This is a genomic window from Erwinia aphidicola (assembly GCF_014773485.1).
GTDB classification, from domain to species: Bacteria; Pseudomonadota; Gammaproteobacteria; order Enterobacterales; family Enterobacteriaceae; genus Erwinia; species Erwinia aphidicola.
Window position 1 is genome coordinate 343154 of the sequence record NZ_JACXBP010000004.1, and the last position, 113515, is coordinate 456668.

Here is a 113515-nt window from a genome sequence, read left to right on the forward strand (position 1 = left end):
ATATACCGCCATGATGCCCATCGTCATGTTGTACGGCATCATAATCTGTTCGCTGTGGCGCTCAACCATGCCGAGCCACCACTGCGCAAATGCCCACTGGCTGTCGGCACCAAACGGTGGGTGAGCGAACAGCAGCATAAACGAACCGACAATCAGAAACGGCATCGAGGAGATAAAGCCGTCCTTGATCGCCACCACGTGTCGCTGGCTGGATAAGCGTGCCGCAATCGGGCTGATGCGGTTCTCAATGACGCCAAACAGCTTCTCGCTGAGGCTACTCATTTTGCTGCCCCGTTATTGGCAATCATTGCCAGCGCGTCGGTAAGGATCTTCTCGCCGTTCATCATGCCGTAATCCATCATGTTGATAACGGCAATCGGTTTGTGCAGCTTGTCGGCGATCGGTTTGAAATCTACCAGCTTGTACTTGATCTGTGGGCCAAGCAGGCAGCAGTCGTAGCTGCCTATCTGCTGGTTAAACTCATCAAAACCTACGGCATTGATCTCAACATCAATATTTTTTTCCTGCGCGGATTTTTCCATTCGCTGTACCACCATGCTGGTGGACATACCTGCAGCACAACAGAGTAAGATCTTATTCATGGTTGTTCTCCGGTCTGGTTTTTTTAATAAATAGCCGAAAGAACCCCGTTTCTGCAACCGGTTTCATATTCTTTGAATCGTTCTGTGAGCGCGATCCCAATCGCCCGTTATCGCCCGAGTAAAACCTCAGTTTTATGCTGGTAATAGATATATCTTTAATCAGGTTACCTGCAGGTTATCAGCGAGTTTAATTATTATTAACTCACGGATCTATCAGCATTAAAGTCGAAGGAGGGCAAGAGTGAACCTCAACAAAGCTAATAATTTCATGCTGTTACTACATCAGGTTGGGGCAGGTGATAAAACAGGGTATTATGGCAAACAGGAATTAGTCTTCAGGATGCCTCAATGATTACTATGCTGGATGTTGCGAAAAAAGCGGGCGTATCAAAAGCCACCGTTTCCCGGGTATTAGCGGGAAACAGTTACGTCAGTAAAACTACCCAGGATAAAGTATTTAAGGCGATTGAAGAGACGGGCTATCGTCTTAATTTGCTGGCGCGCAATCTGGCCACCAGTAAATCGCAAAATATCGGGCTGGTGGTGACCAATACCTTATATAACGGCCCCTATTTCAGTGAACTGTTATTTCAGGCGGCCACCGTCACCGAGCAGCATGGGCGCCAGCTGATCCTCGCTGATGGCAAGCATGACGCCCGTCAGGAGCGCCAGGCCATCGAGTTCCTGCTCGATCTGCGCTGTGATGCGATCATTATCTATCCGCGCTTTCTCAATACCGCCGAGCTGGATGAGATTATTGAGCAAACCAGCAAGCCGATTATTGTCGTCAATCGTCAGCTGCAACAGCATCCGCAGCACTGCGTCTTTGCCGCCCACGAGCAAAATACTTTTGATGCGGTTAATTACCTGGTCGCCGAGGGGCATCGCGACATCGCGTTTATTGCCGGCTCGCCCGGTTCGCCGACCGGCACCAGCCGACTCAACGGTTATCGTGCGGCTCTGCATTCGCATCATCTGCCGTTTGATGAACGGCTAGTCGCTCACGGCAGCTGGACACCGCTTAGCGGGTTTGAAGCCGGACAGCAGCTGCTGCAGCGCGCAGTTGAATTTACCGCGCTGGTGGCGAGCAACGACGATATGGCAATTGGCGCGGCGCGGGCGCTGTACGCCAGCGGTAAACGCATTCCTGAGGATGTGTCGCTGCTCAGCTTTGATGATATCCCGATGGCCTCCTTCTTTGTGCCGCCGCTGACCACGGTACATGTGCCGGTTGGCGAGATGATCAAACACACGCTGGAAAAACTGGTGCTGATGCTGGATGGTCAGCCAACCGCACCGCTGCCAGCATTCAATGGCCAACTGGTGCTGCGTGATTCAGTGGCGGCCGGGCCGTATAAAGGGCGGACGTAATAAATATAATCACTGCTATAAACAGTAATTTATCGGGATATTAACCCGCCGGTATTAGGTGGCTTTTTTGAACGTCGCGGTCAAATATCTTCAATATCACTGGCGCGCTTTCTCTTGCAGACTTCAAAGGTCACTCTACTAACAGGATGCCCCTGAATGTCTGCAATGAAAAAGATCGCCCTGCCGCTGCTGATGAGCGCCGCACTCTATTCTCAGTTCACCATGGCCGCAGCACAAAATTATGATATCGACCCGGGCCATACCGCCGTGGTGGTCTCCTGGAACCATTTCGGTTTCTCTAACCCCACGGCGGATATCTCTAACGTTACTGGTTTAATTACCTATGATGCGGCCAACGTGGCGGCATCGAAAGTACAGGTTAGCCTGCCGATTGACACTATTGATACGCACGTAGCGGCGCTGACCAGCGAGTTTAAAGGCGCGGACTATTTTAACGTGGCGAAATACCCCACGGCGACCTTCAACAGTAGCAAAGTGGTCAGCAAAGGCGGGAACAAGCTGGACGTGTATGGTGACCTGACCATCAAAGGCATCACCAAACCGGTGATCCTGCACGCGGTGCTGAACAAGCAGGGTGAGCATCCGATGGTGAAAAAACAGGCGATAGGTTTTGATGCTGAAACCACCATCAAACGTTCTGACTTTAAGCTCGACAAGTATGTCCCGGCAGTCAGTGATGAGGTGAAAATCCACGTCAGCACCGAAGCTTACGCGAAGTAATGCTGCAACCGGCGGCGGGGCGATAATGCTTCGCCGCCAGGTTAATACGCTTGCCATGCCAGGACAATTCTTAGCTTGTTGCGAGTAAATAAGACGCAAGCTATCTAAGCCTATTAATTCTTTTTTGCCAGTAAATAACTTTTTGTTAACGATTAATTTGCGGTTAATTTTATTTTTAAAATAAGAATAGTCTGTGTTACATTAATGCCTATCAAGGGATGTGATGGCAGTAATGTGATGTATTTCGTTAAATATCAATTGGTTAACGTATAGTCGCTGTGTCTCCCGCCCTGAGCTATTGCAAGTATTACAGGAAAGGAACCTATGAGTTACATCACCTCTGACGAGCATTCGCACCCCCGGCGTATCGAAAATTCTGGTCATTCATATTCTCACCCCGATGACGAAATTGATCTGCTTGAGCTGCTCTCTATTATTCTAAAGCGAAAATATCTGATTGCGGGTTTTACCATGCTGGCATTATTGGCGGGGATTGGCGTCAGCTATCTGATGCCGCAGCGCTGGACCAGCTCCACTGTGCTGGTACCTGCCGAAGCGCCGCAGCTGCGCAGCATGGAAAAGGTACTGACCGAGCTGGCGGTGCTGAATATCAAAACCGATATCAATCCGGACTCGCTGCTGTCTGATTTTATGCGCAACTTCGATTCACGCACTCTGCGCGAAAAATATCTGGTTAACACTACCTATTTTAAAGAGTTGGTGCAGGACAAAGCCGACAGCCCGGAGATGCGTAATCACCTGATCAATGCCATTCTCAATGGCAATATCGATTCGCACAGTTCGGTGCAGGACAAAGACGGGGATAAAAAAGAGTACCGTTATTACGAGATCAAATACACCGCCGAAACGCCCACCGCCGCACGCGACCTGCTGGAAGGCTATATCAACTATGTCACCACGGTGGTGGAGCAGGAGCTGCATCAGCGCCTGAAATATCAGGTTGATATGCTGAAAGGCAAAGAGATTGGGCGCTATGAATTTGATTTAGTGCAGGCGAAAAATCTGCATCAGATTAAGCTTGACCGCCTGCAGTATGCCCTCGATATTGCCCGCTCTGCCGGTCTGAAAAAACCTTCCTGGAGCAATGGCACTGCCATTCAGGACGACCCGGACTTTTCCGTCACCCTGGGGGCCGACGGTCTGGAGCGTAAACTGGCGATTGAGAAGTCAATTACCGACCCGTCGCAACTGAGCGCTGACCTGCAAAACCGACGCCTGTATATTGAAAAGTTGAACAACCTGAAAATTGATGAGCTGACCGTTGAGCCGTTCAAGTACATGCGTGCGCCTTACGAGCCTATTAAGCGTGATGGTCCGAAGCGGATGCTGATTGCGGTTCTGTTTGCTCTGGCGGGGCTGGTGGCAAGCTGTGCCTGGGTACTGCTGAACAGCGTGATGAAGAGGCGCAGCCAGACGATTGATTTACTGCCTGAGCGCGTGAAGTAATCAGGAACAGCAGGGCGACGCAGCGTGCGTCGCCCTGAACATTTATACGGAAGGTTGCACCACGCGGTTGCGGCGCAGCGCCAGCGACAGCACGATGTAGATCACACAGGACACCAGCAGCGAATTGATGGTTGGTACGCCCCACTCGGTCATCAGGCCAATCACACTTCCTATCAGCGTGGCGACAATCGCCGTCCAGCCAATCACCGGCGTCTCGGCATCCGTTGGCAGCTTGCCGGCGGCGCGGCTGCTATCCAGTGCGGCGCGATGGCTGCGCAGCAGCAGATAATCGACCAGCATGATACCGAGGATCGGTGGGAACACCACGCCCAGCACCGTCAGGAAGTCGACAAAGCGGTCGAGAATGCCCAGCACCGACAGTAGCGTACCGAGCAGGCCAATCACCAGCGTGGTGTAACGGTACTGCAGCTTCACGCCGCAGATGCCCTCAACGGCGTTTATCACCCCAAGGGACGAAGAGTAAAGGTTAAGGTCATTGACGCGCAGGGTGGAGAGGATCACCACCAGCAGGCCAACGCCGCCCGCGACCTGCGACATAATCGTCACCACATCAGCGGTTTGCAGCGTGCGGGCAATCATAATCGCCAGCCCGTTCACGATAAACTCCCCGGCAATAATGGTCATCAGGGTGATACCCGCCACGTGCTTCGACGAGCGCGAATAACGCGTCAGGTCGGGGGTCATCAGGCTGGCAACAATCGCCCCGCCCACCACCATGGTGATTGCCGCACTGATGGTCAGCGGGCTGCCCGTTGGCGGCAGGTCGATAATCTGCTGCAGGGTGTGGCCAGCCAGGGTATGGAAGGAGATAAAGCCGACCAGGCAGATAAACAGCGGCACGGCAATGCGTGCGGTGACGCGTAGCGCCTTAAAGCCAAAGGTGACCAGCACCGTCAGCAGCAGGCCGGAAAGGCTGGCCGCCAGCGGGAAGCCCAGCACGCCGCCAAGCGCAAAGTTCAGCGACTTGGCGAAGATAGCATTCTGAATGCCAAACCAGCCCAGCAGGCTGACCGCCACCACCAGGCCAATCAGCACCGACCCGATACGGCCAAATCCGCACCAGCGCGCCAGCAGGCTGCCGGAAATTCCTTCGCGCATCCCGGCATAGCCCAGTCCGTAGGTGACAATACCGAAAATCACACTGCCGGCCAGAATAGCGATAAAGGCCGAGGCCAGACTCATGGAGTCGCCCAGCACGGCGCCGAGCATAAACTGATCGAGCGCGGTGAGCATGCCCATGTGCACCACCGCAACGCTGAGAAATGAGACGCGCTTATTGTCCGGCACGCGCTCGAGCGGGTAATCTTCAATACGGATCACAGAGAGGTTCCTTGCTTAAAAGTTAAATAAACTGAATGCCCTTTTCGATCAGGCGGTCCGGTATAAAGTTGTCCAGCCCGGTGTGGCGACAGTACTCTTCAAATTGACTCAGCGTATGCACGCCAGCTTTCTGGTAGATGTTGTAAATACGGTTTTCTACCGTGCGATGGCTGAGGTTATAAATGCGGGCAATCTCCTTGGTCGACAGGCGCTGCAGCATTAAAAACAGCGTATCTAGCTCGGAGCGGGTGAACAGATCGCTGCTGACTTCGGTGGTCAGCACCCCCGGCTTCTGCTGGGTGATGTATTTCAGTGGCGACATGGTATCGAGGATCCTGGCATTCCAGGCTACGCCGATATACTCGCCGCGCTCGTCATACAGCGGCAGCTTCTCGCTGACGTACGGCGTTAAGGTTTTCTGACCGAACCAGTAGTGGGTCTCAATCACCGCCACCCGGCTGTTAGAAGCCTGAGTGCGGCGGTCGTGTTCGATCAGCTCATCTTCGCATTCGGCCCAGGCAGCGGGAAACTCGCTGTCCAGGCGACCTTCAATATTAAAATCCGCCGGCGTATTGGTGTAGCTGTATGCGGCGCGGTTCATATACAGATGGCGCGATTCGGGATCTTTAATCCCCCAGGGATCGGTTAAATGCTCCATCATCGCAATCAATGCGCTGAAGCTGGATGCGGGCTTATCCGGTGACAATTCCATTTTCCTCCTGGGGGCGTGCGGTCAGAGTTTTTTTGCCAGGTAGTGGCGGGTGTGCAGATGGGCGTAATCGCCCAGCTCACCGTAAGGCGCATAACCTAATTTTTCGTAGAAACCTTTCGCCTGAAAATCAAAGGTGTCGACATACGCCATATGGCAGCCGCGCTTGCGGGCTTCTGCTTCGGCAGTTTGCATCAGGTCACGACCGGTCCCTTTCCCCCGGCACGCATCGCTGACCCATAAATACTGAACTTCCAGTCCACCCCACCAGGTTCTGGCAACCAGCCCGGCGTAGATTTGGTTGTCGTCATCACGCAGGGTGATAAACAGCGGGTGGATATCCACCGGCGTTATTTTTGCATTATGTGCCCACAGGCTGTCGATGACGTACTCTTCATCAGCAGCAGCGGGTGTATCGGTCACAAGGATCTTCATTGGCTTCGTGCACTCATTATTTGACTAAAAATTAATAAGATAACCTGCATATTACTGAGGGGTAATTATCATTAATTTGCCTTTTTTTCAAGAGTGTTTTCCCCCCGTTCCCTCGGGTGCCAAAAACGCTTATGGTGTCACCCATCAGACGAAGCCGTGAACAAGATCACACTAATATCATTTCGTCTCGCCAGTTTGGCAAGGCAAATATTCCGCCTCACCAGGGAAATTACTCACGCAGCACCTTTTTCGGCGACTACCTCAGGTAGCGGACAGAAAGAGAAATAGTAAAGATTACTGAAGATGATACCAAAAGTAACTTCAGCTAATCTTTTATAAAAGAAAATTCCTGCCTAAAGGGACCGCCTAACTCGCGGTCCCTTTTTCATTGGCTGAAAGGTGAGCGCAATCACAAAAAGCCTCGCAGTGATTCATGTTTACCCAGCGCGTGCCGATGATCTGCTCAATCATCTCTCTTTTTGGGGTACCTATGGACGCTACAACGTTTCAGCAGGGCAATGGCCAGGCAGTAGAAGTTATCTCGCTGGAAAAAATCTGGCGCCAGGCCGATTTGCTGATGCTGTTTCTGGTGTGGGGGATGTTCACTATCACCAGTGTAGTGGGCTGGGTGATGGATTCGCTGATGCTGGCGCTGATTGTCGGCGGCGCGCTGGCGTTCGCCAGCACCCTGCTGCGCGCGCTGCTGCCGGGAAGCCTGGCCACCCGCCTGTGGTTTGCCGTTACCCTGATCGCCTTTTCGGCGCTGATGATCCAGCTTGGAGAAGGTGAAGTCGAATATCACTTCTCTATTTTTGTGCTGCTCTCGGCACTGCTAGCCTACCGCGACTACCGCCCGTTATTGATGGGGGCCGCCACCGCCGCGATTCATCACGCCCTGTTCAACTATTTGCAGGAAAACGACCTTTACGGCATCGTCTGCTTTACGCACCCTGGTTTTCATATGGTGCTGTTCCACGCGGTATTCGTTGTGGCACAAACCGCCATCCTGATTTTCATTGCGCAGCGCATGGCGGCGGATGCCCGTGCCGCCAGCGAAGTGGCGCAGTTAGCTGCGTGGATCAACCGCGAGCCGGGCCGCCTGACGCTGACGGCGGAAGACAGCCGCAGCACCACGCCGTTCGCCCGGACCTTCAGCACCACGCTCGGCGCCATGCACGGCACGCTAAACCGCGTCAGTGATGGCGTCGGGCTGCTGCTGGAGGAGTCCGACAGTATTCTGCAACGTAATGCCGCACTGTCGCAGCGCACCGATGAGCAGGCGCACGCGCTGGCTGTGGCGGCGAGCGCGATGGAGCAGATGAATGCGGCGGCCTCGTTGACCAGCAAAAAAGCCCATGCGGTACAGCAGCTGGCGCACGAAGCTAATGCGGTGGCGCGGCGTGGAGGTGAAAATCTCGAACAGGCCATCGGCTCAATGGCGCAGATCGAGCAGGAGTCGCGGCGCATTAACGTGATTCTGGAGTTGATCGACGGCATCGCTTTCCAGACCAATATCCTGTCGCTTAATGCATCGGTAGAAGCCGCCAACGCCGGTCAGCATGGCCAGGGCTTTGCCGTGGTAGCGGCGGAGGTGCGCACCCTGGCGATGCGCTGTGAAAACGCGGCGAAGGAGATCCGTACACTGATCGCCACCTCGGTGGAACGCAGCCAAAGCGGCAGCGAGCAGGTAGCCGCAGCAGGCAAAACCATGCAGGAAGCGATCGCCACTATCAGCGGCCTGGCGCAGCTGGTCGAGGAACTGATGCAGATGAACGACCAGCAGCTCAGCAGCATTACGCAGATGAAGGAGAGTGTGGAGAGCATTGACAGCAGCGTGCAGCACAACCTGCAGCACGTAGCGGAGACGCTGGAGGTTGCACAGCAGCAGCAGCAGCAGGCTGAGGCGCTGCAGCAGGCGATTGCGGTGTTCCGCTTCGCCTGAGGACAATCAGTGGCTGGCGGAGATCACGCGGATGCAGCTGTCGACGTCTTTGGCCGCCGTGGCTTTCTGCTCTGCGCTTAACGCCCGATATTTAGCGATCGACATCTGGCCCTGCTGGTCGTCGTAGCTCACCTGTTTGAACGAGTATGAGTTGTTCTCGTTGACGATCACCGTGCGGATTTTCTCGACAAAATCCTGCTCGCTGGTTGGCGTGCCCAGCACATCCAGCGCCACGCAGGCGGCGGCGTCATAGTGCGGGTCGTGCGGCGGAGTGCGAAAACCAAACCACCAGGTCAGCAGTGCGATGGCCAGCATGATTATTGCCAGGGAGAGCTTTTTCATTTTATTCCGTTTATTAGGTTAAATTTTGCTGCGAATCATTGGCACGGGGCGTCCGGAAAAAAGGGTCGCCCCCTACGGTTATATTGTCCTGTAGGGGCGGGCCATTTTGTTCGGTCCGCCCGTTGGTCAGGTGAATTTTTCCAGGAGCAGCTGACGTAACTGCTCCGCCGGCTGCGGGCGGCTCAGCAGGAAACCCTGCAGCCGGTCGCAGCCGGCGGCTTCCAGCATTAAACGCTGCTCTTCGGTTTCCACGCCTTCCGCTGTGACCGTTATCCCCAGACTGTGACCGAGGTTGATCACCGACTTCACGATAGTGGCCGAATTCGCACGTACCCCCAGCGACTGGATAAATGCGCGGTCGATTTTAATCGTATCCACCGGGAACTGGATCAAATAATTCAGGCTGGAGTAGCCGGTGCCAAAATCATCCAGCGCGATGCAGAACCCGGCCGCGCGCAGGGTGCGGATGGTTCTCAGCGCCTGCTGCTCATCTTCCAGCAACACGCCCTCGGTAATTTCCAGTTCGATCTGACGCGGATTTACGTTGTGGCGGGTGATAATTTCGCGCAGCGTATCAACAAAGCCGGGCGCCAGGAACTGCAGTGGCGAAACATTGATTGCGACGATCAGCTTCGGGCAGCGGGTTGCCAGCCTGCACGCTTGCTCAATCACCCACTCGCCGAGCGGGATAATCAGCCCGGTCTCCTCCGCTATCGGCACAAACTCCGCCGGCGAAATGGCGCCCAGCGTCGGGTGCTGCCAGCGCAGCAGGGCTTCGACGGCGAACAGCTTAGTGCCGCTGATATCCATAATCGGCTGATACCACTGCATCAGTCCGAGATTATTGTTTTCCAGCGCCACACGCAGCTGCTGGGCCAGCCGCTGACGCTTTTGCAGCGCTTCATCCATCGTTGGGATAAACAGGCAGTAGCGCCCGCCGCCCTCCGCTTTGGCGGCGTACAGCGAAATATCCGCCTTACGCATCAGCTCCAGCAGGTCCGTGCTGTGCTCGGGAGCCAGCGCCACGCCGATGCTGACGCCAACCCACAGCTTGTGGCCGCGCAGCGTCATCGGCGCGGCCAGCTGGGTGATGATCTGCTGGCACATCTCCGCGACCTGCTGTTCGCTCTCGATCTTGCTGAGCATCACCACAAACTCATCGCCGCCGAGACGGCCCACGGCATTCTCTCCCGGCAGCAGTCTTGACAGGCGCTGGCCGATTTCGACGATCAGATCGTCACCCGTATGATGGCCGTAGGTATCGTTGATCATTTTAAAACGGTCGAGATCGAGCAGCAGCAGCGCCAGTTTTTCGCCCTTTAGCGGCAGCTGGAAGAGGCGACGGTTGAGCTGCTCCTCAATCCAGGCACGGTTTGGCAAGCCGGTTAAGGTATCGTGATGCGCCAGATGCCTGGCGTGCGCTTCGCTGGCGGCCAGGCGACGCATTGAGCTGGAGAGTTTAAGCGAGGAGAACCACAGGCGGTGCGTCATCAGGATGCACATCAGAGTAATGCTGAGGATCGCCACCGCAATCAGCGGCCCGGTGACTTTCAGCATTTGCGTGCCCGGGCGCATCGGCTCCCACGAGACGCTGCTGACCGGGATACCGCGCTGCGAGGTCAGCAGAAAACCGGCGCTGTTGGCCTGTTCAGGATCGCTGGGGATAAAGCGGAAGCGGCTGACGACGCCACGGTGTTCAAGAAAATCGATAAAGCTGTAGTGCAGATAGCGGATAAACACCAGCTGGCGATTAGCCCGATCGCCCGGCAGGCTGCCAATGACCACTTCCGCCACCCGCCCGCGCAGGCGGATAAAATCGCGGGTGAAATCCTCCCCGCCGGCAGGATGCAGCCAGTTGGCGAGCGACTGACTGACACCGCGATAGCGGGAAAGCGGGGCTGCGCGGCCAGCCAGCCAGGCGGCAATTGGCCGGTGCTGCGCGTCCATCAGATAGATTTCGTTGTCACCGGCGAGGCTGTAGAGCCAGCTGCCAAACTCGTCCGGCTTCGCCATCTGTACCAGTAAATCCGCGCCTTTCAGCAGGTTTTTATGCTGGTTGCCAAAATCAGCCAGATGCTGGGCAAAAATATTTTCAATGACCTGCTGCTGTTTTTCTTCTGCTTTCGCATTGCTCTGTGCCGTTACCCAGTACGCGGTAAATCCGCATCCCAGCAGGGCGAACACCACGACCGCAACCACTGGTGCGACAACGTTGCGCATAAACTCGCGGCGTAGTTCAGCAACCGTGCTGTGTTCGATTTTCATTGAAGTTCCGGAAAGACGATGAGTAGCCCCAGTAAGTACGGGTTTTGTAAAGAGTAAACACTACCTTATCGGCTATTATTGGCAAATATTAAGATGTTATTAAATGACGCATTGTCTGAAATTAGTGAAAAAAATCATGCGGAAAGGAGGCGTGAGGTTGTGTATAACCGTCACTGCGGATTTACGCCATCGGCAGCCCGCAGATGGAGCGGGTGGCGGTCGGTTTGCCTGGTACCAAACCCGCGTTACAGGCGCTGCGAGAGGCGCACCAGCGCGGCAGTAAAGAGTGCGGGGTCGTTCATTGCACGCGACAGAGTGATGGCCCCCTGGATGCCGAGCACCGCGTCCTGAGCGTTCTCCCGCGCTGATGCGGCCTGCTGCCCGTTGCGAATAAGCGCGGCAGTCAGCGCCTCAATCCAGCGCGAGAAGTAGCGGCTGATGGTGCTGGCAAAGCGGTCGCGCGTCTCATCCAGTGCAAATGCGCCCAGCAGGCAGATGCGCTGGCCGGAGTGAAAATAGCTCTCCACCGCCTGCCACATGGCAGGGATGGCACTGGCCGGTGCCTGCTCATGCAGCGGAGTGAAGATATTCAGCGTAAACCAGCTGTCGACCTCGGCCAGCACCGCGGCGGCCATCTCCTCTTTACCGCCGGGGAAAAAGTGATACAGGCTGCTTTTTCCCAGCCCGGTCTTTTCCGTAATGCGGCTGATGCTGGTGCCGTCATAGCCCAGCTCGCGGAATACGCCCGCCACCAGCGGCAGCACGTCCTCGCGTTGATATACGCTGCGCATCGCTTACAGTCCCAGCTCAGACAGGCCGGGGTGATCGTCCGGGCGGCGGCCGAGCGGCCAGAAGAACTTGCGATCGTCCGCGCTAATCGGCAGATCGTTGATGCAGGCGAAGCGCTGTTGCATCAGCCCCTGCTTATCAAACTCCCAGTTCTCATTGCCGAAGGAGCGGAACCAGTTGCCGCTATCGTCATGCCATTCGTAGGCAAAGCGCACCGCGATGCGGTTATCGCCAAACGCCCACAGCTCCTTGATCAAGCGGTAGTCCAACTCCCTGGCCCATTTGCGTGTCAGGAAGCAGACGATCTCCTCACGCCCGCTGACGAACTCGGCGCGGTTGCGCCACTGGCTGTCGGGTGTATAGACCCGCGATACTCTTTCAGGGTTGCGGCTGTTCCAGCCATCCTCCGCCAGGCGAACTTTCTGGATGGCGCTTTCACGGGTAAAGGGAGGGACAAGAGCTGACATGGAAAACTCCGCTTGTGTACTAAAGAGCATTGACTGTACTGATCGTTACAGTCCGTGTCCAGTGCGGAATGATTGTGCGCATTTTGGGGCGACCGGAAGGGCATAGATTTCTGCATTTCCCCCAAATATCGCGCCATCTTCAATGGTTGATATTCCTGTAGGGGTCGACCATTTTGTCCGGTCGACCCGTTGAACACGTCAGGCCAGGCCGCGGTTCACCAGCGATTCCCGCGAAATATCGGCAATGGTTTTACAGCCGGTCAGCGTCATCGCCACGCGCATCTCTTTCTCAATCAGCGTCAGCAGGTTTTCCACGCCCGCCTGACCCGCGGTCGCCAGCGCATAAAGATAAGCGCGGCCCAGCAGCACGCTGTCGGCACCCAGCGCAATCATGCGCACCACGTCCAGGCCGTTGCGGATGCCGCTGTCGGCCAGAATGGTGATGTCGCCCTTTACCGCGTCGGCAATGGCGGGTAGCGCACGCGCCGTTGACAGCACCCCATCAAGCTGACGACCGCCGTGGTTAGAGACCACAATGCCGTCGGCGCCGAAGCGCACCGCATCGCGCGCATCGTCAGCGTCGAGGATGCCTTTGATGATCATCGGGCCATCCCAGAACTCGCGGATCCACTCCAGATCGCTCCACGAGATCGACGGGTCGAAGTTGTTCGCCAGCCAGCCGATATAGTCTTCCAGCCCGGTCGGTTTACCAAGGTAGGTGGAGATATTGCCGAGATCGTGCGGTTTGCCGTTCAGCCCGACGTCCCACGCCCACTGTGGATGGGTAACCGATTGCCAGTAGCGGCGCAGCGCGGCGTTCTGGCCACTCATACCGGAGTGGGCATCGCGGTAGCGCGCGCCCGGGGTGGGCATATCCACGGTAAATACCAGCGTCGAGCAGCCCGCGGCTTTAGCGCGTTCCAGCGCGTTGCGCATAAAGCCGCGATCTTTCAGCACGTAGAGCTGGAACCACATCGGGCGGTTAATCGCCGGAGCCACCTCTTCAATCGGGCACACCGAGACGGTGGAAAGGGTAAATGGAATGCCTTTCGCCGCCGCCGCTTTCGCCGCCTGCACTTCGCCACGGCGTGCGTACATGCCACACAGCCCGACCGGTGCCAGCGCCACCGGCATCGCCAGAGTTTCGTTGAACAGCGTGGTGTGCAGACTCAACTCGGACATGTTGTTCAACACGCGCTGCCTAAGGGCGATATTCGCCAGGTCATCCACGTTGCGGCGCAGGGTATGTTCGGCGTAGGCACCACCGTCGATATAGTGAAACAGGAACGGTGGCAGAATGCGTTTTGCGGCGGCGCGGTAGTCGGTGCCGGCTGAAATAATCATCGTTTCTCTCCCTGGAGTGTATCGATTGTGTCGTCCGGCAGGCGGGTACTGCGCTGCTGCCGGGCATCATCTTCCTGCATGGTTTTCAACGTGCTGTGGACAAAGCCGAGGTGGACGCGGGCGGCGCGGCTGGCGCGCTCCGGCTCCCCGGCGAGGATCGCCAGCAGCAGCTCCTCGTGTTGTTCGGTCAGCTGGGCAAAAATGTGCGGCGCGCTGTAAATGCGCTGGCGGCTGTGCATCACCGAAGATTGCAGCAGATCGAAGAAGCCGCGCATGGTCTGCAGCAGCACCACATTGTGCGAGGCTTCGGCAATCGCCAGATGAAAGCGCACGTCGGCCTGCGCCGCCAGCTCCGGGGCATCGCTCTCGGTACAATTCAGCGTGGCATCGAAGCAGGTTTGCAGCTTTGCTTTATCGGCATCGGTGGCGCGCAGTGCGGCAAACCAGGCGGTGCTGGCTTCAATGGCGTGGCGCGCCTCAAGAATGTCATCGCGATAGTCCGGATCGGCGGCGACCAGCGCTTTCAACGGCTGCACAATACGCTGCTCAGACCACGGCGAGGGCGCATCACACAGAAAGTGTCCACCGCCGGTGCGGCTGAACAGGACGCCTTCGCCGACCAGCTTCTGCAGTGCTTCGCGCAGCGAAGAGCGTGATACCGTCAGCTCCTGCGCCAGCTTACGCTCCGCAGGCAGGCGGCTGCCGGGGGCCAGCTGTCGCTGCGCGATCAGCGCCTGAATGCGGCTCGCCAGGTGGTCAGCGCGGGTGGTCATGTCTGGGCAGCTCCTGCGGGTGGAAGGAATTTCCGCCGCTGAACTCGGTCCGACCAATTCAGCGCATCTACGGCTTTCAGGGGCTGATAGTTAATATTTTGTGCAGAAAAGACAATCGCAGCGCGCAGTTTTTTAGTTTTCTGTGGACGGGATTCAGATTTTTTCTGAATTGGTAGGACCGTTCGTTATGATCCGGCTGGGGGATGGGAACTCATCAAGCCAATCAGATACAACAGCGCTGTTCACCGCGCCCCCCCGCGCTGACCCTTTTGCCGCGTTGACCACCAGCAGATCAGCGATCCCGCGCTGACCATCCCTGCGCCCTGCCAGAAGGCTAAGGAGAGGCTGGAGTTGAGCAGCAGGGCGGCGAGCAGCGCCGATAGCACCGGAATAAAGTAGCTGGCGGTCGCCAGCACGGTGACATTGCCGTGCAGGATGCCAATATTCCACGCGGCATAGCCAAAACCCATCGCCAGCGCCGCCAGCGCCAGACAAGCGCCGATGCGCCAGTTCATCACCATCTCCGGCTGCGGAGCTGAGAAGTATTTCAGCCACAGCGCCAGTGCGGTAAGCAGGAAGAACAGGGTGATGCCGTTGCTGCCGTTGGCGATTTTTTTGGTTACCACGCAGTACAGCGCCCAAATCAGCGCGCCGCTCAGGGCCAGCCCATAGCTGAGCGGGTTCGAGGCGACGCTGCGGTCAACCTCCGCCAGCGACAGCGGATGATCGCCCGCCAGCACCCGACAAATGCCGATCAGCGAAAGCGCCAGACCGGGAACGATCAGCAGGCTGCACTTTTGCCGCAGCACCGCTATCGACAGCAGTACCGTTAGTGCCGGCCAGAGATAGTTAACCATTCCCACTTCAATGGCCTGGGTGCTGCTGGCGGCATAGCCGAGGGATAAAGAGAGGCAAATTTCGTAGCTGACAAACAGCAGGCTGCCCAGCAGCAGATAGGAACGCGGAAAGGTATTCAGCCTGGGCAGGCCGACCGTCACCAGCAGTATCAGCGCGCTGAGGCTGTAAATAGCGGCGGCGCCACCGACCGGGCCTAACCCCTCGCTGACGCCGCGTATCAGTCCGACAATCGTGCTCCACAGCAGGATGGCGATGAGGCCAATCCCCGTTGCTTTTCTGTAATCCATATTATCCGCTGCCCGAAAATTTTTAGCTGACTTTACAGGCTGGCAGCCCGTCAGGCGAATTTAATCAGCACCATACCGACCAGTAGCAACAGCACGCCCAGCCAACCTTTGCGGCTCAGGCGCTGGCCGAAAAGCGCACGACCTGCCGCGATGGTGGCCACAATGCCAAAGCCACCCCACAGCGCGTAGGCGACCGACAGCTCGATCCCTTCCACCGCCTGGGCCAGCGCGCTGAACGCCGCCAGCACCGCCAGCAGCGACAGCAGACCGTAGCCTTTGCGCTTAAAGCCGTTGGAAAGCTTGAGAAAGATATTGGCAGCAATCTCCAGCACCACGGCACCCGCCAGCCAGGCGGCATGAATCCACTCAAACGCTGACATGACGGCCTCCCGTGCGGGTGCCGGATTTAATCAGCGCAATGCCCACCACCAGCGTCGCCAGTCCGGCGATTTTCATGAGCGAGAGCGACTCGTCAAACAGCAGCACGCTGAACAGCGTAATAAACAGAATACCCACGCCTTCCCACATCGCGTAAGCGACGCCAAGGGCGATTTTTTTAATCGAAATCGACAGGGCAATATAAGAGAGAGCAATCAACAGCAGCATCAGCAGGTAGCCCGCCGGATTGCCGCTGACGCTAGACCATTTCATCAGCAGGGTGCCGGTGATTTCCAGCGCGATCGCCAGAGCCAGTAACATCCAGTACAGCATGATTTATTTTCCACAGAACAGGGGATAACGCGCCCGCCTTGGCGGCAGGATATAACAGCTTAATGTCGTAGGGTTAAAGCGGGACTAAAGCGCGTTACGCCAGTGTTGTTCACCGGAAAGGGATAAGGCAGAAGAGAAAGCGGGGCACTGCATGATGGGGTCGAGCCTGACCATATTATCCATAATTTTTACAACTTATCCGCGTTGTTGCTTTTCGTCGGTGCGGAAAGGAAATTGTCTCCGGTAGTTGAACACGGCTCTGTTATAGCATGCGGATGTGGTGTTTATCTTGCTGTTTGCGATTCTTTACCCTGGTATTGATGGTTTGTTTAGTTATTCCGACTGCTTAAGCGTTCCATGGCGTGATCACACTGACGCGTGAGAACGGCGCGCTCACTTCAGGCTGTGGGATATAGCCGTGAAAGGCCAGCAGGCTCTGGAAAATGCAGCGTGCATCCTGCTGCAGCTCGTGGTGGATCAGCAGGTCCATTTTTCCCTCGCTCAGCAGCTGGCGGTTCTCACTATCCAGGTCGTGGCCGATGAATACCGCGATTTCCCGCCCGGCAGCGGCAAAAGCGCGCACGATGGCGCTGTTGCCGCCGCCAGCACAGTACACCGCCCCCAGTGCCGGATGGCGCTCCAGCTGCTGCGCCAGCGCGCAAAAAGTGGGGTGATCGATGCCGTATCCGGCGCTGATGCGCAGCGTGGTCAACGCCGGGGCCATCTGCGCCAGCGCCGCGCAGAACCCGGCGGCGCGATCCTGTTCCCCCTGAAAGCGTTCGCTGCCCGTTACCACTGCCACCTGTGGCGTGCGCTGCCCCAGCAGGCGCGCCATCAGATACGCCGCCGTATGCCCGGCCGAGTGGTTGTCGATACCGACGTAGCGAATGCGCTGGCTGTCCGGCAGGTCGGTCACCAGCGTCACTACCGGCACCCGTTGCTTCAGCAGTTCTTCAATAACCTCCGTCAGCATGCGGTCATTTTCCGCCTTGAGAATAATGCCGTAGCTGTCGCTGGCGCAGCGCTGCATCAGCCGGCGGATCTGCTGGGGGTCGGTGTTCTCAAAGACATGCAGGCGCAGGGTAAGGCGGAAAGGGGCAAAGCTGGCAATCTCCGCCAGCAGCGCATCGGTCACCAGCTGGCTGAAACGCGTGGGCGTATGCAGGATAACGTCGATCGGGATAGTGCGGCCGCTGGCGAGGCTCATGCGCTGCTGCTGTTCAAGGTCGCGCAGCGCCTGCGCTATACGGCGCTCCGTCTGGGCGTGAACCGCGCCGCGCTGATGCAGCGCACGGTCGACCGTGGCTTTACTGACGCCAGCCTGAGCAGCGATCTGCTTGATGGAAAATTTCATTTCTGAGGTGTTTCTGAGGTGGTTTGCCGGACAGTAAACCATCTTTTCAGGATATTTCCTGCGTAGCGGCTCGCATTTTGTCGTGCCAGGCCAGGCAAATTGCCGCGCAGCGGTGTATGTTGCAGGCATCCTGAACGGGGGGCTATAGGGATGTACGAATTTACGTTGATTTTACTGCTGCTGCAGCAGATGTGTGTGTTCCTGGTTATCGCCTGGCTGATGAGTAAAACCCGCCTGTTTATCCCGCTGATGCAGGTCACGGTGCGGCTGCCGCACAAGCTGCTGTGCTACATCACCTTCTCGATCTTCTGCATTATGGGCACCTATTTTGGCCTGCATATTGAAGATTCGATTGCCAATACGCGGGCGATTGGTGCGGTGATGGGCGGGCTGCTGGGGGGGCCAGTGGTCGGCGGGCTGGTGGGGCTGACGGGCGGGCTGCACCGCTATTCCCTTGGCGGCATGACCGCGCTGAGCTGCATGATCTCAACCATCGCCGAAGGGCTGATTGGCGGCGTGGTGCACAGCGTGCTGATCAGGCGCGGGCGCAGCGATAAGGTCTTCAGCCCGCTCACCGCGGGGCTGGTCACCTTTTTTGCCGAGCTGATGCAGATGGCGATTATTTTGCTGATCGCCCGGCCGTTTAACGATGCGCTGCACCTGGTGCAGAGCATTGCCGCGCCGATGATGGTGACGAATACCGTCGGCGCGGCGATGTTTATGCGCATCCTGCTCGACAAGCGGGCGATGTTTGAGAAGTACACCTCGGCGTTCTCCGCCACTGCACTCAAGGTAGCGGCCTCGACCGAGGGGATACTGCGCCAGGGGTTTAACGAAGAGAACAGCATGAAGGTGGCGCAGGTGCTGTATCAGGCGCTGGATATCGGCGCGGTGGCCATCACCGACCGCGAGCGGCTGCTGGCGTTTACCGGCACCGGTGATGATCACCATCTGCCGGGCAGGCCGATCTCCTCTTCCCTGACCTGGCGCGCTATCGACAGCGGCGAAGTGGTGTACGCCGACGGCAATGAAGTGCCGTATCGCTGCTCGCTGCACCCTAACTGCAAACTGGGTTCGACGCTGGTGATCCCGCTGCGCGGGGAAAACCAGCGGGTGATCGGCACCATCAAACTTTACGAGCCGCGTAACCGCTTGTTCAGCTCGATTAACCGCACGCTGGGAGAGGGCATCGCGCAGCTGCTATCGGCGCAGATCCTCGCCGGACAGTATGAGCGGCAGAAGGCGTTGCTGGCGCAGTCAGAGATCAAACTGCTGCACGCGCAGGTCAACCCGCACTTCCTGTTTAACGCGCTCAATACCCTGATGGCGGTGATCCGCCACGACAGCGACAAGGCCGGGCAGCTGGTGCAGTATCTGTCGACCTTCTTCCGCAAGAACCTCAAGCGGCCGTCGGAGATTGTTACGCTGGCCAATGAGATTGAGCATGTAAATGCCTATCTGCAGATCGAGCAGGCGCGCTTTCAGTCGCGGCTCTGCGTGCAGCTGCTGGTGCCGCCGGAGCTGGCGCATCACCAGCTGCCCGCCTTTACCCTGCAGCCTATCGTCGAGAACGCGATCAAGCACGGCACCTCACAGCTGCTGGGCAACGGCGAGATTACGCTGCGCGCCAGCCGCGACGGGCAGCATCTGCTGCTGGCGATTGAGGATAACGCCGGGCTGTACCAGCCAAAGAGTGAAGGCAGCGGGCTGGGCATGAGCCTGGTGGATAAGCGCCTGCGCGTGCGTTTTGGTGACGGCTACGGCATCAGCGTGACCTGCGAGCCGGACCGTTTTACCCGTATTACCCTGCGCCTGCCGCTGGAGGAGCCAGTATGTTAAGCGTTTTAATTGTCGATGATGAGCCGCTGGCGCGGGAGAACCTGCGCATCCTGCTCCAGCAGGAGGGCGATATCGCGATTGTCGGCGAGTGCGGCAACGCCATTGAAGGCATCGCCATGGTGCACAAGCTGCGGCCAGACGTGGTGTTTCTCGATATCCAGATGCCGCGCATCAGCGGGCTGGAGATGGTCAGCATGCTTGATCCGCAGCAGCGGCCGTGGATTGTGTTCCTCACCGCCTTTGACGAGTTTGCGGTGCAGGCCTTTGAGGAGCACGCCTTTGACTATCTGCTGAAGCCGGTAGAGGCAGCGCGCCTGGGCAAGACGCTGGCGCGCCTGCGCCAGGGGCATCAGCAGCAGGAGGTGCAGGATGTCTCGGTGCTGCCGGAGAGCCAGCAGCCGCTGAAGTTTATTCCGTGCAGTGGGCACAGCCGCATCTGGCTATTACAGATGGAGGAGGTGGCGTTTGTCAGCAGCCGCCTGAGCGGCGTCTACGTCACCAGCCACGACGGCAAGGAGGGGTTTACCGAGCTGACGCTGCGGGTGCTGGAGCACCGCACGCCGCTGCTGCGCTGCCACCGTCAGTATCTGGTGAATATGGCGCATCTGAAAGAGATCCGCCTGGAGGATAACGGCCAGGCGGAACTGCTGCTGCGTGATGGTCATACCGTGCCGGTGAGCCGCCGCTATCTCAAAAGCCTGAAGGAGGCGCTGGGGCTGTAGTTTACACGGCAGGTTGTAGTTTACACGGCAGGGTGTCGCTTAAATGACAGGCTGCGGCTTCAGCGCGGCAAATGCGGTGCGGATCTGCGCTTCCGGCAGCTGTACGCCGATAAACACCAGCGTACTGGCGGGCTGCTCCTCGGGCTGCCATTCCCGGTCCCAGTCGGCGCTGTACAGGCGCTGCACGCCCTGGAACAGCAGGCGGCAGGGCTGACCGTCGATCCACAACATGCCTTTGTAGCGCAGCAGGCTGTCGGCGAACCCGGACAGCAGTTCCTCCATGACTTTTGATACTGCCTCCAGCGCGACCGGGTAGTCCAGCTCGACCACGACTGAATTGATATCGTTATGCTTATCGGCGATAAAATTAAAGCGCGGTGCGCTATTGATGACCTGCTCTTCCAGCATAAAACCGCGGGTGTTAAACAGCAGGCTGAGGTCTATCTCACCGTTCACCACCGGATAAACCGGCGCGCGGGCGTTGATGCGCTGCAGCCGTGCCAGCAGATTGGCTGGGGTTCCGGCAACGTCGGTTTTGCTCAGCAGAATGCGGTCGGCATAGCCAATCTGCGACTGCGCCAGAGTGAACTGGTCCATCTGCTGTTCGGCGTGTACGGCATCGACCAGCGCGATCACCCCATCAAGCAGATAGCGCTCGCACAACACCTCGTGTGCGAAAAAGGTCTGAATAATCGGGCCGGGGTCGGCCATGCCGGTGCATTCAATCACCAGACGGTCAAAGGTAACGTCACCGCTATCGAGGCTGGCGAGCAGCTCCAGCAGTGCCTGCTCCAGCTCGCCGGAGCGCGTGCAGCAGATGCAGCCGTTGGTCAGGGTTTTGATCTGGGTGGCGCGTGCGCCGAGCAGCTGATCGTCTACGGCCACGGCGCCGAACTCGTTCTCGATCACCGCGATTTTGTAATCATGCTGGTCGTGCAGAATGTGGCGCAGCAGGGTGGTTTTGCCCGCGCCGAGAAAGCCGGTGAGCACGGTAACGGCAATCGGTGTCATGGTGTTTTCCTTATCAGCAGCAGCGCATGCCGCCTTTGCCATCTCCGCCGTAGCGCGCCTGCTGGCGCTCACGGAAGAACTCTTTGTAGGTCATCATCGGTTTGTCCGGATGATGGGTCTGCATATGCAGCACATAAGTATCGTAGTCAGGAATACCGACCAGCATCCTCGCGGCCTGGCCGAGGTATTTTTTTGCCGCGCCTAAGTTGTCGAACATCGTGTCTTCCCCGTTGTGCGGGCTGGGCATGCCCAGCCCCTACGAAAGTGCGGGATATGTCCCGCACACGGTGGCTAATGGCCGGATGAAACCTTCACCCCCTCTTTCGGCACCGCCACATACGGCGTTTCGGTATCGGTCGGTTGCGCGATCTGGCGCGCTTTCAGCCAGGCTTTGAAACCGTAGAAGATAATGCTGTAAACCACCACCAGGAACAGGATGCTCAGGCCTGCGTTGGTGTAGTTATTGATCACGATATGGTTCATGTCGGCGATCTGCTTCGCCGTCAGTTCACCCCCTGCCGCCACCTTCGCTTTATACTCCCCGGCCATATAGAAGAAGCCTTCCATCTGCGGGTTACTGCTAAACAGCTTAAGCCCCAGCGCCCAGGTGGTACAGATCAGCAGCCATACAGCAGGCAGCACCGTTACCCAGATATACTGCGTGCGCTTCATCTTAATCAGCACCACGGTCGCCAGCACCAGCGCGACGGCAGCCAGCATCTGGTTGGAGATGCCGAACAGCGGCCACAGGCTTTTCACCCCGCCCAGCGGATCAACCACGCCCTGATACAGCAGATAGCCCCACAGGCCGACGCAGCCCGCCGTGCCCACGATGCCCGCCAGCAGCGAGTCGGTTTTCTTGAGGAACGGCACAAAGTGGCCGAGCAGGTCCTGCAGCATAAAGCGGCCGGAGCGCGTACCGGCATCCAGCGCGGTCAGGATAAACAGCGCTTCGAACAGGATACCGAAGTGATACCAGAACCCCATATCGGCAATCGGCATGATTTTATCGAACACGTGGGCGATCCCCACTGCCAGCGTTGGCGCACCGCCGGCGCGGTTGAGCACCGAAGGCTCGCCGATGTCCTTAGCGGTTTGCATGATCTGTTCAGGTGAAATCACAAAGCCCCAAGAGCTGACGGTGGCCGCGGCCTGCGCCGTGACATCTTTTAACTGCGCCATTATCAGCGGCGCGTTATCGCCGCCCAGCTCGTGCAGATTTGGCATGGTAATGCCGAGGCCCGCAGGCGGGGTGTTCATGGCAAAGTAGAGGCCCGGCTCAATAATCGATGCCGCCACCAGCGCCATCACCGCCACAAAGGACTCCATCAGCATCGCGCCGTAGCCAATAAAGCGCGCATCGGTTTCGCAGGCCAGCAGCTTTGGCGTAGTGCCGGAGGCGATCAGCGCGTGGAAGCCGGAGACGGCACCGCAGGCGATGGTGATAAACAGGAACGGGAACAGCGCCCCTTTCCACAGCGGCCCGGTGCCGTCAATGTACTGGGTGAGCGCCGGCATTTTCAGCTCCGGGTTGAGGATCACGATGCCGATCGCCAGGCCAACGATCACGCCGATCTTCAGGAAAGTGGCGAGATAGTCACGCGGCGCGAGGATCAGCCACACCGGCAGCAGCGCGGAGATAAACGCATAGCCGATCAGAGTAAAGGTGATGGTGGTGTCCTTAAAGGTCAGTGCCGGTCCCCAGTACGGATCCTGGGCCACTACGCCGCCAAACCAGATGCTGGCGACCAGCAGGACCACGCCAATAAGCGAAATTTCCCCGACGCGCCCCGGGCGGATAAAGCGCATATAGATGCCCATAAACAGCGCGATCGGCACCGTCGAGCAGACGGTAAACACGCCCCACGGGCTTTCCGCCAGGGCTTTCACCACGATCAGCGCCAGCACGGCGAGGATGATGATCATAATCAGGAAGCAGCCAAACAGGGCAATGGTGCCCGGCACGGCACCCATCTCTTTTTTGATCATCTCGCCCAGCGATTCACCGTTGCGCCGCTGGGAGATAAACAGCACCATAAAGTCCTGCACCGCCCCGGCCAGCACGACGCCAGCCAGCAGCCACAGCACGCCGGGCAGGTAGCCCATCTGCGCCGCAAGCACCGGGCCGACCAGCGGGCCAGCGCCGGCTATGGCAGCAAAGTGGTGACCAAACAACACGTTGCGGTTGGTCGGCACATAGTTGAGGCCGTCGTTATTGATCACCGCAGGCGTGGCGCGCGTTGGGTCGAGCTTCATCACCTTCTGGGCGATGTACAGGCTGTAGTAGCGATATGCCACCAGATAGACCGATACCGAGGCCACCACAATCCACAGCGCGCTGATATGTTCGCCGCGCCTGAGCGCCACCACAGCCAGGCAGCAAGCCCCGATGATGCCGAGGATCATCCAGGGTATATGTTTGAAAAAATTCTTTTTATTCATAGGGAACCTGGTCATTTTCGCGTTGAAAAGGGGTAAGAGAGACGGGTCTATGGTGGCGAATTTCAATACCAGCAGGGGGGATTATTGCTTGAGCGGTTGTATAGAACGATAAGCGGTTGCTCGCCGGACTAAGCGGTTTTTCGGCGCAGCTAAGGGATTGAAAACTGTGATCAAGATCTCGTTGATGTCAGGGTGTTTGGCAACTGGCCTTGGCTCGGGTGGTAAAAACCACCCGTTAGCCCGATGTTGAAGTGATTACTGGCTGAGGCTGTCGCGTGCTTCCTGCAGTTCCTGCTGGGCGCGTGCCAGTTTTTCCTGCTGTTTAGCAATTTTCTTACTGCTACCACCGGCCTGAGCTTCGCGCAGGTCGGCCTGGCGCTCGGCGACTTTTTCCATCTTTTCCTGCACTTTCTGCTGACGGTCGGCCATCAGGCTGCTGTCGGTGCAGTGCTGATCGATCTCTTTCAGCGCTCTCTCCAGACCGGCTTTCTGTGCGCTGTTGCCATGGGCATCAGCGTACTGGATCTGCTGCGCCACTTCGACACGTTTCGCGGCACAGCCGGTCAGGGTTTCAGCGGCATGAGCTGAACCCATGACCATCAGCAGTGAAGCCATCAGAAGACGAATTTTCATGGTGAATACCTCTGTGATTTATCCCCAGCTCAGCCGAGGAATTTAAGATTTGGAACCCGGCCAGCATCGCCAGCCGGGGAAGGGAAGAGCGGAGGTTACCCCGCGAGGCGTAATCAGCCTTTGATAACGCTATCCACTGCGGCCTGAGCACACTGCTCATCCAGATTGCCGCCCGGTGCTCCGCCCACGCCGACTGCGCCGATCACCTGGTCGCCGTCACGCAGCGGCAGGCCGCCAGCCAGCAGCAGGAAGCCAGGGACTTCACGCATGCCGGCGGCGCCCGCGTTAGACTGAGCGGCTTCCATCACTTTGCCAGACGGGTTTTTGGTGCTGAGCGCGGTGAAGGCTTTCATCTTGCTGGCTTCGATGGTGTGCGGGCCGGCATTGTCCATGCGCTGCAGGGCTTTCACATTGCCGCCGCGATCCAGTACGGTCACGCTAACGTTGTAATTTTTAGCCGAGCAGGATTTGATCACCGCAGCGGCGAGGTCGTTGGCCTGCTGCAGTGAGATATTTTTTTCAGTCAGCGTGGCGGCGTGCAGGGGCAGAGCGCTCAGGCCAGCGAGTACAGCCAGGGTAGAGAAGGTAAGCTTCATCTTTAGGGTTCCTGTTATCGTTCAGAGAACCCTATTTTGCGCAAAGCGTGCGGTTACTACTATTCGGTTAATTACCCGTTCGACCTGGTAGATTTACCAGGTTGCGACAGCATTTTCAGCCGGGCGTACTCCCAGACCAGCGGGGCGAGGCTGCTGACTTCCAGCCGGGCGAAGATCGAGGCGCGATGAGCTTCGGCAGTGCGCGGTGAGAGCGAAAGTGCGCGGGCGATCTCCTTGGCGCTTTGGCCCTCGACCAGCAGCTCGAGCACTTCGCGTTCACGCAGGGTGAGCTGGGCGAATTTGTTCTCCAGCAGCTGTCGCTCCTGCTGCTGCGCGGCCCGCTGCTCGCTCTCCACCAGCGCTTCGCTGATGCAGTCGATCAGCTTGTCGCTGTCGAGCGGCTTGGTGAAAAACTCCCAGGCACCGTGCTGAAAGGCGCGGCGGCAGAGGTCGATGGTGCCGTGCCCGGTCATCAGGATCACCGGAACCAGCGGATAGTGCTGCGAGGTCTCCTCCAGCCAGCTCAGGCCACTTTTGCCGGGCATGCGAATGTCCATCAGCAGGCAGCCGGTTAGCGTGGGCGTTACGCTGCTATCGGCTTCAAAGGCGGCCACGCTGCTGTAGGTAGTGACCTGCCAGCCCAGCGTTTGCAGCAGAAAACTGAGTGAGTCGCGGATTGAGGCATCATCGTCAATCAGCCAGATAGGTGAGGTACTCATTGCTGCTCCCATAACTGAAAATGCAACTGGATACAGGCACCACCGCCCGCATGGTTAGAGAGGGTGATTTTGCCGTTCATGCGCAACATCAGGGTTTCGGCCAGCGACATCCCAAGGCCAATTCCTTCACTGCGGGTGGTGTAAAACGGCATCAGCGCCTGCTCTATTCCTTCGGTTGAGAATCCGCGCCCGCCGTCGGTTAAGGTTAGCACCACGCTTTCTTCTTCCCGGCGGCAGTGCACCTGCACCCAACCTTTGCGCTGGCTGCTTTGCGCCTGTATCGCATTGCTCAGCAGGTTGTGCAGCACCTGTTCCAGCCAGAGCGGATCGGCTTTTACCTGTAGGGAAGGCGGGGGGAAGTCGCGCTGCACGGTGATATCGCCTTCGCGAATTTCACGCGCCAGCAGATCCTCCACTCGCGTCCAGACGCGTTTGATCTCTACCGCGCCCAGCGTGACTTCACGCTGTTCCAGATGGTCGCGAAAACGCTGTAGTAGCGATGCGATGCGCTGTGTCTGACCCAGCGCGCCTTCCAGCGCGGCAGGTATCTGGCTGACGTCGCCTTTGGCCAGCAAATGCTGTGCCGCCTTTAACCAGTTCTGAATCGCCGCCAGCGGCTGATTGATCTCATGCACCATGCCGGTGGTGATTTCCCCCAGCGCATTCAGCCGGGTATGTTGATAAAACTGTGCGCGGCGGTCGGCCTGGCGCTGGCGCTGGTACTGGTGCACGAACACCATCATCAGCGTCAGCAATGCCGCCAGCAGCAGCGGTGGCCACAGTGCGAGCGCCTGCCAACGTGGCGAAGCGCTGGCCGTCAGCGTGAACGGCTGCAGCTCCTGAGCGAAGGTAGTGGTCCAGTGCCACCAGCCGACGCTCTCCTGAGCCCGCGAGCTGAGCAGCACGGTGCCCTGCCAGTTTAGCGCCAGATGCCGGAAGCCAGACTGTTTTCTCGCGTCGTCAATCACCGGGCGGAAGTCGACCAGTTCGCGCACCTGCTGCCAGGGGTTGTTCAGCCAGTAGCGGCCATTGTCCGCTGGGGTAATGCGGATCTCCTGCGAAGCGTTGGCAGGCAGCGGCTCAATGGCGACAATTTGCGGAAATTTATGGTTCAGGGCGGCGGCATCGCTGCCGGGGGAGATCAGCGGCAGCACGGCGGCATTTTGCGTTAAGCGGTAGGCAATCTGGGTTTCCAGTGCCTGAAAAGAGGCCTCAAAGCTTTTCCACTGCTGATAAAGCTGCACGCCAGGCACCAGCACCAGCGGGATCAGCATCAGGATCAGCCAGACGATCAGGCTGCGTTTTATGAGCGGAGGCGTCACCAGTTTATCCTTATATCAAATGGGCTGCCTGATTGAGCCTTAATTATTACCAGGAATCAACCGTGCGGCGAGTTGAACAGGACCGGTCCCGGTAACAAAATGAGTAATGAGTGCCATATGTAAATTGTTGACGCGTTTCGGAAAATACGTTAAATCACTGGAGCCTTTCTGATCCGCTATTTTTAGTCACATTAAAATAATAAAAAAAATCCAATTTCACTGGAGCTATTTGCATTATGCCAGGACGAAGAACAGGTAAAACCCCTAACGAAGAACATCTCGAATATCTCTGCCGGATGGCTTTCCTGAGTGGTTTAGGGGTTATTGTCGGGTGGCTGGCGGTATTCAGTTTGATGCACCAATGGGGAGAGGTTGAGTCACTGCTGGTGATGGCTGGTGCAGCCCTGGCCAGCTGGCGGGTTGCAATGCGCGGCAATTTTTCCAGCGGGCTGATGCTGGCCCAGCTGCTTCATCTTATTTACGTCGTGGTGTTTTGCCTGCGCTATGATATTCCCGACCAGGGGATCCCGCGAACCACGCACCTGTATCTGCTGACTGTCGCGCTGGTGGGCTATATCAATTATCAGCGCAGGCACACGCTGGCACAGCTGGCGCTTATCGCCAGCACGCTGCTGGCGTTTATTATTCTCAGCAGTGCCGACTTAATCTATCCATTTGCTCACCCCATGCAACACCGATTGCGTATTTATATCCCGCTGGTGAATGTCATTTTAGCCACGGGGATTTTATGCGCTGGCATCGTGGCGATGCAGGCCGACTTTTCCCGCCGCAGCGAGAAGATCCGCGCGATCCAGCATGCGCTCTACAATGACGAATTCGTGCTGTTTTATCAGCCGCTGCTGAATGCGACCGGGCAGATTAGCGGAGCCGAAGCGCTGCTACGCTGGCAGCTGCCGGGCAAGGGAGTGGTGCCGCCGTCCGAGTTTATTCCCGCTGCCCAGCAGGCCGGGCTGATGCCTGCGGTGGGGGACTGGGTGATCGGCAGCGCTTTTCGCGAGCTGGCACACTGGCAGGCTAACCCGGCCACGTCGCATCTTACGCTGTCGATCAACGTTACCGTGGATCACCTGATGAAACCTGAGTTCGTTGCGCGCCTGATCCAGCAGGCGGACAGGGCGCAGATCCCCCCTGCGCGGGTGAAGCTTGAACTGACAGAGAGCGTGTTTGCCTCCGATATCGACGCCGTGGTGGCGAAAATGGTTGCCCTGGCCGCTGCCGGATTCCGCTTCTCGCTCGATGATTTTGGCACCGGTTTTTCATCGCTTAGCTATCTGCGCCGCCTGCCGCTGGAGCAGATCAAAATCGACCGCAGCTTTATCTCCGGCGCAAGTGAAAATCGTAAGGGGGCAGTGATCGCCAGGAATATTGCGCGCATGGGGCTGGAGCTGAAGCTGGAAGTGCTGGCCGAAGGCATTGAAACGGCGGAGCAGTGGTCGCTGATGCAGGATTTTGGCTGTACGGCGTTTCAGGGGTTCTACTTTTCGCGCCCGCTGAGTATTGAAGATTTTCGCGCTTTTTCGCTGCAGAATCGGCAACAGGGGCCGGCGTGAAGCAGGTTGATGGGATACAGCAAAGCCCCGGTCTTATCACCAGGGCTTGATGATTGCTGTGGCATCAGCCAAACAGCCGCTGACGGTTTTGCGTCAGCGCGTGCGCCACGTCGGGCAGCATCGGGAAGGAGCTTTGGCCACCATATTTCTGAATCGAGCAGGAGCTGATCTCTGCCGCGAAGGGAATCGCTTCCTCCAGGGCAATATGGTTGACCAGGCAATAAGCGATGCCGCCGATAAATGAGTCCCCCGCCCCGGTGGTATCCACCACGTCCGGGCAGAATACCGCCGGATAGTGTTGCGCTCCCGCCTGACTCGACAGCACGGCGCCTTTTTCCCCCAGCGTAATAATCACCTGGCCATTAACCCGCTGATGCAGCTCCGCCGCGCAGGTGATGGCATCGCTCACCGAGGCGACGGAGCTTTGATTCATCAGGCTGGCTTCGGTCTCATTGACCACCAGGAAATCGACCTGGCTGAGCGCCTGCGCGGAGATGTGGCGGGCAGGGGCATTGTTCAGCAGGATCTGGCAGTGGTGCTGGCGCGCCAGGGCGATGGCGCGATCCACCACCTGTTCAGGGATCTCGGATTGCAGTATCACCAGCGGGCGATCGCGAAACAGATCGTCGGTAATATCGGCTTCGCCGATCAGATAGTTCGCCCCTTTAATAATCGTGCTGCAATAGTCACCGGACTCGAGGATCTGCACGATGCCAATGCCGGAGGTTTTTCCGCGCTGGCTAATTTGAGTCACGGAAACCCCGTTCTCGCTCAGCGATTTAAGCAGTTCGCTGCCGTAAATATCATTGCCGACACAGCCAACCATATTCACATTCAGCCCCAGTTTGGCGCACTGCACCGCCTGGTTTGCGCCTTTTCCACCGGGCATCAGCATCAGCTCATTACCGGTGAAGGTCTCCCCAATCTCCGGCAGGCGATCCTGCTGGACGAGAATGTCATAGTTAAGACTGCCAATAACAACAACATTATGTTTCATCATTTCGGCCCTTAATTGGCGGTGCGTTTGGACGCCACCGCATTTCTGGTGTTGTGTAAACTGGTTTGGCTCTTTTCGCTGGTTTTGCTGGCGATAATGGTAAAAATGGCATCCAGAATATTGAGGTGGACAATACGCGTGGTGGCATTTTCCCCGGTAATCGGGTTGTTTTTCACCGAGGAGATAATCGAGTGTTTGGCGATCAGGCTGAGCGGGCTATTGGGATAGTTGGTCAGGCAGATGGTTTCGGCACCATGCTCATTGGCGGCTTTAACCATCTGGATAATATCGGTGGTCTGCCCGGAGTGCGAAATCGCCAGCAGAATATCGCCCGGCTGCATCAGCGAGGCGGTCATCAGCTGCTTGTGGCTGTCGCTGAATACCGAAGAGAAGATGCCAATCTTGAGCAGCTTATGATTGAAGTCATCGCAGATCGATCCCGACCCCCCGCAGCCGGCAATAAAGATACGTGCGCTTTCCGGCTTGTTAATAAACAGCCATGCGACGGCCTTGATCACCGCGCTGTTAATCACGCTCAACGATTCCTGTAGTGCCATAACTGAATTCAGGAAGGTGCTCTCAATAACCTGTTCGACATACTTTTCAGAGTCGGGGATCAGCGGAATATCGACAATCTCCTCCTGCGAGTTAACCTGCCTGCCAATATTGAGCTTTAGATCGTGAAAACCGGTGAAGCCCAGCTTTTTCGACACTTTGGTAATACTGGAAACGCTGACGTTGAGATAATTAGCGATATCCGTAATACACATTTTAGATAATGACTGGGGGTTGTCATCAATAAAGCGGGCAATTGAACGTTCTTTTTTACCCAGCTCGGGTGCAAGCGTTCGCGCCAGTAAAAATATCTCATTGCCTTTAAGTCGGTTATGCATGTTCAGGGCTCGTAGAAAAATTTATCCGTAAGCTAGCATGGGGGGTAAACGAAAAGTGTTAACCAGATCACATGCTGTAAAACGTTTTACTATGTCGTTTTACTGGGAGTAAAATAAAATCATCATATTATGCGCTTTCATTTTACTGGCAGGAAAATGAAAGCATAAGTATCTGTTTTAAAGGTGTTTTACTGATAATAAAATTTTCACTATTAAAAACTTTCTGTCAGTTTTATTTTCGGTGTTATTTGATTTTTACCATTTACCACGCGGGTAAATTCACTTATAACGCAAGGGAAACTTCATGCAAGGATATTTAAAATGAAATTCTCTTCCCGTATTAATTCATTTCGTTCCCGTCCTGAGTTATTTGACGCTAAGAATAAAATGGATACCTGCGATCTGATTACCCGAATGGGTAGCGTAGATGGCTTAACGCATATTGAACTTAACTACCCGGAACACTTTGTTGGCCAGAGTAAAGAGCTGATTAAACAGACCATCGCCGATAATAACCTGCAGGTAGGCGGCATCGCGCTGCGCTATAACAAGGAGTTTATCGACGGTGAATTCACTAATCCTGACGCCGCGCTGCGCCAAAAAGCGATTGATATCACGCTGGAAGCGGCAGAAGTGTGCAAGTACCTCGGTGGCAATACCGTCACGCTGTGGTTTGGCTACGATGGCTACGACTATCCGTTTCAGCAGGACTACTTCCGCGCTTACGAGCTGCTGGTCAGCGCCCTGCAGACCGTCACCCATGCACACCCGGATATGCAGTTCAGCTTTGAATACAAACCCTACGAGCCGCGCACTTTCTCCTTTATCGGCGATGTGTCATCAACCCTGATGCTGATTGACGATGTGGGCGCGGATAATCTCGGCATTACTCTCGACTTCTGCCACATGATCATGAAGAAAGAGAACCCGGCCTTCTCACTGTTCCAGTCGGCTCGCAAAAATCGCCTGGTCGGCTTCCATCTGAATGACGGCTACGGACATTTTGACGATGGTCTGATGCTGGGCTCGGTGCATCTGATGCAGACCCTGGAATACATCTACTACGCAAAACGCGTGAATTTCAGCGGCCTGATCTATTTCGATACTTTCCCGAGCCGCGAAGATCCGGTGGCCGAGTGCGCGCAAAATATCCGCATGTATAAGGCGCTGGCAGGCTTTATTGACCGCCTGAGCATTGACGAAATTGATCGGCTGATCAAAAGCCAGGATGCACTAAAAGTGCAGGGCATGCTGATGAAAATGATCGCCGAATAAAAACAAAATTAAAAACTTACCTCTTACTCACTACCAGTCGGTGTCAGACACCGGGGGAAACTATGTTTAATAAAATAGGTTTGCCTAAGAACTTGCTGTGGGGCTATATCGGCCTGACTATTTTTATGATCGGCGATGGCGTTGAACAAGCCTGGATATCAATCTGGCTGGTGGAAAAAGGGCTTTCTGTCGCCCAGGCCTCCTACCTGCTGACCGCATATGGCGTGACCGTGACCCTGGCCGCCTGGGTGACCGGCGTGCTGGTACAAACGCTCGGCCCGCGTAAGGTGATGCTGTTTGGCCTGGTGACCTTTGTGATAGGCAGCGTTGGCTTTATCGCAATTGGCCTGCAAACCATGCATATGGCGTGGATGCTGCCGTTCTACGCGATACGCGGCATTGGCTATCCCCTGTTTGCCTATTCGTTCCTGATCTGGATTAACTACAGCACGCCAGTTGAACGACGTGCGACGGCGGTTGGCTGGTTCTGGTTCACTTTCTCGCTGGGCTTGAGCGTTATCGGCCCGTTCTTCTCCTCGCTGGCGTTGCCGGTGCTGGGCGAAATCCACGTGCTGTGGGTCGGGATGCTGTTTGTGATCGTCGGCTCGGTGCTGGGGATCTGGGTGAACCGCGACGTGGTGCCGGCTTCGGAGATCCACCCGTTCAGCGCCGCCGAGTTGCTGAAGGGCATCACCATCCTGCAACGCCCGGTGATTGCCATGGGGCTGGTGGTGAAGTCGGTGAACGGCATTGCGCAATATGGCCTGGCGACGTTCCTGCCGCTCTACCTGATCAGCTACGGCTACAGTAAAACCGAGTGGCTGCATATGTGGTCGGCGGTATTCCTGGTAGCGATTTTTGCCAACCTGTTCTTTGGCTTCTTCGGCGATAAATTTGGCTGGCGCACCACCATTATGTGGGTCGGTGGCTTCGCTTATGCTGCGGTGCTGATTTTGGTGTGGGCGGTGCCGCAGGTACTGGGCCACAACTTCTATGTGATGATGTTTGTGCTGTGCCTGTGCGGGATCACCATGGCGGGTTACGTGCCGCTGTCGGCACTGTTCCCGATGCTGGCGCCGGACAGTAAAGGGGCGGCGATGTCGGTGCTGAACCTGGGGGCCGGTCTGGGGGCATTTATCGCACCTGCCATCACCGCGCTATTTTACTCTTCGCTGGGTGCTGGCGGCGTACTGGGGATTTATGCCGGGCTGTATGTGCTCAGTGGCGTACTGACCCCGTTCCTGAAAACCCCGCAGGAGCTTGCGGCGCAGGATGTGGTGAAGGGCAAGGGCGCTCTGCGGCACTCTGAATAACGAAAGCTTTATGAATGCATCCCTGTAGAGAGGCTCACGGCCACCCCCTGGCCGTGAGCCTGTTGCAATCAGCCCTTAACCTGTTTGCTTAAGGTTTAGCGGAGGAAATAATTTTGGACATCCCTCAGGCCATCGGTGGTTTTTTTAGGGGGGCTAAATTTAAGGCCGCTGCGAGTTCTGCCGCAGCGGGAACAGGCGGGTATTGATAATAGCAATATTCACTTCGCACGGCTGACCATCATCAAGAAACACGGTTTCGTTGATTTCAATGACCGCATCGTTTTGCGCCAGGTTAAGCAGGGCCAGTACGTCGGGATCGGTGAGATTGAGCGCCGTTAAATTTTGATCCCTGCGCTGTATTTTTTTACCGGTTATCTGCTCAAGGTATGAGTATTTGGATATTTCCAGCTTGCTGAACTCCATACTGCTAAACAGGCTGACCGGCAGGTGAATGTGTTCCAGCGCCACAGGAATATCATCAAAGCACATCAGGCGTAAAATTTTATATACCTGGTCGCTGTTCTTAATGCGTAGCGCCTGCGCTATTTCCGGCGAGGGCACGCGCATAATACTGACCGAGACTATTTTTCTTACCCCTTTGTGGCCGTGCTTTTGCGCCTGATAATCAAAAGGGGAGAGGGCATGAAACCGTCCTGCGTTATTGCTGATGCCAATAGAGCCAACAAACAGCCCGGATCCTTTCACCCGGTATATTCGCTGCTGCTCAATCAGAATCCGCGTCGCTTCGCGCACGGTTGCGCGCGTAATGCCAATATTTTTGGCAATGGCAATTTCCGTATCGAGCTTATCTCCGGGCAGCAGTTTGTCAGCTTTAATTTTTGTCAGGATATAATCGACAACTTCTTTCTGTTTTTCTGTAATGCCATCGATCATTTCAATTCATCCCGCTCAGAGTGAGGGCCGACTCGCCTGAGTCGTGCCTGCACAGGTGTGCTCTTTATTATTGCTGTATGCCACTTCAGTGACATCGAGTTGTGATCAAGTTAACGAATTTACATTCAAGCTCAACATGTCCAGCACTATTTTAACTTTACATATTGTATCTGTACACCTCCGGGTTCATCATCAAGATGACTATACATCTTAAACCTGTCTAGACTTGATCATAGAGTACCAAAGTCAAGTGACAGGGGCAGCAGCTCTCAATGATGTGACAGATAACGCTATCAGCTTCATTCAGAGATTCCGAAGCTGACTGTACATCACTGCGAGCTTTCCCAGGAGAAAGGCGATGTCGCAGCTGGCACAGTGGTTGAATAACGAAAAAATTCAGTATGTTGATAACGTGGCGGACTGGAAAGAAGCGCTGCAAATTGCCGCGCGTCCTCTGCTTAATGAAGGGGCAATCGCACAGAGCTATATTGATGCCATTATTCGGCAGAAAGAGGAGATTGGGCCTTATTTTGTCATCGCCCCACATATTGCCATGCCCCATGCGCGCCCGGAAGAGGGGGCCAGTCAGCTGGGGTTATCAATCGTCAAGCTGGGGCAGGCGGTGAAGTTTGATTCGGAAGAGAATGACCCGGTCGACGCTATTTTTATGTTTTCTGCCCCGGACAGTCATAGCCATATTGAAATGATCTCGCAGCTGGCGGAGGTCCTTTCTGACGAAGAGATAATGGACAAAATTTTTAATGCGCGCAGTCAGGAAGCGCTTAAACAGATTCTGTTAGCAGGCAATGCTTAACGGACAGTTTGATTATCAACAACAGGTGATGAGGTCTGAGATGAAAATTATGGCGGTGTGTGGTTCAGGTTTAGGCAGCAGCTTCATGATGGAAATGAATATCAAGAAAGTGCTGAAGAAACTCGAAATCGAAGCGGATGTTGACCATTCCGATCTCGGGTCTGTGACCCCTGATGTGGCAGATGTCTTCGTCATGGCGAAGGATATTGCTTATAGCGCCAACCTTCCGGAGGGAAAAGTTATCATTATTAATAATATTATCGACCTGAAAGAAGTCGAAAATAAAATACGCGAGTATTTTGATAAATAAAAAAATTTGTCACTTTAGATGAACACCTTACCCTAGAGGTTACTATGTTTACTCAAAACCTTTTGCAATTTGTCGTCGACGTGCTGAAGGTGCCATCCATTCTGGTGGGGCTGGTGGCGCTATTCGGGCTGGTGGCACAGAGAAAGCCTTTCCCCGAGGTGATTAAAGGGACGGTGAAAACCATCCTCGGCTTTCTGGTGCTGGCTGGCGGGGCAACGGTGCTGGTCGGCTCGCTGACGCCGCTGGGTGACATTTTCAAACAAGCTTTTGATGTGCAGGGGATCATCCCCAACAATGAGGCGATGGTATCCATTGCACTGGCGAAGTATGGCGCACCGACTACGCTGATTATGGCTTTCGGTATGGTGGCTAACATTGTCGTTGCCCGTTTTACCCGACTGAAATATATCTATCTGTCAGGCCACGTCACTTTTTATATGGCCTGTATGGTGGCCATTATTCTGTCGGTGGCCGGTTTTGAAGGGGTGCAGTTGATTTACACCGGCTCCCTGGCTCTGGGCATGCTGATGGCATTTTTCCCGGCGCTGGCCCAGCCCTATATGCGTAAAATCATCGGTGGCGATCATGTAGCCCTGGCGCACACCGGAACGATTGGCTATGTGTTATCGGGCTGGATTGGTTCGGTAGTGGGGAAAGGTTCGAAATCCACCGAAGAGATGAACATGCCAAAAAACCTGAGTTTTTTGCGCGACAGCACCATCTCCATCTCCCTGACCATGATGATCATTTACCTGATCCTGTCTGTTTCCGCAGGTAAAGAGTATGTCGAGAGCCACTTCAGCAACGGTCAAAACTACCTGGTCTACTCCTTTATTCAGGCGATCACCTTTGCTGCTGGGGTGTTTATCATTCTGCAGGGCGTGCGCTTAATCCTTGCGGAGATTGTCCCGGCCTTTACCGGCTTCTCTGAGAAGCTGGTGCCCAACGCACGACCTGCGCTGGACTGCCCGATCGTCTTCCCTTATGCCCCTAACGCGGTGCTGGTGGGCTTTATTTCCAGCTTTGTAGGCGGCCTGGTGGGGTTGTTTATCCTCGGCCAGCTGCACTGGGTATTGATCCTGCCGGGGGTGGTACCTCACTTCTTCTGCGGCGCTACGGCTGGGGTATTTGGTAATGCGACCGGCGGCAAGCGCGGTGCGATTTGCGGCGCGTTTGCCCACGGCATTTTGATCACCTTCCTGCCTGTGGCCCTGCTGCCGGTGCTCGGTGCGATTGGGCTGACCAATACCACCTTCTCGGATACCGATTTTGGCGTGGTGGGTATTCTTCTCGGCAATATGGCGCGCTTTATGGATAAAGGCACCATCACCATGATCATTACCGGTATTTTTGCGCTGCTGGTGGTGTACAACTTTGCGGCGAAGAAGAAGGTGATGGTGGAAGAGAGTCCAGAGTAATACCTTTGTGGATCACATCCAGAGAGGAGACGCTCTCTGGATTGATCAGGTACTTTTTCCGCTATGGGGTAACGCGCATCACTTTCTGCGTCAGGCTCATGGCGGAATCAAACGGGCTGGTATTGCGCACGATCTTAACCATCACGCTGGCGCCCAGCCAGAGCTGGTAAAGGCTTTCAGCGACGTTAGCGGGAGTATCATCAATCACCAGTGAGCCTTCGGCCACGCCCTGCTCCAGCGCATCAGCCAGGCGCGAAATAATTCCAGACGTGCCAGACTGAAGGGTGGCACGCATATTGTCTGAGAGATCGGCCACTTCGGCACCGAGCTTGACGGCAAGGCACCTACCCTGGCAATCGGAGAATGACTGTGTTTCTTGCCACAGTCGCCAGTAATTCATCAGCCGCTGCGCCATCGTCAGACCGGGCTGGCTGAGCGTGCTGTCGAGCTCTGCCAGATAATCCGCAAAATAGTGCGCCAGCATATCAACGCCGAAGGCTTCTTTCGAACTGAAATAGTGATAGAACGAGCCTTTAGGGACACCCGCATCTTTGAGTATTTCATTCAATCCAACGGCAGAAAATCCCTTACCGGCCATGATGCGCTGGCCTGTAGCAAGAATGTGGTCGCGGATTTCATTGCCATGGAATTGAGTTGCAGTTGTCATAGGGTCACGTTACCAAAAGCCAGGTCGGTTGTCTGTTCGCGGGAGAGTAGAACCCTATTTTCACAAAAACGGCTCTACTCGTCCACGCCACAATATCAGCCTGCTTCTATTCAGCCAGCTGTTTAAGCAGCTGTTCTGCCGTCGCTGCAGACGACGTTGGGTTTTGTCCGGTGATCAGCAGGCCATCACTGACCACATAGGAACTCCAGTCCGGGCCTTTGGAGTAGATCCCGCCTTTGGCAATCAGCTCGTCTTCCACCAGGAATGGCACCACCTCAGTCAGGCCGACCGCTTCTTCTTCGCTGTTGGTGAAGCCGGTCACCTTTCTGCCTGCCACCAGCGGTTTTCCTTCAGGCGTTGTGACGTGGCGCAACACGCCCGGCGCATGGCAAACCAGGGCGACGTGTTTGTTAGCCGCCAGGAAGTTCTCGATAAGCCTGATGGAGTTTTCATCCTCGGCCAGATCCCACAGTGGACCGTGGCCGCCTGGATAGAATACTGCGTCGTAGTCAGCCGCTGAAATGCTGTCCAGGCGAACTGTCGCGGCGAGCTGGGCGGTTGCTGCCGCATCGGCCTCAAAGCGGTGAGTATGCTCAGTCTGGAAGTCAGGCTCATTACTTTTTGGATCTAACGGCGGGTTGCCGCCTTTTGGCGAGGCCAGGGTGATCTGCGCGCCGGCATCTTTAAATGCGTAGTAGGGCGCAGCCAGCTCTTCCAGCCAGAAACCGGTTTTGCGTCCGGTATTGCCCAGCCGATCGTGTGAGGTTAACACCATAAGAATCTTCATCATCAATCTCCTGCCGTTAAGTTTAGCGTTTAAATTAGACCAGTCGTCTATGGCGCGGTGAGATTCGTGCCTGCGGTGTGGCTGAAGTAAAGTTAACACCAATTAGACCAGTCGTCTAGTGACGATGGATAAAAACTTTCAGCGTGAGTTTGCAGAAGGAGATGTGCCGTGATGATTCCGCTGTGAGATACCGCAGAAAGCAAAAAACCCGCCATAGGCGGGTTCTTCTGAATGTGGTGCCCGAACCCGGAATCGAACCAGGGACACGGGGATTTTCAATCCCCTGCTCTACCGACTGAGCTATTCGGGCAACGGGGCGCATTAAACCGTATGCCATCGATCCCGTCAACGGCTTTATTGAAGAACAGCGACTGATTGCACTCTTTTCCATCAATACTGTTCTGAAAGACCAACTTATCGTCACTTTTTCGGGCAAAATCCATAGCATTGAGGCGCTGAACTCCCTGCCGCGCAGGCTGTTTTGCCGGTTGAACCAGCAATTAAAAAATGCCATTATTGCGAAAATTCTGACGTGTTCATCATCCCCGTATCGAGGTCGCCGCCATGAGAGGTTCACTGCTGCCAGCCAGCATCTGTAACCGACATCTGCTGATGCCGGGCGCCCGCCGATCTTCCTGCTGTAATACCCTGTTGATAAATTCTTTCACCGTGCGGTGAGGTTTTCTTACGCTTAACTTTTGGCCATGCGTAAAAACAGACGCGATCTGATTTTACTGATGTCTATCGGTCTGAGCGGCACTTCATCGCTGACAGCCTGTGACTCTTTCGCCAGCAAGGCGTTTTTGCGCCTTGCTATGCTGTGCCTCTGGCACCCACTCATCCTTGACCGCCTGGGATTTGTGCTATGACACCTTTGAAAATTGCAGCCAGTACCACCGTCGCTATTCACCTCCAGACCGGGCGCGAAGTCGTGACGCTGGATAACACCGACTTTACCGATGTGGCAGCGGTGGTGCTCTCCGTTTCTGATTCGCGCTCCGGCGTGCTGGCGCTGCTGCGTCATACCGGTTTTAACCTGCCGGTGTTTATCGCGCTGGATGATGCTTCGCAGGCGGAAGATCTGCCGGCGGTGGACGGCGTGCTGAGCGGAGAGGCGGAAGATGCTGCGCTGCTGGAAGCCGCCGCCGCGCAGTACCAGGCGCAGCTGCTGCCGCCGTTCTTCCAGACGCTGACCAAATACGTGGCGATGGATAACACCACCTTTGCCTGCCCCGGCCATCAGGGCGGTGAGTTCTTCAAAAAGCATCCGGCAGGACGGCAGTTCTTCGACTTCTTTGGCGAGAACGTGTTTCGCGCTGATATGTGCAATGCGGACGTCAAGCTGGGCGATTTGCTGATCCACGAAGGCTCGGCCAAGCATGCGCAGAAGTTTGCCGCGAAGGTGTTCAACGCCGATAAAACCTACTTCGTGCTTAACGGCACCTCCAGCGCCAATAAAGTGGTGACCAATGCGCTGCTGACGCGTGGCGATCTGGTGCTTTTCGACCGCAATAATCATAAATCCAACCACCACGGGGCGCTGATCCAAGCCGGGGCGACGCCGGTTTATCTGGAAACCGCGCGCAACCCGTTTGGCTTTATCGGCGGCATTGACGCGCACTGTTTTGATGAAGCCTACGTGCGCAAACAGATCCAGCAGGTTGCGCCGCATCGCGCCAGCGACGAGCGCCCGTTCCGCCTGGCGGTGATCCAGCTTGGCACCTATGACGGCACGGTATACAACGCGCGTAAGGTGATCGACAGCATCGGTCACCTGTGTGACTACATCCTGTTTGACTCGGCGTGGGTCGGCTACGAGCAGTTTATTCCGGTGATGCAGGCCTGCTCGCCGCTGCTGCTGGATCTCAAACCCTCAGACCCTGGCATTTTCGTTACTCAGTCGGTGCATAAGCAGCAGGCGGGCTTCTCGCAGACCTCGCAAATCCATAAAAAAGATAACCACCTGCGCGGCCAGCAGCGTTTTTGCAGCCACAAGCGGCTGAACAATGCCTTTATGCTGCACGCCTCTACCAGCCCGTTCTACCCGCTGTTTGCCGCGCTGGATATCAACGCGAAAATGCATCAGGGCGAGGCCGGACGCCGCCTGTGGCACGAGTGCGTGGTGTTGGGGATTGATGCGCGTAAGGCGATCCTCGCGCGCTGTGAGATGATCCAACCATTTATTCCCGACGAGGTTGACGGTAAACCCTGGCAGGATGCGCCAACGCATGCGATCGCCGCCGATCCGCGCTACTTCAGCTTTGCGCCAGGCGCAGCGTGGCACGGCTTTGCCGGTTATGAGAAGGATCAGTATCTGGTCGACCCGTGCAAGCTGCTGCTGACCACGCCGGGCATTGATGCCGCCAGCGGCAAATATGCCTCGTTCGGCATTCCAGCCACCATCCTCGCCAACTACCTGCGTGAGAATGGCGTGGTGCCGGAGAAGTGCGATCTTAACTCGATCCTGTTCCTGCTGACCCCGGCGGAGAGCGTAGAGAAGATGGCGAAGCTGGTGGCGAAGCTGGCGCAGTTCGAGCAGCACATCAAAGAAGATGCCCTGCTGCGCGACGTGCTGCCGACCATTTACCGCAAAAATGCGGCCCGCTATGCGGGCTATACGCTGAAGCGCCTGTGTCAGGAGATGCACGATCTGTACGTCAGCCACGACGTAAAGGATCTGCAAAAGGCGATGTTCCGCCAGCAGAGCTTGCCAAAAGTGGCGATGAACCCGCAGGATGCCAATATCGAGTTTATTCGCGGGAACGTGGAGCTGGTGCCGATCGCTGAGGCAGAAGGACGCATCGCGGCGGAAGGCGCGCTGCCTTATCCTCCGGGCGTGCTGTGCGTAGTGCCGGGCGAAGTGTGGGGCGGGGCGGTTCAGCGCTACTTCCTGGCGCTGGAAGAGGGGCTGAACCTGCTGCCGGGCTTCTCACCGGAGTTGCAGGGCGTGTATGTCGAAGCGGGTGAAGACGGCGTAAAGCGCCTGCAGGGGTATGTGCTGGTGTGAAAAACTGGGTCGGGCATGCCCGACCGTTAAGGTGGTTCAGCGCAGGGGCGAGGCATGCCCGACCATTGAGGTGGTTCAGCGTAGGGGCGAGGCATGCCTCGCCCGGTACTAACCCACGCTTTATTGCAGTTCCAGAGCATCTTCCCGCGCCTGGCGCACGATAGCTTTGGCAATCCACTTGCCGATATCCTGTAGCTCATCGTTGTCACAGCCCCAGATATCCTTCATCACCAGAAAAATCTCTGAGCCGTAAACCAGCGACAGCGACTGCAGCACGCGCTCCATTAGTGCGGGCGGCAGCTCTTTACTCAGCGGCGCGGCGACTTGGGTCAGCATCGCTTTACGATTGCCGCGCACCAGCTTCTCTTTTGGCGGCACCGCATCGGTCGACTGCGACTGCGCCCACTGGGTCAGTGACAGGTGCAGCGCGGCCCTCAGCGTACCTTCATGCTTCAGCATGCGCGGAAAGGCAAAGCTCAGCAGCTCATCGATGCGCTCGCTGGCATCCTTTTTGGTCGGCTGCCAGTGTTTAATCGGGCTAAGCGTCTCCGTGACGATAGCTGAGACCAGCGCGCTTTGCGTGGGGAAGTAGCGATAAGCCGTGGCGCGCGACAGCTGCGCTTCCTGGGCTACTTCAGTGATAGAGGGAAAGGCCCCGCTATCAAACAATTTCATCGCTGTATCAATCAGTAAGCGGCGTGTTCTTGCGCGTGTTGATGTTAACCCTAACACCCCAGCGGAATCCCTTTGCTCCACGATAACCTCATTTTTCCAGTTCAAACGATCTCATCTTCGGGTCGGCAGACAGCTATAAGTGTCACCGGCGTTGACTGCCCGGGGAGGGTTGCTGCTGCTCCCAGGTCATATAAGCGTAGTCAAAATCACTAAGAGACTCATATTTCATTCAATTGATTTATCAATCTTCAAGGTGCTACTGTTAGCATCACTTAGTGTGGTTTCTTTGTACCTTATGGTTATTTACGTTTTTATCTCAAGTTAATCAACTCTTTATTAATCTAAATAACAGGTTTTTTTAACGCCAATGAATAATGATACTGGATCCATCTACGCTGTTGCGACAGCGGATACTAAAGGAAGGGAACTGTTTTACGTCAGCGGGCTGATTGCTCAGGCTGGGGTAAAAGTCGTTACAGTTGACCTGTCAACTCAACAACTTAGCACACCTTTTACCGGTGATATTTCTGCCGAAACCGTGGCGGATTTCCACCCTGAAGGGCGCGGTGCAGTGTTCTGTGGCGACAGGGGGAAGGCGATAGTGGCGATGGCCAGGGCTTTTGAGATTTTCCTTAGCCAGCGCGATGATGTAGCCGGGGTGATCGGCTTAGGCGGTTCGGGCGGTACGGCCTTGATCACGCCCGCAATGCAGGCGCTGCCGGTGGGCATCCCGAAGCTGATGGTCTCCACCATGGCGTCCGGTGACGTTTCCGGCTATATCGGCGCCAGCGATATCGCCATGCTTTACTCGGTGACGGATGTTGCCGGGCTGAACCGCATTTCGCGCCGGGTGCTGGGCAATGCCGCGCATCAGATTGCCGGGGCGGTAATGTTTTCCGTGCCGCCGGACAGCAGCGATAAGCCGGCTATCGGCCTGACGATGTTTGGCGTTACCACACCGTGCGTTGAGGCCGTGAGCAGCGGGCTGGAGGCCGACTATGACTGTCTGGTATTCCACGCCACCGGCAGCGGCGGCAAAGCCATGGAGAAGCTGGCGGACAGCCATATGCTCTGCGGGATGCTGGATCTGACCACCACCGAGGTGTGCGATCTGTTGTTTGAGGGCGTACTGGCCTGCGGTGAAGATCGTTTTGATGCGCTGGCGCGCAGCGAAGTACCCTGCGTCATCTCCTGCGGGGCACTGGATATGGTCAACTTCGGCCATCCTTCCACTATTCCGGCAAAGTACGCGGCTCGCCAGTTCTATCACCACAATCCGCAGGTGACGCTGATGCGCACCACGGTGGAAGAGAATGTGGCGATGGCACGCTGGATCGCGGAAAAGCTCAACCGCTGCGCGGGCGAGATCCGCTTTTTGATCCCGGAAGGTGGCTTCTCGGCGCTGGATGCAGAAGGCCAGCCGTTCTGGTCACCGGAAGCGGATCGGGCCTTTATCCGCACGCTGGAAGCTGAGCTAAAGCAAACCACGCTGCGACAAATAATCAGACTGCCGTGGAATATTAATCATCCACAATTTGCCGCTGCGGCGGTGGCTCAATTTCGCCAACTGGCACCCAGAGGAAAATAACTATGCCTGCTTTTAATCGTCAGCAGCTGCTGACTAAGTTCAGACAGATGATTGCCCGCCGCGAGCCGATCATCGGCGGCGGCGCGGGGACCGGGCTGTCGGCCAAGTGCGAAGAGGCTGGCGGTATCGATCTGATCGTCATTTACAACTCCGGCCGCTACCGCATGGCCGGGCGGGGTTCACTGGCCGGGCTGCTGGCCTACGGCAATGCCAACGAGATCGTCGTTGATATGGCGAAAGAGGTCTTGCCGGTAGTGAAACAGACGCCGGTGCTGGCTGGCGTCAACGGCACCGATCCGTTCTGCAATTTCGATAAGTTTCTCGACGACCTCAAGGCGCTGGGTTTTTCCGGCGTGCAGAACTTCCCGACGGTGGGCCTGATTGACGGCAATTTCCGCGCCAATCTGGAAGAGACCGGCATGGGTTACGGGCTGGAAGTGGAGATGATCCGTCTGGCGCATCAGAAAGAGATGCTGACCACCCCTTACGTGTTTAGCGCCGCAGACGCGGTGGCCATGACCGAAGCGGGTGCGGATATCATCGTGCCGCATATGGGCCTGACCACCGGCGGTAATATCGGTGCAGAAACCGCCCTGCAGCTCAGGGACTGTGTGCCGCTGATCAACGAGTGGGCCGCTGCGGCCAAAGCGGTGCGTGAAGATGTGATTGTGCTGTGCCACGGCGGGCCAATCTCCAGCCCGCAAGATGCGCAGTACATCCTCGAAAACTGCCCGCAGTGCGACGGCTTCTACGGTGCCAGTTCGATGGAACGCCTGCCAACCGAAGTGGCGCTGACCGACACCACCAAAAAATTTAAAAACATCAGTCGCTAGCTTCAGCGTAACGTTCAGGGGTGCAGCCCGTGCTGCACCCCTTTTTTTATTGCGTAACGTTACGCAAAACAGGGCGCCCGTCATTGCAGGAAAGCACACCAGGTGTATTTTGACTGCACAGCTTTATTGTGGCGGCGCTCAGCGAGAAAATGAAAAAAGCTTAGCGGGGCGATAAAACAAGGCCGGGCATGCCCGGCCTCTGCGGCTGTCAGTAGCGGTGATAGCCTTTCTGCGCGTTGGTCACTTTCACCAGGTAGCGGCGTGATTCCGCTGACGGGTGGTTGGTGGTCAGCTGCTGATAGACTTGCGCCGGTGACATATCGTTAATGTTGCTGAAGGCGCGATTTTTATCGCTGGAGAACACCCGCAGCACGCTGCCCGCTCCGCCGTTGTAGGCGGTGATCACCGCATAGCGGCGCGAGGTGCTGTTGCTGATGCCGGACAGGTAGCTGCCCTGCAATATCGACAGGTACGCGGTACCGGCATCGATATTGTTTTCCGGGTCCAGCAGATAGCTGCGGCTCGGCTTGCCCCATTTCCCCTTCATACGGAAAACGTCGACCCCGGCGGTGTGCTGCACGACCTGCATCAGGCCCAGCGCATCCGCATGGCTGACCGCATAGGGGTTGAAGCTCGATTCAATCTGCATAATTGCCAGGATCAGCGACTGATCGACCCCGTATTTCTCGGCGGCTTTACGCACCATCGGCAGGTATTTGTGCGCACGCTTGTCGAGGTGGTTTGGCACCATCGGAATGGTGACGGACCAGATCACATGCAGGCCAGAGTTACGCTTTTGCAGCTTATTCTGGATCAGGTAATCAGCAAAGCTGGCGGCGCGCCCCTGCCAGCGGATCGGCTGGCCGGTGTTATCCAGCACCTGGCCGTACAGCAGCGGCTCTTTACTGATCTGAATATCGTTGACGTCGGAGTACAGATCGACATTACCCGGATCTTCGCCGATCAGCAGGGTCGTGATAATCGCCTGGCGCAGGCTGGCCATAGGATCCGTTCCGGCGATGGTTTCGATGGTGATGCTACCGGCGTCGAAGTTGATATGGCTACGGGTATAATATTGATCGCTGTACTTCACATAGTCTTTTGGACCGGCGATCAGTACTTCGTTAATGCCCCAGATATTCTCAATGTTGTGGGCAAACTGACCCATCAGGATATCAAAGCCGTTGGTGTCTTTAACCCACTCTTCATGATAGTTATTCTGTTTCTTGCCGGAGCAGGAGATCAGTAATGGTGCAATAACCAGCAGACTTATCAGTTTCTTGTTCATCGTTTAATGCTTCGCCCACAATTGAGAGGGCCTCATCTGTGAGGCCCAACGCTTATTCTTCTGGCGGGGTATAACCTTCGATATGGACTTCGTGGCCTTCAAACAGGAACTTAATCATCTCCTGCTCCAGCAGCTTACGGTCATCTGGGTTCATCATGCTGAGTTTCTTTTCGTTGATCAGCATAGTCTGTTTTGCCATCCACTTTGACCAGGCTTCTTTAGAAATATCGTTGTAGATGCGCTTACCCACATCGCCCGGATACAGCTGAAAGTCCTGCCCTTCGGCGTCACGTTGCAGGAACGTGCAAAAAATAGTTCGGCTCATTACTCTTCCTCTTCCTCTTCTTCTGTCGCGCGAGCGCTCAGCGCCATTTGCTGCGGCTGACGCAGCTGCTGTAGCAGACGTTCCACCGGCGCGGCCAGCCCTACGGCGGGCGGCTGCGCTAAGTTATACCAGAGACCCGGCCCGGCATCCATTGCCACACGGGCCGAAGGCAGATCCAGCCACATAGGCACAATATCCAGATGGAAATGGCTGAAGGTGTGGCGGAAGGCAGTCATCTGCTGCAGCCGCTGGTCATCCACCCCGTTGTTGCGTAGCGCCTGGCGCAGCTCCTCTTCAGTGCTGAACTGCGGGAAGCAGAACAGCCCGCCCCACAGCCCCACCGGCGGGCGCTGCTCCAGCCAGACATCCTGCCCCTGCTGCATCAGCAGCAGCCAACCGGTGCGCTGTGGGATAGTCTGCTTTGGCTTTTTGCCAGGGTACTGTGCCCAGCTGCTGTTAGCATAGGCAATGCAGCCGAGGTTCAGCGGGCAGATCTCGCACTTGGGTTTGGAGCGTGTGCAAACCATTGCGCCCAGATCCATCATCGCCTGATTGAACTGGCCGACCCCTTCGGCAGGGGTGACCTCTTCGCTGAGCTGCCACAGGCGTTTCTCCACCTCTTTCTTCCCCGGCCAGCCATCCACCGCATAGCAGCGCGCCAGCACGCGCTTCACGTTGCCGTCAAGAATAGGGAAATGCTTACCGAGCGCCAGAGAGAGGATAGCCCCGGCGGTGGAGCGCCCGACGCCGGGCAGGTCAGCGACCTCTTCGAAGGTTTGCGGGAAGAGACCGCCATGCTTCTCGGCCACCCTTTGCGCCGCTTTGTGCAGGTTGCGCGCGCGGGCGTAATAGCCGAGGCCGGTCCACAGATGCAGTACTTCATCCAGCGGCGCGGCGGCGAGGTCGGTAACGGTCGGGAAGCGTGACATAAAGCGTTCAAAATAGGGGATGACGGTGGCGACCTGCGTCTGTTGCAGCATCACCTCGGACAGCCAGACTTTGTAGGGCGTTTTTTCCAGCTGCCACGGCAGGGTTTTCCGCCCGAAGCGCTGATACCACGCCAGTACCTGCTGAGAAAATTGTGCTGCCTGCATCATCGAAACCGCCGCCCTGTCGTTGCTAAAAATCAGGCAGGGATTCCAGCACAGACAGTAAGGAGTGTAAACCGGATAATCACGGTAATTTGTTATCGCATTGCTGGCCGGATGCAGCCAGCGATGCCTGCGGCGTCTATACTGCTAGCCGGGTAAGCTGACAAGCAGGGCGGTCTTTATGTTTTGCCTTCCTGAAGGCATAATGCCCGCTTTCCAAAGTGCACAGCCGCAGGCAGAATCATGAAAAACGATGTTATCTCACCGGAATTTGACGAAAACGGCCGCGCTATGCGCCGGATCCGCAGCTTTGTGCGCCGCCAGGGCCGTCTGACTAAAGGCCAGCAGCAGGCGCTGGATCAGCTGTGGCCGGTGATGGGCGTTGAGTATCAGCCGGAACCGGTCGATTTAACCACGCTGTTTGGCCGTGATGCGCCGGTGGTATTAGAGATTGGTTTTGGCATGGGCGCTTCGCTGGTGTCAATGGCGGCCAGCAATCCGCAGCAGAACTTCCTCGGCATTGAAGTGCACTCGCCTGGCGTGGGGGCTTGCCTGGCTGCGGCGCAGGAAGCGGGCGTCGATAACCTGCGCGTGATGTGCCATGACGCGGTGGAAGTGCTGAACACCATGATCCCGGATAATTCGCTGCGTATGGTGCAGCTGTTCTTCCCCGATCCGTGGCATAAAGCGCGCCACAATAAGCGCCGCATCGTGCAGGTGCCGTTTGCCGAGCTGGTGATGCGCAAGCTGAAGCTGGGCGGCGTGTTCCATATGGCAACCGACTGGGAAGCCTATGCTGAACATATGCTCGAAGTGATGAGCAGCATCGACGGTTACAAAAACCAGTCGGAAACGGCTAACTGGGTGCCACGCCCGGAATCACGACCGTTAACTAAATTTGAGCAGCGCGGCCAGCGTCTTGGCCACGGTGTTTGGGATCTGATGTTTGAGAGGGTTAAATAATGGCTACACAACGCAGTCGTCGTCTTCGTAAGAAAATGCACATTGATGAGTTTCAGGAGTTAGGTTTTTCCGTGGGCTTCACTTTCCCGGAAGGCAGTAGCGAAGAGACCATCGACAGTACGGTTGATGCCCTGATCAATGAAGTGATCGACCCTAACGGCCTGGCGTTTGACGGCAGCGGCTACCTGCAGTGGGAAGGTCTGATCTGCCTGCAGAAAATCGGTAAATGCACCGATGAGCACCGCGAACTGGTGAAGAACTGGCTGGAAGCGCGTAAGTTAAACGATGTTAAAGTGACCGAACTTTTCGACGTCTGGTGGGACTAACTTGTCAGGGCTGACCGAAAAAGAGGGTCAGCCCCTACGAGAGAAAGCACATCACCCATTGTAGGGGCCGATCTTTTTTCCGATCGGCCCTTTCTCAATCAAGGAGCGAAATTTATGCGCAAAGCGCTATTCAGCGGGGCATTACTGCTGCTGGCCGCCGGTCAGGCACAGGCAGATTATCAGTGCAGCGTGAATCCTCAGGACGACATCATCATCAGCCCAAACCAGGTTGAGGTGGTGGGTGCCAGCGGTAAACTGGCAATCTCTCCGGTAGGCGATGTGCAGCGCAACGGCAAAGTGGTCGATGTTGACGCCGCCACGCGCCAGAAAGCCATTGATTACCAAGGCGCGCTGCGCCGCGACCTGCCGTGGATTGATAGTGGTGCCCAGCAGCGCCTGGAGAAAGGCCGCGTGGCGCTGGACCGGGTGGTGGTGCAGAAGCTGGGTGAAAACAGCAAGGTGCGTCAGCGCCTGACGACGCTGGACGGCCAGCTCAAGCAGCAGATGAACCGCATTATTGAGCACCGCAGCGACGGCTTGACCTTCCACCATCAGGCGGTCAATCAGGTACGTCAGGACGGTGAACAGCTGGTGCAGAACGCGCTGGGCGGCGTGGTGCAGGACAGCCTGAACGAGATGGGCAGCAAGCAGACCAGCGGCGATAATCCGCTGCAGGCGATCATGGGCAACCTTGGTGGCTTACAGCAGGCAATTCAGGCCGAGTGGAGCAATCAGGAGCAGGATTTCCAGAACTTTGGTCATGAGGTGTGTAATCGCGTGACCGCGCTGGAAGGGCAACGCAAGGCGCTGATTGCCGGATTGAAGTAATCGTGGTTTATGCGGGCTGACCGAAAAAGAAGGTCAGCCCCTACCGCTGTCGGGGGCGACCCTTTTTACCGGTCGGCCTTTTTTATTCCGTTAAAAACAGCTCCAGCAGCGAATTCAGGAACAGCTTTCCCTTCTCCGTAATCTGCCAGTATTCCGCGGTTTCCGTCAGGTAACCCTTCGCCAGTGCCTCGTCGATCTGCGCGCGGATGGTGCTTTCCGCAAGACCGGTGTAAAGGCTGTATTCGGCACGCGGCGCGGCTTCCAACAGGCGGAAACGGTTCATAAAGAACTCGAATGGCTTCTCGCTGTCCGCCACTTCATGGCGCTTATCAAGATATTTCCCGGCCATAAAACCGCGCGGATGCTTGGTTTTGGTGGTGCGAATAATCGTGCCATCTGGCTGGGTAAGCTTGCCGTGCGCGCCGCAGCCGATGCCGAGGTAATCGCCAAAGCGCCAGTAGTTTAGGTTGTGCTCGCAGCGATAGCCCGGTTTGGCGTAGGCCGAAGTCTCATACTGCTGATAGCCGGCGGCGCTCAGCAGCTGATGCCCCTGCTCGAAAATATCCCACAGATCGTCTTCATCCGGCAGGCGCGGCGGCCGTGAGGCGAACAGCGTGTTCGGTTCAATGGTCAGCTGATACCACGACAGGTGCGGTGGGTTGAGGGCAATTGCCTGGCGTAAATCGTCCAGCGCTTCGGCCAGCGACTGATCGGGCAGGCCGTGCATCAGGTCGAGGTTAAAGCTGCGCAGGCCGAGGTCTTCCGCCAGCTTTGCGGCACGCCGGGCCTCTTCGGGGCCGTGAATGCGCCCCAGCCGCTCCAGCTTGGCGGCGCTGAAGCTCTGCACGCCAATCGAGATGCGGTTAATGCCCGCGCGCTGATAGCCGCTGAAGCGTTCGGCTTCCACGGCGCCGGGGTTGGCTTCCATGGTGATTTCTGCCGTTGGCGATAGCGGCAGGCGCGCCCGCACGCCGTCCAGCAGCATCTGCATCGCTTCGCTGCTTAACAGGCTCGGGGTGCCGCCACCAATAAAGAGGGTGCTGACCTCGCGCCCGCCGGTCAGCGGCAGGTCGATATCCAGATCGTTCAGCAGGTGCTGCACGTACTCCTCGTGCGGCACTTCGCCTTTTAACGCGTGGGAATTGAAATCGCAGTACGGGCATTTCTGTACGCACCACGGAATGTGGATGTACAGGCTTAACGGGGGCAGCTTAACCATTTTTCATGGCGTCCAGCAGCAGGCTCAACGCTTTACCGCGATGAGAAACCGCACGCTTTTCGTCCTTTGTCAGCTCTGCCGCCGTTTTCCCTAATTCCGGCACATAGAAGATCGGGTCATAGCCAAATCCTCCCTGGCCTGCTTCAGCGCGGGTGATTTCACCTTCCCAGCTGCCGTGGAATACCAGCGGGGTTGGGTCTTCAGCGTGGCGCAGGTAGACCAGCACGCAGTGGAACTGCGCCTGGCGCTGGCCATCCGGCACGGGATCCAGCGTGACCAGCAGCTTGTCAAGATTCTGCTGGTCGCTGGCGTCAAGACCCGCGTAGCGCGCCGAGTAGATTCCCGGTGCGCCGCCGAGCGCATCGACCGCCAGACCGGAGTCGTCGGCAATCGCCGGCAGGCCGGTGACGGCTGCCGCGTGGCGCGCTTTCAGAATGGCATTCTCAATAAAGGTCAGGCCGGTCTCTTCGGCTGACTCCACGCCCAGTTCCGTCTGCGCCACGATATCAAGGCCAAACGCGGCCAGCAGGTCAGCCAGTTCACGAACTTTACCGGGGTTGCCGGTGGCGAGTACGACTTTTTGCATAGTTAATCCACAACAATGAAGAGTGATATAACCGGGAATTTTGCCCTACAGGAAGGCGACCAACGCACCTGTAGGGTAAAAGGCGACGGTTAGATTAGAACTGGGCCCAGCCTGGGATGTATTCAAGGCCTAAGAAATTCAGCATGTAGAGGATCAGGATCACCGCCATTGCTGAGAAATCGATGCCGCCCATCGCCGGAATAATGCGGCGCACCGGGGCCATTAACGGCTCGGTCAGCTGGATCAGCACGTAGTCAACCGGGTTGCGCCCCTGGCTTATCCAGCTCATCAGTGAGCGCACGATGATCACCCAGAACACCAGCACGCCGGCGGCTTTCACCAGGATAACCAGGCCGAGGTAGAGGAAGATCGGATCCGGCACGAACAGACGCAGCAGCACCGGCCCCAGCAGTACGCTGACGATATACGCAATCAGCAGGGAAGCGCTATCCAGCGGCCCGATAGAGGGGATAATGCGTCGCAGCGGTTTTACCACCGGCTGAGTGATTTTCACCACAAACTGTGAGAACGGGTTGTAGAAGTCGCAGCGCGCCCACTGCATCCAGATGCGCAGTAACAACACTTTGATATAAATCGCCATCACGGTTGTTACCAGAAAGATCAACGCTAGCATGAGGTTCCTCAGTTGTTGTGATTAGCAGCGGCCTGACCGTAGTCGCGCGCGCCGAAAATTGCAGTGCCAATACGCACCATGGTACTGCCCGCCGCTATAGCAGCAGCCATATCGTCACTCATTCCCAGCGACAGCGTGTCGACGCCGGGGTAATCCTGTTGCAGCTGCGTGAAAGCCTGCGCCATCTGCTGACACACCGCCAGCTGGCGTGCGTAGTCGCTTTCCGGCGCCGGGATTGCCATCAGCCCGCGCAGTTTCAGACGCGGCATTTCCGTTATCTGCTGAGCAAGCGCAGGCAGGTCAGCCAGCATAATGCCTGATTTACTCTGTTCGTCACTGATATTTACCTGAATCAGAACATTCAGTGCGTCTAACCCTGCCGGGCGCTGGTCGTTAAGGCGGCTGGCAATGCGCAGACGGTCAACGGTATGGCACCAGTCAAAGTGCTCCGCCACCAGCCGACTCTTGTTGGATTGCAGCGGACCGATAAAGTGCCAGGTGAGTGCGGGATTAGCCAGCAGCTGGATTTTATCCACGCCTTCCTGCACGTAGTTTTCGCCGAAGCAGCGCTGCCCGGCAGCCACTGCTTCTTCGATCGCGCTCGCGGGTTTGGTTTTGCTCACTGCAAGCAGCGTAATCTCTTTCGGATCGCGCCCGCACTGTGCTGCCGCCGCTGAGATCCGCAGCTGGACTTGCTGTAAGTTGTGCTCAATCGAAGTCATAGTCAGGGAGAAAATATGGATATTGAAGAAATTGTGGCCCTTAGTGTAAAGCATAATGCAGGCGATCTGCACCTTTGCAGTGGTCATTATCCCTTCTGGCGCTGTAATGGTCGCCTGGAGCGCATTGAGGGGGAAGGGGTGATGCGCGATGAGTGGCTGGAGAGCTTCGCGCTGCGCTGGCTGAGCACGGCCCAGCATCAGGAGCTGGCGCGTAGCGGGCAGGTGGATTTTGCCCTGACCATGCCGGATGGCGTGCGGCTGCGCGCCAACCTGTTTCGTCAGCGCTGCGGCCTGTCGCTGGCGCTGCGCCTGATTGCCAGCCACTGTCCGCCGCTGGAAGCGCTGCACCTGCCCGCCATCAGCCAGACGCTGCTACAGCTTCAGGAGGGGCTGGTGCTGGTCGTCGGCGCGACGGGCAGCGGCAAGTCGACCACGCTGGCGGCGCTGATTGCGGCGATGAATCAGCAGCAGCGCCGCCATATCCTGACGCTGGAGGACCCGATCGAGTTTCTGCACAGCAGCGCGCAGTCGCTGATCCAGCAGCGTGAAATGGGCCAGCACTTTACCCGCTTTGGTGATGGGCTGCGCGCGGCGCTGCGTGAGGACCCTGATGTGATCCTGCTGGGGGAGCTGCGTGATGCCGAGACAATCCAGCTGGCGCTGACCGCCGCGGAGACCGGGCACCTGGTGCTGGCGACGCTGCACACCCGCGGCGCCGCTCAGGCGGTGGAGCGGCTGGTGGATGTGTTTCCGGGCAGCGAAAAGAATCTGGTGCGCAGCCAGCTGGCAGGCAGTTTACAAGCGGTGATCGCTCAGCGTTTAGTGGCGGCGCAGCAGGGGCGGGTAGCGCTGTTCGAGGTGTTGGTCAACAGCCCGGCAGTGGCGAACCTGATCCGCGAGGGTAAAACACACCAGCTGCCCGCGCTATTGCAGACCGGCAGTCAGCTGGGGATGCAGACCTTCGAGCAGAGCATGGCGGAGCGGCAGAGAAGGGGATTATTAGGTTAAGTTGACTCAGCAGCGGTCGAGGCATGCCTCGACCCTACGGCGATGTTGTAGGGGGCAGGCGTGCCTGACCCGATGACATTTACGAATAATTATTCTCGAACCAGCTCTCCAGGATAATCACCGCAGAGAGCGAGTCGACGCTGCCTTTGCTCAGGGCGCGAAAGCCGCCGCGTTCAAACAGTTCGGCGCGTGCCTCGACGGTGCTGAGGCGCTCATCGTGCAGATCAACCTGTACGCCAAAGCGGCCGTGCAGGCGGTTGGCGAACTTACGCGCCCGTGCGGTGAGAGGTTGCTCGGTTCCATCCATATTGAGCGGTAACCCCACCACCACGCGGTCCGGCTGCCACTCTTTCAGCAGCGCTTCAATTTTGTTCCAGTCGGGAACGCCATCGTTGGCCTTCAGTGCAGCCAGCGGGCGGGCGGTACCGGTCAGCTGCTGGCCAATGGCCACGCCAATGCTTTTGGTTCCGAAGTCGAAAGAGAGCAGAGTCTGAGGGCTCATCAGGCGTGCCCTGCATCACTGGCGATATTGTGGATATCCACGCCAATACTTTTCGCCGCTTCACGCCAGCGCTCGGCAATACGCGTGTGGAACAGGATATTGCTGTTGGCCGGGGTGGTGAGCCACGCATTCTCCAGCAGCTCGGTTTCCAGCTGGTCTTTCTCCCAGGCGCAATAGCCCAGCGCCACCAGCACGTGCTCGGGCTGCTCGGGCGTGCCCAGCGTTTCCAGGACGTCACGCGAAGTGGTGATCACGGTGTTATCCGACACCCGAATGCTGGAGGAAAAGGTTTTCTGCGCCGAATGCAGAATAAATCCGCGATCTTCCGCCAGCGGACCGCCGGCAAACACCGGCTTATCCAGCTTCGCTTCGCTATCACGCGGTGCCGGGGAGATTTTCAATTTTTGCAGGATGCCGTCAACCGTCAGGTTTTCCATCGGTTTGTTGACGATTATCCCCATCGCTCCATCACTATTATGTTCACAGATATAGACCACTGAACGTTTGAACAGCGGGTCCTGCAGCGTAGGCATGGCAATCAAAAAGTGATGCTGTAAATTCATACTTAATGTTCTGTAGTCTGGTTAACGCCCGGGCTCTAAAGCCCGGGCGTTAAGGGTGAGCAGCGGGGCAATCCGGCCCCGCCGCAACAATCAGGCCAGGCGTTTTTCGATCGCATCCATCAGCATACCCGTGATAGAAATCGGGAATGCGGCTTCGATCTCGCGAACGCAGGTTGGACTGGTCACATTAATTTCCGTCAGCTTGTCGCCAATAATATCCAGACCGACAAAGATCAGTCCTTTTGCTTTCAGGGTTGGACCAACACGGCGGGCAATCTCCCAGTCGCTTTCGGTCAGCGGACGCGCTTCGCCACGACCACCTGCCGCCAGGTTGCCACGGGTTTCGCCCGATTTTGGAATTCGCGCCAGGCAGTAAGGCACCGGCTCACCATCCACGACCAGCACGCGCTTATCACCGTCTTTGATGCCGGGAATGAAGTTCTGCGCCATGCAGTAGAAGCTGCCGTGTTGGGTCAGCGTTTCGATAATCACCGACAGGTTAGGATCTTCTTTCTTCACGCGGAAAATGGACGCCCCACCCATGCCGTCCAGCGGCTTCAGGATGATGTCGCCGTGCTGCTGCCAGAATTCACGGATCTGGCTGGCGTTGCGGGTCACCAGCGTATCCGGCGTCAGCTCGGCAAACCATGCGGTGAACAGCTTCTCGTTACAGTCGCGCAGGCTCTGCGGCTTATTGACGATCAGCGTGCCTTTCTCTTCTGCACGCTCAAGGATGTAGGTGGCATAGATGAATTCGGTATCAAACGGCGGATCCTTACGCATCAGCACCACATTGAGATCGGACAGGGGGATGTCCTGCTCGCTGCCAAATTCAAACCACTTATCAACGTTCTGCTCAACGCTCAGCAGACGGGTACGCGCACGGCCTTCACCGCCACGCAGATAGAGATCGTTCATCTCCATGTAGTGAATTTCATAACCACGGCGCTGAGCTTCAAGCAGCATGGCGAAGCTGGTGTCTTTTTTTATGTTGATGGAAGTAATCGGGTCCATCACGATGCCAAGCTTGATCATTCTTTTCTCCACTACGCTCTAAATTAGTTAGCTGTGTTTAACCCAAATCACCAAAGCGCACCTGCAGGGCGGTAATGGCCGTCAGGGCGGTGGTTTCGGTACGCAATACGCGCGGCCCGAGCAGGATATCGGTAAAGCCGTGCTGCGCTGTCATGTTGATTTCATCCGCTGACAGTCCGCCTTCCGGGCCAATCAACAGGCGAACACGCTCAACCGGCAGCGGTAAGGTATTAATACTGTGTTCTGCCCGCGGATGAAGATTTAATTTTAACCCGCTATCCTGCTCGGCACACCAGGCGTCAAGTGCCATCGCGGGTCGAACCTCCGGCACGCTGTTGCGTCCGCACTGTTCGCACGCGGCAATGGCGATTTTCTGCCACTGCTGGATTTTTTTCGCCAGTCGATCGGCATCCAGCTTTACGCCACAGCGTTCAGAAAACAAGGGGGTAATGACATTTACTCCGAGTTCTACCGCTTTCTGGATGGTGAACTCCATCTTTTCACCGCGTGACATGACCTGCCCCAGGTGCAGGTGCAGCGGTGACTCGCGGCTGTCGGCGCGGCTTGCGGTGATTTTGACGCGCACATTTTTTTTATCGGCCTGAATAATCTCGGCGGAAAAAGTCAGATTTGTGCCATCGAACAATTCCAGGTGCTGGCCCGGCGCCATGCGCAGTACGCGCCCGATATGGTTTGCCGCATCGTCATTCAGGGCGAATTCACTGCCCACGTCTAAAGCTTCGGGGTGATAAATGCGGGGTATACGCATGGAAATCCTGTTGAAAGTTATCAAATCGCTGTGATTGCGGCTTAGTGTAGGTCAGTGATTTTACCGCTGGCAAGCTCGCTGTACATACGGATTGTGGTTGCCCTGTACGCTGGCAATACGCTCATCGCGCTCACACTCCCACTGGCTGACCGGATAGAGTTTATTCCAGGCGGTCATCAGCTGCGTTTGCTGCTTCGACATACTCAACTGGTAGCGGTCGCGCATGTAAAACCAGGTGCGGGCAATGGCGCCGCGCGCCCTGGCGGGTGGCTCGGCGAGCTTATTTTTGAAGTCGACCTTCATCGCGCACTGACCGTACTGCTGCTCCCCACCGTTCCACTGGCCGTACATAAAGTTGCCGCGGTCGCCGTTCACCTCACCAATCGATGGTTGCAGGTTGTGCAGGTCAGTTTCGATACGGCGATAACCGCTATCTTTGGCACAGTTTTTACGCCCGCCGTTCTGCCAGCACTGGCGCTGATGGCCAAAGCTCCAGGCCGGAACCACGTGCTCCCACTCGATGCGCCCGGCGCGATTAGCGTCTTTACGTACCTGGTAACCGCAGGACGCGAGGTCCGGCACGCCTTTTTTTCCGTGCCAGGTAATTTTACAGCCGCAGTAAAAGCTACCAGGGGCGGCGGCATTGATCTGCGCCGCATAGGCTTTAGCCTGGCTGAAGCTATTCTGGTGATAGTTATCCAGGCTGAGTGCCTGGGTAAAGAAGGAGGGAAGCAGCAGGGTAACAGCCAAAACGGCCCAAATTTTGCGAGACATATTCCAGTAAATCTGTAATCCATGAAAGAGGCATGGAGAGTAACAGAAGTACCCGTAATTACGAATAATTGGCTGAGATATCAGCCCGATATCGACTGATTATTAGACGAAATGAGGTTTTTTAAGAATCCTGGAAATCACCCGCTGTTAAAATATCTCCGCACTTCAGGCAGCGATATTCGCTCTCGCCACGCATCACCCGGTTATGACGGCGTACGGAGAGCTGGTGCTGCTGACAGCGGCAGCGATAGGGGTAAGCACGGCTGCGCACCGAGCTGATTTCAAACTGATGGGTGCGGCGTGCGGGGACGCCGAGCACGCTCTCCATCATCCACTTCCACTCTTTGCCGTGCGGGGCCACGCGACCAAAGTGCTTCCATACCAGCAGGTGTGCCAGCTCGTGCGGCACCACCTCATCGATAAACGCCTGCTGATTCTCCAGCAGCAGTACCGGGTTGAGGCGGATTTCCCAGCTTTGCAGCCATGCTGTGCCCGCCGCGGTGCCGCGCTGCTGATAGACCAGCGCCGGTTCCGGGTAGCTACGCTCCAGGCGCAGGTTAGCCTGCTGCAATTTTTCACGCAGCTGGCGCATAACCGCCTGTTGCAGGGCGATGGGGAGTCTCAGAGGTTTCATCAGGGCAAGGATACGGTGGGATGAGGGGATAAGCAATAAGCTGGCCGGGTTGCCCCGGCCAGAGTTTAGGTCAGTTATCGCTGACCGATATCACGCAGTTTTTTACCGCCTAACAGATTGCGTTCGATGTGCTCCAGCGAAACGTTTTTCGTTTCCGGGATCAGGGCAATCGTCAGCACGATGAAGAACAGGTTCAGCGCCGCGTAGACCCAGAAGGTGTTGGCGTTGCCGAGGTTGTTCAGCATGGTCAGGAAGGTGGCGCCAACGATCATGTTAGCAATCCAGTTAGTGGCGGTGGAAACGGTGATACCGAAATCGCGCCCTTTCAGCGGCTGGATTTCAGAACAGAGTACCCAGATCAGCGGACCGGCACTCATGGCGAAGCCAACGATAAACATCAGCAGCATGGCGATTGCGAAGTACTGTGCGGTGTCGGAGTGAATACCCACATGCAGCATGGTACCCAGAATACCCATCCCCAGCGCCATCACCATAAAGCCGAGGATCAGCGTCGGCTTACGGCCCCAGCGGTCAACCAGGCCGATAGCAATAAAGGTGGCCAGCACGTTCACCAGACCGACAATCACCGTACCCCACATCTGCTGCGTGGTATTGGTGAAACCGGCAATCTCAAAGATTTTCGGCGCGTAGTACATGATGACGTTCATCCCGGTGAACTGCTGCATCACCTGCAGCAGCACGCCCAGATAAACCGCACGGCGGAAGTTACTGTTGTCTTTGAACAGCGACCAGCCGGACTGCTTGATCTTCAGGCTTTCACGGATCTCATCCAGCTCACGTTTGGCCTGCTCGCTGGTATCACGCAGGCGGTCCAGCACGCGCTGGGCGCTACGGAAGTCACCTTTCGCCGCCAGCCAGCGTGGGCTGTTAGGCAGGAAGAAGACGCCAACCAGCAGCAGCAGGGCAGGGATGGTAATCACGCCCAGCATCCAGCGCCATTCGCCGGTGAAGCTAAAGGCGGTATCGGAAAGATACGCACCGAGAATACCGATGGTGATCATCAGCTGGTACAGCGAAATCATACTGCCGCGAATTTTCTCCGGGGCGATTTCAGACAGGTACAGCGGGGCGGTATAGGAAGCAACACCGACCGCCAGGCCCAGCAGGACGCGGGCAACAATCAGCATTTCCGGGTTTGGCGAAAATGCGGACCACAGGGAGCCGATAACGAACAGCACCGCGCCGATCATCAGGCTCTTTTTACGACCAAGATAGGAAGACATCCAGCCGCTGCCGACGGCACCGATGGCGGCACCAAACATCATTGAGCTGACGATCCACTCCTGCTGATGCGCAGTGACGTTGAAGTCTTTCGCGATGAAAGGTAATGCACCGGCGATAACGCCAATATCCAGGCCGAACAGCAGACCGGCCAGGGCTGCAAGAAAACAGACGAACAGGGTCATGGCCTTGTTCGATGTTCTGCTGCGTTTTTTATTATCAGGCATAACGCCTCCGTTTAGGTAGTACCGCTTGTTGTTGTTATAGATGTTAGAAAACCCAGGCGCATCAGACTGTGCTTCAGATCACACTGGTGTAATCGCTTACACACCAGAAGTATCTGAAAATGCCTTTTTTCCCTGCCGCTGCGCTTTGTAACCTGTAAGTCATAGCAATTTATAGTGTGTATTATTTCGCAGCCCAATCAACATCAGACAGTGCTGAAAATAGCGCATTTTATGTCGAAATGTTAAGAGAGGAAAATCTTAATTATCAGAAAAGTAAGATATTTATAAATGTAACCGCTATCATCTCGCCAATAAAAAAAGGGGCACCCGAAGGTACCCCTTTGAAACTGTTAGCCGAAAAGGTTATTTCAGGCCGGCAGCTTCACGCAGCTGGGCTGCTTTGTCGGTTTTTTCCCAAGGGAAATGTTCGCGACCAAAGTGACCGTAAGCGGCAGTTTCGCGATAGATCGGATGCAGCAGGTCCAGCATCTGGATCAGACCGTAAGGGCGCAGGTCGAAGAACTCGCGCACCAGCAGGGTCAGGGTTTCGGTGGAGATTTTCTCGGTGCCGAAGGTTTCCACCATGATTGAGGTGGGTTCTGCCACGCCGATAGCGTAGGAAACCTGAATTTCACAGCGATCGGCCAGACCGGCAGCAACGATGTTTTTCGCCACGTAGCGCGCAGCATAGGCCGCCGAACGGTCCACTTTTGACGGATCCTTACCTGAGAATGCACCGCCGCCGTGACGAGCCATGCCGCCGTAGGTATCAACGATAATCTTACGTCCGGTCAGACCGCAGTCACCCATTGGGCCACCGATAACGAAACGGCCAGTCGGGTTGATATGATATTTGGTGCTGGCGTTGACCCACTCAGCAGGCAGAACCGGCTTGATGATCTCTTCCATCACCGCTTCCTGCAGATCTTTCTGCGAGATATCTTCCGCGTGCTGAGTCGACAGCACTACCGCGTCAATGCCCACGATCTTGCCGTCATCGTACTGGAAGGTGATCTGGCTTTTTGCATCCGGGCGCAGCCACGGCAGCGTGCCGCTTTTACGCACTTCTGCCTGGCGCTGCACCAGACGGTGAGCGTAGGTCACGGGAGCTGGCATCAGCACGTCGGTTTCGTTGGTGGCATAGCCAAACATCAGGCCCTGGTCGCCTGCACCCTGTTCCAGCGGATCGGTACGGTCAACGCCCTGGTTAATATCAGGTGACTGCTTGCCAATGGCGCTCAGTACGGCGCAGGAGTTGGCATCAAAGCCCATATCAGAATGAACATAGCCAATATCACGCACGGTCTGACGCGTGATCTCTTCGATATCAACCCATGCGCTGGTGGTGATTTCACCGCCGACCAGCACCATGCCGGTTTTCACATAGGTCTCGCACGCAACGCGGGCTTTCGGATCCTGCTCGAGGATGGCATCGAGCACGGCATCAGAAATCTGGTCGGCGATTTTATCAGGATGTCCTTCTGATACGGACTCGGATGTAAAAAGGTGTTTAGCCATTTTATTCTTTACCTTGACTTGAACGGGTGGAAGATCGACTGCATAGCGCAAAGACTGGAAACCAGCCGGTCACTCAGAATTAGCGCCCCCACAGGCAAAGCCATGAGCAGTAATACAAGACGCTTAGAAGTTAACCAGTATAGACGGATTAACATCTGGACGGCTATTTTAGGTTACACGCTAAGCGGATTGCCAGTTTTTTTTGCTTAAAGGATTTTTCAGTTAGCGTAAAGAGTGGCAATTAATCCTGACAGGGGTCGCATTTAGCACAGTAAGATTTTGCAATTTCACAGGGTTAGCTGTATAAAACGCCGCGCCTGCCGTTGCGGTTTTGACTTGCGCCGCACCAGACTGTCAGTCACCGTGTTTTTACTGACTTTCAGCCTCAGTTCTTGCTTTTCCACACACTGGTTAAACTGTCACAACACCACGATATTCTCGGATTATCCTGAGTATTGTCCCTGTTGGCTCTCTGGCTGGTGATACGGAGTCCGCGACTTGTTTTACGATGTTATACTGCATAAGCCGACTCTTCGCTCTCAGCCTGTCGGGCTGAACCGGGCGACGGTCGATGATTTCTTGCTACAGGATGCTCCTGTAGCTGCTGGCTGTTTTGCTTCATTACAACTTGAGGTTCGCGATGTCTGACGACATGAAGAATATTAAGGGTTCGTCAGCTGGCGAACAGGGTGTACTCCGCTCGATGCAGGAGGTAGCAATGAGCGATCAAGATGCCAGCCGCATGCTGCGCACTTACAATATTGCCTGGTGGGGCAATAACTACTACGACGTCAACGAGCTGGGCCATATCAGCGTCTGCCCGGATCCGGATGTACCGGAAGCGCGCGTCGATCTCGCGAAGCTGGTGAAAGAGCGCGAAGCCGAAGGCCAGCGTTTGCCCGCCCTGTTCTGCTTCCCCCAAATTCTGCAGCACCGCCTGCGTTCGATTAACGCCGCGTTTAAACGCGCGCGCGAGTCTTACGGCTATCGCGGTGACTACTTCCTGGTTTACCCGATTAAGGTTAACCAGCATAAGCGCGTTATCGAGTCGCTTATCAACTCCGGCGAGCCGCTGGGCCTGGAAGCCGGTTCCAAAGCCGAGCTGATGGCCGTGCTGGCCCATGCGGGCATGACGCGTTCGGTGATCGTCTGTAACGGCTATAAAGACCGTGAATATATCCGCCTCGCGCTGATCGGCGAAAAGATGGGCCACAAGGTCTATCTGGTGCTGGAAAAAATGACCGAGGTGAAACTGGTCCTCGAAGAGGCGGAGCGCCTGAATGTGGTGCCGCGCCTTGGTATCCGCGCGCGCCTGGCATCGCAGGGTTCCGGTAAATGGCAGTCGAGCGGCGGGGAGAAATCCAAGTTTGGCCTCTCTGCCACTCAGGTACTGAAGCTGGTAGAGATCATGCGCGAAGCGGGCCGTATGGAGAGCCTGCAGCTGCTGCACTTCCACCTCGGTTCGCAGATGGCCAACATCCGCGATATCGCCACCGGCGTGCGCGAGTCGGCGCGTTTCTACGTTGAGCTGGCGAAGCTCGGCGTCAATATCCAGTGCTTCGACGTGGGCGGCGGTCTGGGCGTTGACTATGAAGGCACCCGCTCGCAGAGCGACTGCTCGGTCAACTACGGCCTGAACGAATATGCCAACAATGTTATCTGGGCGATTGGCGATGCCTGTGAAGAGCACGGCCTGCCGCATCCAACGGTGATTACTGAATCGGGCCGCGCCGTGACAGCGCACCACACCGTATTGGTTTCCAACATCATTGGTGTGGAACGCAACGAGTTCAGCGAGCCGCAGCCGCCGCAGGCAGATTCCCCGCGTCCGATTGTCAGCATGTGGGATACCTGGCAGGAGATGCACGAGCCGAATAACCGCCGCTCGCTGCGCGAATGGCTGCACGACAGCCAGATGGACCTTTTTGACATCCATACCGGTTATTCGCAGGGGACTTACGATCTGACCCAGCGCGCCTGGGCGGAGCAGCTCTATCTCAGCATTTGCCACTATATTCAGCAGCATCTGGACCCGAGCAACCGCGCGCACCGTCCGATTATTGACGAACTGCAGGAGCGCATGGCGGATAAGATTTACGTCAACTTCTCACTGTTCCAGTCGATGCCGGATGCATGGGGTATTGACCAGCTGTTCCCGGTGATGCCGCTGGAAGGGCTGAATCAGGTGCCGGAGCGCCGTGCGGTGCTGCTGGACATCACCTGTGACTCGGACGGCACCATCGACCACTATGTTGACGGCGACGGTATTGCCACCACCATGCCGATGCCGCAGTACGATATTGATAACCCGCCGATGCTGGGCTTCTTCATGGTCGGGGCGTATCAGGAGATCCTCGGCAACATGCACAACCTGTTCGGCGACACCGAAGCGGTCGACGTGTTTGCCTTCCCTGATGGCAGCGTGGAAGTTCAGCTGTCCGATGAAGGGGATACCGTGGCGGACATGCTGGAGTATGTGCAGCTGAACCCGGCCGAGCTGCTGACCCACTTCCGTAATCAGATCAAACAGAGCGATCTGGATGAGGAGCTGCGTGCGCAGTTCCTGGAAGAGTTCGAAGCCGGTTTATACGGCTACACTTATCTGGAAGACGAATAATCTTCCGGCGCTGCGCGCTATTAAAGGCGCGCAGCAAATAAGAAGCCTCCAGCCAGGCACTCAGTGCCGAGAGTGAAGGAGTCGAATATGGGTTTGCTTGACGGTTTACTAAAAAGTGCGTTGGGCGGCGGCGGCGGTAACGCGGCCGGTGGACTTAACGCGGGACAGTTTCAGGCCATCTGGGAATGGATTCAGGAGCAGGGCGGCATTGAAGTGCTGTTTAATAAGTTTCAGCAGGGTGGTCTTGGTGCCATTCTGAACTCCTGGATTGGCAACGGCCAGAATGCAGCGATTGGCAGCGGTGAAATTCAGTCGGCGTTTGGCGGTGGCGAGATCCAGTCGCTGGCGGATAAGCTGGGCACCGATCGACAGGGGGCCACCGATCTGCTCAGCCAGTTCCTGCCGAACTTTGTCGACGGTATTTCGCCGGGTGGTGAAGTGAAGCCGGAAGTGAAGTCCGGTTCTGCCGATTTAGGTAACTTTGTTAACGATATTTTTAAACGTTAAACCAGGTTAAAATAGTGCTTAATCAATCCCTTCCTCGTCGGGCTTAACGACGCGGTGGGGATTTTTTTTCATCTTTTTTTTGGTCAGTCAGAGAGGAACAGCTATGTATAACACCCTGGGTAATCAGTACGATAACTCGCTGGTGTCTAACGCCTTTGGTTTTATGCGTTTCCCGGTTAACTTCCAGCCCTACGACAGCGATGCCGAGTGGGTGATTACCGGCGTACCGTTTGATGCCGCAACCTCCGGCCGCCCGGGCAGCCGCCTCGGCCCCGGCGCTATCCGCCAGATTTCGACCAACCTCGCCTGGGAAGGCTGCCGCTGGCCGTGGGAGTTTGACCTGCGTCAGCGCCTGAACGTGATTGACTGCGGCGATCTGGTGTATGCCTTCGGTGATTCACAGGATCTGAGCGACAAGCTGCAGGCGCACGCTGAGAAGCTGCTGGCGAACGGCAAGCGTATGCTGACCTTTGGCGGCGACCATTACATCTCGCTGCCGCTGCTGCGCGCCCATGCCAAAACTTTCGGTAAGATGGCGCTGGTGCACTTTGATGCGCACACCGATACCTACTCTAACGGCCCGACCTTTGACCACGGCACCATGTTCTATACGGCACCGAAAGAAGGGCTGATCTCACCGGAGCATTCCGTGCAGATCGGTATTCGTACCGAGTTTGATAAGTCACTGGGCTTTAACGTACTGGATGCCGCGCAGATCAACGATCGCAGCGTCGACGATATTCTGGCGCAGGTGAAGCAGATTGTGGGCGACCTGCCAATCTACCTGACGTTTGATATCGACTGCCTCGACCCGGCACATGCACCGGGCACCGGTACTCCGGTGATCGGCGGCCTGACCAGTGACAAGGCCAGCAAGCTGATCCGCGGTTTGCAGGGTATGAATATCGTGGGGATGGATCTGGTCGAAGTCGCGCCGGGCTACGACCAGTCTGATATTACCGCGCTGGCGGCGGCCAGCCTGGCGCTGGATATGCTGCACGTGCAGGCTTCCAACAAAGGTTAATCATTCTGCCCCGCGGCGGTAAATGCGCTGCGGGGTAAATACTCCCTCTCTCTGCCCCCAAATTAACCCTGCTCTTAATTTACCCCGAAGAGAGCGTGACCCTGCCGTTAGTAGTGTTTTTTTAAAATCCTCCCGGAAGTTGCCATAATTGTTTTACTGATGAAACTTTCAATTATTCTTATTCAACGGTGATAATTAGCCAGGGAAAATATTTTTTGCACTGACTATACCGCTGAAGGTCGCTTTGCTGCTGTTTTAAAAGAATATCTTTCGCTGCTGTTGTCTGGATCTGATTTTTGCTACAGATATGATTCAATGCGGTGAATTTATTTTATTTCGTGATCTCTTGCACGTTTACTTTAAATAAAAATCTTCTTGCTTAATTTTTAGCAAATATCGCCTATTGACGCTTAATCCTCCGCTTCTATATTGACCGTATTAGATAGGAAACAAAGTTTTATATATGAAACTAATGCTGGAGTTAAATAATGAGCTGGAGCCCTATTTGTCATATTTCGCAGGTACAGGCCGATTTTCCCTTCGCCGGCAATATTGATGGCCAGGAGATCGGAATTTATCTGGTCGAGGGTGAATATTACGCGCTGGAGGATATCTGCCCGCATGCATATGCCCTGCTGAGCCAGGGGTTTGTAGAGGATGGCAAAGTGGAGTGCCCGCTGCATGAGGCTGTTTTTGATATCAGAACGGGACGCTGCCTGCGTGAACCGGGGGAACGCGACCTGAAACGCTATCCATTACGGATAGTCGATAACCAGATTCAAATCACTGTCGTTGCGGAGGATGAGCAACCATGAGTCATCAAGCGGAATTTAATCCACATTTGCCGCAAAGCTGGCAATTCACTCCCCCTAAAGAGGGGGGCAATGGTGCCATCCATCAGCCGGGTGAATATCAAAATATTATCTGGCAGACGCGTCGTCGTGAACCTGATGCCTTTGAAATCGCCCTGATTAGCGCACTGGAAACGCTGTTTTCCCAGGATAAAAACACACTGGAACAGCTGGTGGAGGCGCTCAATCAGCAGCGGATCTTCGACCGCGGCGGTAAGCCGTGGAGCGATGCCAGCTTCCGCGAGTTTTTACAGGTTAACGGTTACTGAACCGGGAGGCGAAGATGAGCGACGTACAGAAATATCTCGATCAAGGATTACGCGGTCTCTGGTATCCGGTGCTGGCGAGCTGGGAAGTACACTCGGCGCCGCTGGGGATAACACGACTGGGGCAGCAGCTGGTGGTATGGCGCGATGCCGAAGGCAAACTGCAGGCGCTGGAAGATCGCTGTCCGCACCGCGGTGCGCGTCTGTCGATGGGCTGGAACCTCGGCGACCGTATTGCCTGCTGGTATCACGGCGTGGAAGTGGCGGGCAGCGGTACGGTGAAAGATGTACCGGCTGTTGACCGCTGCCCGCTGGTTGGCCAGACGTGCGTGCGCGCCTATCCGGTGCAGGAAGCGCATGGCGCAATCTTTATCTGGTTTGGCGTGACCGCAGAGGATCCACCCACGGAGCTGGTGTTCCCGCAGGAGCTGGCCGACAGCAAGTCTTACAGCAATTTCCTCTGTACCGCTGCATGGAACTGCAATTATCAGTACGCGCTGGAAAACGTGATGGATCCGATGCACGGCACCTACCTCCACTCGTCTTCGCATTCGATGGCGGACGGTGACCGTAAGGCGGATATGTCACTGCAACCCACTGAAACCGGGTTCCTGTTCCAGAAGGATGGGCAAAAAGGGGTGAATTTTGACTGGGTGGAGTTTGGCGAAAGTGGTGTGCAGTGGATGCGGCTCTCTATCCCCTATCAGAAACGTTTTGGACCGGGCGGCCCGTTCTGGATCATCGGCATGGCGGTGCCGGAAAGCCAGGAGAGCTGCCGCGTGTTCTTCTGGCGCATTCGCCAGGTTGAGGGCTGGCAGCGTGATATGTGGCGCTTCTTCTACCGCAACCGGTTGGAGAAGCTGCACTGGGACGTGCTGGAACAGGACCGGATTATCCTTGAGTCAATGGCCCCGGCTGCGCGTAACCATGAATATCTCTATCAGCATGATGTCGGGCTGTCACGCCTGCGCCGCAACATGCAGAAAGCGGCGAGGCAGCAGCTGGCAAGACTGGCAGAGTTAGCAGCCCAGGAGACCTCGTAATGGGCGGGCTGCTGGCAGGAAAACGCATCGTCATCACCGGTGCGGCGCGTGGCCTGGGCTGGCAGTTTGCTCAGGATATTGCAGGCCAGGGGGCACGCGTAGTAATGCTCGATATTCTTGCAGCCGAGCTGGAAGCCAGTGCTGAGCAGCTGCGCAAGCAGGGTGCGCGAGTCGAAGCGCTGGCGCTGGATATTGCCGACCCGCAGGCGATTAACGACGTTATGCAGCTTGTCGCCCGCGAGGGCGGCATTGATGGGCTGGTCAATAATGCCGCGCTGGCGACCGGCGTTGGTGGCAAAAACATGCTGGAGTACGACATTGAGCTGTGGGACCGGGTGATGCAGGTCAATGTGCGTGGCAGCTGGCTGGTTTCGAAAGCGGCGGTGCCGCTGATGAAACGCGGTGGAAAAATCGTTAACGTCGCGTCGGATACCGCCCTATGGGGCGCGCCGAACCTGCTGGCATATGTTGCCAGTAAGGGCGCGATTATTGCGATGACGCGCTCCATGGCGCGGGAACTGGGAGAGCGCGGGCTGTGCGTCAACGCCATTGCCCCAGGGCTGACGCGCGTCGCCGCCACAGAGTACGTGCCGGCGGCGCGGCATCAGCTGTATGAGCAGGGGCGCGCGCTCGCCGGAGCGCAGCATCCGCAGGACGTCAGCGGTAGCGTGATTTGGCTGTTGTCATCGCTGTCTGATTTCGTTACCGGGCAGCTGCTGCCGGTCAACGGTGGATTTGTTTTTAACTGAGGTGCAGGAGTCGTTATGTCTGAAGCATCAAGCTGCCGCTACCTGATCCCGGGATTAGATCGCGGGTTGCAGCTGCTACTCGCCTTCGGCGCGCAGCAGCGCGAAATGACCTTCGCCGAGCTACACCGGCTGGTCGACATGCCAAAAGCCAGCGCTTACCGCGTGGTGCAGACTCTGGAGCACCTTGGTTTTTTACAGCGTAACCCGCGTAACAACACCTTTACTCTTGGCATGATGGTGCTGCGACTGGGGTTTGAATATATCGCCTCGCTGGACGTAGCGCAGGCGGGGCAGCCGGTGATTGAGCAGCTGCGCGACCGCAGCCTGTGCAACAGCCATCTGGCGATTCGCGATGGGCGCGATCTGATTTATATCGCCCGCGTCAGCGCCGCAGGTGCGCGGATTAATCAGGTTAGCGTCGGTTCACGGCTGCCGGTTCACTGCACTTCCCTCGGCAGGGTGCTGCTAACCGATCTGAGCCGCAGCGATTTTGAACAGCTCTATCCGGAGCCGCTGATTGAAGGCGCAGCCCAGGTGCCATCCCAGGATCGTGAAACGCTGTGGGAGATGGTACAGCAGGATAACCAGCGCGGTTATGTGATTGGTGAATCCTTCTTTCGTCCGGGAATTTCGTCGATTGTTTACCCGATCTTCGGGCCCAGAAGTCGGGTGGCGGCAGTGGTCAGCATCATGGTGCCAATGCATGAAATTCCGGCCGCTGACCGCAGGCATTTGCAGCAGCTAGTGGCCGATGCCGCGATGAAAATCTCCGGCTTGTTAGGGCATCACGCCCAGGCTGGCTAACCCAATAACTGCGTAAATTTTTCAGGCGCTTAACCGCGTCGGGGATCTCTACGTCCAGATTCGTCATTTTGAACAAAAAAGAGGCAGAGAGCATGCGCGTAACTGGAATTGAAAAGCTGGAATTTGGCGTTGAAGACCCGCCACTGTGCAACAAGTTCATCCGTGATTTTGGCCTGTCGCCGGTGAACGGCAGCGATCGTCTGTTTCAAACCCTGAGCGGCGCACAGGTTGAATTCAGCCCGCTGGACAATCCTGACCTGCCAGTGCCCTTCGAAGCAGGCTCCACCCTGCGGCGCGTCACCTGGGGCGTGCGAGACGCAGCGGCACTGGCCGCCATTGCGCAGAAAATGCGTGACCAGCCCAGTTACCAGGAGCGCGGCGGGGCGCTGTACTGCACCGATCCTAATGGCATGGCGCTGCGTATTGTTGTCCGCCAGCAGCGTAAGGTTGAGCTCGATGTTCCGGGCATCAACCAGTGGGACGATATTCGCCGTATCGACCAGCCCAGCCCGGTCTATTCCCAGGCTACGCCAATCAATATTGGTCACGTGGTGTTTTTTGTCAGCGACCTGGCGCAGACGGAGAAGTTTTATCGCGAAGTGCTCGGCTTCGAGGTTTCTGACCGCTATATCGATCGCGCGGTCTTCCTGCGGGCTCAGCAGCGCGGTGGCCATCACACCCTGTTTTTACTGCAGTTGCCGAATGGTAAACGCGGTTTGAACCACGTGGCGTTCACCGTGCGCGATATTCATGAAGTGGTCGGCGGCGGGTTGGCGATGAACAAACAGCAGTGGAGCACCTTTATTGGCCCCGGCCGCCATCCGGTCTCTTCCGCCTATTTCTGGTACGTCAACAGCCCGGCTGGTGGTGCGTTCGAGTATTACACCAACGATGACTGGCTGACGGAAAACTGGCAGCCGCGTGAGCTGGAGCATTCGCTGGTCTCCTTTACTGAATGGGCGGTAGAAGGGGGTATCGACTACACCACCCGCCGCCAGCTGAAGCGTGAGGAAGCGCTATGAGCGCCGGGATCGTCATTATCGGCGGTGGGCAGGCGGCGGGCTGGGCGGCAAAAACCCTGCGCGATGGTGGCTACGACCAGCGTATCAGCGTGGTGGCTGACGAGCCGTGGGACTTTTATGAGCGACCGCCGCTGTCGAAAAGTGTGCTGTTGCAGGATGAGGTCGCCCTGACTCGCCTGTTTAGCGAGCCCGTGCAGGCAGCACTCGATCTCAGCTGGTATCGCCCGCTGCGCGCCGAACAGATCCTGCGCGGGCAAAAGCGCGTGCTGCTCAGCGATGGTCAGCAGCTGGCCTACGATCGGCTGCTGATTGCTACCGGCAGCCGTCCTCGCCTGCCGGGGCGCGAGTGGCAGAACCATCCCCGTATTCACAGCTTACGCAGCTGGCAGGACGCCATCTCGCTGAAAGCCGGGCTCAACGACTGTCAGCACCTGGCGGTGGCTGGCGGCGGATGGATTGGATTAGAAATTGCCGCTTCTGCCCGCAGCAAAGGTATTGCCGTCACGCTGTTTGAACGGCAGCCCGCGCTGTGCCAACGCAGTATTGACCCGGCGGTGTCGGCGGCGCTGCTGGCTCTACATCAGCGGCACGGGGTGCGGCTGCATCTCGACTGCGGTGAAATCGTACTTCATCAACAGCACGATCGGCCACAGCTGAGCTGCGCGTGCAGCGAAGCCGAATCCTTTGACCGCGTGGTGGTGGGGATTGGGATTGAGCTAAATCTTGAACTGGCGCAGCAGGCCGGGCTTGAGGTGGCGAATGGCATCGTAGTGGATGCCCGCGGGCAGACCAGCGACCCGGCAATTTTTGCCATCGGTGATGTGGCGCGCCATCCGCAATACGGTATCTCGTTGCAGTCTTGGGCCTTTGCCCAAAATCAGGCCATTGCAACCGCGCAGGCCATGCTCGATCCGCAGGCGGCAGGGTATGGCGAGATCCCCTGGCTATGGTCGGATCAATACGACGTCAATATTCAGATCCTCGGCCTGCCCGGTGACGCGGGAAGGACGATTGTCCGGCCGCAGCCCGGAGGTGGGCTGTGGTTCCGTCTTGGAGCGGACAGCCGTCTGCAGCAGCTGGTGGCGTTTAACGATGCGCGCAGCATTAAGCTGGCGAAGCGCTGGATGCTGGCTCAGCGCCAGCTGGATGCGGCGCAGCTGGCTGACCCCGACTTTTCACTGATGTCGTTACGGTAAGCGGAGATCGGGCAGATGAGTACTCTTGAACACCCACCGCTTACGGTCGCTCAGCAGGCTGAAACGGTTCGCTGGTCGATCCCGCTGGCACTGTTTGCCTGCGTGCTGCTGGCCTTTTTTGACAAGGTGAGCATTGCCGCCCTGTTTTCTGACGTGCAATTTCAGCAGGCGATGGGGCTGAGTTTTGACACCACCCGCCTGGGGCTATTAATGAGTGCCTTTCTGCTCAGCTATGGCTTCTCCTCGATGCTGCTCAGCGGGCTGGGCGACCGCATCAACCCGCAGCGTTTACTGGTAAGCATGATGCTGCTCTGGTGCCTGCTGATGGTGGCGATGGGCTTCTGTCACTCCTATCGGACCATGCTGGGATTGCGCATCGCACTGGGCGTGGCGGAAGGGCCGCTATTCCCGCTGGCATTTGCCGTGGTGCGCAATAACTTCCCGCAGCACCTGCAGGCGCGCGCCACCATGCTGTGGCTGCTGGGAACGCCTATCGGTGCCGCCATCGGTTTTCCGCTCTCGCTGTTTATTCTCGGCCACTTTGGCTGGCAGAGCACCTTCTGGTTTATGGCACTGCTGACGCTGCCTGTGGTGGGCTGGATTTGTCTCGCGCTACGCAATATTCGCCGCGGAATGACAGCGACGCGCAGCAACGCTCAGCCGCGCAAAGCGGCACGTGCGGTGCTCTATCGAAACGGCCACTTCTGGCTTATCTGCCTGTTCAACATCACCTATCTCACCTATTTGTGGGGCATTAACGGCTGGCTGCCCAGTTATCTGGTGGAGGGGCGCGGCATTCATCTGCGGGATGTGGGCTGGCTCTCTTCGCTGCCGTTTATCGCCATGCTGGCAGGCGAAGGGCTGGGTGCCTGGCTCTCTGACCGTGCCGATCGCCGTGCGCTGGCCTGTTTTATCTCTCTGGGGGGCGCGGCAATCGGCCTGCTGGCAGTGCTGCATCTCCAGCAGCAGGGGGGGGTGATTGCTGCCATGAGCTTCAGCACATTTATGTGGGGCGCGGGGGCGCCGAATATCTTTGCCCTGCTGGCAAAAGCCACGCCACCCAACGTTAGCGCGGCCGCCGGCGGTGTGTTTAACGGGCTGGGGAATTTTGCCGGCGCGCTGGCACCGCTACTGATGGGGGCAATAATCGCCGAATCTCACAGCATGGACAGCGGCCTGCTGTTTCTGGTGGTGGTGGCCGCAGCGGGCTGCGTGCTGTTACTGCCAATCCTGAAACGTTACTGAGGAGTATCAACCATGTCAGAAAGCATCACTAAAGCTGCCGTTAAACCTGCCAACCTGTCAATGGATGAGTGGGTGGAGTCGCGCATTGCACGTTTTTCCGGACGTAAATATGACTGGAGCGCGCTGAAATTTCAGGCCGACTTCGACCCGAAATATCGCCGCGCTCAGATGCGCTATATCGGCACCGGCGCGACGGGCGTGTCCAGCGACAGCAACACCGTTCCTGCTGAGCATTTCACCTTCTCAACCATGGTGCTGCCGGCGAAAAGTGAAGGACCGCTGCATCTGCATGACGATGTGGAAGAGGTATTTTTCATGCTGAAAGGCTGCATCACGCTGATGATCAAAGAGGGTGACAGCTACTGCGAAACGGTGCTCAACGAACGTGACCTGATCTCGGTTCCTGCCGGCATTTACCGCGGCCTGTTTAACCATGGCGAGGAAGAAGCGTTGATGTGCGTGATGCTGGGCACCGCGAAACCGCATATCCCGACCTATCCGCACGATCACCCGCTGGCTAAGGTGAAACGTCAATGATCCAATGGTGGGAGACCGGAAATGGACCGGCGCTGGTGCTGCTGCACGGCATCAGCTCCGGCAGCGGCAACTGGCATAAGCAGCTGAATAACAGCGGCCTGCAGCAGTGTTGCCACATGCTGGCGTGGGATGCGCCGGGTTACGGGCAGAGCCAGCCGCTCACTCACCCCCATCCTACCGCCGCGCTGTATGCCGATATGCTGGCGCAGATGCTGGATGATGCCCATATCTCACGGGCGGTGGTGGTCGGACACTCGCTGGGGGCGCTGATCGGCAGTGCGTTCGCCGCGCGCTATCCACAGCGCATTACGCGTCTGGTGCTGGCCGATCCGGCGCAGGGCTATGGCAGCGCCGCGCCGGAGCTGCAACGGCAGGTGCTGGAACAGCGGGAACAGCAGCTGGCTGGCGGGCTGAAGACGCTGGCCGACGACCGTGCTGCGCATCTGCTGCGCCCGCGGGCTGACGAGCGCGATATTGCCACGGTGGCGGCGGGAATGCGGCGGCTAAATCGGGCGGCATATCTCCAGGCGGCATCCATGCTGGCCACGGAGGATATCCATCACTGGCTGGCGGATATTCACTGCCCGACAGAGGTGTGGTGCGGTGAGCTGGATGAGATTACGCCGCCAGCACGGGTGCGTGAGCTTGCGCGCCGCTGGAGTCTGCCTTACCTGACGATCCCGACTGCCGGGCATGCTTGCTATCTCGATAATGCGGCTTTTTTTAATCGCCAGCTGCAGCGCATTACGGAGGCCGAAAATGAACCTGCAAATTAACGGGCGCGTGGCGGTGGTTACCGGGGGGTCCTCCGGCATCGGCTTTGCCACGTTACAGCTGTTATTGGAAGCCGGCGCCAGAGTGGCCTTCTGCGGGCGCGATACGGCGCGGCTGGCCAGTGCGCAGGCTGCGCTGCGGGAGCAGTTCCCCGATGCCGATATGCTGGCGCACCACTGTGATGTGCTGGTGCAGGAGCAGGTTGAGCGCTTTGCGCTGGCGGTCAGCAAACGTTTTGGCGCGGTGGATATGCTGATTAACAACGCCGGGCAGGGCTATGTGGCGAACTACGCAGACACGCCGCGCGATGCCTGGCTGCAGGAAGCCGGGCTGAAACTGTTTGGCGTGCTCAATCCGCTGCAGGCTTTTTTGCCGTGGCTGGAACAGTCGGATATGGCTTCGGTGACCTGCGTCAATTCGCTGCTGGCACGCCAGCCGGAGGAGCACATGATTGCCACCTCTGCGGCGCGGGCTGCGCTATTGAACATGACGCTAACGCTGTCGAAAGATCTGATCGCTAAAGGTGTTCGGGTGAATTCGATCCTGCTCGGTATGGTGGAGTCCGGCCAGTGGCGGCGGCGCTTTGAGCAGCGGGAAGATCGCGATCTCAACTGGGAGCAGTGGACGACTGCGCTGGCCCGGCGGCGCGGGATCCCGCTCGGCAGGCTTGGCAAGCCGGAAGAGGCGGCCCGCGCGCTGCTGTTTCTCGCCTCGCCGCTGGCTTCTTTCACTACCGGGGCGGCGCTGGATGTCTCAGGCGGCTTTTCCCGCCAGCTATGAGGGTAAATGATGAAAAAGATCATGCTAATCGGCTTTGGTGCCATGGCCCAGGAAGTCCTGGCGCGGCTGCCGCAGGGCGTTGAGCCTGGCTGGATAGTGGCGCGGGAAAGCCATCATGCGGCGATCCGCGATCGCTTTGGCGCACGGGTTGCCGCACTGACTTCTCCCACAGCCTGTGACGGGCAGCCGCAGCTGGTGTTGGAGTGCGCCAGCCAGCAGGCAGTCGTCGAATATGCTCAATATGTTCTGCTGCGCGGCTGGCGGCTGGCGGTGATTTCTACCGGCGCGCTGGCGGATGAGTTACTGCATCAGCGCCTGCTGGCGGCCTGTCATAGCGGGGAGGGGCGGTTGATCCCGCTTTCTGGTGCCGTCGCCGGGCTGGACGGGCTGGCTGCCGCGCGCGAGGGCGGACTGGACCATGTGATCTATCAGTCGTGTAAAAGCCCGGCCAGCTGGCGGGGTAGCCATGCAGAAACGCAGATAGACCTGTTGGCGGTCAGCGAACGTCAGGTGTTCTGGCGCGGCAGCGCGCGTGAAGCTGCACGACTGTTCCCGGCTAACGCCAATGTGGCGGCAACCATTGCTCTGGCTGGGATTGGGATGGACCAGACGCAGGTTGAGCTGATGGTTGACCCGACAACGCAGCGCAATACCCATACGCTACAGGCGGCGGGAAAGTTCGGCGATCTGTACCTGGAACTTCGTGGTTACCCGCTAAGCAGCAATGCGAAAACCTCCATGCTGGCAGCACTCAGTGCCGTACAGGCCTGCCGTCAGTTGCTCTATCTCTAAGGAATCCTGATGGAAACGTTAAAGCTGTACCTGGCCGGCGAGTGGCGCGAAGGGCGCGGTGAGCGTTTTTGCAGCACTAACCCGGCCGATGGATCGGTTAATGCCTGGCTGCATGCCGCCAGTCTGGACGATGTTGAGCTGGCCGTTAACGCGGCCGAGCGTGCCTGGCGGGCGCCGCAGTGGCGGCAGAGGCTGCCACACCAGCGTGCCGCGATCCTGCATCGTGTGGGTGACCTGATTACGCAACGGCTGGAGGCGCTGGCGCAGCTGCAGACGCGCGACAACGGCAAACCGCTGGCGGAGACGCGCGGGCTGGTCGCCAGCGCTGCCGCAACCGCCCACTATTTTGCGGCCGTCTGTGAAGTGATGGAGGGGGAGCTCCCGCCGCCGCGCAGCAACGACTTTATTACTCTCAGTCGCTATGAGCCGATCGGTGTGGTGGCGGCAATCACGCCGTGGAACTCACCGATTGCCAGTGAGATGCAGAAAATTGCCCCGGCGCTGGCGGCAGGCAATGCCGTGGTGCTGAAACCGGCGGAAGCCACGCCGCTGATGGCGCTGGAGCTGGCCGCGCTGTTTGAGCAGGCCGGGCTGCCGCCGGGGCTACTGAGCGTACTGCCGGGCAAAGGCTCAATAGTCGGGGAAGCGCTGGCGCGTCATTCACTGGTGAAGAAGATCTCCTTTACCGGTGGAACCCGCACCGGGCAGCGGCTGGCGCATATCGCGGCGGACAAACTGATCGGCACTTCGCTGGAGCTGGGAGGGAAATCCCCGACCATTGTGCTGGCCGACGCCGATATTGAGCAGGCCGCACGCGGCATTTGCTACGGCATTTTCAGCTCTGGCGGGCAGGCGTGCATTGCCGGATCGCGGCTGTTTATTCATCGCGCGCTCTACCCACGACTGATCGACAGACTGCTGCAGTTAACGGATGGCCTGCGTCTTGGCGACCCATTGCGTCCCGGCACCCATATTGGCCCGCTGATCGGCCCCGAGCATCGCCAGTCGGTGATGGACTATGTGGCGCTGGCGCGGGAAGAGGGTGGCGAGATTTTGTGCGGGGGAGAGATCCCTGCCGATCCGGCGCTGGCGAAAGGTAACTGGTTCCAGCCGACGATTATCGCCGGGCTGAATAACGCGGCAAGAGTGTGCCAGGAGGAGATCTTCGGCCCGGTGCTGGTGGTGATGCCGTTCGAAGATGAGCAGCAGCTGATAGCGCAGGCTAATGATTCGATCTATGGCCTGGCGGCCGGCATCTGGACGCGCGACATCCCTTATGCCTTGCAGCTTGCCGATCGGCTGGAGTGCGGAACGGTGTGGATCAACACCTACAAAGTCTTTTCGATAGCCACGCCGTTTGGCGGTTTCAAGCAGAGTGGGCTTGGGCGCGAAAAGGGGCTGCAGGGCATTAAGGCCTGGATGCAGCAGAAGAGCATCTATCTGGCGATGACCCCGGCAATTAACGCCTGGAGTGACTAACTATGGAACGGGAAGTAGCGATGAGCGAAATGATAACGGTGGGTGAAGCGCTGGCGCGGACTCTTGAGTTATACGGGGTTAAAACGCTGTATGGGATTATCTCTATTCACAATTTACCGATTGCCGATGCCATCGGCCAGCGCGGGAGGCTGCACTTTGTTCCCGCTCGCGGCGAGGCGGGTGCGGTGACCATGGCTGATGCGCACGGCAGGTTCAGCGGGTTGGGCGTGGCGTTAACCAGTACCGGTGCCGGAGCGGGCAATGCGGTGGGGTCGCTGCTCGAAGCGATGAACGCCGGTACGCCTCTGCTGCATCTGACGGGGCAGGTTGAGAAGGCATATCTTGATGCCGACAGCGGATTTATTCACGAAGCCCGCGATCAGCTCGGGCTGCTGCGCAGCAGCGGTAAAGCCGCGCTGCGCGTGCACTCGCCGCAGCAGGCGGTGGCGCTGCTGCACCGGGCAATTCAGATAGCTCAGACGCCGCCGTGCGGTCCGGTTTCGGTTGAGATCCCGATAGATATCCAGAACAGCCTGATACCCGACTCGCTGGTGACGACGCCGGTCGCTCCTCTTTCTCCGCCAGCGCCGCCGGAAAGCGTGATTGCCGCACTGGCGGAAAAGGTGAAACGTGCCAGCCGCCCCCTGCTGTGGGTCGGCGGCGGAGCATCAGGCTGTAGTGAGGCCATAAGAAAACTGGCCGATGCCGGGTTTAGGGTGATCTCCAGCGCACACGGTCGCGGTATTTTACCGGATGCTCATCCGCGCAGCCTGCGCGCATTTCACAATTCCCCTGCGGTGGAAAGCGTGATGGCAGAATGTGACTTAACGCTGATCGCCGGTTCGCGCCTGCGCAGTAATGAGACGCGCAGCTGGACCCTGACGCTGCCACAGCCGCGGGTGCAGATTGATATCGACCCGGCAGCGGCCAGCCGAAATTATCTGGCGGATGAGGTGCTGAACTACGACTGCCGTGCGCTGCTGAATGCACTGGCACAGCGCCTGTCACCGGTCAGTGATGTGGCGGGCGATCGTCAGATTGCGCAGGCGGTAGCAGAAGCGGAGCGTGAACTGCGCGCGCAGTGCGGAGTGTATGCCGGGCTGAACGATGCCGTTGCCGCCGCGCTGCCTGCGCAGGGGATTCTGGTGCGTGATATTACCGTTTCCGGCAGCGTCTGGGGCAGCCGTTTACTGCGTGCCAACGGTGCCTTAGCCAATATTCATTCGCTGGCGGGGGCAATCGGGATGGGGCTGGCGATGGCGATTGGCAGCGCGCTGGCCAATCCGCAGCGTAAAGTGGTTGGTCTGGTCGGAGACGGCGGGCTGGCACTGGGCGTCGGCGAGCTGGCGACGCTGGTACAGGAGCGGGCTAACGTGACGCTGCTGGTGATGAACGACGGAGGTTACGGCGTGATGCGTGGCATTCAGGATAAGTATTTTGGCGGGCGGCAGTATTACAACGAACTGCACACGCCAGATTATACCCTGCTGGCGCAGTCGATGGGGATGCAGGCCTGGAGCATCAGCGATGCCGCCATGTTCAGCAGCGTGCTGGCGGAAGCGATAGCGATGCCGGGGCCAACGCTGGTGGAGGTTAAAATGAGCGAAATCGGACCATTGCATTTTGCCGGTCCGCCGCAGAAAACCTTATATTAATGATTCGGGGCGGGCATGCCCGCCCCCTGCCGCGCCCGGAATTACTTACCGGCCGCGATACGCTCTTTGATATGGTCGGCGCGCGCCTGAGAAGCCGGATGCGAGTCAAACATGCTGCTTTCGTGCGTGCCTTCCAGCTTGGCCAGCTTCTCGAAGCTGGTCACCAGACCCTGCGGGTTGATGTTGCGTTTTTTCAGCAGATCAAACGAGTAGTCATCGGCCTGTGATTCCTGGCTCTGGGAGAACTGCGCGTTCACCAGTTTTTCACCCAGGTCACCCAGCTGCGACTGAGACAGCGAAGCGGCAATACCGCCAGCAGAAGCCGCCGCGGTGCGGATAGCGGTGGTGGAGTAAGCCAGTTGCATCGCTTTGCGCGAGTGGCCCAGCGCGACGTGGCCCATTTCGTGGCCCAGCACACCTTCCACTTCATTATCGGTCATCATATCCATCAGGCCGCTGTAAACGCGGATGCAGCCGTTTGCCATCGCCCACGCGTTGACATCTTTGGTGACGTAAACTTTGTAGTTAGCCGGCGTGCCGTTGATATTGTCGCCCAGCGCAGCGGAGATCTTCTTCAGGCGTTGAGCATAGGTGCTGCTGGCGGGAGCAATCTGCGCTTCGCTGTCCATCTGCTGACAGGATTTTTCGCTCAGCTCTTTAACCTGCGCATCGCTCAGGGTAGCAGCCTGGTAAGCCTGCGCGCCTGACTGCATCAGGGCATTGCTGTCAAAATTCTGACAGCCGGAAACTAATGTCGCGAGTGCGATCGCGCTAACAGAAATACGTTTCATCATTCCAGTTCATCCATTTAGGTAACAAGGTATAGAAATCAAAAAGTTGTCAATTTATGCTGGGCGAATTATTGCCAGCGAAACTGGAGTTATAGCCTTTGCTGGTATAAATGCATAGCACCACTGCTCCGAAAGGGCCACTAATGTGACTTTTTTTACATCCTGCGCCATGTACATGTTACCCGTGTTTCATGTACATTGATTGTCGACTTTCCTTCGGCTTTGCCTGATAACTCATTCATTACAATAGGTTAAGGACGGCGAAGCGTTAAATCCGACCTGGAGTAGAAAATGTCTTCTCGTAAAGAGCTTGCCAACGCCATTCGCGCATTGAGTATGGATGCGGTGCAAAAAGCCAAATCCGGCCACCCGGGCGCCCCAATGGGCATGGCCGATATCGCCGAAGTTCTGTGGCGTGACTTCCTGAATCACAACCCGACTAACCCGCTGTGGGCAGACCGCGACCGTTTCGTGCTGTCAAACGGCCACGGCTCAATGCTGATCTATAGCCTGCTGCACCTCAGCGGTTACGATCTGCCAATCAGTGAACTGGCTAACTTCCGTCAGCTGCACTCCAAAACCCCAGGTCACCCTGAATACGGCTACACCGTAGGCGTGGAAACCACCACCGGTCCACTGGGCCAGGGTATCGCCAACGCGGTCGGTTTTGCTATTGCAGAACGCACGCTGGCCGCGCAGTTTAACCGTCCGGGCCACGATATTGTTGACCATAACACCTACGTGTTCATGGGTGACGGCTGCATGATGGAAGGCATCTCGCACGAAGTGTGCTCGCTGGCGGGTACGCTGAAGCTGGGTAAACTGGTCGCATTCTATGATGACAACGGTATCTCCATCGACGGCCACATTGATGGCTGGTTCACCGATGACACCGCGCAGCGCTTCGAGTCTTACGGCTGGCACGTGGTGCGCGGCGTGGACGGTCATGATGCGGACGCGATTAAGAAAGCGGTGGAAGAAGCGAAAGCGGTGAGCGATAAGCCTTCCCTGCTGATGTGCAAAACGGTTATTGGCTTCGGTTCGCCGAACAAAGCTGGTACTCACGACTCCCACGGTGCGCCGCTGGGTGATGAAGAGATTGCACTGACCCGTAAGCAGCTGGGCTGGAACCACGCGCCGTTTGAAATTCCTTCAGACATCTATGCACAGTGGGACGCGAAAGAAGCGGGCCAGGCGAAAGAAGCTGCATGGGACGAGAAGTTTGCTGCCTACGCTAAAGCCTTCCCGGAGCTGGCCGCTGAGTTCAAGCGCCGCATGAACAACGAGCTGCCGGCAAACTGGGCTGCTGAGTCGCAGAAGTTTGTTGAACAGCTGCAGGCGAACCCGGCGAAAATCGCCAGCCGTAAAGCGTCACAGAATGCCATCGAAGCCTTTGGCAAACTGCTGCCGGAATATCTGGGCGGCTCCGCTGACCTGGCGCCAAGCAACCTGACGATGTGGTCTGGTTCTAAGCCAATCAACGAAGATGCAGCGGGTAACTACATCCATTACGGCGTGCGCGAATTCGGTATGACCGCTATCGCTAACGGTATCACCCTGCACGGTGGTTTCCTGCCGTACACCGCGACCTTCCTGATGTTTGTCGAATATGCCCGTAATGCGGTGCGTATGGCTGCACTGATGAAGATCCGTCAGGTGATGGTCTATACCCACGACTCTATCGGTCTGGGCGAAGATGGCCCAACTCACCAGCCGGTAGAGCAGCTGGCGAGCCTGCGCGTGACGCCGAACATGAGCACCTGGCGCCCGTGTGACCAGGTTGAGTCGGCGATTGCGTGGAAATATGGCATCGAACGTCAGGATGGCCCAACTGCGCTGATCCTGTCGCGTCAGAACCTGGCACAGCAGGATCGTACCGCTGAGCAGCTGGCTAACGTTGCGCGTGGTGCTTACGTGCTGAAAGATTGCGACGGTACGCCGGAGGTCATCTTCATCGCTACCGGTTCAGAAGTTGAGCTGGCGGTGGGCGCTTATGAGCAGCTGACTGCTGAAGGCCGTAAGGCGCGCGTGGTTTCCATGCCGTCTACTGATGCCTTCGACAAGCAGGATGCCGCTTACCGTGAATCGGTGCTGCCGAAAGCTGTCAGCGCGCGCGTGGCGATTGAAGCCGGCATCGCAGATTACTGGTTCAAATACACCGGCCTGAACGGTGCTATCGTCGGTATGACCAGCTTCGGCGAGTCTGCACCGGCCGAGAAGCTGTTCGACCTGTTTGGCTTCACCGTGGATAACGTGGTCGCTAAAGCGAAAGCGCTGCTGTAATCACCAGCGGGCGAGGCGTGCCTCGCCTCAGGATGTTATAGCGTAGGGGGGCGGGCATACCCGCCCCTTTTTTGTTCCCACCGATAAATTCTAAATTTGTGACGTAGATCCAAACTTACGCGCCACAATTGATCCCAGTCATTCCTATTATTCCTGACTTCTATTATTCTGGCTGAAGCGTTTCAGTTGTCAGTGGGCCCTGTTATTTCCGCCGACCGATCGATAAGAATCTGCTGTACAAATCGCCACGGCTGGCTCAGGCTAATTGTCCGATTTTACGGTGAATTCTGCTGCAGGAGTAATATGACGGTTCGCATTGCCATAAACGGGTTTGGTCGCATTGGGCGCAATGTTTTACGCGCGCTGTACGAGACCGGGCGACGTGCTGAAATTACGGTCGTCGCCATCAATGAGCTGGCGGACGCCGCGGGCATGGCACATTTGCTGAAATACGATACCAGCCACGGGCGATTCGCCTGGGACGTGCGCCAGGAACGTGACCTGCTGACGGTAGGGGATGACACCATCCGCCTGCTGCATGTGGCAGAGCTCGCGCACCTGCCGTGGCGCGAGCTGAATGTCGATGTCGTGCTCGACTGTACCGGAGTTTATGGCAGCCGTGCCGATGGTGAAGCGCATCTGCACTCCGGGGCGAAAAAGGTGTTGTTCTCGCACCCTGGCGGGCACGATCTGGATGCCACCGTGGTTTACGGCGTGAATGAGAAAGAGCTGCTGCCGGAGCACTTGCTGGTGTCGAATGCTTCCTGTACGACCAACTGTATCATTCCGATTATCAAGCTGCTGGATGATGCCTGGGGTATTGAGTCCGGCACCGTCACCACGATTCATTCGGCGATGCATGACCAGCAGGTGATTGATGCTTATCACCCGGATTTACGGCGCACTCGCGCTGCCAGCCAGTCGATTATTCCGGTCGACACCCGACTGGCCGCCGGCATAACGCGTATTTTTCCGAAATTTAACGACCGCTTCGAAGCGATCGCGGTGCGCGTGCCGACCATCAACGTGACGGCCATTGACCTGAGCGTCAGCGTGCGTGATGCGGTAAAGGCATGTGAGGTCAACGCCCTGCTGCAAAGTGCGTCAGAAGGGGCATTTAGTGGTATAGTTGACTATACGGAATTACCGTTAGTCTCGATAGATTTTAACCACGATCCGCACAGTGCCATAGTGGACGGCACGCAGACGCGGGTCAGCGGTCAGCACCTGATTAAGACTTTAGTCTGGTGCGACAACGAATGGGGCTTTGCTAACCGGATGATTGATACCACGTTAGCGATGGCCGCAAGCGGTTTCAGGTAGGGCGCGGTTTGCGCCTGTAAAACTTAAGAGTTAAACGAGAGGATTCACCATGTCTGTAATTAAGATGACCGATCTGGATCTTGCTGGTAAACGCGTACTAATTCGTTCCGATTTAAACGTGCCAGTGAAAGAAGGGAAAGTGACGTCTGATGCACGTATTCGTGCTTCATTGCCGACCATCGAAGCGGCCCTGAAGCAGGGCGCAAAAGTGATGGTAACCTCCCACCTTGGTCGCCCGACCGAAGGTGAATACAACGAAGAGTTCTCACTGCTGCCGGTAGTGAACTACCTGAAAGATAAGCTGGGCGCGGAAAACGTCTCCCTGGCGAAAGAGTACCTCGACGGCGTTGAGCTGGAAGCCGGCAAGCTGGTGGTCCTGGAAAACGTTCGTTTTAACAAGGGCGAAAAGAAAGACGACGAAGCGCTCTCTAAAAAATATGCGGCCCTGTGCGACGTCTACGTGATGGACGCCTTCGGCACCGCGCACCGCGCACAGGCTTCAACGCACGGCGTGGGTAAATTTGCCCCAATCGCCTGTGCTGGCCCGCTGCTGGCGAACGAGCTGGAAGCGCTGGGTAAAGCCCTTAAAACGCCTGCGCGCCCAATGGTGGCAGTGGTTGGCGGTTCAAAAGTCTCCACTAAGTTTGACGTACTGAACTCGCTGGTGAAGATTGCTGACACCGTGATTGTTGGCGGTGGTATTGCTAACACCTTCGTGGCCATCGACAACAACGTCGGTAAATCACTGTACGAGCCAGATTTCGTTGAAGCGGCGAAAAAACTGCGCGATGAGTTCAAGATTCCGGTTCCTACCGACTCTCGCGTCGGCACGGAATTCTCTGAAACTGCACCGTCTACCGTGAAGAAAGTGTCTGAAGTTCAGGACAATGAAGAGATCATGGACTTCGGTGATGAAACCGCAGAAGCAATGGCTAAGCTGTTGAAAGAAGCTAAAACTATTCTGTGGAACGGCCCGGTTGGCGTGTTCGAATTCCCTAACTTCCGTAAAGGCACTGAAATCGTTGCTAAAGCGATTGCAGACAGTGACGCATTCTCCATCGCTGGCGGCGGTGATACGCTGGCGGCCATCGACCTGTTTGGTATTGAAGATAAAATCTCCTATATCTCTACCGGTGGCGGTGCATTCCTCGAGTTCGTGGAAGGCAAAACTCTGCCTGCGGTTGCCATGCTGGAAGAGCGTGCGAAGCAGAACTAATTAATCCTCAGTGCGGGGTGTTTGATGCCCCGCGTGAGATCTGAATCCTTTAATACGACCGAAGAAACAGGACAAGCTAACATGTCTAAAATTTTTGATTTCGTAAAACCAGGCGTTGTCACCGGTGACGACGTTCAGAAGATCTTCAAAGTGGCGAAAGAGAACAAGTTCGCCCTGCCAGCAGTTAACTGCGTGGGTACTGACTCCATCAACGCCGTTCTGGAAACCGCTGCGAAAGTAAAAGCACCGGTCATCATTCAGTTCTCCAACGGTGGCGCCGGCTTCATCGCCGGTAAAGGCCTGAAATCAGATAAGCCACAGGCTGCTGCTATCTTTGGCGCAATCTCTGGCGCACACCACGTGCATCTGATGGCTGAACACTACGGCGTGCCGGTTATCCTGCACACCGACCACTGCGCGAAGAAGCTGCTGCCGTGGATCGACGGCCTGCTGGAAGCGGGTGAAGCTCACTTCGCCAAAACCGGTAAGCCACTGTTCTCTTCTCACATGATCGACCTGTCTGAAGAGTCACTGGAAGAAAACATCGAGATCTGCAGCAAGTATCTGGCGCGCATGGCGAAAATCGACATGACCCTGGAAATTGAACTGGGCTGCACCGGTGGTGAAGAAGATGGCGTGGACAACAGCCACATGGACGCTTCCGCGCTGTACACCCAGCCAGAAGACGTTGATTACGCTTACACCAAGCTGAACGCCATCAGCCCACGTTTCACTATCGCTGCTTCATTCGGTAACGTGCACGGCGTGTACAAGCCAGGCAACGTGAAACTGACCCCGACCATCCTGCGTGATTCTCAGAAATACGTCAGCGAAAAACACGGTCTGCCAGTGAACTCTCTGGACTTCGTATTCCACGGCGGTTCCGGTTCATCTGCGGCTGAAATCGAAGAGTCTATCGGTTACGGCGTGATCAAAATGAACATTGATACCGATACCCAGTGGGCAACCTGGGACGGCATCCTGCAGTACTACAAAAAGAACGAAGGTTATCTGCAGGCGCAGCTGGGCAACCCGGAAGGCGCTGATAAGCCGAACAAGAAGTACTACGATCCACGCGTATGGCTGCGTGCTTCCCAGTCTTCAATGATTGTTCGCCTGGAGCAGGCATTTAAAGAACTGAACGCGGTCGACGTACTGTAATTCAGCTTCTGCTCAAAAAAGGCCCTGAGGGGCCTTTTTTTATGCAATCAATTCGGAATGTTCAGGTGATTTCGTGACTTGTTTGGCAAAACTGCAATTTTTTGCATACCCTTAACGGCATCGGCTGCCGCTTGCTGGCAGAGTTTTGAACGCCCTTTTGGGCAATAACGGGATCAGTTTATGGACGATTTAAATGTAGTTGGTGGTATTAACAGTGCCGGGGGCTGGCTGGTGCGCAATCAGGCGCTGCTGCTGAGCTATGCTGTGAACATTGTTGCGGCAATCGCCATTATTATCATCGGAATGACTGCCGCACGGTTTATCTCCAGAACGGTTAACAAGCTGCTTGTGGCGCGTAATATTGATCCCACCGTAGCGGACTTCCTCTCCGGCCTGGTGCGTTACGGCATCATTGCCTTTACGCTGATCGCGGCTCTGGGGCGCGTAGGCGTACAGACGGCCTCGGTGATTGCTGCGCTGGCTGCCGCGGGATTTGCCTTCGCTTTGGCATTAAAGGATTCGCTGTCGAACCTGGCGGCAGGCGTACTGCTGGTCACCTTCCGCCCGTTCCGCGCGGGCGAGTTTGTTGACCTTGGCGGGGTGATGGGGACCGTGCTGAACGTGCAGATTTTTTCAACTATGCTGCGCAGCGCCGATGGCAAAATTATTGTCATTCCGAACGGCAAAATTATCGCCGGTAACATCGTTAACTTCTCGCGCGAGCCGGAGCGCCGTAACGAATTCATCATTGGCGTGGCCTACGATGCCGATATTGATCAAGTGCTGGCCCTGCTGCGTGAAGTGGTTGATGCGGAGCCACGCGTACTGCAGGAGCGCGGCGTGCAGATCGGCCTGAACGAGCTGGCGGCCTCTTCCGTCAACGTGGTGATCCGCTGCTGGAGCAAAGCGGGCGATCTGCAGAACGTGTACTGGGATCTGATGAAGAACTTCAAGCGCGCGCTGGATGCTAAAGGGATCGGTATTCCTTATCCGCAGATGGACGTGCATCTGCATCAGGTCAAAGCGCCTGAAGCTGAAACGGCAAAAGCGGAGTAATGCTTTCCGGGTCAGCCTGTAACAGGGTTGACCCGTTATTAGATTCTCTTATTAATCATTAATTTTTTCCATTTCCACTAATAATTCCCGCGTTATACACTTGCCGCCATCGTTATCCGGTGAGGGCTTTCCTGTGTTATCTGTTTTCCTTCAAGGTGTTGCCATGGGCGCAGCGCTGATTTTACCGCTCGGTCCGCAAAATGCGTTCGTGATGAACCAGGGTGTGCGACGTCAGTATCATCTGATGACGGCGGCACTCTGCACGCTGAGCGATATCGTGCTGATTTGCGGTGGGATTTTTGGCGGTAGCGCATTGCTCAACCAGTCACCGCTGATGCTTAATCTGGTGACCTGGGGCGGTGTGGCCTTCCTGCTGTGGTATGGCTTTGGTGCCCTGCGCACCGCGTTTAGCGGCGATGTTGATCTCGCGTCGGCTAAAGCGTTAAAGCAGGGTCGCTGGCGTATCGTGGCGACAATGATGGCCGTCACCTGGCTCAATCCGCATGTCTACATTGATACCTTTGTGGTGCTTGGCAGCCTGGGCGGACAGCTGCCTGAAGAAGCGCGCCGCTGGTTTGCGCTCGGCTCTGCCAGTGCTTCGGTGGTGTGGTTCTTCGGTCTTGCCCTGCTGGCCTCCTGGCTGTCGCCGTTGCTCAACACCAGCCGAGCCCAGCGCATCATCAACCTGCTGGTCGGGCTGGTTATGTGGGCCATCGCCCTCAAACTGGCACTGCAGGCACTCTCTTTGCTCTGACGGGAACTTCACTCCAGGAATTGATGTCATAGCGTGAGCTGTTATCACGCACTAAAATATGCTGAACCGTTGCTCTGAGACGGAACAATTCGCTGCCGCAGCGCTTTTCTGCGGCAGCTGCTCATACGAAGCCGATGAAATACCCCATGGAGGAAGCAGTGAAGCTGACTAAACTGGCCCTGGCCGCAATGATTGGATTGGGAACGCTGCCATTAGCTGCGCAGGCAGACGAGTTACCTAATGGCCCGCACGTGGTGACGTCCGGGCAGTCCAGCGTCGATGCCACCCCGGATATCGCCACGCTGGCTATCGAAGTGAATGTTTCCGCGAAGGATGCGGGCGAAGCGAAGAAACAGGCGGACAGCCGCGTCCAGCAGTATTTCGACTTCCTCGATAAGAACGGTATTGAGAAGAAAGATATCAACGCCGCCAACCTGCGGACCCAACCTGAATATGACTACACCAAAGATGGCAAGTCGGTGCTGAAAGGCTACCGCGCGGTGCGTCAGGTGCAGGTAACGCTGCGCAAGCTCGATAAGCTTAACGATCTGCTGGATGGCGCGCTGAAGACGGGCCTGAATGAGATCCGTTCAGTGGAGCTGGGCGTGGCCAATCCTGAAGAGTATAAAGCGAAAGCGCGTAAAGCCGCGATCGAGGATGCCACCAGGCAGGCAGGCGAACTGGCGCAGGGCTTTAACACCAAGCTTGGCCCGGTTTACAGCATCCGTTATCACGTGGCGAACTATCAACCCATGCCGATGGCGCGCATGTATAAAACCGCAGATGCCGCCCCGATGACGTCTGCCGCGCAGACCTACGAGCAGCAGAGCATTCACTTCGACGACCAGGTTGATGTGGTGTTTGAGCTGCAGCGCAATAATCCGTAATTCCCCGTTCGGAATTTCTGTAGGGTCGACCTTCTTTTCCGGTCGACCCGCAGCACCGGTTGCTACGTATCCTGGCGCAGTACGCGATGGCCGTGCGCCAGCAGCGCATCGGTCACTTTACGCATCAGCCGGCTTTCCGGCGCGAAGCGATGCCAGTAGAGCATGCGGCGCTGCAACAGCCCCGGGGTCAAATCAATCAGTTCACCTTCCGCCAGTTCACGCTCAATTTGCAGGTGTGGGATCATACAGCAGGTCGTTCCCTGACGCGCCAGCTGCACAAAGGCTTCCGACGAGTTAACGATATGGCACGGTACGCTGCCCGGCGACAGGTCAAAGTTCTGCTGTAAAAATGCCTGATGCATATCGTCCAGATGGTCGAAGGCGACCGCCGGGGCTTTCAGCAGCGCGGAGCGCGTGACGCCATTTGGGAAGTAGCGGGCGGCAAACTCTTTTGAGCCGACGAACAGGTAGTCCAGCGCGCCCAGCTGATCGACCAGACAGCTCGGTAACGGCTGCGGCTGAATACTGATTGCGCCGACCACTTCACCGCGACGCAGGCGTTCCTGCGTGCGCGTCTCATCTTCCACCTGAATGTTCAAACGCACCGGCGAATCCGTCAGTACGGTTTTCAGCGCCGGTAACAGCCAGGTTGCCAGGCTGTCGGCGTTGACCGCCAGCGACAGCAGCAGGGGAGTGGTGCCGCCGTTATCATCGCCCAGCCACTCCTCTTCCAGCAGCTCGACCTGGTGCAGCAGCGCCAGCAGTTTTTGCCCCTGTTCTGTCGGACGCGGTGGTACGGTGCGCACCAGCAGCGGCTGTCCGAACATATTCTCCAGCTGCTTAATGCGCTGGGAAACCGCAGACTGGGTAATACAGAGCTTTTGTGCTGCACGTTCAAAGCCGCGCTCGCGAATCACTGCATCCAGCGCCTGAAGCGTTCGATAATCCGGGCGTTTCATCAGTCGTTCTACTCTCTTTCAGGTGTGGAAGTTGCACTATGCCATATTTTACGCATTTTGCGCCGTGCTAACCTCACTTTATGAATCAACCACTTTGTGGGCTGTGTTCCAATCCTGCCAATCAAATGCCGCGCATAGCGGTTTTTTTTTGCAGCCTTGCTTTATACTACGCGCACACAATGCAGCACAGGTTTTAAACATACCATGACGCAGGATGAACTGAAAAAAGCCGTTGGCTGGGCAGCGCTTGATTACGTCACGCCGGGCACGATTGTTGGTGTGGGCACTGGCTCAACCGCCGCACACTTTATTGATGCGCTGGCCTCGATTAAGCATCAGATCGAAGGGGCTGTTTCCAGCTCTGAAGCTTCCACCGCGAAGCTGAAAGAGTACGGCATTCCCGTTTTTGACCTTAACGAAGTCGACCAGCTGGCGGTGTATGTTGACGGTGCCGATGAGATCAACCGCCAGATGGAGATGATAAAAGGCGGCGGCGCGGCGCTGACGCGCGAGAAGATTATCGCTGCGGTGGCCGATCGCTTCATCTGCATTGCGGATGCCTCCAAACAGGTTGATGTGCTGGGCAATTTTCCGCTGCCGGTTGAGGTGATCCCAATGGCGCGTGCCTATGTGGCGCGGGAACTGGTTAAGCTCGGCGGGCTGCCGGAGTATCGTCAGAACGTGGTGACCGACAACGGCAACATTATTCTCGACGTGCATAATCTTAAGATTATGGAACCGATTAAGCTGGAAGCCGCGATCAATGCGCTGCCAGGCGTGGTCACCGTAGGGCTGTTTGCCGCGCGCTGTGCTGACGTGGCGCTGATTGGTACGCCGGATGGCGTGAAGACCATCAAAAAATGATCTGTCCGGCGCCCACGCGGCGCCAGATATTTTTTGCCAAAAAACATCTTTTCTTTTGCAGGCTAAATTTGGTGACTTATGTCACATTGTGCCTGCCTGCCGCACTATCCTCCTGGTCGTGCGCATTGCACCATGATTTTCTATCGCTTTGTTCTGGCTCAGAGCATCGCCGTGCTGAGCGTCAGGCAATCGTTTGTATTGCCGCAGGCGTAAATTTTGTTATTTTGACAGAAGGCTGGCTTATATCAGCCATCATTGAAGTCTGCTAAATAGGGTCGGGAAATGGCAAAAGTATCACTGGAGAAAGACAAGATTAAATTCCTGCTGGTGGAAGGCGTGCATCAAAGCGCCATCGATAACCTGCGCTCTGCTGGTTACACCAACATTGAATTTCATAAAGGCGCACTGGACAGCGAAGCGCTGAAAGAGTCCATCCGCGATGCACACTTCATCGGGATTCGCTCGCGCACCAACCTCACCGAAGAGATCTTCGCGGCGGCGGAAAAGCTGGTTGCCGTCGGTTGCTTCTGCATCGGGACCAACCAGGTTGATCTGCATGCCGCTGCTATCCGCGGTATTCCGGTGTTTAACGCACCTTTCTCCAACACCCGATCCGTAGCTGAACTGGTTATCGGCGAACTGTTGCTGATGCTGCGCGGCGTGCCTGCGGCTAATGCCAAAGCGCACCGTGGCGTCTGGCACAAGCTGGCGGTAGGTTCGTTTGAAGCGCGCGGTAAAAAACTCGGTATCATTGGCTATGGCCATATCGGTATGCAGCTGGGCGTGCTGGCGGAAAGCCTTGGTATGCACGTCTTCTTCTACGATATCGAAAGCAAACTGCCACTGGGCAATGCGACCCAGGTGCAGCATCTCTCCGACCTGCTGAATATGAGCGACGTGGTAAGCCTGCACGTGCCGGAAACGCCGTCGACGCAGAATATGATGGGGGCGGAAGAGCTGGCGCTGATGAAGCCAGGTGCGCTGCTGATTAACGCTTCACGCGGCACCGTGGTCGATATCCCTGCGCTGTGCGAAGTGCTGGCGAGCAAGCATCTGGCCGGCGCGGCGATTGACGTGTTCCCGGAAGAGCCAGCAACCAACAGCGATCCCTTCCTGTCACCGCTGTGCGAGTTTGATAACGTGATCCTGACCCCACACATTGGGGGTTCAACTCAGGAAGCGCAGGAAAATATCGGTATTGAAGTGGCGGGCAAACTGGCGAAATACTCTGATAACGGCTCCACGCTGTCAGCGGTTAACTTCCCGGAAGCCTCGCTGCCAATGCACGGTGCTAATGCCAGCCGTCTGATGCACATTCATGAAAACCGTCCAGGCGTGCTGACGGCTATCAACCTGATTTTCGCCGATCAGGGCATCAACATCTCAGCCCAGTATCTGCAGACCACACCGCAGATGGGTTATGTGGTCATTGATGTTGATGCGTCGCAGGATGAAGCCGACAAAGCGCTGCAGCTGATGAAAGCGATACCGGGTACCATTCGCGCCCGTCTGCTTTACTAAATGCTATAGGGGCCGATCTTCTTTTTCGATCGGCCCCGGGCGGTGTTTGACACCGCCGCAATCAATCACCACTGCCAGATCTTCGACGGCGTAATCAGCGCCGGTAACGGGATATCCCATTTCGCCACTGGCAGCTTCTCGACCTGCTGACAGTCATGCGCCAGCCCCACGGGCAAAAAGCCATGCTGCTGCCAGTTCTGCAAGGTGCGGTCGTAAAATCCGCCACCCATTCCCAGACGTTGCCCTTCGGCATCAAACGCCACCAGCGGCACCATCAGCACATCCAGCTCGCTTAACGGCAGCAGACGACGGATATCCAGCGGCGGCTCCGGGATGCGCAGGCGGTTAATCTTCAACTCGGTATGCTCGTCATAGCGCAGAAAAAGCAGCTGGCCCGCAGAAAACGGATGCAGCACGGGCAGATAGACCTGCTGTTTGCGCTGCCAGAGCTTGGCGATTAACGGACGGGTATTGAGTTCACCATCTACCGACAGAAACAGCGCAATGTTTTTTGCCTGCTGCAGCGGGGCAAAATTGAGCGCGTGTTCGGCGACCTGCACGGCGGCAAGCTGCTGCTGCTCATCACTGAGTTCGCGCCGCAGGTGGCGGACGTGGGTGCGGATATCCTGACGGTCGAGAAGATTGAGGCTCATTTTCTGGCAACTCCATATGCGGATGGTGTTTTCAGATTGCCGGGTAAGGCTGGGAGTGTAAATGCCAGAAAGAAGGGGAGATCTTAAAAAAATGGGGATCTCCGAGATGCCGCCGCAGGCTGTAACCCTTGAACCCATGGTTCAAGGTGAGTATGCCGTCGTAACCATCAGGCTTCTCGGACGGACCGAGCTTGCGCACAGGTTACAGAGCGTCACACTCTGTTTGGTATTAATTATCGGCTCAGGGGACGGGCCCGCTTGCAAACATCTCAGAGAATTTTTTACTTCACCGTCACTCTATCATAGCTAACGTTGAAGTGTTATTCGAACTTAGAACCAGTACGTTCAGTTATGCGACCCTGCTCAAGCAATGCCTGTTCAATGGTCTGCTGCAGCATGCGAATACGCTGCTCCATGTTGGACGCATAGTCACGAGTTTTGACTTTTTCCTGCGCCAGTTCATGGCAAATATTGAGTGCGGCGATGAAAACCAGCTGCTCAGTATTTGTGACTCTAGTGCGAACTTTTAAGTCTTGCAACCGTTGATTGAGGTCCTCGGCGGCCAGGTTCAGCGCATCTTGCTGTTCCGGCGGACAATTTACTCGTAATGAACGGCCAAAAATTTGAATATCTACCGGTTGTGCAGACATGCCACCTTCCTGACTGATTACTGCGCCCGCAATCACCCTTACCACTCAATGGCTTGGGAGGGGCGCCACTATAACTACCCCTAATAGAAGAAACAACCCCTTTCTGGAATCGTTGAGGCACCTGGTGGTAGCATATCACGAACTAAACTCGCCAACGACGGCCAAAACGTATGTCACTAACTAACACAATGCCGGGCTATGACCAGCTGGCCTCAGTACTGACGCAGCAGGGAGTCGGAATGACCCCTGCCGAAATGCACGGCCTGATCAGCGGATTGATCTGTGGCGGCAACCAGGACAGCAGCTGGCAATCGCTGGTTCACGACCTGACTAACGAGGGCATGGCGTTTTCACAGACGCTGTCACTGCCTTTGCAGCAGCTGCACGAAGCGACGGGCAACTCGCTGGAAGATGAAGGCTTCCTGTTCCAGCTTTACCTGCCCGAGGACGATGATATCACTGTGTTTGACCGCGCCGATGCGCTGGCGGGCTGGGTGAATCACTTCCTGCTCGGCCTTGGCGTCACGCAGCCGAAGCTCGACAAAGTGAAAGGGGAGACGGGAGAAGCCATCGACGATCTGCGTACCATTGCCCAGCTGGGCTATGACGAAGACGAAGATGAAGAAGAGCTGGAGCAGTCGCTGGAAGAGGTGATCGAATACGTGCGCGTAGCGGCCCTGCTGTGCCACGACACCTTCACCCGTGTCGTGCCTACCAATGTGGTAATGAAAAAGCCAACGCTGCACTAAACTGTCGCTACTCAGCGGTTTAATGGAACAGCATTCAGGAGATCGTATGACCCAGCAAGAGTTTTTGCGCCGCCGCCAGGCGCTGTTAGCAAAAATGGCCCCGGCCAGTGCGGCATTGATTTTTGCCGCCCCGGAAGCAACTCGCAGCAACGACAGTGAGTATCCCTACCGGCAGAACAGCGATTTCTGGTACTTCACCGGGTTTAATGAACCGGAAGCGGTGCTGGTGCTGATCAAAAGCGATGAGAATCATAATCACAGCGTGCTATTTAACCGCGTGCGCGATCTTACGGCTGAAATCTGGTTTGGCCGCCGTCTGGGGCAGGATGCTGCGCCTGCGGTTCTGGCGGTGGATCGTGCGCTGCCGTGGGACGATATCGGCGAGCAGCTGCACCAGCTCCTTAACGGGCTGGACGTGGTGTACCACGCGCATGGCCAGTACGCCGGGGCCGACAGCATCGTGTTCAGCGCGCTGGATACCCTGCGCCGTGGCTCGCGCCAGAATCTCTCCGCTCCGGCCACGCTGACCGACTGGCGACCGTGGGTGCATGAGATGCGCCTGATTAAGTCCGCGGAAGAGCAGGCGGTGCTGCGTGAAGCAGGCCGCATTAGCGCGCTGGCTCATACCCGCGCTATGCAGAAATCGCGTCCGGGAATGTATGAATATCAGCTGGAGGGGGAGATTCATCATGAATTCAACCGCCACGGCGCCCGCTACCCCTCTTACAACACCATCGTTGGTGCCGGGGAGAACGGCTGCATTCTGCACTACACCGAAAACGAGAGCCAGATGCACGACGGCCAGCTGGTGCTGATCGACGCGGGCTGCGAGCTCAAAGGCTATGCCGGCGATATCACCCGCACTTTCCCGGTTGGCGGCAAATTCAGCGCACCGCAGCGCGCCATTTACGATATTGTGCTGGCCTCGCTGAATAAGGCGCTGGAACTGTATCGCCCCGGCACCAGCATCCGTGAAGTGACGGCGGAAGTGGTGAAGATTATGGTGAGCGGCCTGGTGGAGCTGGGCGTGATGCAGGGCGATGTCGATACCCTGATCGCAGAAAATGCCCATCGCCAGTTCTTTATGCATGGTCTGAGCCACTGGCTGGGTCTGGATGTGCACGATGTCGGTCACTACGGTGTGGACCGCGACCGCATTCTTGAAGCGGGCATGGTGTTGACCATTGAACCGGGGCTGTATATCGCCCCGGACGCGGACGTACCCGTTGAGTATCGCGGTATCGGTATCCGAATTGAAGATGACATTATTATCACCGCAGATGGCAATGAAAACCTGACCGACACGGTGGTGAAAGATGCGGATGAGATTGAAGCACTAATGGCGGCAGCGAAGCGTTCATGAGCATAATTATCGCAGGCGGCGGGATGACGGGGGCCACGCTGGCGTTAGCCATTTCCCATCTGACTCAGGGAAAGCTGGCGGTCACCCTGGTGGAAGCCACAGAACCTGCCAGCCGGGCGCATCCTGGCTACGACGGGCGTGCTATTGCTCTGGCGGAAGGTACCTGTCAGCAGCTTGCCGCGATTGATCTGTGGCCGCTGCTGGCCTCCTGCGCCACGGCTATTACCGACGTTCACGTCAGCGATCGCGGCCACGCCAGCTTTGTTTCACTCAGCGCGGCCGACTACGGCGTTTCTGCACTGGGTCAGGTGGTTGAGCTGCACGAGGTCGGGCAGCGGCTGTTCAACCGCCTGAAGCAGGCCCCAGGGATCACGCTGCGCTGCCCGGATAAAGTGTCGCAGGTGACGCGTACCCAGAATAGCGTTAGCGTCACGCTAGCCAGTGGGGAAACGCTCGGCGGCGAACTGCTGGTGGCCGCTGATGGTTCGCACTCGCAGGTGGCAACCGCCTGTGGCATGAGCTGGCAGCGGGTGGATTATCAGCAGGTCGCGGTGATTGCCAATGTCTCAACTCAGCTGCCGCATCAGGGGCGGGCGTTCGAGCGCTTTACCGAACATGGCCCGCTGGCGCTGTTGCCGATGTCAGACGGGCGCAGTTCGCTGGTGTGGTGCCATCCGCTCGCGCAAAAATCCGCTGTGGACGGCTGGGACGACGGGCGTTTTATTGCGGAGTTGCAGCGTGCATTCGGCTGGCGGCTGGGGCGCATCAGTCATGTCGGCCAGCGCCACAGCTATCCACTGCAGCTGCAAACCGCTGCACAGCATGTTGGCCATCGTCTTGCGCTGGTCGGCAATGCGGCACAGACTCTGCACCCCATCGCCGGGCAGGGCTTTAATCTCGGTATTCGTGACGTGATGTCGCTGGCGGAAACGCTGGCGGCGGCATGGCGCGCCGGGCAGGGCGTGGGCGCATTCGCCACCCTGCAACACTATCAGCAGCGCCGTCAGCCGGACGCGCAGGCCACCATCGGCATTACCGATGGGCTGGTCAGACTGTTTGCAAACCGCTATACGCCGCTGGTTATGGGGCGCAATCTGGGACTGCTGGCGATGGATCATCTGCCGCTGTTACGTAATTTGCTGGCCGAGCGCACGTTGGGCTGGGTTAAGCGTTGAGGAGAAAGCAGTAATGCAAACCTATGATGTGATCATCGCCGGTGGCGGTATGGTCGGGCTGGCCGTGGCCTGTGGCTTACAGGGCAGCGGGCTACGCGTGGCCGTGCTGGAGCGCGAAGTGCCGACGGCAGTTGAGGCCGATGCGGCCCCTGGGCTGCGCGTCTCGGCGATCAACGCCGCCAGCGAACGCCTGCTGCAGCATCTTGGCGTCTGGAGCACCATCCTCGCCGCTCGCGCCAGCGCCTACCATGGCATGGAAGTCTGGGACCGCGACAGCTTCGGGCATATCGCGTTTGACGATGAGCAGCAGGGGCTGGCGCACCTCGGGCATATTATCGAAAACCGGGTGATCCACCAGGCGTTATGGCAGCGTGCGGAGAGCCTCAGTGATATCACCCTGATTGCCCCGGCGCAGTTACAGCAGGTCGCCTTTGGTGACAACGAAGCGTTCGTTACCCTGCAGGATGGCAGCATGATGACCGCTCGTCTGCTGGTCGCGGCGGATGGCGCCAACTCCTGGCTGCGTAATAAAGCCGATATCCCGCTAACTTTCTGGGACTATCAGCATCATGCGCTGGTTGCCAACATCCGCACCGAGAAGCCGCATGACGCGGTGGCGCGTCAGGTGTTTCACGGCGACGGCATTCTGGCCTTTCTGCCACTCAGCGACCCGCATCTGAGCTCAATTGTCTGGTCATTATCACCCCAGGAAGCATTGCGCCTGAAAGAGATGCCTGCTGCGGTGTTTAACCAGCAGCTGTCGGTCGCGTTCGACCTGCGTCTTGGCCTGTGTGAAGTGGAGAGCGAGCGTCAATCCTTCCCGCTGATGGGGCGCTACGCGCGCAACTTCGCGGCTCACCGTCTGGCGCTGGTAGGCGATGCGGCCCACACCATTCATCCCCTGGCCGGACAGGGGGTTAACCTTGGCTTTATGGATGCCGCTGAGCTGATTGGTCAGGTCAAGCGCTTGCAGCAGCAGGGCAAAGACATTGGCCAGCATCTTTATCTGCGGCGCTACGAGCGCAGCCGCAAGCATAGCGCGGCGGTGATGCTCGCCAGCATGCAGGGTTTCCGCGAGCTGTTTGACGGGAATAATCCGGCGAAGAAACTGCTGCGCGATGTTGGCCTGGCGCTGGCGGACACGCTTCCCGGCGTCAAGCCACGCCTGCTCAAGCAGGCAATGGGGCTGCACGACCTGCCTGACTGGCTGAGCTGAAATCAGTAAAAAATCGGGGCTGCGGCCCTGATTCACCGCAATAGCACATATTCACCAACGGCCTGATAGCTAAAGATGCAAGGATTGCGTCTGCGTGCTGGTTAAAATTTGTTCGGAAAAGTTCAGGCAAAGCAAGGATGGCTTAATGAGTGAGAATGTACATCAATGGCGCAGTTATCGTGTTTCGCAAACAGGGGGTAATGGAGGTGGAATGGACAATTTGACCAGACGCGTCGAACATCTGGAACAGGATAGCCATCAGATCAAAATCGATCTGGGCATACTCACCGCGCGCTCTGAAGGCTTTGCGACCAAAGCTGATGTTGAGAGTGTCAGAACAGAGGTGCAAGGTGTCCGCGCTGAGGGGCAAAGTATCCGCGCCGAGGTGCAAGGTGTCCGCGCTGAGGGGCAAAGTATCCGCGCCGAGGTGCAAAGTGTCCGCGCAGAGTTGATACAAGAGTTAGCCGCTTTAGAGGTAAGAACGAATAACAGGTTTGATGCGCTCAACGCTAAAATCACATGGACACTTTTAGTCCCGGCAATCCTGGCTGTTCTTGCCTGGTTCGTGAAGGAAGCCGTTCTGAAAGGCTGACTGATGTTTTACCATCCCCCCCTCTTCTCGTCTGATATAGGCATCTGTGTATCGGGATGCCGATTATTAGCGTAACTGAGGAATCTTCTTGCCTTCCTCCTCCCTCTTTGTCCCTCTTTGTCCCTGTTTGCACTTTTGGTGCAATGGATGCCCCTTTTTTGCACATCGTTTGAATTATTCTAATTTCACCCCCGCGCTCGCATTACTTTTAATAATGCATAGGCCTTTTCCCTCAAGTGGTTTTTTTCCCCGTGCGTGCTTAATCCTGGCCATTAAACTGAATGAGTGACGGTTAATTACTGAATTCGTGCGTTATAACGCATTTTTTTGGTGAAAAACACTGGAAACTCAGCCTGGCCATTTCTGGCACGGCAACAGATTCGACCCCGTTTTACTTATGGTTAATTGGCGTGTTCGGTGGTAAGTTCAGAGCTAAGGTAACGTTTGCGTCGGTCCCGCAAAGGCGGTGAGAGGCGCTGGTCAGCAACCGGATATCAGATACAGGAATGATATGACTCAGCAAACCGAGATTCAGCAAACTCCCCTTTTCGAACAGCATCAGGCGTGTGGCGCCCGCATGGTGGATTTTCATGGCTGGATGATGCCGCTGCATTACGGCTCGCAAATGGATGAACATCATGCAGTGCGCACTGACGCCGGGATGTTTGACGTTTCTCATATGACGATTGTCGACCTGCACGGCGCACGCACGCGCGAATTTCTGCGTTATCTGTTGGCCAATGACGTTGCCAAACTGACGCTGCCGGGCAAAGCCCTGTACAGCGCGATGCTCAACGCCTCAGCCGGGGTGATTGACGATCTGATTGTTTACTTTATTAGCGAAGAGTTCTTCCGCCTGGTGGTCAACTCCGCCACGCGTGAGAAAGATCTGGCGTGGATCGGTCAGCATGCCGCTGACTACGGCGTTGAATTGACCGAGCGTGACGATTTGGCACTGGTGGCCGTGCAGGGCCCAAATGCCCAGCAGAAAGCCCAGACGCTGTTTGATGACGCGCAGCGCGCCGCCGTCAGCGGAATGAAGCCGTTCTTTGGCGTGCAGGCCGGTGACTATTTCATCGCCACCACCGGTTATACCGGTGAATCCGGCTACGAGATTGCCCTGCCAAACGAGCAGGTTGCCGATTTCTGGCAGAAATTGCTGGCAGCGGGTGTCAAGCCTGCCGGCCTTGGCGCGCGCGATACGCTGCGTCTGGAAGCCGGCATGAACCTGTACGGTCAGGAGATGGATGAAAGCGTTTCTCCGCTGGCCGCCAATATGGGCTGGACCATTGCATGGGATCCAGCCGATCGCCAGTTCATTGGCCGTGAAGCGCTGGAACAGCAGCGCGAAAAGGGTACCGACCAGCTGGTGGGCCTGATCATGACCGAAAAAGGCGTATTGCGTAATGAACTGCCGGTGCGCTTCAGCGATGCCGATGGCAATCAGCATGAAGGTATTATCACCAGTGGTTCATTTTCCCCAACGCTGGGATGCAGTATTGCCCTTGCGCGCGTGCCTGCCGGAATTGGCGAGCAGGCGATTGTGCAGATCCGCAACCGCGAAATGCCGGTGCAGGTGACTAAACCGATTTTTGTCCGCGCCGGTAAGCCGGTGACGAAATAATTTTTGCCTTTTGGAGAGCATATTGATGAGCAATGTACCAGCCGAACTGAAATATCGTGACAGCCATGAATGGGTGCGCAAAGAGGCCGATGGCACCTTTACCGTCGGGATCACCGAGCATGCGCAGGAGCTGCTCGGTGACATGGTGTTTGTTGACCTGCCGGATCTTGGCAACACCTATAGCCAGGGCGAAGATTGCGCTGTGGCTGAATCGGTGAAAGCCGCGTCTGATATCTATGCCCCACTGAGCGGCGAAATCATTGAGGTAAACAGCGCGCTGGAATCTGAGCCTGAACTGGTGAACAGCGATCCCTACACCGAAGGCTGGCTGTTCAAGATCAAAGCCAGCGATGATACCGAGTTCGAAACCTTGCTTGATGCTGCTGCTTACGCTGCCGCCATCTCAGAATAACGTTTAATCGTCACTTCAGGGCGGGCTATTCGCTGCCCTGAAACCCGATGCCCGATGCAGGATTTACCGCTAATGACCCAGACTCTCAGCCAGCTTGAACATCACGGTGCATTTATCGAGCGCCATATCGGACCTTCCCAGGAACAGCAGGCAGCGATGCTCAGCGCCATCGGTGCCTCATCGCTGAGCGAGCTCATCGCCTCGATTGTGCCCGCCGACATCCAGCTTCCCAGCCCACCTGCGGTAGGCGATGCGCTGACCGAACACCTGGCGCTGGCCGAGCTGAAGGCGATTGCGTCACAAAATCAGCGCTATAAATCCTTTATTGGCATGGGGTACACCCCGGTGCTGACGCCGCCGGTGATCCTGCGCAACATGCTGGAAAACCCAGGCTGGTACACCGCATACACTCCTTACCAGCCGGAAGTCTCCCAGGGCCGTCTGGAAGCACTGCTGAACTTTCAGCAGCTGACTCTTGACCTGACCGGGCTGGATATCGCGTCTGCCTCGCTGCTGGATGAAGCGACCGCCGCCGCCGAAGCGATGGCGATGGCAAAGCGCGTCAGCAAGCTGAAAAATGCCAATCGCTTCTTCGTTGCTGATGATATTCATCCGCAGACGCTGGACGTGGTGCGCACCCGCGCTGAAACCTTTGGCTTCGAGGTGCTGGTCGATAAAGCGGAGAAAGTGCTGGAGCTGCAGGATGTGTTCGGCGTGCTGTTACAGCAGGTCGGCACCGGCGGTGAAGTGCATGATTACGGTGACCTGATTGCTGAGCTGAAAAGCCGCAAAGTGGTGGTCAGCGTGGCAGCCGACTTTATGGCGCTGGTGCTGCTACAGGCGCCGGGCAAGCAGGGCGCGGATATCGTTTTCGGCTCCGCGCAGCGCTTCGGCGTACCAATGGGCTACGGTGGTCCGCATGCGGCATTCTTCGCCGCGCGTGACGAACACAAACGTTCAATGCCTGGCCGTATTATCGGCGTATCGCGTGACGCCGCGGGCAACACCGCGCTGCGTATGGCGATGCAGACGCGCGAGCAGCATATCCGCCGTGAGAAAGCCAACTCCAACATTTGCACCTCGCAGGTGCTGCTGGCAAACATTGCCAGCCTGTACGCGGTATTCCACGGCCCGGCCGGGCTGAAGCGCATCGCCGGGCGTATCCATCGCCTGACCGATATTCTTGCGGCCGGGTTGCAGAAGGGTGGTCTGAAACTGCGTTATCACAGCTGGTTTGATACGCTGACGGTAGAAGTGGCGGATAAAGCTGCCGTGCTGGATCGTGCGCTGAGCTTTGGTATTAATCTGCGCAGCGATATCCTCAATGCGGTCGGCATTACGCTGGATGAAACCACCACGCGTGAAGACGTTGCGGCGCTGTTCTCAATCCTGCTGGGCGAGCAGCACGGGCTGGAGATCGATGCCCTCGATGCGGATGGCGCTTCCATTCCCGCTGCAATGCTGCGTCAGGATGCGATCCTGACCCATCCGGTGTTTAACCGTCATCACAGCGAAACCGAGATGATGCGTTATATGCACAGCCTGGAGCGCAAAGATCTGGCGCTCAATCAGGCGATGATCCCGCTTGGCTCCTGCACGATGAAGCTGAACGCGGCGGCGGAGATGATCCCCATCACCTGGCCCGAGTTCGCCGAGCTGCACCCGTTCTGCCCGGCAGAGCAGGCGACTGGCTATCTGCAGATGATCGGCCAACTGTCGCAGTGGCTGGTGCAGTTGACCGGCTACGATGCGCTGTGCATGCAGCCGAACTCCGGCGCGCAGGGCGAATATGCCGGCCTGCTGGCCATCCGTCGCTATCACGAAAGCCGCAACGAAGCCGGGCGAAATATCTGCCTGATCCCCAGCTCTGCACACGGCACCAACCCGGCTTCGGCGCAGATGGCTGGTATGGCTGTGGTGGTGGTAGCCTGCGACAAACAGGGCAATATCGATTTGCACGACCTGCGCCTGAAGGCGGAGCAGGCGGGCGAAGCACTCTCCTGCATTATGGTCACTTACCCGTCGACGCACGGCGTGTATGAAGAGACGATCCGCGAAGTGTGCCAGATCGTCCATCAGTTTGGCGGTCAGGTTTACCTGGACGGCGCCAACATGAACGCGCAGGTCGGCATTACCACGCCGGGCTATATTGGTGCAGACGTGTCGCACCTCAATCTGCATAAAACCTTCTGTATCCCGCACGGCGGCGGTGGCCCGGGTATGGGGCCTATCGGCGTGAAAGCGCATCTGGCACCGTTTGTACCGGGCCACAGCGTGGTGCAGATTGACGATATGCTGACCGGCCAGGGTGCGGTCTCTGCTGCGCCATTCGGCAGTGCATCCATTCTGCCGATTAGCTGGATGTATATCCGCATGATGGGCGCAGAGGGGCTCAAGCAGGCGAGTTCGGTGGCGATCCTTAACGCCAACTACATCGCCCATCGCCTGCAGTCAGCTTATCCAATCCTCTACGTCGGGCGTGACGGCCGCGTGGCGCACGAATGTATTCTCGATATTCGTCCGCTGAAAGAGCAGACCGGCATCAGCGAGCTGGATATTGCCAAGCGCCTGATTGACTACGGATTCCATGCACCTACCATGTCCTTCCCGGTAGCGGGCACCCTGATGGTTGAGCCGACCGAATCGGAAAGCAAAATTGAGCTGGACCGCTTTATCGATGCGATGCTGGCAATCCGTATGGAAATCGATCGCGTATCCAACGGTGAATGGCCGGCCGACGATAACCCGCTGGTAAATGCACCGCATACGCAGAGGGAAATTGTCGGTGAGTGGAGCCATCCTTATACGCGTGAGCTGGCGGTATTCCCGGCAGGCAGCGACAATAAATACTGGCCAACCGTTAAGCGCCTCGACGATGTTTACGGTGACCGCAATCTGTTCTGCTCCTGCGTACCGATGAGTGAATACGAATAACGGGCGCATGTTTTGCCGAGGGCAGGCAATCCTGCCCCGAATGTAATCCTTTCTGACAGGGGCAGCCAATGGTTGCCCTTTTTATTGGAGATGCTGAATGAAGATCGCCTTAATTACCGGTGCCAGCCGGGGGATCGGTCGCGCGACCGCTATTCTGCTGGCGCAGATGGGCTGGCGGGTCGCGGTCAACTATGCCCGCCGCAGCGATGCCGCGCTGGAGGTGGTGGATGTGATAGAACAGCAGGGCGGCAGCGCGTTCGCTATTCAGGCGGATATTGCCGATGAGGCGCAGGTGATAGCGATGTTTGCGGAGATTGACCGCCAGCCAGGTCAACTGACAGCTCTGGTGAATAACGCCGGGATCCTGTTCAAGCAGGCGACGCTGGAGCAGCTGAGCGCCGAGCGCATCAATCGGGTATTTGCCACTAATGTGACCGGCAGCTTTATTTGCTGCCGTGAGGCGGTCAAACGCATGGGCCATCATCACGGCGGCAAAGGTGGGGCGATTGTCAATGTCTCTTCCGCCGCGTCGCGCATTGGGGCACCGGGCGAGTACATTGACTACGCCGCCTCGAAAGGGGCCATGGATACCCTGACAAAAGGGCTGTCGCTGGAAGTGGCGGCGCAGGGCATTCGCGTCAACGGCGTACGGCCCGGCTTTATCTACACCGAAATGCACGCTGACGGGGGGGAACCGCAGCGGGTAGACCGCCTCGCCGCGTCAATACCTATGCAGCGCGGCGGTCAGCCAGAGGAGATCGCCCAGGCCATTGCGTGGCTGCTGAGCGAAGACGCCTCATATATTACCGGTTCGATTATTGATGCGGCGGGGGGAAGGTAAGGCGAAATATTTGTAGGGGCGGACCCTCTTTTTCGGTCCGCCCGCAAGTCACAATAACCATCCCTGCTGGTGCGCATTATCCAGATGCTGCTCTAAGTGCTGCCATAGCTCCGGCCACTGCTGCGCCAGCTTCACGTTGCGTGCCTTAACCTGCTCCAGGCGAATGCCGTTCTCTCGCCAGCTCTGTCCCTGATTATGCAGGTTAAGCATGATGGGCAGTGCGCGGTCGAGCATATTGGCGAAGCGCGCATCGGCGCTTTCGCCGGATTCATACTCATCCCACAGGGCGCGAAAACGCTGATTGAGCTCCGCAGGCAGCAGGCCAAAAATACGCCCGGCGGCCGCCACTTCCTGCTCATGAATCGCATCGCGTGCTGCCAGGTCGTAAACCATCACATCCCCGGCATCGATCTCCACCACATCATGCACCAGTGCCATCTGCACCACGTGCTGCACATCGATTGCCTCACGTGAGAACGGTGCCAGGCTCATGGCGGCCATCGCCAGGTGCCAGCTGTGTTCCGCAGAGTTCTCCTGGCGCGCATTGCCCAGCAGTCGCGTGCGGCGCTCCACGCCTTTTAGCTTGTCGAGCTCCATTAAAAACTGCACCACTTCTGTCATCGCGCCGAAATCTAAGGCTGCTACCCTGTCAGACATCACACTCTCACTTATCCCCTAAAAACTTGCCAATAGTTTAAGGGAAACGTTTGCGTAATTCTTTAAAGAAAATGTATTACAAGGTTACATATATATTTTAGCTTACATGTGTACTCTGAAATTATTCTCAGTTAGGCTATTTGTGATGAATTTTCCACCCGCGCATTTTGCGAGGGTTGGACCTATTTCTTGGGGATTATCGTTAGATATGGCGAAACAAAAATTACTGGAACCCGGTTATTCACTGGCGGAAGAGGTCGCCAACAGCATCAGCCACGGCATTGGCTGCCTGTTTGGCGTGATTGGCTTAGTTCTGATGCTCGACCAGGCCATAGACGCCCGTGCCGGTGCGCTGGCAATCGCCAGCTACAGCCTTTACGGCGGCAGTATGATCCTGCTGTTTCTCGCTTCCACGCTCTATCACGCCATTCCTGGCGAACGCGCTAAGTTCTGGCTGAAAAAGCTCGACCATTCGGCAATCTATCTGCTGATAGCTGGAACCTATACGCCGTTTCTGCTGGTGGCGCTGAAATCGCCGCTGGCGCACGGTTTAATGGCGTTTATCTGGGGGCTGGCGCTGGTAGGGATAGTGTTTAAGCTGGTGTTTGCGCACCGCTTTGAGGCGCTGTCGCTGGTGACCTACATGCTGATGGGCTGGCTGTCGCTGATAGTGCTATATCAGCTGGCGCTACGCCTGCCGTCAGGCAGTATCTGGCTGCTGGCCGCCGGGGGGATAATCTATTCGCTCGGGGTGATTTTCTACGTGGCGAAGCGCATTCCGTATAACCATGCCATCTGGCACGGTTTCGTGCTGGGCGGTTCTCTGTGCCACTTTCTCGCCATCTATCTATACGTGATGTAAGGGGCTTGCGCCCCTTCAATTAGCCCTGGGTGATTTCGTAAGGCAGTGGCTGGATCGCCAGTTTGCCGCCTTCATCGCCCTGCACGCGCAGCACGGTATCCGCTTCCAGGTCATTATTCAGCACGGCCTGCACCCAAACCTCGCCGTTATCCAGCTGGCAGGCGGCAAGGATGGTGCCGGTGCGGCGCCAGTTCTCACCCATCTGCATCTCAAGCGCATCATTTGCCGCAGGCACTACGCCAGCCTTGCCGGCCAGCCAGAAGAGCGCACGTTTATTGGCGCCGCGGAATTTAGCGCGTGCCACCATCTCCTGGCCGGTGTAGCAGCCTTTCTTAAAGCTGATGGCGTCCAGCGCCTGCAGGTTGGTCGCCTGCGGGATCAGCTGGGCGCTGGTGGCGCTGTCGATGATCGGGAAGCCGGCTTCAATATCGAGTGCCAGCCACTGCCGACTGTCGTTGAGCTGGGCTTCACCCGCCAGTTTATCCTGCAGCTCCTGTGCTTTGGCCGCCGTAGTGACCAGCAGGAAACGCTCGGCGGGCAGGTTAAACCACAAGAGCGTGCTGTCATCCTGCTGGATAACCGGGGAGCCAGCGTCGGGCAGGGCGTCAAAAACCCCCGCCAGTGCGGCGCGTGCCTGGAACCCGGCCACGCCCAGCAGCACCGCTTCATCGTCCGGGAGCAGCGTCACTTTGGCGAATACCGCGTATTTTTTCAGCTCGGTCAGCTGAGTGTCGCGCAGGCTGCGGCGCTCAATATAGGCCATTCCTTCGCCACGGTGGAACAGGCGCAGGTTGCTCCACATCTTCCCTTTGGCATCGCAGTGCGCGGCTGGGCGGTGCTGGTTGTCGGCCAGCGCCGCAACATCCAGCGTCACTTGACCCTGTAAATAGCTAACGTGATCTGCACCGCTGGCGTTCACCAGCGCCCACTCTTCCAGCGAAATTAGGGTCAGCGGCAGGCGTGCTGAGGCGACCGGCTGGCGGGGAGGGTAAGAAATATTCGGCATAATTCAGTCCTAAATTAACGAATTTAGTGAAATCTGTTGCTCATGTTAAAAGAGCGCACCTGCTTTGCAACCTGTTTCCAGAAAAAGCGGCACAAAACGCGTGATAACCCTGCAACCGGTAACGCTGTTTTGCGCGCCGTGCCGCACGCAGTGCATTGCATCATCAACAGCGCCGCAAAAAAGCGTTACACTGTGCGCCATGTTTGGTTAACCGACGCTGAGTGACATGGATATTACAAATAAAGCACGTATTCACTGGGCATGCCGCCGCGGCATGCGCGAACTGGATATCTCCATCATGCCGTTTTTTGAGTATGAGTTTGACTCACTGGACGACACCGACAAGCAGCTGTTTGTCCGGCTGCTGGAGAACGATGACCCGGACCTGTTTAACTGGCTGATGAACCACGGCGAGCCAGCTGATGCGGAGCTGAGAAGGATGGTGGCGCTGATTCAGGAGCGAAACCAACAACGTGGTCCTGTGGCAATGTAGCCTGCGGGTTTCCTGGTATGCCCGCTGTGCATCGCTGTTGCTGCACGGCGCCGTCATCCTCGCACTGCTGCTGGCACCCGGGCCCGCCCGCTTTGGCTATATCCTGCTGTGGGCTGGCTTACTGATACTGGTAGCGCTGGAGTGCCTGCGCAGTCAGCGCCGGATTGTCAAACGCGAGGGGGAGCTCGCCCTGCTGCCGGGGCACATCGTGCGCTGGCGCCAGCAGCAGTGGCAGATGCCGATTCCACCGTGGGTCACCCGCCAGGCGATACTGCTGTCGTTACATCATCACGCAGGTCAGCGCGAGCGGCTGTGGCTATTTGCCGACGGTATGGAAAGCGCGGAATGGCGCCTGCTGCGCCAGCAGCTGCTGATGAATAAGCAGCGGGCGACAGAGCCGTGATGAGCGTGGAGCTTCTGTCTGCGCAACGTCGGGGCCGACCTGAAACGGAAATCGCCCCCTTCTTGGGGTTACAGCAGCTCCGCCATTTCGGTCAGGATCTGCTCACACCACTGCGCAATGCGTTCATCGGTCTGCTCAAACTGGGTGATATCATCCAGCGCCAGCCCGACAAATTTCTGACCGTCCGCGGTGAGCGGTTTGGTACTGGTAAATTCGTAGCCTGCCAGCGGCCAGTAGCCGACAAACTTAACCCCAGACGGGGCCAGTACTTCATGCAGCATGCCCAGCGCATCGAGGAACCACTCGCTGTACTCCCCCTGATCGCCCATGCCATACAGCGCCACCACTTTACCCTGCAGATTCAGCGTTGGCAGATCGGTCCAGATCGCTTCCCAGTCCTCCTGCAGCTCGCCAAAATCCCAGGTGGGAATGCCGAGGATCAGCAGATCGTACTGCTCCATCAGCGCCGGAGAGTCATCTTTCAGGTTGTGCAGCGTGACAAGATCTTCGCCGATAAAGTCGCGGATTTTCTCAGCGGCCATTTCGGTATAACAGGTGCTGGAGCCGTAAAACAGACCAATATTCATGGTAGTGGAACTCATTTTTACTAAAGTCTGGTGGCGATTATATCAGAAACGGCCATGAATAAGGCATAATGGACGCGGTTCACTCAGCATGAGGATGACGTATCATGCTGATATTTAGCTATAAAATTACTTCTGGCAGCGCACTGACAGCCACGCCGTGTCAATAAAAGAGAGGATAAGGTGCAGGATAACGATCTGATTGAGCAATTTCTTGATGCCCTGTGGATCGAGCGCAATCTGGCGCAGAATACCGTTGCCTCTTATCGTCTCGACCTGCGTTCGCTGTGCGGCTGGCTGGAGCATCAACAGCTGTCATTACTGAGCGTGGATGCCGTCAGCCTGCAGGGGTTTCTCGCCGAGCGGCTGGAGGGCGGTTATAAAGCCTCCAGCTCTGCCCGTCTGTTGAGTGCCATGCGCCGCCTGTTCCAGTACCTCTACCGCGAGAAGCTGCGCGAGGACGACCCCAGCGCGCTGCTCTCCTCGCCCAAACTGCCGCAGCGCCTGCCTAAGGATCTGTCGGAAGCACAGGTCGAACGCCTGCTGCAGTCACCCTGCCTTGATCAGCCGATTGAGCTGCGCGATAAAGCGATGCTGGAACTGCTGTACGCCACCGGGCTGCGCGTCACCGAACTGGTGGGTTTAACGCTCAGCGATGTCAGCCTGCGTCAGGGCGTGGTGCGGGTGATCGGTAAAGGCAATAAGGAGCGGCTGGTACCGATGGGCGAGGAAGCGGTGCACTGGATCGAGCAGTTTATCGAGTACGGGCGCCCGTGGCTGCTTAACGGCCAGACGCTGGACGTGCTGTTTCCCAGTAACCGCGCGCAACAAATGACCCGACAAACCTTCTGGCATCGCATCAAACATTACGCCACACTGGCGGGTATCGACAGCGAAAAACTGTCACCGCACGTGCTGAGGCATGCGTTTGCCACGCATCTTCTTAACCACGGCGCTGATTTACGCGTGGTGCAGATGCTGTTAGGCCACAGCGATTTATCCACTACCCAGATTTATACGCACGTGGCGACCGAGCGCCTGCGCCAGCTGCATCAGCAGCATCACCCGCGTGCCTGATTTCAGAGTACATAAGGACATCAAATGAAGAAGCATTACCTGTTACTTTCTCTCCTCATCGCTTCGGTCAGCGGGCTGGCCCACGCCGATGATGCCGCCATTAAACAGTCGCTGACCAAACTGGGCTTACAGCAGACCGAGATCCAGCCTTCGCCGCTGCCGGGCATCAAAACCGTGCTGAGTGAGAGCGGTGTGCTGTACGTCACCGAAGACGGCAAACACTTCCTGCAGGGGCCGCTGTACGACGTCAGCGGCGGCCAGCCGGTCAACGTGACCAATCAGCTGCTGCAGAAAAAAGTCGATGCGTTAAGCAGCGAGATGATCGTGTACAAAGCCGCAAAAGAGCAGCATGTGATCACGGTATTTACCGATATCACCTGTGGCTACTGCCGCAAGCTGCACGAGCAGATGGCTGACTACAACGCGCTGGGCATTACCGTGCGCTACCTGGCCTTCCCGCGTGAAGGGATGAATGGTCAGGTAGCCAAAGAGATGAAGTCCGTCTGGTGCAGCGCCGACCCGCGCAAAGCATTCAGCGCCGCGATGAAGGGCGACACGGTCGCACCGGCCGATTGTAAAATCGATATTGGTCAGCAGTACAAACTGGGCGTGCTGTTCGGCATTCAGGGCACCCCTGCCATGCTGCTGGAAAATGGCACCATGATCCCCGGCTATCAGGGGCCGCAGGATCTGAAGAAATTCCTCGACAGCCAGAAAAACGGCGGCTGATTTTCGTGAACAGTAAAACTGAACTCCGTCGCCGCGAGGCGACGGATGCTGCTGCACTTCCTGCTGAACTGCACCCGCTGTTACGTCGTCTCTACGCTCAACGCGGTGTCACCGCGGCTGCCGAGCTGGAGCGCGGTGCGAAAAACCTGCATCCCTTCCAGTCGCTGAGCGGTATTCAGCGGGCGGTTGAGATCCTGCAGCGCGCGCTGGCGGATAACCTGTGCATCATGATCGTCGGCGATTTCGACGCCGACGGTGCCACCAGCACCGCATTGACGGTGCTGGCACTGCGCAGCATGGGCGGCAGCAACATTAAATATCTGGTGCCGAACCGGTTTGATGATGGCTATGGCCTCAGTCCCGAAGTGGTTGAGCAGGCCGCGGCACGCGGCGCGCAGCTGATTGTCACGGTCGATAACGGCATCTCCTCCCACGCGGGTGTGGCGCTGGCGCACGAGAAAGGGATCCCGGTGGTCGTGACCGATCACCACCTGCCGGGCGACTCGCTGCCTGAAGCCGACGCAATTGTTAACCCCAACCTGAGCGACTGCCAGTTCCCTTCACGGGCGCTGGCGGGCGTGGGCGTGGCGTTCTACCTGATGCTGGCCCTGCGATCGCAGCTGCGCGACAGCGGCGTGACCACTCTGCCAAACCTGGCGGAACTGCTGGATCTGGTGGCGCTGGGCACGGTCGCCGACGTGGTACCGCTGGATGCTAACAACCGCATCCTGGTGTGGCAGGGGCTGAGCCGTATTCGCGCCGGGAAATGCCGCCCGGGTATCCGCGCGCTGCTGGAGATCGCCAATCGCGATGCCCGTCAGCTGGCCGCCAGCGACTTAGGCTTCGCGCTCGGGCCGCGGTTAAATGCTGCGGGCCGTCTCGACGATATGTCGGTTGGCGTGGCGCTGCTGCTGAGTGAAGATCTCGGCCAGGCACGTATGCTGGCCAGCGAGCTGGATGCGTTAAACCAGACGCGTAAAGAGATCGAGCAGGGGATGCAGTCGGAAGCACTGGCGCTGTGCGATCGTCTCGAAAGCAGCGATGACGCGCTGCCGCTCGGTATCGCCATGTATCATCCCGAGTGGCATCAGGGCGTGGTCGGCATTCTGGCCTCACGCCTGAAGGATCGCTTCCACCGCCCGGTGATCGCCTTTGCTCCGGCGGGGGACGGTACGCTGAAAGGCTCAGGCCGCTCTATTGCCGGGCTGCATATGCGTGACGCACTGGAGCGGCTTGATACGCTAAACCCCGGGCTGATCATTAAGTTTGGCGGCCACGCGATGGCGGCGGGTTTGTCGCTGGAGGAGTCTAGGTTCGACGAGTTCCGCCAGCGCTTTGCTGAGCTGGTCGGTGAGTGGCTGGATGCCGAGTCCCTTCAGGGCGTGGTCTGGTCCGACGGTGAGCTGATGGCACAGGAGCTGACGTTACCCACGGCGGAGCTGCTGCGCGAAGCCGGTCCGTGGGGGCAGGCCTTCCCGGAGCCAACCTTCGACGGCAAGTTCAAGCTGTTACAGCAGCGGCTGGTGGGCGAGCGTCATCTGAAAGTGATGATTGAGCCGCTTGGCGGCGGCCCGCTGCTGGACGGTATTGCCTTTAATGTCGATACCACCCTGTGGCCGGACCCGAGCGTCAGGCAGGTTGAGCTGGCGTACAAGCTCGACGTCAATGAGTTTCGCGGTAACCGCAGCGTGCAGCTGATTATCGACCATCTCTGGGCGCTGTAAGCAAAATTCATCACGGGCCGCCCCGCTTTTCCGGTCGGCCCTTTATCTCACCTTTGCTGCAAACAGAAGCGGGTCAGGCATGCCTGACCCCTACCGCACAAAATGCACAAGGTGTGTTCTGTGCTACAAACCGGGCGCTATTTCAGTTAAACTGCGTGGTTACATTCTCGTCCATTTCGATCACCTAATAAGATCTCAAAACATGTTTGAAATTAATCCGGTAAAGAACCGTATTCAGGATCTCACAGAGCGCAGCGCCGTTCTTAGGGGGTATCTTTGACTATGATGCCAAGAAAGAACGCCTGCAGGAAGTAAACGCTGAACTTGAGCAGCCTGATGTCTGGAATGAACCTGACCGCGCCCAGGCGCTGGGTAAAGAGCGCTCTGCATTAGAAGCCGTCGTTGAAACGCTGGATCTGATGGAGCAGGGGCTGGAAGATGTCACTGGCCTGCTTGAGCTGGCCGTTGAAGCCGAAGACGAAGAGACCTTCAATGAAGCAGTGGCTGAACTCGATATTCTGGAGAAGAAACTCGGTGAATTAGAGTTCCGCCGCATGTTCTCCGGCGAGTATGACAGCGCTGACTGCTACATGGACATTCAGGCCGGTTCCGGCGGCACCGAAGCACAGGACTGGGCCAGCATGCTGCTGCGTATGTATCTGCGCTGGGCGGAAGCCAAAGGCTATAAAACCGAAATTATTGAAGAGTCAGACGGTGAAGTGGCCGGAACCAAATCCGCCACCATTAAAATCATCGGCGACTACGCGTTCGGCTGGTTGCGTACTGAAACCGGCGTGCATCGCCTGGTACGTAAAAGTCCGTTCGACTCCGGCGGCCGCCGCCACACTTCGTTCAGTTCGGTGTTTGTCTATCCGGAAGTGGACGACAATATCGATATCGATATTAACCCGGCCGACCTGCGTATTGACGTTTATCGCGCTTCCGGTGCCGGTGGTCAGCACGTCAACAAAACCGAGTCGGCGGTGCGTATTACCCACTTACCGACCAACATTGTGGTGCAGTGCCAGAACGACCGTTCTCAGCATAAGAACAAAGATCAGGCCTTCAAACAGCTGCGTGCCAAGCTGTATGAATATGAAATGCAGAAGAAAAATGCGGACAAACAGGCGGCGGAAGACAACAAGTCTGACATCGGCTGGGGCAGCCAGATCCGCTCTTACGTGCTGGATGACTCCCGCATCAAGGATCTGCGTACCAACGTAGAAACGCGCAATACTCAGGCGGTTCTGGACGGCGATCTGGATCGTTTTATCGAAGCAAGTTTGAAAGCAGGGTTATAAGGAACTCACATGTCTGAACAACAACCGCAGGCCGCTGATGCCGCACTTGAGCTTAATAACGAACTGAAATCACGTCGCGAAAAGCTGGCCGCACTGCGTGAAACTGGCGTGGCGTTCCCGAACGACTTCCGCCGTGACAGCACCTCTGACGTTCTGGCCGCTAAATACGCCGATAAAGAGAATGAAGAGCTGGAGCTGATCGGCGAAGAGTTCAGCGTTGCCGGTCGTATGATGACCCGCCGTATTATGGGTAAAGCCTCTTTCGTCACCTTGCAGGACGTGGGCGGGATTATCCAGCTCTATGTTTCCCGCGACGATCTGCCAGAAGGCAAATACAACGAGCAGTTCAAGAAATGGGATCTCGGCGATATTCTCGGCGCGCGCGGCAAGTTGTTTAAGACCAAAACCGGCGAGCTGACCCTGCACTGTAGCGAACTGCGCCTGCTGACTAAAGCCCTGCGCCCGCTGCCGGACAAGTTCCATGGCCTGGCCGATCAGGAAACCCGCTACCGCCAGCGTTACCTGGATCTGATTTCGAACGACGACTCGCGTAAGACGTTCAAAATCCGCTCACAGATCATGGCCGGTATCCGTAACTTCATGGTTGGCCGTGAGTTTATGGAAGTGGAAACCCCGATGATGCAGGTGATCCCCGGCGGTGCTTCTGCGCGTCCGTTTATCACCCATCACAACGCGCTGGACATCGATATGTACCTGCGTATTGCGCCAGAGCTGTACCTGAAGCGCCTGGTGGTCGGTGGCTTCGATCGCGTGTTCGAAATCAACCGCAACTTCCGTAACGAAGGTATCTCGCCGCGCCATAACCCTGAGTTCACCATGATGGAACTCTATATGGCGTATGCGGATTACAAAGATCTGATCGAGCTGACCGAAAGCCTGTTCCGCACTCTGGCGCAGGACGTGCTGGGCACCACCGTGGTGCCTTACGGTGACCAGGAGTTCGACTTCGGCAAGCCGTTCGACAAGCTGACGATGAAAGAAGCGATTCTGAAGTATCGCCCGGAAACCAACCTGGCCGATCTCGACGATTTCGATAAGTCCGTGGCTATCGCCCAGTCAATTGGTATCAAAGTTGAGAAGAGCTGGGGTCTGGGCCGCGTGGTCACTGAGATCTTCGAAGAGACCTCAGAAGCGCACCTGATCCAGCCAACCTTCATCACTGAATACCCGGCAGAAGTGTCGCCGCTGGCGCGCCGTAACGATCAGAACCCGGACATCACCGACCGCTTCGAGTTCTTTATCGGCGGCCGCGAAATCGGCAACGGCTTCTCGGAGCTGAACGATGCGGAAGATCAGGCTGACCGTTTCCTGCAGCAGGTTAACGCCAAAGATGCCGGCGATGACGAAGCGATGTTCTACGACGAAGACTACGTTACCGCGCTGGAACACGGCCTGCCGCCAACCGCCGGTCTCGGCATTGGTATCGACCGTATGGTGATGCTGTTTACTAACAGCCACACCATCCGCGACGTGATCCTGTTCCCGGCACTGCGCCCAACCAACAAGTAAGCTACGCTTTTTCTATCGGACGGCCCGCAATGCGGGCCGTTTTTTTTTGCATCAATAAGCTAATTAAGGAATAGTAACGGTGCAAAAATATCACTGCACGGAGAGCCACCAATGACCCGACCTGATTTTATCCGCCACTGGCAGGAGCTGGAGGGGGAGGATAATGAACACTATCCGGACAGTGACGAGCTGATGTCGATTGGCGCCCCGCTCGGGCGCCTGCTTGGCTTGACGCGTCTGGGGATCCACCACGAGCGCCTGTTGCCCGGTAGACGTATGTCGTACCCACATGCCGAAAGTGCCGAAGAGGAGTTCGCTTTCGTGCTGGAGGGCGAGCCGGACGTATGGATTAACGGCGAGCTGCACCGCCTGCAGCCCGGCGATGCAGTGGCGTTTCCGGCAGGCA

At 57.0% G+C, this 113515-nt stretch carries 112 protein-coding genes, 1 tRNA gene, 1 other RNA gene and 1 pseudogene (2 of these 115 cut by a window edge); 63 read left to right on the plus strand and 52 right to left on the minus strand.

Translation table 11 applies throughout. From position 1 onward, the window contains the following. Both ID864_RS11735 and ID864_RS11740 read right to left on the minus strand, forming a co-directional pair. Positions 1-282 carry the 5' portion of a PTS sugar transporter subunit IIC gene (locus ID864_RS11735; RefSeq protein WP_048914656.1) on the minus strand. Its footprint begins 1041 nt before the window's first position, so the window shows 282 of its 1323 coding nt (coding positions 1-282); the start codon lies at positions 280-282; its stop codon lies beyond the left edge, outside the window. After that, complete coding sequence (locus tag ID864_RS11740) at positions 279-602, minus strand: PTS sugar transporter subunit IIB (RefSeq protein WP_048914657.1); 324 nt, start codon at positions 600-602, stop codon at positions 279-281. The genes ID864_RS11735 and ID864_RS11740 overlap by 4 nt, the downstream gene beginning before the upstream one ends. Positions 603-950: 348 nt before the next feature. On the opposite strand from ID864_RS11740, the gene ID864_RS11745 reads away from it, so the two are divergent. From ID864_RS11745 to wzz(fepE), 3 genes are all read left to right on the plus strand, one after another. Beyond that, positions 951-1973, plus strand: a complete 1023-nt coding sequence (locus ID864_RS11745) for a LacI family DNA-binding transcriptional regulator (RefSeq protein WP_048914658.1) — start codon at positions 951-953, stop codon at positions 1971-1973. Positions 1974-2129: 156 nt separating this feature from the next. Continuing rightward, on the plus strand, positions 2130-2714 hold the full coding sequence (locus ID864_RS11750; RefSeq protein WP_048914659.1) for a YceI family protein: 585 nt from the start codon (positions 2130-2132) through the stop codon (positions 2712-2714). 324 nt (positions 2715-3038) lie between these two features. Next, positions 3039-4181, plus strand: a complete 1143-nt coding sequence (wzz(fepE), locus tag ID864_RS11755; RefSeq protein ID WP_099754408.1) for an LPS O-antigen length regulator Wzz(fepE) — start codon at positions 3039-3041, stop codon at positions 4179-4181. A 42-nt stretch (positions 4182-4223) separates the two neighbouring features. Here the strand turns inward: wzz(fepE) and ID864_RS11760 are convergent, their stop codons facing one another. Genes ID864_RS11760 through ID864_RS11770 form a run of 3 tightly spaced genes read right to left on the minus strand, consistent with a single transcriptional unit; the run spans position 4224 to position 6666 of the window. Next, positions 4224-5522 carry a cytosine permease gene (locus ID864_RS11760; protein ID WP_048914661.1) on the minus strand — a complete coding sequence of 433 codons (1299 nt, stop codon included), beginning with the start codon at positions 5520-5522 and terminating at the stop codon, positions 4224-4226. A 22-nt stretch (positions 5523-5544) separates the two neighbouring features. Then, positions 5545-6234 carry a helix-turn-helix transcriptional regulator gene (locus ID864_RS11765; RefSeq protein ID WP_062818080.1) on the minus strand — a complete coding sequence of 230 codons (690 nt, stop codon included), beginning with the start codon at positions 6232-6234 and terminating at the stop codon, positions 5545-5547. A gap of 21 nt (positions 6235-6255) precedes the next feature. Then, the gene (locus tag ID864_RS11770; protein WP_048914663.1) at positions 6256-6666 is read right to left on the minus strand and encodes a GNAT family N-acetyltransferase; all 411 of its coding nucleotides are present in this window, start codon (positions 6664-6666) and stop codon (positions 6256-6258) included. A 490-nt stretch (positions 6667-7156) separates the two neighbouring features. Between ID864_RS11770 and ID864_RS11775 the strand changes: the two genes are divergently transcribed. Beyond that, complete coding sequence (locus ID864_RS11775; RefSeq protein ID WP_048914676.1) at positions 7157-8608, plus strand: methyl-accepting chemotaxis protein; 1452 nt, start codon at positions 7157-7159, stop codon at positions 8606-8608. A 6-nt stretch (positions 8609-8614) separates the two neighbouring features. Here the strand turns inward: ID864_RS11775 and ID864_RS11780 are convergent, their stop codons facing one another. From ID864_RS11780 to ID864_RS11825, 10 genes are all read right to left on the minus strand, one after another. Further along, complete coding sequence (locus tag ID864_RS11780; protein ID WP_048914664.1) at positions 8615-8950, minus strand: hypothetical protein; 336 nt, start codon at positions 8948-8950, stop codon at positions 8615-8617. A gap of 126 nt (positions 8951-9076) precedes the next feature. After that, a complete protein-coding gene (locus tag ID864_RS11785) occupies positions 9077-11215 on the minus strand; it encodes a putative bifunctional diguanylate cyclase/phosphodiesterase (RefSeq protein WP_191149863.1) in 2139 nt (712 codons plus the stop codon). 245 nt (positions 11216-11460) lie between these two features. Continuing rightward, on the minus strand, positions 11461-12006 hold the full coding sequence (locus tag ID864_RS11790) for a TetR/AcrR family transcriptional regulator (protein ID WP_191149864.1): 546 nt from the start codon (positions 12004-12006) through the stop codon (positions 11461-11463). A gap of 3 nt (positions 12007-12009) precedes the next feature. Further along, complete coding sequence (locus ID864_RS11795) at positions 12010-12471, minus strand: nuclear transport factor 2 family protein (RefSeq protein WP_048914667.1); 462 nt, start codon at positions 12469-12471, stop codon at positions 12010-12012. Positions 12472-12669: 198 nt separating this feature from the next. Beyond that, entirely contained in the window at positions 12670-13815 is a 1146-nt protein-coding gene (gene lldD / locus ID864_RS11800; RefSeq protein WP_099754406.1) for an FMN-dependent L-lactate dehydrogenase LldD, read from the minus strand. Beyond that, on the minus strand, positions 13812-14588 hold the full coding sequence (lldR, locus tag ID864_RS11805; RefSeq protein ID WP_048914669.1) for a transcriptional regulator LldR: 777 nt from the start codon (positions 14586-14588) through the stop codon (positions 13812-13814). Before lldR ends, lldD begins: the two co-directional genes overlap by 4 nt. A 242-nt stretch (positions 14589-14830) precedes the next feature. Beyond that, positions 14831-15733 carry an aromatic amino acid DMT transporter YddG gene (yddG, locus tag ID864_RS11810; protein WP_191149865.1) on the minus strand — a complete coding sequence of 301 codons (903 nt, stop codon included), beginning with the start codon at positions 15731-15733 and terminating at the stop codon, positions 14831-14833. A 50-nt stretch (positions 15734-15783) separates the two neighbouring features. After that, positions 15784-16113 carry a multidrug/spermidine efflux SMR transporter subunit MdtI gene (gene mdtI, locus ID864_RS11815; protein WP_048914671.1) on the minus strand — a complete coding sequence of 110 codons (330 nt, stop codon included), beginning with the start codon at positions 16111-16113 and terminating at the stop codon, positions 15784-15786. Then, positions 16100-16447, minus strand: a complete 348-nt coding sequence (gene mdtJ / locus ID864_RS11820; RefSeq protein ID WP_166643207.1) for a multidrug/spermidine efflux SMR transporter subunit MdtJ — start codon at positions 16445-16447, stop codon at positions 16100-16102. Before mdtJ ends, mdtI begins: the two co-directional genes overlap by 14 nt. A 343-nt stretch (positions 16448-16790) precedes the next feature. Next, positions 16791-17798 (minus strand): LacI family DNA-binding transcriptional regulator, encoded by a 1008-nt coding sequence (locus ID864_RS11825; RefSeq protein WP_048914673.1) that lies wholly within the window; start codon positions 17796-17798, stop codon positions 16791-16793. A gap of 150 nt (positions 17799-17948) precedes the next feature. Here ID864_RS11825 and ID864_RS11830 point away from each other — a divergent pair, with 150 nt between their 5' ends. After that, positions 17949-19637: a sensor histidine kinase gene (locus ID864_RS11830; RefSeq protein ID WP_133622777.1), complete on the plus strand. Its 1689-nt coding sequence runs from the start codon at positions 17949-17951 to the stop codon at positions 19635-19637. Continuing rightward, positions 19631-20359: a two-component system response regulator BtsR gene (gene btsR / locus ID864_RS11835; RefSeq protein ID WP_048914678.1), complete on the plus strand. Its 729-nt coding sequence runs from the start codon at positions 19631-19633 to the stop codon at positions 20357-20359. Before ID864_RS11830 ends, btsR begins: the two co-directional genes overlap by 7 nt. A 39-nt stretch (positions 20360-20398) precedes the next feature. On the opposite strand, the gene yjiA is transcribed toward btsR, so the two are convergent. The 7 genes from yjiA to ID864_RS23880 form a co-directional block, all read right to left on the minus strand. Further along, positions 20399-21370: a GTPase gene (gene yjiA / locus ID864_RS11840; RefSeq protein ID WP_048914679.1), complete on the minus strand. Its 972-nt coding sequence runs from the start codon at positions 21368-21370 to the stop codon at positions 20399-20401. A gap of 13 nt (positions 21371-21383) precedes the next feature. Further along, positions 21384-21587: a YbdD/YjiX family protein gene (locus ID864_RS11845; RefSeq protein WP_048914688.1), complete on the minus strand. Its 204-nt coding sequence runs from the start codon at positions 21585-21587 to the stop codon at positions 21384-21386. 74 nt (positions 21588-21661) lie between these two features. Beyond that, the gene (locus ID864_RS11850; RefSeq protein WP_099754226.1) at positions 21662-23812 is read right to left on the minus strand and encodes a carbon starvation CstA family protein; all 2151 of its coding nucleotides are present in this window, start codon (positions 23810-23812) and stop codon (positions 21662-21664) included. Positions 23813-24067: 255 nt separating this feature from the next. After that, complete coding sequence (locus ID864_RS11855; RefSeq protein ID WP_191149866.1) at positions 24068-24445, minus strand: DUF1090 domain-containing protein; 378 nt, start codon at positions 24443-24445, stop codon at positions 24068-24070. A gap of 113 nt (positions 24446-24558) precedes the next feature. Next, positions 24559-25041, minus strand: a complete 483-nt coding sequence (locus ID864_RS11860; protein ID WP_048914682.1) for a GlcG/HbpS family heme-binding protein — start codon at positions 25039-25041, stop codon at positions 24559-24561. Between the two features lie 71 nt (positions 25042-25112). Beyond that, positions 25113-25760 (minus strand): response regulator transcription factor, encoded by a 648-nt coding sequence (locus tag ID864_RS11865; RefSeq protein ID WP_133622782.1) that lies wholly within the window; start codon positions 25758-25760, stop codon positions 25113-25115. Continuing rightward, positions 25757-27082 (minus strand): sensor histidine kinase, encoded by a 1326-nt coding sequence (locus ID864_RS23880; protein WP_191149867.1) that lies wholly within the window; start codon positions 27080-27082, stop codon positions 25757-25759. Before ID864_RS23880 ends, ID864_RS11865 begins: the two co-directional genes overlap by 4 nt. Positions 27083-27318: 236 nt before the next feature. On the opposite strand from ID864_RS23880, the gene ID864_RS11875 reads away from it, so the two are divergent. Beyond that, positions 27319-28653 (plus strand): putative bifunctional diguanylate cyclase/phosphodiesterase, encoded by a 1335-nt coding sequence (locus ID864_RS11875; protein ID WP_099754224.1) that lies wholly within the window; start codon positions 27319-27321, stop codon positions 28651-28653. 64 nt (positions 28654-28717) lie between these two features. On the opposite strand, the gene ID864_RS11880 is transcribed toward ID864_RS11875, so the two are convergent. After that, positions 28718-29650: a ribokinase gene (locus ID864_RS11880; RefSeq protein WP_048914686.1), complete on the minus strand. Its 933-nt coding sequence runs from the start codon at positions 29648-29650 to the stop codon at positions 28718-28720. Positions 29651-29661: 11 nt separating this feature from the next. After that, on the minus strand, positions 29662-30543 hold the full coding sequence (locus tag ID864_RS11885) for an SIS domain-containing protein (RefSeq protein ID WP_048914687.1): 882 nt from the start codon (positions 30541-30543) through the stop codon (positions 29662-29664). 321 nt (positions 30544-30864) lie between these two features. Here ID864_RS11885 and ID864_RS11890 point away from each other — a divergent pair, with 321 nt between their 5' ends. Then, positions 30865-31818: a sugar phosphate isomerase/epimerase family protein gene (locus tag ID864_RS11890; protein ID WP_048917271.1), complete on the plus strand. Its 954-nt coding sequence runs from the start codon at positions 30865-30867 to the stop codon at positions 31816-31818. A gap of 62 nt (positions 31819-31880) precedes the next feature. After that, positions 31881-33131, plus strand: coding sequence for an MFS transporter (locus ID864_RS11895; RefSeq protein WP_191149868.1), 1251 nt, complete (start codon positions 31881-31883; stop codon positions 33129-33131). A gap of 159 nt (positions 33132-33290) precedes the next feature. Here the strand turns inward: ID864_RS11895 and ID864_RS11900 are convergent, their stop codons facing one another. After that, positions 33291-34025, minus strand: coding sequence for a GntR family transcriptional regulator (locus ID864_RS11900; RefSeq protein WP_099754222.1), 735 nt, complete (start codon positions 34023-34025; stop codon positions 33291-33293). Between the two features lie 358 nt (positions 34026-34383). Here ID864_RS11900 and ID864_RS11905 point away from each other — a divergent pair, with 358 nt between their 5' ends. Genes ID864_RS11905 through ID864_RS11915 form a run of 3 tightly spaced genes read left to right on the plus strand, consistent with a single transcriptional unit; the run spans position 34384 to position 36567 of the window. Beyond that, positions 34384-34839: a PTS sugar transporter subunit IIA gene (locus ID864_RS11905; RefSeq protein ID WP_048917268.1), complete on the plus strand. Its 456-nt coding sequence runs from the start codon at positions 34384-34386 to the stop codon at positions 34837-34839. A 40-nt stretch (positions 34840-34879) separates the two neighbouring features. Continuing rightward, positions 34880-35149 carry a PTS sugar transporter subunit IIB gene (locus tag ID864_RS11910; protein WP_048917272.1) on the plus strand — a complete coding sequence of 90 codons (270 nt, stop codon included), beginning with the start codon at positions 34880-34882 and terminating at the stop codon, positions 35147-35149. A gap of 44 nt (positions 35150-35193) precedes the next feature. Beyond that, entirely contained in the window at positions 35194-36567 is a 1374-nt protein-coding gene (locus ID864_RS11915; RefSeq protein ID WP_048917267.1) for a PTS ascorbate transporter subunit IIC, read from the plus strand. A 61-nt stretch (positions 36568-36628) separates the two neighbouring features. On the opposite strand, the gene ID864_RS11920 is transcribed toward ID864_RS11915, so the two are convergent. The 3 genes from ID864_RS11920 to ID864_RS11930 form a co-directional block, all read right to left on the minus strand. Then, a complete protein-coding gene (locus tag ID864_RS11920) occupies positions 36629-37234 on the minus strand; it encodes a TetR/AcrR family transcriptional regulator (protein WP_099754221.1) in 606 nt (201 codons plus the stop codon). A gap of 106 nt (positions 37235-37340) precedes the next feature. Next, positions 37341-38021 carry a type 1 glutamine amidotransferase domain-containing protein gene (locus tag ID864_RS11925; RefSeq protein WP_048917265.1) on the minus strand — a complete coding sequence of 227 codons (681 nt, stop codon included), beginning with the start codon at positions 38019-38021 and terminating at the stop codon, positions 37341-37343. Positions 38022-38255: 234 nt separating this feature from the next. Then, a tRNA-Phe gene (locus ID864_RS11930) sits at positions 38256-38331 on the minus strand. A gap of 555 nt (positions 38332-38886) precedes the next feature. On the opposite strand from ID864_RS11930, the gene ID864_RS11935 reads away from it, so the two are divergent. Then, positions 38887-41028, plus strand: coding sequence for an ornithine decarboxylase (locus tag ID864_RS11935; RefSeq protein WP_191149869.1), 2142 nt, complete (start codon positions 38887-38889; stop codon positions 41026-41028). 120 nt (positions 41029-41148) lie between these two features. Here the strand turns inward: ID864_RS11935 and ID864_RS11940 are convergent, their stop codons facing one another. After that, on the minus strand, positions 41149-41784 hold the full coding sequence (locus ID864_RS11940; RefSeq protein WP_048917263.1) for a TetR/AcrR family transcriptional regulator: 636 nt from the start codon (positions 41782-41784) through the stop codon (positions 41149-41151). Between the two features lie 286 nt (positions 41785-42070). Between ID864_RS11940 and ID864_RS11945 the strand changes: the two genes are divergently transcribed. Then, positions 42071-43291 carry a Tm-1-like ATP-binding domain-containing protein gene (locus tag ID864_RS11945; protein ID WP_048917260.1) on the plus strand — a complete coding sequence of 407 codons (1221 nt, stop codon included), beginning with the start codon at positions 42071-42073 and terminating at the stop codon, positions 43289-43291. A gap of 2 nt (positions 43292-43293) precedes the next feature. Further along, a complete protein-coding gene (locus tag ID864_RS11950; RefSeq protein WP_048917259.1) occupies positions 43294-44124 on the plus strand; it encodes a phosphoenolpyruvate hydrolase family protein in 831 nt (276 codons plus the stop codon). Between the two features lie 208 nt (positions 44125-44332). Here the strand turns inward: ID864_RS11950 and mltC are convergent, their stop codons facing one another. The 3 genes from mltC to mutY are packed head-to-tail and all read right to left on the minus strand — an operon-like array spanning position 44333 to position 46831. Continuing rightward, on the minus strand, positions 44333-45412 hold the full coding sequence (gene mltC, locus ID864_RS11955; protein ID WP_048917258.1) for a membrane-bound lytic murein transglycosylase MltC: 1080 nt from the start codon (positions 45410-45412) through the stop codon (positions 44333-44335). Between the two features lie 52 nt (positions 45413-45464). Continuing rightward, the gene (locus tag ID864_RS11960; RefSeq protein WP_191149870.1) at positions 45465-45737 is read right to left on the minus strand and encodes an oxidative damage protection protein; all 273 of its coding nucleotides are present in this window, start codon (positions 45735-45737) and stop codon (positions 45465-45467) included. Then, a complete protein-coding gene (gene mutY / locus ID864_RS11965) occupies positions 45737-46831 on the minus strand; it encodes an A/G-specific adenine glycosylase (RefSeq protein WP_191149910.1) in 1095 nt (364 codons plus the stop codon). Before mutY ends, ID864_RS11960 begins: the two co-directional genes overlap by 1 nt. Positions 46832-47071: 240 nt before the next feature. Between mutY and trmB the strand changes: the two genes are divergently transcribed. From trmB to ID864_RS11980, 3 genes are all read left to right on the plus strand, one after another. Next, a complete protein-coding gene (trmB, locus tag ID864_RS11970; RefSeq protein ID WP_048917255.1) occupies positions 47072-47791 on the plus strand; it encodes a tRNA (guanosine(46)-N7)-methyltransferase TrmB in 720 nt (239 codons plus the stop codon). Next, positions 47791-48117, plus strand: a complete 327-nt coding sequence (locus tag ID864_RS11975) for a YggL family protein (protein ID WP_048917254.1) — start codon at positions 47791-47793, stop codon at positions 48115-48117. The genes trmB and ID864_RS11975 overlap by 1 nt, the downstream gene beginning before the upstream one ends. Positions 48118-48231: 114 nt before the next feature. Next, positions 48232-48945 (plus strand): YggN family protein, encoded by a 714-nt coding sequence (locus ID864_RS11980; RefSeq protein ID WP_048917253.1) that lies wholly within the window; start codon positions 48232-48234, stop codon positions 48943-48945. Positions 48946-49027: 82 nt separating this feature from the next. Here ID864_RS11980 and hemW read toward each other — a convergent pair whose 3' ends face one another. The 4 genes from hemW to ID864_RS12000 form a co-directional block, all read right to left on the minus strand. Then, positions 49028-50164 (minus strand): radical SAM family heme chaperone HemW, encoded by a 1137-nt coding sequence (gene hemW / locus ID864_RS11985; protein ID WP_048917252.1) that lies wholly within the window; start codon positions 50162-50164, stop codon positions 49028-49030. Further along, complete coding sequence (locus tag ID864_RS11990) at positions 50157-50750, minus strand: XTP/dITP diphosphatase (RefSeq protein WP_048917251.1); 594 nt, start codon at positions 50748-50750, stop codon at positions 50157-50159. Before ID864_RS11990 ends, hemW begins: the two co-directional genes overlap by 8 nt. 94 nt (positions 50751-50844) lie before the next feature. Next, on the minus strand, positions 50845-51384 hold the full coding sequence (locus ID864_RS11995) for a YggT family protein (protein WP_048917250.1): 540 nt from the start codon (positions 51382-51384) through the stop codon (positions 50845-50847). 8 nt (positions 51385-51392) lie between these two features. Further along, complete coding sequence (locus tag ID864_RS12000) at positions 51393-52106, minus strand: YggS family pyridoxal phosphate-dependent enzyme (protein ID WP_191149911.1); 714 nt, start codon at positions 52104-52106, stop codon at positions 51393-51395. Between the two features lie 15 nt (positions 52107-52121). Between ID864_RS12000 and ID864_RS12005 the strand changes: the two genes are divergently transcribed. Then, the gene (locus ID864_RS12005) at positions 52122-53114 is read left to right on the plus strand and encodes a type IV pilus twitching motility protein PilT (RefSeq protein WP_048917249.1); all 993 of its coding nucleotides are present in this window, start codon (positions 52122-52124) and stop codon (positions 53112-53114) included. Between the two features lie 79 nt (positions 53115-53193). Here the strand turns inward: ID864_RS12005 and ruvX are convergent, their stop codons facing one another. The 8 genes from ruvX to metK all read right to left on the minus strand — a co-directional run bounded on the left by ruvX (position 53194) and on the right by metK (position 60378). After that, positions 53194-53616 (minus strand): Holliday junction resolvase RuvX, encoded by a 423-nt coding sequence (gene ruvX / locus ID864_RS12010; protein WP_180276752.1) that lies wholly within the window; start codon positions 53614-53616, stop codon positions 53194-53196. After that, on the minus strand, positions 53616-54179 hold the full coding sequence (locus ID864_RS12015; protein ID WP_048917247.1) for a YqgE/AlgH family protein: 564 nt from the start codon (positions 54177-54179) through the stop codon (positions 53616-53618). Before ID864_RS12015 ends, ruvX begins: the two co-directional genes overlap by 1 nt. A gap of 90 nt (positions 54180-54269) precedes the next feature. Next, positions 54270-55214 (minus strand): glutathione synthase, encoded by a 945-nt coding sequence (gene gshB / locus ID864_RS12020; RefSeq protein WP_048917246.1) that lies wholly within the window; start codon positions 55212-55214, stop codon positions 54270-54272. A 37-nt stretch (positions 55215-55251) separates the two neighbouring features. Beyond that, complete coding sequence (rsmE, locus tag ID864_RS12025) at positions 55252-55983, minus strand: 16S rRNA (uracil(1498)-N(3))-methyltransferase (protein ID WP_048917245.1); 732 nt, start codon at positions 55981-55983, stop codon at positions 55252-55254. Positions 55984-56043: 60 nt separating this feature from the next. Next, positions 56044-56757 carry a deoxyribonuclease I gene (gene endA, locus ID864_RS12030; RefSeq protein WP_048917244.1) on the minus strand — a complete coding sequence of 238 codons (714 nt, stop codon included), beginning with the start codon at positions 56755-56757 and terminating at the stop codon, positions 56044-56046. A 121-nt stretch (positions 56758-56878) separates the two neighbouring features. Beyond that, a complete protein-coding gene (locus ID864_RS12035) occupies positions 56879-57391 on the minus strand; it encodes a SprT family zinc-dependent metalloprotease (protein WP_191149871.1) in 513 nt (170 codons plus the stop codon). A gap of 74 nt (positions 57392-57465) precedes the next feature. Continuing rightward, the gene (locus ID864_RS12040) at positions 57466-58860 is read right to left on the minus strand and encodes a sugar porter family MFS transporter (protein WP_048917243.1); all 1395 of its coding nucleotides are present in this window, start codon (positions 58858-58860) and stop codon (positions 57466-57468) included. A 363-nt stretch (positions 58861-59223) separates the two neighbouring features. Then, complete coding sequence (metK, locus tag ID864_RS12045; protein WP_048917242.1) at positions 59224-60378, minus strand: methionine adenosyltransferase; 1155 nt, start codon at positions 60376-60378, stop codon at positions 59224-59226. Positions 60379-61018: 640 nt separating this feature from the next. Here metK and speA point away from each other — a divergent pair. The 17 genes and pseudogenes from speA (at position 61019) to ID864_RS12130 (ending at position 77719) form a co-directional block, all read left to right on the plus strand. Next, positions 61019-62995 (plus strand): biosynthetic arginine decarboxylase, encoded by a 1977-nt coding sequence (gene speA / locus ID864_RS12050; protein ID WP_048917241.1) that lies wholly within the window; start codon positions 61019-61021, stop codon positions 62993-62995. A 60-nt stretch (positions 62996-63055) separates the two neighbouring features. Beyond that, positions 63056-63502 (plus strand): annotated as a pseudogene (locus ID864_RS12055) (YidB family protein); the annotation flags it as partial. A gap of 103 nt (positions 63503-63605) precedes the next feature. Beyond that, a complete protein-coding gene (gene speB / locus ID864_RS12060; RefSeq protein ID WP_062818407.1) occupies positions 63606-64526 on the plus strand; it encodes an agmatinase in 921 nt (306 codons plus the stop codon). Between the two features lie 488 nt (positions 64527-65014). Beyond that, positions 65015-65341, plus strand: coding sequence for a non-heme iron oxygenase ferredoxin subunit (locus ID864_RS12065; RefSeq protein WP_099753464.1), 327 nt, complete (start codon positions 65015-65017; stop codon positions 65339-65341). Continuing rightward, on the plus strand, positions 65338-65646 hold the full coding sequence (locus tag ID864_RS12070) for a recombinase-like helix-turn-helix domain-containing protein (RefSeq protein WP_099753465.1): 309 nt from the start codon (positions 65338-65340) through the stop codon (positions 65644-65646). Before ID864_RS12065 ends, ID864_RS12070 begins: the two co-directional genes overlap by 4 nt. A 14-nt stretch (positions 65647-65660) precedes the next feature. After that, the gene (locus tag ID864_RS12075) at positions 65661-66686 is read left to right on the plus strand and encodes an aromatic ring-hydroxylating oxygenase subunit alpha (RefSeq protein WP_048918407.1); all 1026 of its coding nucleotides are present in this window, start codon (positions 65661-65663) and stop codon (positions 66684-66686) included. Beyond that, positions 66686-67435 carry an SDR family oxidoreductase gene (locus ID864_RS12080; RefSeq protein ID WP_191149872.1) on the plus strand — a complete coding sequence of 250 codons (750 nt, stop codon included), beginning with the start codon at positions 66686-66688 and terminating at the stop codon, positions 67433-67435. The genes ID864_RS12075 and ID864_RS12080 overlap by 1 nt, the downstream gene beginning before the upstream one ends. A 15-nt stretch (positions 67436-67450) precedes the next feature. Further along, on the plus strand, positions 67451-68239 hold the full coding sequence (locus tag ID864_RS12085) for an IclR family transcriptional regulator (protein ID WP_048918405.1): 789 nt from the start codon (positions 67451-67453) through the stop codon (positions 68237-68239). 92 nt (positions 68240-68331) lie between these two features. Beyond that, positions 68332-69261: a VOC family protein gene (locus tag ID864_RS12090; RefSeq protein ID WP_191149873.1), complete on the plus strand. Its 930-nt coding sequence runs from the start codon at positions 68332-68334 to the stop codon at positions 69259-69261. Next, positions 69258-70457 carry an NAD(P)/FAD-dependent oxidoreductase gene (locus tag ID864_RS12095; protein WP_191149874.1) on the plus strand — a complete coding sequence of 400 codons (1200 nt, stop codon included), beginning with the start codon at positions 69258-69260 and terminating at the stop codon, positions 70455-70457. The genes ID864_RS12090 and ID864_RS12095 overlap by 4 nt, the downstream gene beginning before the upstream one ends. Positions 70458-70472: 15 nt before the next feature. Continuing rightward, positions 70473-71702, plus strand: coding sequence for an MFS transporter (locus tag ID864_RS12100; protein WP_048918402.1), 1230 nt, complete (start codon positions 70473-70475; stop codon positions 71700-71702). Positions 71703-71714: 12 nt separating this feature from the next. After that, complete coding sequence (locus ID864_RS12105) at positions 71715-72239, plus strand: cupin domain-containing protein (RefSeq protein ID WP_048918401.1); 525 nt, start codon at positions 71715-71717, stop codon at positions 72237-72239. Next, positions 72236-73015: an alpha/beta fold hydrolase gene (locus ID864_RS12110; protein WP_191149875.1), complete on the plus strand. Its 780-nt coding sequence runs from the start codon at positions 72236-72238 to the stop codon at positions 73013-73015. The genes ID864_RS12105 and ID864_RS12110 overlap by 4 nt, the downstream gene beginning before the upstream one ends. Then, positions 72999-73793: an SDR family oxidoreductase gene (locus ID864_RS12115; RefSeq protein ID WP_048918399.1), complete on the plus strand. Its 795-nt coding sequence runs from the start codon at positions 72999-73001 to the stop codon at positions 73791-73793. The genes ID864_RS12110 and ID864_RS12115 overlap by 17 nt, the downstream gene beginning before the upstream one ends. 9 nt (positions 73794-73802) lie before the next feature. Next, positions 73803-74585, plus strand: a complete 783-nt coding sequence (locus ID864_RS12120) for an aspartate dehydrogenase (protein WP_191149912.1) — start codon at positions 73803-73805, stop codon at positions 74583-74585. Positions 74586-74594: 9 nt separating this feature from the next. After that, complete coding sequence (locus tag ID864_RS12125) at positions 74595-76064, plus strand: aldehyde dehydrogenase (RefSeq protein WP_099753470.1); 1470 nt, start codon at positions 74595-74597, stop codon at positions 76062-76064. A gap of 20 nt (positions 76065-76084) precedes the next feature. After that, on the plus strand, positions 76085-77719 hold the full coding sequence (locus tag ID864_RS12130) for a thiamine pyrophosphate-binding protein (protein WP_191149913.1): 1635 nt from the start codon (positions 76085-76087) through the stop codon (positions 77717-77719). 41 nt (positions 77720-77760) lie between these two features. Here the strand turns inward: ID864_RS12130 and loiP are convergent, their stop codons facing one another. Beyond that, positions 77761-78513, minus strand: a complete 753-nt coding sequence (gene loiP, locus ID864_RS12135) for a metalloprotease LoiP (protein WP_048917237.1) — start codon at positions 78511-78513, stop codon at positions 77761-77763. 288 nt (positions 78514-78801) lie between these two features. Between loiP and tkt the strand changes: the two genes are divergently transcribed. The 7 genes from tkt (at position 78802) to ID864_RS12170 (ending at position 87190) form a co-directional block, all read left to right on the plus strand. After that, complete coding sequence (tkt, locus tag ID864_RS12140; RefSeq protein ID WP_099753471.1) at positions 78802-80793, plus strand: transketolase; 1992 nt, start codon at positions 78802-78804, stop codon at positions 80791-80793. Positions 80794-81096: 303 nt separating this feature from the next. Further along, positions 81097-82116 carry an erythrose-4-phosphate dehydrogenase gene (gene epd, locus ID864_RS12145; protein WP_048917235.1) on the plus strand — a complete coding sequence of 340 codons (1020 nt, stop codon included), beginning with the start codon at positions 81097-81099 and terminating at the stop codon, positions 82114-82116. A gap of 49 nt (positions 82117-82165) precedes the next feature. Further along, the gene (gene pgk / locus ID864_RS12150) at positions 82166-83332 is read left to right on the plus strand and encodes a phosphoglycerate kinase (protein WP_099753472.1); all 1167 of its coding nucleotides are present in this window, start codon (positions 82166-82168) and stop codon (positions 83330-83332) included. Between the two features lie 81 nt (positions 83333-83413). Then, complete coding sequence (gene fbaA / locus ID864_RS12155) at positions 83414-84493, plus strand: class II fructose-bisphosphate aldolase (protein WP_048917233.1); 1080 nt, start codon at positions 83414-83416, stop codon at positions 84491-84493. Between the two features lie 180 nt (positions 84494-84673). Next, the gene (gene mscS, locus ID864_RS12160) at positions 84674-85549 is read left to right on the plus strand and encodes a small-conductance mechanosensitive channel MscS (RefSeq protein ID WP_048917232.1); all 876 of its coding nucleotides are present in this window, start codon (positions 84674-84676) and stop codon (positions 85547-85549) included. Between the two features lie 133 nt (positions 85550-85682). Continuing rightward, positions 85683-86303, plus strand: a complete 621-nt coding sequence (gene argO, locus ID864_RS12165; protein WP_048917231.1) for an arginine exporter ArgO — start codon at positions 85683-85685, stop codon at positions 86301-86303. A gap of 146 nt (positions 86304-86449) precedes the next feature. Continuing rightward, positions 86450-87190, plus strand: a complete 741-nt coding sequence (locus tag ID864_RS12170) for an oxidative stress defense protein (RefSeq protein ID WP_396018879.1) — start codon at positions 86450-86452, stop codon at positions 87188-87190. A 62-nt stretch (positions 87191-87252) separates the two neighbouring features. Here the strand turns inward: ID864_RS12170 and ID864_RS12175 are convergent, their stop codons facing one another. Then, on the minus strand, positions 87253-88149 hold the full coding sequence (locus ID864_RS12175; protein WP_048917230.1) for a LysR family transcriptional regulator ArgP: 897 nt from the start codon (positions 88147-88149) through the stop codon (positions 87253-87255). Positions 88150-88353: 204 nt separating this feature from the next. On the opposite strand from ID864_RS12175, the gene rpiA reads away from it, so the two are divergent. Together rpiA and serA are read left to right on the plus strand one after the other, a co-directional pair. Next, positions 88354-89013: a ribose-5-phosphate isomerase RpiA gene (rpiA, locus tag ID864_RS12180; RefSeq protein ID WP_048917229.1), complete on the plus strand. Its 660-nt coding sequence runs from the start codon at positions 88354-88356 to the stop codon at positions 89011-89013. A 282-nt stretch (positions 89014-89295) separates the two neighbouring features. Further along, a complete protein-coding gene (gene serA, locus ID864_RS12185; RefSeq protein WP_048917228.1) occupies positions 89296-90534 on the plus strand; it encodes a phosphoglycerate dehydrogenase in 1239 nt (412 codons plus the stop codon). A 65-nt stretch (positions 90535-90599) separates the two neighbouring features. On the opposite strand, the gene ID864_RS12190 is transcribed toward serA, so the two are convergent. From ID864_RS12190 to zapA, 3 genes are all read right to left on the minus strand, one after another. Continuing rightward, complete coding sequence (locus ID864_RS12190) at positions 90600-91187, minus strand: 5-formyltetrahydrofolate cyclo-ligase (RefSeq protein ID WP_048917227.1); 588 nt, start codon at positions 91185-91187, stop codon at positions 90600-90602. Between the two features lie 94 nt (positions 91188-91281). Further along, positions 91282-91466: non-coding RNA, 6S RNA (gene ssrS, locus ID864_RS12195), on the minus strand. A gap of 41 nt (positions 91467-91507) precedes the next feature. Beyond that, the gene (gene zapA, locus ID864_RS12200) at positions 91508-91837 is read right to left on the minus strand and encodes a cell division protein ZapA (RefSeq protein WP_048917238.1); all 330 of its coding nucleotides are present in this window, start codon (positions 91835-91837) and stop codon (positions 91508-91510) included. Positions 91838-92007: 170 nt separating this feature from the next. Here zapA and ID864_RS12205 point away from each other — a divergent pair, with 170 nt between their 5' ends. The 9 genes from ID864_RS12205 to ID864_RS12245 all read left to right on the plus strand — a co-directional run bounded on the left by ID864_RS12205 (position 92008) and on the right by ID864_RS12245 (position 102743). Next, positions 92008-92586, plus strand: coding sequence for a YecA/YgfB family protein (locus ID864_RS12205; protein WP_048917226.1), 579 nt, complete (start codon positions 92008-92010; stop codon positions 92584-92586). 46 nt (positions 92587-92632) lie between these two features. Continuing rightward, positions 92633-93949 carry a Xaa-Pro aminopeptidase gene (gene pepP, locus ID864_RS12210; RefSeq protein ID WP_048917225.1) on the plus strand — a complete coding sequence of 439 codons (1317 nt, stop codon included), beginning with the start codon at positions 92633-92635 and terminating at the stop codon, positions 93947-93949. Further along, positions 93946-95124 (plus strand): 2-octaprenyl-6-methoxyphenyl hydroxylase, encoded by a 1179-nt coding sequence (gene ubiH, locus ID864_RS12215; protein WP_191149876.1) that lies wholly within the window; start codon positions 93946-93948, stop codon positions 95122-95124. The genes pepP and ubiH overlap by 4 nt, the downstream gene beginning before the upstream one ends. Before the next feature lie 13 nt (positions 95125-95137). Further along, positions 95138-96340, plus strand: a complete 1203-nt coding sequence (gene ubiI, locus ID864_RS12220; RefSeq protein ID WP_048917223.1) for an FAD-dependent 2-octaprenylphenol hydroxylase — start codon at positions 95138-95140, stop codon at positions 96338-96340. A 145-nt stretch (positions 96341-96485) separates the two neighbouring features. After that, a complete protein-coding gene (locus tag ID864_RS12225) occupies positions 96486-96932 on the plus strand; it encodes a hypothetical protein (protein WP_191149877.1) in 447 nt (148 codons plus the stop codon). Between the two features lie 511 nt (positions 96933-97443). Next, positions 97444-98556, plus strand: a complete 1113-nt coding sequence (gcvT, locus tag ID864_RS12230) for a glycine cleavage system aminomethyltransferase GcvT (RefSeq protein ID WP_048917221.1) — start codon at positions 97444-97446, stop codon at positions 98554-98556. A gap of 25 nt (positions 98557-98581) precedes the next feature. Further along, complete coding sequence (gene gcvH / locus ID864_RS12235; RefSeq protein WP_048917220.1) at positions 98582-98968, plus strand: glycine cleavage system protein GcvH; 387 nt, start codon at positions 98582-98584, stop codon at positions 98966-98968. 72 nt (positions 98969-99040) lie between these two features. Continuing rightward, the gene (gene gcvP / locus ID864_RS12240; protein WP_048917219.1) at positions 99041-101902 is read left to right on the plus strand and encodes an aminomethyl-transferring glycine dehydrogenase; all 2862 of its coding nucleotides are present in this window, start codon (positions 99041-99043) and stop codon (positions 101900-101902) included. A 97-nt stretch (positions 101903-101999) separates the two neighbouring features. Beyond that, complete coding sequence (locus ID864_RS12245; RefSeq protein ID WP_099753480.1) at positions 102000-102743, plus strand: SDR family oxidoreductase; 744 nt, start codon at positions 102000-102002, stop codon at positions 102741-102743. A 48-nt stretch (positions 102744-102791) separates the two neighbouring features. Here ID864_RS12245 and ID864_RS12250 read toward each other — a convergent pair whose 3' ends face one another. Next, positions 102792-103400 (minus strand): HD domain-containing protein, encoded by a 609-nt coding sequence (locus ID864_RS12250; RefSeq protein ID WP_048917217.1) that lies wholly within the window; start codon positions 103398-103400, stop codon positions 102792-102794. A gap of 208 nt (positions 103401-103608) precedes the next feature. On the opposite strand from ID864_RS12250, the gene trhA reads away from it, so the two are divergent. Continuing rightward, a complete protein-coding gene (gene trhA / locus ID864_RS12255) occupies positions 103609-104262 on the plus strand; it encodes a PAQR family membrane homeostasis protein TrhA (RefSeq protein WP_048917216.1) in 654 nt (217 codons plus the stop codon). A gap of 19 nt (positions 104263-104281) precedes the next feature. On the opposite strand, the gene ygfZ is transcribed toward trhA, so the two are convergent. After that, complete coding sequence (gene ygfZ, locus ID864_RS12260; RefSeq protein ID WP_187497172.1) at positions 104282-105268, minus strand: tRNA-modifying protein YgfZ; 987 nt, start codon at positions 105266-105268, stop codon at positions 104282-104284. Positions 105269-105494: 226 nt separating this feature from the next. Here ygfZ and sdhE point away from each other — a divergent pair, with 226 nt between their 5' ends. Both sdhE and ID864_RS12270 read left to right on the plus strand, forming a co-directional pair. Further along, a complete protein-coding gene (gene sdhE / locus ID864_RS12265) occupies positions 105495-105761 on the plus strand; it encodes an FAD assembly factor SdhE (RefSeq protein WP_099753482.1) in 267 nt (88 codons plus the stop codon). Then, positions 105742-106164: a protein YgfX gene (locus ID864_RS12270; RefSeq protein WP_191149878.1), complete on the plus strand. Its 423-nt coding sequence runs from the start codon at positions 105742-105744 to the stop codon at positions 106162-106164. Before sdhE ends, ID864_RS12270 begins: the two co-directional genes overlap by 20 nt. A gap of 68 nt (positions 106165-106232) precedes the next feature. On the opposite strand, the gene fldB is transcribed toward ID864_RS12270, so the two are convergent. Beyond that, the gene (fldB, locus tag ID864_RS12275; RefSeq protein ID WP_048917211.1) at positions 106233-106751 is read right to left on the minus strand and encodes a flavodoxin FldB; all 519 of its coding nucleotides are present in this window, start codon (positions 106749-106751) and stop codon (positions 106233-106235) included. Positions 106752-106931: 180 nt separating this feature from the next. Between fldB and xerD the strand changes: the two genes are divergently transcribed. The 6 genes from xerD to ID864_RS12305 all read left to right on the plus strand — a co-directional run. After that, a complete protein-coding gene (xerD, locus tag ID864_RS12280) occupies positions 106932-107825 on the plus strand; it encodes a site-specific tyrosine recombinase XerD (RefSeq protein WP_048917210.1) in 894 nt (297 codons plus the stop codon). 24 nt (positions 107826-107849) lie between these two features. Then, positions 107850-108554: a bifunctional protein-disulfide isomerase/oxidoreductase DsbC gene (dsbC, locus tag ID864_RS12285; protein ID WP_048917209.1), complete on the plus strand. Its 705-nt coding sequence runs from the start codon at positions 107850-107852 to the stop codon at positions 108552-108554. Between the two features lie 5 nt (positions 108555-108559). Further along, the gene (gene recJ, locus ID864_RS12290; protein ID WP_191149879.1) at positions 108560-110278 is read left to right on the plus strand and encodes a single-stranded-DNA-specific exonuclease RecJ; all 1719 of its coding nucleotides are present in this window, start codon (positions 108560-108562) and stop codon (positions 110276-110278) included. A 202-nt stretch (positions 110279-110480) separates the two neighbouring features. Then, a protein-coding gene (prfB, locus tag ID864_RS12295; protein ID WP_099753485.1) for a peptide chain release factor 2 occupies positions 110481-111579 on the plus strand; the annotation gives its coding sequence in 2 pieces (ribosomal slippage) (positions 110481-110555 and positions 110557-111579; 1098 coding nt in all). A 9-nt stretch (positions 111580-111588) separates the two neighbouring features. Further along, entirely contained in the window at positions 111589-113109 is a 1521-nt protein-coding gene (lysS, locus tag ID864_RS12300) for a lysine--tRNA ligase (protein ID WP_191149880.1), read from the plus strand. 111 nt (positions 113110-113220) lie between these two features. Then, a protein-coding gene (locus ID864_RS12305; RefSeq protein WP_048917205.1) for a cupin domain-containing protein crosses the window boundary here: on the plus strand, positions 113221-113515 show its 5' portion. Its footprint extends 209 nt past the window's final position; the window shows 295 of its 504 coding nt (coding positions 1-295); it begins with the start codon at positions 113221-113223; its stop codon lies off the right edge, out of view.

Bases quoted from the DNA above. Each gene is read 5' to 3' on its own strand.
- ID864_RS11865 (WP_133622782.1), bottom strand. From the start codon at position 25,760: ATGAGTACCTCACCTATCTGGCTGATTGACGATGATGCCTCAATCCGC.
- rsmE (WP_048917245.1), bottom strand. From the start codon at position 55,983: ATGCGTATACCCCGCATTTATCACCCCGAAGCTTTAGACGTGGGCAGT.
- gcvT (WP_048917221.1), top strand. From the start codon at position 97,444: ATGACTCAGCAAACCGAGATTCAGCAAACTCCCCTTTTCGAACAGCAT.
- ID864_RS12080 (WP_191149872.1), top strand. From the start codon at position 66,686: ATGGGCGGGCTGCTGGCAGGAAAACGCATCGTCATCACCGGTGCGGCG.
- ID864_RS12175 (WP_048917230.1), bottom strand. From the start codon at position 88,149: ATGAAACGCCCGGATTATCGAACGCTTCAGGCGCTGGATGCAGTGATT.
- ID864_RS12015 (WP_048917247.1), bottom strand. From the start codon at position 54,179: ATGAATTTACAGCATCACTTTTTGATTGCCATGCCTACGCTGCAGGAC.
- ID864_RS11855 (WP_191149866.1), bottom strand. From the start codon at position 24,445: ATGAAAATTCGTCTTCTGATGGCTTCACTGCTGATGGTCATGGGTTCA.
- ID864_RS12035 (WP_191149871.1), bottom strand. From the start codon at position 57,391: ATGAAACCTCTGAGACTCCCCATCGCCCTGCAACAGGCGGTTATGCGC.
- ID864_RS12110 (WP_191149875.1), top strand. From the start codon at position 72,236: ATGATCCAATGGTGGGAGACCGGAAATGGACCGGCGCTGGTGCTGCTG.
- ID864_RS11885 (WP_048914687.1), bottom strand. From the start codon at position 30,543: ATGCATAACCGACTTAAAGGCAATGAGATATTTTTACTGGCGCGAACG.
- hemW (WP_048917252.1), bottom strand. From the start codon at position 50,164: ATGGTTAAGCTGCCCCCGTTAAGCCTGTACATCCACATTCCGTGGTGC.
- ID864_RS11935 (WP_191149869.1), top strand. From the start codon at position 38,887: ATGACACCTTTGAAAATTGCAGCCAGTACCACCGTCGCTATTCACCTC.
- ID864_RS11785 (WP_191149863.1), bottom strand. From the start codon at position 11,215: ATGAAAATCGAACACAGCACGGTTGCTGAACTACGCCGCGAGTTTATG.
- ID864_RS12075 (WP_048918407.1), top strand. From the start codon at position 65,661: ATGAGCGACGTACAGAAATATCTCGATCAAGGATTACGCGGTCTCTGG.
- ID864_RS11915 (WP_048917267.1), top strand. From the start codon at position 35,194: ATGTTTACTCAAAACCTTTTGCAATTTGTCGTCGACGTGCTGAAGGTG.
- ID864_RS12005 (WP_048917249.1), top strand. From the start codon at position 52,122: ATGGATATTGAAGAAATTGTGGCCCTTAGTGTAAAGCATAATGCAGGC.
- ID864_RS11795 (WP_048914667.1), bottom strand. From the start codon at position 12,471: ATGTCAGCTCTTGTCCCTCCCTTTACCCGTGAAAGCGCCATCCAGAAA.
- ID864_RS11925 (WP_048917265.1), bottom strand. From the start codon at position 38,021: ATGAAGATTCTTATGGTGTTAACCTCACACGATCGGCTGGGCAATACC.
- yjiA (WP_048914679.1), bottom strand. From the start codon at position 21,370: ATGACACCGATTGCCGTTACCGTGCTCACCGGCTTTCTCGGCGCGGGC.
- ID864_RS12105 (WP_048918401.1), top strand. From the start codon at position 71,715: ATGTCAGAAAGCATCACTAAAGCTGCCGTTAAACCTGCCAACCTGTCA.
- ID864_RS12090 (WP_191149873.1), top strand. From the start codon at position 68,332: ATGCGCGTAACTGGAATTGAAAAGCTGGAATTTGGCGTTGAAGACCCG.
- ID864_RS12190 (WP_048917227.1), bottom strand. From the start codon at position 91,187: ATGAGCCTCAATCTTCTCGACCGTCAGGATATCCGCACCCACGTCCGC.
- ID864_RS11920 (WP_099754221.1), bottom strand. From the start codon at position 37,234: ATGACAACTGCAACTCAATTCCATGGCAATGAAATCCGCGACCACATT.
- ID864_RS12085 (WP_048918405.1), top strand. From the start codon at position 67,451: ATGTCTGAAGCATCAAGCTGCCGCTACCTGATCCCGGGATTAGATCGC.
- ID864_RS11990 (WP_048917251.1), bottom strand. From the start codon at position 50,750: ATGCAAAAAGTCGTACTCGCCACCGGCAACCCCGGTAAAGTTCGTGAA.
- trmB (WP_048917255.1), top strand. From the start codon at position 47,072: ATGAAAAACGATGTTATCTCACCGGAATTTGACGAAAACGGCCGCGCT.
- ID864_RS11980 (WP_048917253.1), top strand. From the start codon at position 48,232: ATGCGCAAAGCGCTATTCAGCGGGGCATTACTGCTGCTGGCCGCCGGT.
- ruvX (WP_180276752.1), bottom strand. From the start codon at position 53,616: ATGAGCCCTCAGACTCTGCTCTCTTTCGACTTCGGAACCAAAAGCATT.
- ID864_RS11960 (WP_191149870.1), bottom strand. From the start codon at position 45,737: ATGAGCCGAACTATTTTTTGCACGTTCCTGCAACGTGACGCCGAAGGG.
- metK (WP_048917242.1), bottom strand. From the start codon at position 60,378: ATGGCTAAACACCTTTTTACATCCGAGTCCGTATCAGAAGGACATCCT.
- ID864_RS11740 (WP_048914657.1), bottom strand. From the start codon at position 602: ATGAATAAGATCTTACTCTGTTGTGCTGCAGGTATGTCCACCAGCATG.
- ID864_RS12000 (WP_191149911.1), bottom strand. From the start codon at position 52,106: ATGACTTCGATTGAGCACAACTTACAGCAAGTCCAGCTGCGGATCTCA.
- lysS (WP_191149880.1), top strand. From the start codon at position 111,589: ATGTCTGAACAACAACCGCAGGCCGCTGATGCCGCACTTGAGCTTAAT.
- pepP (WP_048917225.1), top strand. From the start codon at position 92,633: ATGACCCAGCAAGAGTTTTTGCGCCGCCGCCAGGCGCTGTTAGCAAAA.
- ID864_RS12095 (WP_191149874.1), top strand. From the start codon at position 69,258: ATGAGCGCCGGGATCGTCATTATCGGCGGTGGGCAGGCGGCGGGCTGG.
- ID864_RS11945 (WP_048917260.1), top strand. From the start codon at position 42,071: ATGAATAATGATACTGGATCCATCTACGCTGTTGCGACAGCGGATACT.
- ID864_RS11905 (WP_048917268.1), top strand. From the start codon at position 34,384: ATGTCGCAGCTGGCACAGTGGTTGAATAACGAAAAAATTCAGTATGTT.
- ID864_RS11780 (WP_048914664.1), bottom strand. From the start codon at position 8,950: ATGAAAAAGCTCTCCCTGGCAATAATCATGCTGGCCATCGCACTGCTG.
- dsbC (WP_048917209.1), top strand. From the start codon at position 107,850: ATGAAGAAGCATTACCTGTTACTTTCTCTCCTCATCGCTTCGGTCAGC.
- loiP (WP_048917237.1), bottom strand. From the start codon at position 78,513: ATGATGAAACGTATTTCTGTTAGCGCGATCGCACTCGCGACATTAGTT.
- ID864_RS12070 (WP_099753465.1), top strand. From the start codon at position 65,338: ATGAGTCATCAAGCGGAATTTAATCCACATTTGCCGCAAAGCTGGCAA.
- ID864_RS11770 (WP_048914663.1), bottom strand. From the start codon at position 6,666: ATGAAGATCCTTGTGACCGATACACCCGCTGCTGCTGATGAAGAGTAC.
- ID864_RS11765 (WP_062818080.1), bottom strand. From the start codon at position 6,234: ATGGAATTGTCACCGGATAAGCCCGCATCCAGCTTCAGCGCATTGATT.
- ID864_RS12100 (WP_048918402.1), top strand. From the start codon at position 70,473: ATGAGTACTCTTGAACACCCACCGCTTACGGTCGCTCAGCAGGCTGAA.
- ID864_RS11910 (WP_048917272.1), top strand. From the start codon at position 34,880: ATGAAAATTATGGCGGTGTGTGGTTCAGGTTTAGGCAGCAGCTTCATG.
- ID864_RS11875 (WP_099754224.1), top strand. From the start codon at position 27,319: ATGCCAGGACGAAGAACAGGTAAAACCCCTAACGAAGAACATCTCGAA.
- ID864_RS11900 (WP_099754222.1), bottom strand. From the start codon at position 34,025: ATGATCGATGGCATTACAGAAAAACAGAAAGAAGTTGTCGATTATATC.
- sdhE (WP_099753482.1), top strand. From the start codon at position 105,495: ATGGATATTACAAATAAAGCACGTATTCACTGGGCATGCCGCCGCGGC.
- ID864_RS11950 (WP_048917259.1), top strand. From the start codon at position 43,294: ATGCCTGCTTTTAATCGTCAGCAGCTGCTGACTAAGTTCAGACAGATG.
- mscS (WP_048917232.1), top strand. From the start codon at position 84,674: ATGGACGATTTAAATGTAGTTGGTGGTATTAACAGTGCCGGGGGCTGG.
- ID864_RS12125 (WP_099753470.1), top strand. From the start codon at position 74,595: ATGGAAACGTTAAAGCTGTACCTGGCCGGCGAGTGGCGCGAAGGGCGC.
- mdtI (WP_048914671.1), bottom strand. From the start codon at position 16,113: ATGTCAGCGTTTGAGTGGATTCATGCCGCCTGGCTGGCGGGTGCCGTG.
- epd (WP_048917235.1), top strand. From the start codon at position 81,097: ATGACGGTTCGCATTGCCATAAACGGGTTTGGTCGCATTGGGCGCAAT.
- ID864_RS12245 (WP_099753480.1), top strand. From the start codon at position 102,000: ATGAAGATCGCCTTAATTACCGGTGCCAGCCGGGGGATCGGTCGCGCG.
- ID864_RS12115 (WP_048918399.1), top strand. From the start codon at position 72,999: ATGAACCTGCAAATTAACGGGCGCGTGGCGGTGGTTACCGGGGGGTCC.
- ID864_RS12250 (WP_048917217.1), bottom strand. From the start codon at position 103,400: ATGTCTGACAGGGTAGCAGCCTTAGATTTCGGCGCGATGACAGAAGTG.
- gshB (WP_048917246.1), bottom strand. From the start codon at position 55,214: ATGATCAAGCTTGGCATCGTGATGGACCCGATTACTTCCATCAACATA.
- ID864_RS11860 (WP_048914682.1), bottom strand. From the start codon at position 25,041: ATGAAGCTTACCTTCTCTACCCTGGCTGTACTCGCTGGCCTGAGCGCT.
- yddG (WP_191149865.1), bottom strand. From the start codon at position 15,733: ATGGATTACAGAAAAGCAACGGGGATTGGCCTCATCGCCATCCTGCTG.
- ubiI (WP_048917223.1), top strand. From the start codon at position 95,138: ATGCAAACCTATGATGTGATCATCGCCGGTGGCGGTATGGTCGGGCTG.
- ID864_RS11895 (WP_191149868.1), top strand. From the start codon at position 31,881: ATGTTTAATAAAATAGGTTTGCCTAAGAACTTGCTGTGGGGCTATATC.
- zapA (WP_048917238.1), bottom strand. From the start codon at position 91,837: ATGTCTGCACAACCGGTAGATATTCAAATTTTTGGCCGTTCATTACGA.
- tkt (WP_099753471.1), top strand. From the start codon at position 78,802: ATGTCTTCTCGTAAAGAGCTTGCCAACGCCATTCGCGCATTGAGTATG.
- ID864_RS12120 (WP_191149912.1), top strand. From the start codon at position 73,803: ATGAAAAAGATCATGCTAATCGGCTTTGGTGCCATGGCCCAGGAAGTC.
- trhA (WP_048917216.1), top strand. From the start codon at position 103,609: ATGGCGAAACAAAAATTACTGGAACCCGGTTATTCACTGGCGGAAGAG.
- ID864_RS12130 (WP_191149913.1), top strand. From the start codon at position 76,085: ATGAGCGAAATGATAACGGTGGGTGAAGCGCTGGCGCGGACTCTTGAG.
- ID864_RS11850 (WP_099754226.1), bottom strand. From the start codon at position 23,812: ATGAATAAAAAGAATTTTTTCAAACATATACCCTGGATGATCCTCGGC.
- speA (WP_048917241.1), top strand. From the start codon at position 61,019: ATGTCTGACGACATGAAGAATATTAAGGGTTCGTCAGCTGGCGAACAG.
- serA (WP_048917228.1), top strand. From the start codon at position 89,296: ATGGCAAAAGTATCACTGGAGAAAGACAAGATTAAATTCCTGCTGGTG.
- ID864_RS11975 (WP_048917254.1), top strand. From the start codon at position 47,791: ATGGCTACACAACGCAGTCGTCGTCTTCGTAAGAAAATGCACATTGAT.
- fbaA (WP_048917233.1), top strand. From the start codon at position 83,414: ATGTCTAAAATTTTTGATTTCGTAAAACCAGGCGTTGTCACCGGTGAC.
- ID864_RS11750 (WP_048914659.1), top strand. From the start codon at position 2,130: ATGTCTGCAATGAAAAAGATCGCCCTGCCGCTGCTGATGAGCGCCGCA.
- ID864_RS11995 (WP_048917250.1), bottom strand. From the start codon at position 51,384: ATGCTAGCGTTGATCTTTCTGGTAACAACCGTGATGGCGATTTATATC.
- ID864_RS12225 (WP_191149877.1), top strand. From the start codon at position 96,486: ATGAGTGAGAATGTACATCAATGGCGCAGTTATCGTGTTTCGCAAACA.
- ID864_RS11880 (WP_048914686.1), bottom strand. From the start codon at position 29,650: ATGAAACATAATGTTGTTGTTATTGGCAGTCTTAACTATGACATTCTC.
- lldD (WP_099754406.1), bottom strand. From the start codon at position 13,815: ATGATTATTTCAGCCGGCACCGACTACCGCGCCGCCGCAAAACGCATT.
- rpiA (WP_048917229.1), top strand. From the start codon at position 88,354: ATGACGCAGGATGAACTGAAAAAAGCCGTTGGCTGGGCAGCGCTTGAT.
- ID864_RS11845 (WP_048914688.1), bottom strand. From the start codon at position 21,587: ATGTTCGACAACTTAGGCGCGGCAAAAAAATACCTCGGCCAGGCCGCG.
- ID864_RS11830 (WP_133622777.1), top strand. From the start codon at position 17,949: ATGTACGAATTTACGTTGATTTTACTGCTGCTGCAGCAGATGTGTGTG.
- ID864_RS11745 (WP_048914658.1), top strand. From the start codon at position 951: ATGATTACTATGCTGGATGTTGCGAAAAAAGCGGGCGTATCAAAAGCC.
- gcvH (WP_048917220.1), top strand. From the start codon at position 98,582: ATGAGCAATGTACCAGCCGAACTGAAATATCGTGACAGCCATGAATGG.
- speB (WP_062818407.1), top strand. From the start codon at position 63,606: ATGTATAACACCCTGGGTAATCAGTACGATAACTCGCTGGTGTCTAAC.
- ID864_RS12205 (WP_048917226.1), top strand. From the start codon at position 92,008: ATGTCACTAACTAACACAATGCCGGGCTATGACCAGCTGGCCTCAGTA.
- lldR (WP_048914669.1), bottom strand. From the start codon at position 14,588: ATGACCACCCGCGCTGACCACCTGGCGAGCCGCATTCAGGCGCTGATC.
- mltC (WP_048917258.1), bottom strand. From the start codon at position 45,412: ATGAACAAGAAACTGATAAGTCTGCTGGTTATTGCACCATTACTGATC.
- endA (WP_048917244.1), bottom strand. From the start codon at position 56,757: ATGTCTCGCAAAATTTGGGCCGTTTTGGCTGTTACCCTGCTGCTTCCC.
- ubiH (WP_191149876.1), top strand. From the start codon at position 93,946: ATGAGCATAATTATCGCAGGCGGCGGGATGACGGGGGCCACGCTGGCG.
- ID864_RS12040 (WP_048917243.1), bottom strand. From the start codon at position 58,860: ATGCCTGATAATAAAAAACGCAGCAGAACATCGAACAAGGCCATGACC.
- ID864_RS12065 (WP_099753464.1), top strand. From the start codon at position 65,015: ATGAGCTGGAGCCCTATTTGTCATATTTCGCAGGTACAGGCCGATTTT.
- ID864_RS12170 (WP_396018879.1), top strand. From the start codon at position 86,450: ATGGAGGAAGCAGTGAAGCTGACTAAACTGGCCCTGGCCGCAATGATT.
- gcvP (WP_048917219.1), top strand. From the start codon at position 99,041: ATGACCCAGACTCTCAGCCAGCTTGAACATCACGGTGCATTTATCGAG.
- ygfZ (WP_187497172.1), bottom strand. From the start codon at position 105,268: ATGCCGAATATTTCTTACCCTCCCCGCCAGCCGGTCGCCTCAGCACGC.
- mutY (WP_191149910.1), bottom strand. From the start codon at position 46,831: ATGCAGGCAGCACAATTTTCTCAGCAGGTACTGGCGTGGTATCAGCGC.
- ID864_RS11790 (WP_191149864.1), bottom strand. From the start codon at position 12,006: ATGCGCAGCGTATATCAACGCGAGGACGTGCTGCCGCTGGTGGCGGGC.
- fldB (WP_048917211.1), bottom strand. From the start codon at position 106,751: ATGAATATTGGTCTGTTTTACGGCTCCAGCACCTGTTATACCGAAATG.
- ID864_RS11825 (WP_048914673.1), bottom strand. From the start codon at position 17,798: ATGAAATTTTCCATCAAGCAGATCGCTGCTCAGGCTGGCGTCAGTAAA.
- ID864_RS11890 (WP_048917271.1), top strand. From the start codon at position 30,865: ATGAAATTCTCTTCCCGTATTAATTCATTTCGTTCCCGTCCTGAGTTA.
- pgk (WP_099753472.1), top strand. From the start codon at position 82,166: ATGTCTGTAATTAAGATGACCGATCTGGATCTTGCTGGTAAACGCGTA.
- ID864_RS11775 (WP_048914676.1), top strand. From the start codon at position 7,157: ATGGACGCTACAACGTTTCAGCAGGGCAATGGCCAGGCAGTAGAAGTT.
- btsR (WP_048914678.1), top strand. From the start codon at position 19,631: ATGTTAAGCGTTTTAATTGTCGATGATGAGCCGCTGGCGCGGGAGAAC.